Source organism: Pedobacter ginsenosidimutans, from assembly GCF_001442625.1.
GTDB classification, from domain to species: domain Bacteria; phylum Bacteroidota; class Bacteroidia; order Sphingobacteriales; family Sphingobacteriaceae; genus Pedobacter; species Pedobacter ginsenosidimutans.
On the sequence record NZ_LMZQ01000027.1, the window covers coordinates 1 to 96,750 of the forward strand.

At 38.3% G+C, this 96,750-nt stretch carries 68 protein-coding genes, 1 tRNA gene and 1 pseudogene; 46 read left to right on the top strand and 24 right to left on the bottom strand.

Going from position 1 to position 96,750, the window contains the following annotated elements:
• Positions 1–315, bottom strand: a pseudogene (locus ASU31_RS21370) (alpha/beta hydrolase); the annotation flags it as partial.
• Between the two features lie 157 nt (positions 316–472).
• On the opposite strand from ASU31_RS21370, the gene ASU31_RS21375 reads away from it, so the two are divergent.
• From ASU31_RS21375 to ASU31_RS21415, 9 genes are all read left to right on the top strand, one after another.
• Complete coding sequence (locus ASU31_RS21375; protein WP_057934299.1) at positions 473–1,183, top strand: FadR/GntR family transcriptional regulator; 711 nt, start codon at positions 473–475, stop codon at positions 1,181–1,183.
• A gap of 91 nt (positions 1,184–1,274) precedes the next feature.
• Positions 1,275–2,444 carry a sialidase family protein gene (locus ASU31_RS21380; RefSeq protein ID WP_083505471.1) on the top strand — a complete coding sequence of 390 codons (1,170 nt, stop codon included), beginning with the start codon at positions 1,275–1,277 and terminating at the stop codon, positions 2,442–2,444.
• An 83-nt stretch (positions 2,445–2,527) separates the two neighbouring features.
• Positions 2,528–5,875 (top strand): SusC/RagA family TonB-linked outer membrane protein, encoded by a 3,348-nt coding sequence (locus ASU31_RS21385; RefSeq protein WP_057934300.1) that lies wholly within the window; start codon positions 2,528–2,530, stop codon positions 5,873–5,875.
• Between the two features lie 17 nt (positions 5,876–5,892).
• A complete protein-coding gene (locus ASU31_RS21390; protein ID WP_057934301.1) occupies positions 5,893–7,338 on the top strand; it encodes a RagB/SusD family nutrient uptake outer membrane protein in 1,446 nt (481 codons plus the stop codon).
• 11 nt (positions 7,339–7,349) lie between these two features.
• On the top strand, positions 7,350–8,129 hold the full coding sequence (locus ASU31_RS21395; protein WP_057934302.1) for a phytanoyl-CoA dioxygenase family protein: 780 nt from the start codon (positions 7,350–7,352) through the stop codon (positions 8,127–8,129).
• A 9-nt stretch (positions 8,130–8,138) separates the two neighbouring features.
• Positions 8,139–9,068, top strand: coding sequence for a dihydrodipicolinate synthase family protein (locus ASU31_RS21400; RefSeq protein ID WP_057934303.1), 930 nt, complete (start codon positions 8,139–8,141; stop codon positions 9,066–9,068).
• Positions 9,069–9,085: 17 nt separating this feature from the next.
• Positions 9,086–9,997 (top strand): dihydrodipicolinate synthase family protein, encoded by a 912-nt coding sequence (locus tag ASU31_RS21405; RefSeq protein WP_057934304.1) that lies wholly within the window; start codon positions 9,086–9,088, stop codon positions 9,995–9,997.
• Between the two features lie 73 nt (positions 9,998–10,070).
• On the top strand, positions 10,071–11,159 hold the full coding sequence (locus ASU31_RS21410; RefSeq protein ID WP_057934358.1) for a hypothetical protein: 1,089 nt from the start codon (positions 10,071–10,073) through the stop codon (positions 11,157–11,159).
• A 29-nt stretch (positions 11,160–11,188) separates the two neighbouring features.
• Complete coding sequence (locus ASU31_RS21415) at positions 11,189–12,421, top strand: MFS transporter (protein WP_057934305.1); 1,233 nt, start codon at positions 11,189–11,191, stop codon at positions 12,419–12,421.
• A 156-nt stretch (positions 12,422–12,577) separates the two neighbouring features.
• Here the strand turns inward: ASU31_RS21415 and ASU31_RS21420 are convergent, their stop codons facing one another.
• From ASU31_RS21420 to ASU31_RS21430, 3 genes are read right to left on the bottom strand one after another with little or no spacing between them, the layout of a single operon-like run.
• Entirely contained in the window at positions 12,578–13,084 is a 507-nt protein-coding gene (locus ASU31_RS21420; protein ID WP_057934306.1) for a GNAT family N-acetyltransferase, read from the bottom strand.
• Positions 13,085–13,086: 2 nt separating this feature from the next.
• Positions 13,087–13,698, bottom strand: coding sequence for an FMN-binding negative transcriptional regulator (locus tag ASU31_RS21425; RefSeq protein ID WP_057934307.1), 612 nt, complete (start codon positions 13,696–13,698; stop codon positions 13,087–13,089).
• A gap of 30 nt (positions 13,699–13,728) precedes the next feature.
• A complete protein-coding gene (locus ASU31_RS21430) occupies positions 13,729–14,619 on the bottom strand; it encodes a DMT family transporter (RefSeq protein ID WP_057934308.1) in 891 nt (296 codons plus the stop codon).
• A 91-nt stretch (positions 14,620–14,710) separates the two neighbouring features.
• Here ASU31_RS21430 and ASU31_RS21435 point away from each other — a divergent pair, with 91 nt between their 5' ends.
• The 7 genes from ASU31_RS21435 to ASU31_RS21465 all read left to right on the top strand — a co-directional run bounded on the left by ASU31_RS21435 (position 14,711) and on the right by ASU31_RS21465 (position 25,654).
• Positions 14,711–16,123, top strand: coding sequence for an aminotransferase-like domain-containing protein (locus ASU31_RS21435; protein WP_057934309.1), 1,413 nt, complete (start codon positions 14,711–14,713; stop codon positions 16,121–16,123).
• Between the two features lie 798 nt (positions 16,124–16,921).
• Positions 16,922–18,004, top strand: a complete 1,083-nt coding sequence (locus ASU31_RS21440; RefSeq protein WP_057934310.1) for an efflux RND transporter periplasmic adaptor subunit — start codon at positions 16,922–16,924, stop codon at positions 18,002–18,004.
• Positions 18,005–18,028: 24 nt separating this feature from the next.
• Complete coding sequence (locus ASU31_RS21445) at positions 18,029–21,199, top strand: efflux RND transporter permease subunit (RefSeq protein WP_057934311.1); 3,171 nt, start codon at positions 18,029–18,031, stop codon at positions 21,197–21,199.
• Entirely contained in the window at positions 21,192–22,625 is a 1,434-nt protein-coding gene (locus tag ASU31_RS21450; protein ID WP_057934312.1) for a TolC family protein, read from the top strand. The genes ASU31_RS21445 and ASU31_RS21450 overlap by 8 nt, the downstream gene beginning before the upstream one ends.
• Before the next feature lie 178 nt (positions 22,626–22,803).
• A complete protein-coding gene (locus ASU31_RS21455; protein WP_057934313.1) occupies positions 22,804–23,634 on the top strand; it encodes an aldo/keto reductase in 831 nt (276 codons plus the stop codon).
• A 346-nt stretch (positions 23,635–23,980) separates the two neighbouring features.
• Complete coding sequence (locus tag ASU31_RS21460) at positions 23,981–24,442, top strand: VOC family protein (protein WP_245224582.1); 462 nt, start codon at positions 23,981–23,983, stop codon at positions 24,440–24,442.
• A gap of 66 nt (positions 24,443–24,508) precedes the next feature.
• Positions 24,509–25,654, top strand: coding sequence for a serine hydrolase domain-containing protein (locus tag ASU31_RS21465; protein ID WP_083505473.1), 1,146 nt, complete (start codon positions 24,509–24,511; stop codon positions 25,652–25,654).
• Between the two features lie 20 nt (positions 25,655–25,674).
• On the opposite strand, the gene ASU31_RS21470 is transcribed toward ASU31_RS21465, so the two are convergent.
• Complete coding sequence (locus tag ASU31_RS21470; RefSeq protein WP_029280094.1) at positions 25,675–25,899, bottom strand: DUF3606 domain-containing protein; 225 nt, start codon at positions 25,897–25,899, stop codon at positions 25,675–25,677.
• A gap of 299 nt (positions 25,900–26,198) precedes the next feature.
• Between ASU31_RS21470 and ASU31_RS21475 the strand changes: the two genes are divergently transcribed.
• From ASU31_RS21475 to ASU31_RS21495, 6 genes are all read left to right on the top strand, one after another.
• Entirely contained in the window at positions 26,199–27,407 is a 1,209-nt protein-coding gene (locus tag ASU31_RS21475; protein ID WP_057934314.1) for a glycosyltransferase family 87 protein, read from the top strand.
• Between the two features lie 107 nt (positions 27,408–27,514).
• The gene (locus ASU31_RS27285; RefSeq protein ID WP_083505474.1) at positions 27,515–27,688 is read left to right on the top strand and encodes a DUF3606 domain-containing protein; all 174 of its coding nucleotides are present in this window, start codon (positions 27,515–27,517) and stop codon (positions 27,686–27,688) included.
• A gap of 10 nt (positions 27,689–27,698) precedes the next feature.
• Positions 27,699–30,395 (top strand): DNA ligase D, encoded by a 2,697-nt coding sequence (gene ligD, locus ASU31_RS21480; protein ID WP_057934315.1) that lies wholly within the window; start codon positions 27,699–27,701, stop codon positions 30,393–30,395.
• 48 nt (positions 30,396–30,443) lie between these two features.
• Entirely contained in the window at positions 30,444–30,740 is a 297-nt protein-coding gene (locus tag ASU31_RS21485) for a Dabb family protein (protein WP_057934316.1), read from the top strand.
• A 133-nt stretch (positions 30,741–30,873) separates the two neighbouring features.
• Complete coding sequence (locus ASU31_RS21490) at positions 30,874–31,194, top strand: hypothetical protein (RefSeq protein ID WP_157258179.1); 321 nt, start codon at positions 30,874–30,876, stop codon at positions 31,192–31,194.
• A 103-nt stretch (positions 31,195–31,297) separates the two neighbouring features.
• A complete protein-coding gene (locus ASU31_RS21495) occupies positions 31,298–31,495 on the top strand; it encodes a hypothetical protein (protein WP_057934318.1) in 198 nt (65 codons plus the stop codon).
• Positions 31,496–31,691: 196 nt separating this feature from the next.
• Here ASU31_RS21495 and ASU31_RS21500 read toward each other — a convergent pair whose 3' ends face one another.
• A complete protein-coding gene (locus ASU31_RS21500; protein ID WP_057934319.1) occupies positions 31,692–34,193 on the bottom strand; it encodes a TonB-dependent receptor in 2,502 nt (833 codons plus the stop codon).
• Between the two features lie 158 nt (positions 34,194–34,351).
• Between ASU31_RS21500 and ASU31_RS21505 the strand changes: the two genes are divergently transcribed.
• Positions 34,352–35,518: a DUF3095 family protein gene (locus ASU31_RS21505; protein ID WP_057934320.1), complete on the top strand. Its 1,167-nt coding sequence runs from the start codon at positions 34,352–34,354 to the stop codon at positions 35,516–35,518.
• 111 nt (positions 35,519–35,629) lie between these two features.
• Positions 35,630–36,775 (top strand): PAS domain-containing sensor histidine kinase, encoded by a 1,146-nt coding sequence (locus tag ASU31_RS21510; RefSeq protein WP_057934321.1) that lies wholly within the window; start codon positions 35,630–35,632, stop codon positions 36,773–36,775.
• Positions 36,776–37,616: 841 nt separating this feature from the next.
• On the opposite strand, the gene mgrA is transcribed toward ASU31_RS21510, so the two are convergent.
• Positions 37,617–38,606: an L-glyceraldehyde 3-phosphate reductase gene (gene mgrA, locus ASU31_RS21515; protein WP_057934322.1), complete on the bottom strand. Its 990-nt coding sequence runs from the start codon at positions 38,604–38,606 to the stop codon at positions 37,617–37,619.
• A 393-nt stretch (positions 38,607–38,999) separates the two neighbouring features.
• On the opposite strand from mgrA, the gene ASU31_RS21520 reads away from it, so the two are divergent.
• Positions 39,000–40,172 carry an aldose epimerase family protein gene (locus tag ASU31_RS21520; RefSeq protein ID WP_057934323.1) on the top strand — a complete coding sequence of 391 codons (1,173 nt, stop codon included), beginning with the start codon at positions 39,000–39,002 and terminating at the stop codon, positions 40,170–40,172.
• Positions 40,173–40,244: 72 nt separating this feature from the next.
• Here the strand turns inward: ASU31_RS21520 and ASU31_RS21525 are convergent, their stop codons facing one another.
• Positions 40,245–40,910 carry an HAD family hydrolase gene (locus ASU31_RS21525; RefSeq protein WP_057934324.1) on the bottom strand — a complete coding sequence of 222 codons (666 nt, stop codon included), beginning with the start codon at positions 40,908–40,910 and terminating at the stop codon, positions 40,245–40,247.
• A gap of 221 nt (positions 40,911–41,131) precedes the next feature.
• Here ASU31_RS21525 and ASU31_RS21535 point away from each other — a divergent pair, with 221 nt between their 5' ends.
• Positions 41,132–41,728, top strand: a complete 597-nt coding sequence (locus tag ASU31_RS21535; RefSeq protein ID WP_057934326.1) for a Crp/Fnr family transcriptional regulator — start codon at positions 41,132–41,134, stop codon at positions 41,726–41,728.
• Here ASU31_RS21535 and ASU31_RS21540 read toward each other — a convergent pair.
• Positions 41,725–42,357, bottom strand: a complete 633-nt coding sequence (locus ASU31_RS21540) for a phosphatase PAP2 family protein (RefSeq protein WP_057934327.1) — start codon at positions 42,355–42,357, stop codon at positions 41,725–41,727. The genes ASU31_RS21535 and ASU31_RS21540 overlap by 4 nt on opposite strands.
• A 461-nt stretch (positions 42,358–42,818) precedes the next feature.
• Between ASU31_RS21540 and ASU31_RS21545 the strand changes: the two genes are divergently transcribed.
• Positions 42,819–43,319 carry a very short patch repair endonuclease gene (locus tag ASU31_RS21545; RefSeq protein WP_057934328.1) on the top strand — a complete coding sequence of 167 codons (501 nt, stop codon included), beginning with the start codon at positions 42,819–42,821 and terminating at the stop codon, positions 43,317–43,319.
• Between the two features lie 5 nt (positions 43,320–43,324).
• Here the strand turns inward: ASU31_RS21545 and ASU31_RS21550 are convergent, their stop codons facing one another.
• On the bottom strand, positions 43,325–43,675 hold the full coding sequence (locus ASU31_RS21550) for a hypothetical protein (RefSeq protein ID WP_057934329.1): 351 nt from the start codon (positions 43,673–43,675) through the stop codon (positions 43,325–43,327).
• A 198-nt stretch (positions 43,676–43,873) separates the two neighbouring features.
• Between ASU31_RS21550 and ASU31_RS21555 the strand changes: the two genes are divergently transcribed.
• Both ASU31_RS21555 and ASU31_RS21560 read left to right on the top strand, forming a co-directional pair.
• Positions 43,874–45,091 (top strand): sterol desaturase family protein, encoded by a 1,218-nt coding sequence (locus ASU31_RS21555; RefSeq protein ID WP_057934330.1) that lies wholly within the window; start codon positions 43,874–43,876, stop codon positions 45,089–45,091.
• Positions 45,081–45,773, top strand: a complete 693-nt coding sequence (locus tag ASU31_RS21560; protein WP_057934331.1) for a lysoplasmalogenase — start codon at positions 45,081–45,083, stop codon at positions 45,771–45,773. Before ASU31_RS21555 ends, ASU31_RS21560 begins: the two co-directional genes overlap by 11 nt.
• Before the next feature lie 230 nt (positions 45,774–46,003).
• Here ASU31_RS21560 and pbpC read toward each other — a convergent pair whose 3' ends face one another.
• The 4 genes from pbpC to ASU31_RS21580 form a co-directional block, all read right to left on the bottom strand.
• Positions 46,004–48,385, bottom strand: a complete 2,382-nt coding sequence (gene pbpC / locus ASU31_RS21565; protein WP_057934332.1) for a penicillin-binding protein 1C — start codon at positions 48,383–48,385, stop codon at positions 46,004–46,006.
• Positions 48,386–48,508: 123 nt separating this feature from the next.
• Positions 48,509–49,144, bottom strand: coding sequence for a hypothetical protein (locus ASU31_RS21570; protein WP_157258181.1), 636 nt, complete (start codon positions 49,142–49,144; stop codon positions 48,509–48,511).
• Positions 49,145–49,255: 111 nt separating this feature from the next.
• Positions 49,256–49,807, bottom strand: coding sequence for a transposase (locus ASU31_RS27955; protein WP_245224583.1), 552 nt, complete (start codon positions 49,805–49,807; stop codon positions 49,256–49,258).
• Positions 49,808–49,957: 150 nt separating this feature from the next.
• Entirely contained in the window at positions 49,958–55,549 is a 5,592-nt protein-coding gene (locus ASU31_RS21580; RefSeq protein ID WP_057934334.1) for an alpha-2-macroglobulin family protein, read from the bottom strand.
• Between the two features lie 213 nt (positions 55,550–55,762).
• Between ASU31_RS21580 and ASU31_RS21585 the strand changes: the two genes are divergently transcribed.
• Entirely contained in the window at positions 55,763–56,185 is a 423-nt protein-coding gene (locus ASU31_RS21585; RefSeq protein ID WP_057934362.1) for a nuclear transport factor 2 family protein, read from the top strand.
• Between the two features lie 68 nt (positions 56,186–56,253).
• Here ASU31_RS21585 and ASU31_RS21590 read toward each other — a convergent pair whose 3' ends face one another.
• Both ASU31_RS21590 and topA read right to left on the bottom strand, forming a co-directional pair.
• Entirely contained in the window at positions 56,254–56,658 is a 405-nt protein-coding gene (locus ASU31_RS21590) for a hypothetical protein (protein WP_029274671.1), read from the bottom strand.
• 183 nt (positions 56,659–56,841) lie between these two features.
• The gene (gene topA, locus ASU31_RS21595) at positions 56,842–59,403 is read right to left on the bottom strand and encodes a type I DNA topoisomerase (RefSeq protein WP_057934335.1); all 2,562 of its coding nucleotides are present in this window, start codon (positions 59,401–59,403) and stop codon (positions 56,842–56,844) included.
• Positions 59,404–59,986: 583 nt separating this feature from the next.
• On the opposite strand from topA, the gene ASU31_RS21600 reads away from it, so the two are divergent.
• Positions 59,987–60,499 carry a glutathione peroxidase gene (locus tag ASU31_RS21600; protein WP_057934336.1) on the top strand — a complete coding sequence of 171 codons (513 nt, stop codon included), beginning with the start codon at positions 59,987–59,989 and terminating at the stop codon, positions 60,497–60,499.
• A 75-nt stretch (positions 60,500–60,574) separates the two neighbouring features.
• On the opposite strand, the gene aqpZ is transcribed toward ASU31_RS21600, so the two are convergent.
• The 3 genes from aqpZ to ASU31_RS21615 form a co-directional block, all read right to left on the bottom strand.
• Positions 60,575–61,282 (bottom strand): aquaporin Z, encoded by a 708-nt coding sequence (gene aqpZ / locus ASU31_RS21605; protein WP_057934337.1) that lies wholly within the window; start codon positions 61,280–61,282, stop codon positions 60,575–60,577.
• A 354-nt stretch (positions 61,283–61,636) separates the two neighbouring features.
• Positions 61,637–62,473: an MBL fold metallo-hydrolase gene (locus ASU31_RS21610; RefSeq protein ID WP_057934338.1), complete on the bottom strand. Its 837-nt coding sequence runs from the start codon at positions 62,471–62,473 to the stop codon at positions 61,637–61,639.
• Positions 62,474–62,519: 46 nt separating this feature from the next.
• On the bottom strand, positions 62,520–62,963 hold the full coding sequence (locus tag ASU31_RS21615; RefSeq protein ID WP_057934339.1) for a MarR family winged helix-turn-helix transcriptional regulator: 444 nt from the start codon (positions 62,961–62,963) through the stop codon (positions 62,520–62,522).
• Between the two features lie 170 nt (positions 62,964–63,133).
• On the opposite strand from ASU31_RS21615, the gene ASU31_RS21620 reads away from it, so the two are divergent.
• Entirely contained in the window at positions 63,134–64,363 is a 1,230-nt protein-coding gene (locus ASU31_RS21620) for an MFS transporter (RefSeq protein ID WP_083505475.1), read from the top strand.
• Positions 64,364–64,572: 209 nt separating this feature from the next.
• Here the strand turns inward: ASU31_RS21620 and ASU31_RS21625 are convergent, their stop codons facing one another.
• Entirely contained in the window at positions 64,573–65,589 is a 1,017-nt protein-coding gene (locus tag ASU31_RS21625) for a LacI family DNA-binding transcriptional regulator (protein WP_057934340.1), read from the bottom strand.
• 349 nt (positions 65,590–65,938) lie between these two features.
• Between ASU31_RS21625 and ASU31_RS21630 the strand changes: the two genes are divergently transcribed.
• From ASU31_RS21630 to ASU31_RS21650, 5 genes are all read left to right on the top strand, one after another.
• Positions 65,939–67,768 carry a glycoside hydrolase family 2 protein gene (locus ASU31_RS21630; RefSeq protein ID WP_057934341.1) on the top strand — a complete coding sequence of 610 codons (1,830 nt, stop codon included), beginning with the start codon at positions 65,939–65,941 and terminating at the stop codon, positions 67,766–67,768.
• Between the two features lie 89 nt (positions 67,769–67,857).
• Positions 67,858–68,682: an SDR family oxidoreductase gene (locus ASU31_RS21635; RefSeq protein WP_057934342.1), complete on the top strand. Its 825-nt coding sequence runs from the start codon at positions 67,858–67,860 to the stop codon at positions 68,680–68,682.
• 51 nt (positions 68,683–68,733) lie between these two features.
• The gene (uxuA, locus tag ASU31_RS21640; RefSeq protein WP_057934343.1) at positions 68,734–69,903 is read left to right on the top strand and encodes a mannonate dehydratase; all 1,170 of its coding nucleotides are present in this window, start codon (positions 68,734–68,736) and stop codon (positions 69,901–69,903) included.
• A gap of 268 nt (positions 69,904–70,171) precedes the next feature.
• Complete coding sequence (locus ASU31_RS21645; protein WP_057934344.1) at positions 70,172–70,405, top strand: hypothetical protein; 234 nt, start codon at positions 70,172–70,174, stop codon at positions 70,403–70,405.
• A gap of 230 nt (positions 70,406–70,635) precedes the next feature.
• Positions 70,636–70,709, top strand: a tRNA-Arg gene (locus ASU31_RS21650).
• A gap of 219 nt (positions 70,710–70,928) precedes the next feature.
• Here the strand turns inward: ASU31_RS21650 and ASU31_RS21655 are convergent.
• Positions 70,929–71,408, bottom strand: a complete 480-nt coding sequence (locus ASU31_RS21655) for a hypothetical protein (RefSeq protein WP_057934345.1) — start codon at positions 71,406–71,408, stop codon at positions 70,929–70,931.
• A 274-nt stretch (positions 71,409–71,682) separates the two neighbouring features.
• On the opposite strand from ASU31_RS21655, the gene ASU31_RS21660 reads away from it, so the two are divergent.
• The 3 genes from ASU31_RS21660 to ASU31_RS21670 all read left to right on the top strand — a co-directional run bounded on the left by ASU31_RS21660 (position 71,683) and on the right by ASU31_RS21670 (position 78,057).
• The gene (locus ASU31_RS21660; protein WP_057934346.1) at positions 71,683–72,381 is read left to right on the top strand and encodes a DUF1826 domain-containing protein; all 699 of its coding nucleotides are present in this window, start codon (positions 71,683–71,685) and stop codon (positions 72,379–72,381) included.
• Positions 72,382–72,615: 234 nt separating this feature from the next.
• The gene (locus ASU31_RS21665; protein ID WP_083505476.1) at positions 72,616–75,432 is read left to right on the top strand and encodes a TIM-barrel domain-containing protein; all 2,817 of its coding nucleotides are present in this window, start codon (positions 72,616–72,618) and stop codon (positions 75,430–75,432) included.
• Between the two features lie 426 nt (positions 75,433–75,858).
• Complete coding sequence (locus tag ASU31_RS21670; protein WP_057934348.1) at positions 75,859–78,057, top strand: beta-glucosidase family protein; 2,199 nt, start codon at positions 75,859–75,861, stop codon at positions 78,055–78,057.
• Positions 78,058–78,295: 238 nt separating this feature from the next.
• Here the strand turns inward: ASU31_RS21670 and ASU31_RS21675 are convergent, their stop codons facing one another.
• On the bottom strand, positions 78,296–78,874 hold the full coding sequence (locus ASU31_RS21675; protein ID WP_057934349.1) for a hypothetical protein: 579 nt from the start codon (positions 78,872–78,874) through the stop codon (positions 78,296–78,298).
• 168 nt (positions 78,875–79,042) lie between these two features.
• Here ASU31_RS21675 and ASU31_RS21680 point away from each other — a divergent pair, with 168 nt between their 5' ends.
• Both ASU31_RS21680 and ASU31_RS21685 read left to right on the top strand, forming a co-directional pair.
• Positions 79,043–79,753 (top strand): LytR/AlgR family response regulator transcription factor, encoded by a 711-nt coding sequence (locus ASU31_RS21680; RefSeq protein WP_057934350.1) that lies wholly within the window; start codon positions 79,043–79,045, stop codon positions 79,751–79,753.
• Between the two features lie 22 nt (positions 79,754–79,775).
• Positions 79,776–81,908: a sensor histidine kinase gene (locus ASU31_RS21685; protein ID WP_057934351.1), complete on the top strand. Its 2,133-nt coding sequence runs from the start codon at positions 79,776–79,778 to the stop codon at positions 81,906–81,908.
• A gap of 2 nt (positions 81,909–81,910) precedes the next feature.
• Here ASU31_RS21685 and ASU31_RS21690 read toward each other — a convergent pair whose 3' ends face one another.
• Positions 81,911–82,750: a helix-turn-helix domain-containing protein gene (locus ASU31_RS21690; protein ID WP_057934352.1), complete on the bottom strand. Its 840-nt coding sequence runs from the start codon at positions 82,748–82,750 to the stop codon at positions 81,911–81,913.
• A 285-nt stretch (positions 82,751–83,035) separates the two neighbouring features.
• On the opposite strand from ASU31_RS21690, the gene ASU31_RS21695 reads away from it, so the two are divergent.
• The 4 genes from ASU31_RS21695 to ASU31_RS21710 all read left to right on the top strand — a co-directional run bounded on the left by ASU31_RS21695 (position 83,036) and on the right by ASU31_RS21710 (position 95,910).
• Positions 83,036–84,823 carry a collagen-like domain-containing protein gene (locus ASU31_RS21695; RefSeq protein WP_057934353.1) on the top strand — a complete coding sequence of 596 codons (1,788 nt, stop codon included), beginning with the start codon at positions 83,036–83,038 and terminating at the stop codon, positions 84,821–84,823.
• 63 nt (positions 84,824–84,886) lie between these two features.
• Positions 84,887–86,563, top strand: coding sequence for a hypothetical protein (locus tag ASU31_RS21700; protein WP_057934354.1), 1,677 nt, complete (start codon positions 84,887–84,889; stop codon positions 86,561–86,563).
• Between the two features lie 18 nt (positions 86,564–86,581).
• Positions 86,582–93,892: a hypothetical protein gene (locus tag ASU31_RS21705; protein WP_057934355.1), complete on the top strand. Its 7,311-nt coding sequence runs from the start codon at positions 86,582–86,584 to the stop codon at positions 93,890–93,892.
• 2 nt (positions 93,893–93,894) lie between these two features.
• Positions 93,895–95,910 (top strand): fibronectin type III domain-containing protein, encoded by a 2,016-nt coding sequence (locus ASU31_RS21710; protein ID WP_057934356.1) that lies wholly within the window; start codon positions 93,895–93,897, stop codon positions 95,908–95,910.
• Positions 95,911–96,391: 481 nt separating this feature from the next.
• Here the strand turns inward: ASU31_RS21710 and ASU31_RS21715 are convergent.
• On the bottom strand, positions 96,392–96,750 hold a 359-nt coding region (locus ASU31_RS21715), incomplete at its 5' end, for a phytanoyl-CoA dioxygenase family protein (RefSeq protein ID WP_167346225.1).

Genomic DNA, 96,750 nt, shown 5'->3' on the forward strand with positions numbered 1-96,750 from the left:
TATACCTTGTTTATTTAATTCTTTTGCAACCTCAGTGCCCTCGTTATTCATCACCAGATAAGAATAACCCCCACCAGGACATATAATTACGGCAGCACTTTTACCATTGTTTTTTTTGGGGAGAAAAACGGTTAAAGTGGGTTCCGTAACGTATCTGGTTAATATTCTGCCATTTTTGGCAGTATCTGTTTTTTCTGTTAAATCGGCCTTAATGGCGTTCGGTACATTTTTGTAAAGTGGTACAGTATTCTGTGCAAATAATCCTGTCTGGCTCATGTTAAGCATTAATATAAATGCTAAAATTGTTTTTTTCATATACTTGGTTTAAACAAAACTATGAAATTATTTTGTTAATATGTACTACATATTTTTTTAACATTTGTTTTTAAATCAAAAAGCGTGAACTAAGTTTTCAAATGTTTTTGTACTACATAAAAACGAGTATATTTGAAACTTCTAAATATGTATTTCTATGGCATTAAAAAGTGATTTAAGTTTGGATATCGATAAAATCTCATCTGATACAATGGCTGATGTGGTTGAAATGAGGTTAAGAGATTATTTCAAAAAGAAATCATTTAAACCTGGCGATGCACTGCCGAAAGAGCAGGAACTGGCTGAAGCGCTGGGCGTAAGCCGAAACGTTTTAAGGGAAGCTTTAAGTCGCTTGAGGATGCTTGGCATGATTGAGACTAAGAAAAAGAGGGGGATGATTTTATCAAGCCCTGATGTATTGGGTGGTTTTCAGCGTGTACTCGATCCGCTAATAATCAGTCCAGATGCACTACAGGATCTTTTTGAGCTGAGGTTAATTTTGGAAATGGGTCTCGCTGATGTGCTTTTTTTGAATTTAAATGATAAAAGTATCCGTGAACTTGAAATAATTGCCAATAGCGAAAAGAAAAAGAATAAAGAAGCATTCCGCATCGCCAATGAAATTGCCTTTCACGGTAAATTATATGAAATGGCTGGTAACGATACCTTAAAACGTTTCCAGCATATGCTTTTGCCAGTTTTTGGTTTTGTACTTCAGGTAGAAAATGAGTTCCTTTCAGGCAGTGTTAGCCATCAGGATTTGGTAGAAATTCTTAAATCTGGAAATAAAAATGATTTCAGAAATGGAATGTACGAGCATCTAAAGCCTCATTTCGACCGACTGGAGGCATTAAAGAAAATAAATTAAGTTTTTATGTACTACATATTATTTTATTAATTACATTTGTTTTATGCAAGTCTGATTATGCTTGTGCTAACCAAATTAATTTCTTTAAGCTATGTTTTACACCATCAAAAATCTGAAAAAGATTGGCGGGTTATGCTGCTTTTCTGCACTGATTTTGTGCTGCATAAATGTCACTTATGCAGCAACCCATATTGCGACGAGTAGAGTAGACAGTCTGAATTTCATTTTTAAAGCTGGCGAAAACGGTTATGCCTGTTTTCGTATTCCGGCCCTCATCCGTACTCAAAACGGAAGCTTGCTTGCTTTTGCCGAAGCGCGAAAAAACAATTGTGGCGATTCTGGAGATATTGATCTCGTGGTTAAACGCTCATTGGACAAGGGTAAAACCTGGACCGGATTACAGTTGGTTTGGAGCGATTCGACCAATACCTGCGGAAACCCTGTTCCCATCCAGGATCAAACGACGGGCAATATCATTTTAATTTCTACATGGAATTTGGGTACAGATCATGAAAAACAGATTATGGATGGCTCATCGAAAGACGGAAGGCATGTATATATGTTATCATCTGGTGATAATGGAAAAACCTGGTCGGCTGCAACAGAAATTACTGCTCAAGTGAAAAAAACAGGGTGGACCTGGTATGCAACCGGGCCATGCCATGGCTTACAGGTACTTAAAGGGAAATATGCCGGCCGATTGGTTGTGCCGATAAACCATGTAGAAACAGGTACTAATCAGAATTTTGCACACACCATTTATTCCGATGATCATGGTAAGAGCTGGAATTTAGGCAATAACACGCCTCAGGATAAAATGAACGAAACTACATTGGCCGAAATTTCGAAAGGGCGATTGATGTTGAACATGCGGAATAGTGACCGTACAATTAAAACAAGACATACCGCTATAAGCAAAGATGGCGGTCAAAACTGGGCAAATGTTCAGATCGATACTACTTTAATAGAACCTATCTGTCAGGGAAGTTTGCTGAGTCATTTTTATCGTAACAATAAACCTACACTGCTTTTCAGCAATCCTGCAAATACAAAATTACGGGCAAATTTAACGTTACGTTTAAGCAAAAACGACGGTAAAACCTGGAAATATAATATGGTTTTACATCCTGGTCCATCGGCCTACTCAGATATTGCAGTAATAGACAAACAAATAATCGGCTGCTTTTTCGAAGCAGGATATGCAAAGCCGTATGAGGGCATTGTATTTAAAGCTGTAAACTATTCAGATTTAACAAAATAATTAAGGCCGATTAGTCATGTGATGATTAATCGGCAAATTTCTATACTAACCAAATATGTAGTACATAAATACAAATAATAATTATGAGAAAAATTCTATTTATTTTCTTATTGGCCGCAATTAACCTCTGTGGTTTAACAGGAGCTGCACAAACAACCGATATACAGGTATCGGGTACTGTTTCTGATGCGACAAAAAATGAAACGCTGCCAGGAGTAAGCGTAAAAGTAAAGGGTACCCAGACCGCGACTATTACAGATGCAAATGGAAAGTACGCTCTACGGGCACCCCAGAATTCAATCCTTGTTTTTAGTTCTGTAGGTTATAACGAACAAGAAGTAAAGACTGGAATGGGTGGTATAAAAAATGTACAATTAAATCCAAATGCACAGTCTTTAACCGATGTGGTAGTAGTGGGTTATGTTAAGCAATCGAGAGAGAAAAATACAGCTGCAGTATCCAAGCTGGATACCAAACAACTGGTTAATACCGCTAATGCAGGGCCGATAGCAGCCATACAGGGTAAAATTGCAGGGGTTTCGGTACCGTTATCAAACGGGCAGCCAGGTTCGGCAGGTACGAATATCATTATCCGTGGGGGTTCAAAACTTAATGTTTATGGAACGGGCACGGGTAATAGTGGTGGAGATCCTGTGTTATCTTCTGATGCATCAAGTCCGCTGGTTATTGTAGACGGTGTTTTCAGGACGATGAAGGATTTAAATCCGGATGATATCGAATCATTACAGGTAATGAAGGATGCGGCTTCAACAGCAATTTACGGTGCCCGTGGTGCAAATGGTGTAATTGTGATCAAAACCAAAAGCGGAAAATTTGGCTCAGGGAAACCTAATATCACCTTTAACTACCGTACAAACTGGGAAACTCCATCACGGATGTATGATTATTTAAGTGCCAAAGACTACCTCACACTTGCCAGAACAACAGCAAAAAGCACTTTCGATTTAATTGATAAGAATACACTTTTAAATAATGGCGGTTTTTCTGCAGGAACAAAAGTGTACACGGCCAAAGGCCAGTATGGCGTTGGAACAAATTTAACAGCACTATACGATAACATTGTAGCAATTGAAGGCCAGGGATATGTAGATAATTTATTGGCCAACGGCTGGCAAACTATGGATGATCCGATTAATCCGGGTACTAAACTGTTATTTGCCGATAACAACTATCAGGATCTGCTTTGGAATACCGGTATAAGCAATAATTACAATTTTGGGATTGATGGAGGCAGCCAGATTGCTACTTACAATATATCAATGAACTACGTTGATCAGGCTGGTACTTTTGTGGGCACAAGCTATAAAAGATACAGCGCGCTTGGAAATTTTGGGTTTAAAGCAAGCGAAAAACTACAGATCAATGCCATGCTTAACTACCAGAATGTACTGCCAAATTATGTAGATGCTTATACTAATGATCTGGTCCGAGCTACACGCATTACGCCTCTGATCAGAATTTTTAAAGATGACGGTACACCAACGACAGGCGAAAACCTAACGACAAGAAATCGCTTTCATACGTTGGCCTACGATAATACCAAAGCATCAACTGAACGATTGGTTTCGAGGGTAGATGCAGATTGGGCTATTGTTAAAGGCCTACATTACAGGCCAGCTTTGTCTTACTTAATTAGCGATGACAAAACTATTTTTTCAAGAAAAGCATTTCCCGATCCGATCCAGTTTGCAACCACCCGGTTAAAAACGGAGAATACCAACAACACCCGTCAATTGATGATCGATCAGATCCTCCAATACGATTATACTTTAAAAGAAAATCATCATTTTACCGCATTGGCTGGTTTTAATTATACCAAAAATGATGGGAACAGTATCGATATAGGTTCACAACGTGGAACCAACGATTACATTACCACGATAAATGAACCAACTGTAACCACGATTAACGGTGTAACAGTAACCAATGTTACCAATTTCGGAACACGGATCAGTCAAACCAAATCTGCCAGCTTTTTTGGTCAGTTGAGTTACGATTATAAAAGTAAGTACTTATTAAGCGGCGTATTGCGGAACGATGGTTTTTCAAATTTCGCGCCCGAAAATAAATGGGCATTATTTCCGTCGGTTTCTGCGGGATGGAATATCCATAAAGAAGATTTCTGGAAATCGAATGTAGTGAGCACCTTAAAACTTAGGGGAAGCTGGGGACAGGCAGGTTCTAGCGATTTAGATTTAACCGATACTTATGGAAGTTATACCTCAGCGGTTTATGGGCAGAATTCAGGCATCCAACGTGCAAACTTATCCAATCCGAACCTGGTTTGGGAAACCACACAAACAACTGATGTTGCAGTAGAGGCAGGTTTTTTTAAGAATAGGGTGAATCTTACTGTCGATTTATATGATAAACTAACCAAAAATCGCATCGATTCTAAACCATTGCCAGCAGAGGCCCCATTTTCTACCATTACATTCAATAACGGAACAATCCAGAACAAAGGGATAGAAATCGAGCTTCAGGCAACTGTGTTGAAAATGAAAGATTTCGCCTGGAACGCCAATTTCTCTTTTGCCTACAACGCGCAAAAAGTAATCAGTTTACCTAATAATGGCAGGTTAAAAAATAGACAGAATGGAGGCGTTGTCATCGATCCGAATACCGGTAAAGAAATTGAAGTGGGCGGATATGCAGAAGGCGAACGTCCGTTTGGTTACTATGCCTGGCAGGTAGAGAAGGTTTTTTCTACAGAAGCTGAAGCTGCTGCATGGGGTAAAGTAGATCAGATTGCTACGGCGGCCGGTATAACCGTAGGTAAACATGCGGGAGATTACAAGTTTGCAGATTTAAACAACGATAACATCATCGATAACCGCGATATGGTATTTATGGGTTATAAAACGCCAAATAAAATCGGAGGTTTTCAAAATACATTTACCTATAAAAGTTTTACCCTTAGGGTTAACATGGATTATGCTCTAGGCTTTGTAATCTCCGATGGCGCATTGGCCAGATCTTTAGGACAGGGCAGGGCCTATAATGAAGGTGCCCCGGCACAAGCATTAGGGAATGATATCTGGCAAAAATCTGGTGATGTAGATAAATTATATGCCCGTTTCTCTTTTGGCGACGCTGATTTCGGACAGAAAAACTTTATCAGACAGGGAGCAAGTACTGTAGGTACCGGAAGTGGTTATGCATCGGATGTTTCTACCATGATTTCGAAAGGAGACTTTTTAGCATTGCGCGAAATTTACCTGAGTTACGATCTGCCTAAAAACATCATGTCGAAAATCGGTTCAACCGGAATGAGTGTTTTTGCGAGCGTTACCAACATTGGTTACCTCACTAAATACAAAGGGTTGAATCCTGAAACTTATACCGGGTTCGATCCGGGAGGTTATCCTCGTCCAAGGCAGTTCACCTTAGGCGCATCATTAAGATTTTAACATTTAAAAACATGAAAATGACTAAGAAATATATCCTGCTTTCTGTTATCGTTGTAATAGCAGCAGCTTTTTCATCTTGCAAAAAATTACTCGAAGTTAAACCGCAATCGCAGATTACCGATCAGGTTTACTTTAAAAGTGAAGGCGATTTTCTTCCCTATGTTACCGGAACATATACTTCCATCAGGGCCTTTGCCAATTCTATTACCTACGGTACCGAACGGAGTGAAGAGCTCATAAATGGAACCAACAGCCGTTTAACAACGGTATGGTCACAGATATTAAGCCCAACAGTAGGTGCTTTAAACTACAATGGGCAATATAAAGCCATTGGTAACTGTAATCTCCTGCTCAGCAAAATAGAGCCTTTTCCTTTTTCTAATGCGGCTACGAAGAACAGGTTAAAGGCCGAAACACTTTGTCAACGTGCCTATACTTATTTTTATCTGGTGAGGATTATTGGCGATACGCCATTGATGCTCGAAACCATTACCGATGATAATGTTCCGCTTTTGCCAAGGGCGAAAGCCACTGAGGTGATGAAACAGGTTTTCGCCGATTTAGATCAGGCTATAGCCCTTTTTCCTGAAAAAACTTACGTATCCAAATACAGGTTTTCGTATGGCGCTGCATTGGCGTTAAAAGCCGAAGCCAAATTATGGAGTGCCAAAGTATTGGCTGGCGGTACGGCAGATTTCAACGACGCGATCACGGCTGCTGCTGCAGTAGAAGCTACAGGCGTTTCATTATTGAACAACTTTAAAGATGTAACCACAACGAGGGCAAATGCTGAAGTAATCATGTCGGCCTATTATAACCGTGATGAAAATGGTGCAAACTATGGTTTAAATGCTTTGCCATTTTTAACGGCGATTTCAAATGCATCCAACCTGGATAGCATTGCTTATGCGCTTACTTCTGTTAACGGACAGGGTGGCTACCAGATCAGTAAAGAAAGCAGGACACTTTTTAGTGGCCTAACCAATGATAAACGTGTGCCAAATACCTTTATCATTGAAAGACAGGGAACCGTACAAAAGAGCGCATGGATTACCAAAATGCCGGGCACCAAATACGCTGATGACCGGGTTTCTGATAATGATGTCATCATGTTCAGACTGGCCGATATTTATATGATAGAAGCCGAGGCTTATGCCGCACTCGATAATACCGCACAGGCAATTGTGTATTTAAATAAAGTTAGAAATAGGGCCGGAAACGGAGGTTATACGGGTGCAACTGATAAAGCCACCGTAGAGCGCGCCATCTTTGACGAACGTGGCCGTGAGTTTTTCTTCGAAAACAAGCGCTGGTACGATATAGTACGCTTTCATTTCGGCAGTACGATAAACGCCTATACTTACGTACCTAACCTGAAAAATAAAACGGTGCCTTTATTCTGGCCATTATCTACAACGGTTTTGGCGGCAAATCCAAATCTGGTGCAAACACAAGGATATTAATGCGATCATTTATGAAAAACGAATCGTTATTTAATTATAAAACACTCAGTAGGGAAGAATTGACGTTTTTTAGCGAAAACGGCTATCTCATCATCAAAGCTATTTTAAAACCCGAAGGTTTGGCTCAGATGCAAAAAGAGTGTATGGAAGCCTGGGGTAAAGAAAAAGAGACCTTCGATCCGAATAAAAGCTGGCTCCAAAACGCCTTGTTGATTAATATTCACCATCAGGCTGCAACAGTAAAGGAATACTATTTTAACGGTCCGCTGGTTGAGATGGCCTCAGAAATTATTGGTCCGAATATAAAAGGAGCTACCTCACAGCTTACATTTAAAATGAAAGGGAATACAAAATCTTTTGGCTGGCATCAGGATAATGGGTATGGCGAATTAGAGCCTTATAACGCCTTAACCACTTTAACTGCGCTTGATGATACCGACCGGGGCAATGGCTGTTTGTGGTTAATTCCAGGTAGCCATAAAAACGGCCAGATCAGGGTAGAGCAGAATGAAGCGCAAAAGAAAAGTGGCGCTGAAATTATAGTAGAAGCCGACGATAGTTTAGCTGTACCGATGGAAATGAAGGCAGGAGATGTTTTGATTTTTAACTGTTGGATGCTTCATAAATCAGATGGTAATATTTCTGATAGCAGAGACCGAAGAATCCTGTTTTTGAGATATGCCGACGCCGATGCGATAGAAGTGTACAACGAAGGCAAACCCCGCTTAGGTAGATTGGTGAAAGGTAAAACGAAGTTTAAGGAGGTTGAAGAGTTTGAAGCCAATCTCTAAAAAATATTAATGGATACATTAACTGCAAAAACATTAAAGGGAAATTGGGCAACGTTGTTGTTGCCCATCCAAACTGACCAAACGATTGATTTTGGATTATTGGCTGATGAAATAGATTATTTGATTGATGCGAAAGTAGATGGGATTTATTCGAACGGAACAGCAGGTGAGTTTCACAATCAAACTGAAGCCGAGTTTGATCAGATTAATCGGCTGTTTGCAGAAAAATGCCAGAAAGCATCAATGCCTTTTCAGATAGGCTGCAGTCATCCTTCGCCGGTTATTTCATTAGAAAGGATTAAGAGATCAGTAAGCCTAAAGCCAAGTGCTTTTCAGGTGATTTTGCCAGATTGGGTAGTTCCTTGTGATGCTGAACAGATAGATTTTTTACAGGGAATCGCAAACCATTCAAACGGAATTCCTTTGGTGTTATATAATCCACCGCATGCAAAGCTGGAGTTAAAGCCAAAAGATTACCTCCAATTTAAAACAACAGTACCATCACTTATTGGTATTAAAGTTCTAAGTAAAGATGTGGCTTGGACCGAAGAAATGAAGGCGTATGCAAGCCATTTATCAATATTCGTCCCTGGCCATTTTTTGGCGAGTGGTGTAAAGGCGGGCATTGCAGCCGGGGCTTATTCAAATGTTGCCTGTATCAATCCATCTGCAGCTCAACACTTATGGAAACTGATGCACACAGATATGGATGAGGCTTTGAGGATAGAAAAAAATATTCTCGAATTCTTTAAAAGATGCATCGCTCCTTATCAAAGACAACAGTACAGCAACCCGGCATTAGATAAGTTTTTAGCAGCAGTTGGTGGCTGTATTCAGATTCCAACACGATTAAGGTGGCCCTATAAATGGATTTCGGATTCAGATATAACATCGGTGCGCAAACAGGCCAAATTATTAATACCAGAATTTTTTAATTAGACAAATACAAAATACATATGAAAATTAACGGCATAGTTGCTGCAACATTTGCGGCCTACCAGGCAGATGGTTCCTTAAACCTCGCCATAATACCCCAACTAGTAGATAAATTAGTAGCTGATGGTGTGGCAGGGGTTTACATTTGCGGAACCAATGGAGAAGGACCAAACATGACTGTTGAAGAGCGGATGGCCATTGCCGAAGCGTACGTAAAAGCTGCAAATAAAAGGATTTTAGTATTGGTGCATGTAGGGCATACTTCCATAAAAGAATGTAAAAAGCTTGCAGCCCATGCAGCACAGATTGGTGCCGATGCATTTTCTTCAGTAGCTGCATTTTATTTTAAACCCACCTCGGTACAAAACCTGGTCGATTGTATGGCCGAAATCGCTTCTGCTGCTCCCGAACTCCCATTTTATTATTACCATATGCCAACTTTAACCGGCGTTGGGATGGATATGGTTGAGTTTTTATCGATCGGAGAACAAAAAATTCCAAATCTTGCCGGCATAAAATATACTGCATCAACACTTCACGAGTTTCAGGCCTGTTTAAACTACAAGGATGGGGAATTTGAAGTATTATCAGGCTATGATGAGATGTTGCTAAGTGCTTTGGCGGTAGGTGCTGTTGGTGCCATTGGTAGTACCTACACCTTTGCCGCGCCGGTATATCTCGAAATAATCAAACTTTTCAGAAATAATGATTTAACTGCTGCCAGGGCATTACAATTAAAAGTGGTCGATTTTATCCGCTGCATTATCAAACATCCATCGATTGCGGCGCAAAGAGCGATTATGAAAATGATGGGTTATGATTTAGGAGATGCCCGGTTACCATTGGTACCGCTTTCTTCTGATAAATTTATCGAACTTAAAGCCGATTTAACTAAGACTGGCTTTTTTGAGCTCCTCGAAAAATATAGGTAATGCTTAAAAGCATGCAAATTTTCTATAGGCACATAATATGAAACACTTTAATACCTTACTTTTTATAAGTTTTATGTTGATATCAACAGCAGGTTCTGCACAGATTACCAAAAAAACAAATCAATTTGCATGGGGAGAATTGCCAGCCATACCAGATAATTTCGGCTTTGCCGGCTCTTTTAGCGGCGTATCTGGCGATGCTTTAATTGTTGCAGGTGGAGCCAATTTTCCTGATGGTGGAGCACCATGGTCAGGCTCCAAAAAAGTTTGGAACGATAAAATATTTATCCTGGATAAACCCAATGGAAAATGGAAAGTAGCAGGCAAACTTCCTGAATCTTTAGGTTATGGGCTCTCCATTTCCTGGGGCAAACAATTCATTTGCATCGGAGGAAGTAACGAGAAAGGCCATTCGGCAAAGGTTTATGCTATTCTTTATAAGGATAAAAGTATCAGCATCAATACGTTGCCAAACCTGCCGCAACCCATAGCAAATACCACTGGAGCCGTTTTAGGTAATGTTATTTACCTCGCAGGCGGACTCTTTACACCTGAAGCCGATCATACCGCCAATGTTTTTTGGTCTTTCGATCTATCTTCAAAAGGAAAAAAACGGGTTTGGCATAAATTAGAAACCTGGCCTGGTCCTCCGCGAATGTTGGCCGTGGCTGGTGTTGCCGATCAAACTTTTTATCTTTTCAGCGGAACCGATCTGATCAAAAATAATAAGGGAGGCGTAGATAGACAATACCTGACGGATGCCTTTTGTTACAGCGCTGCTGCCGGGTGGAAAAAAATAGCTTCTCTACCAAAAGCCATTGTAGCTGCCCCGTATCCAGCCTATAACGATCATCACAAATCGCTACTCATATTCGGTGGTGATGATGGCGTGCTTGCGCCAAAAGCAGCTGTGCTAAAAGAAAAACATCCTGGTTTCTCAGATGAAATATTAGCTTACGATGTAGAGAAAAATAAATGGTCGGTAGCAGGGAAAGTGCTAAAGAATATCAAAGCAGATGCGCAATCAAATCCCAATAACAGTACCTGGCCTGCGGTAACAAACACAATGGTGCTGTGGCAGGGAAATCTTGTTTTTCCGGGTGGAGAAGTAAGGCCAGCAGTAAGAACACCAAAAGTGATCATAGCGAGACCAAAACATTAAAATTATTTTAACAAGAGGAAAATCTAGAAATGACCGGTACAAAATCAAATCAATCATATTATGCCTGGGGCCTGGTTGCACTCCTTTGGATAGTGGCCTTTTTAAATTATTTCGATAGGATCATGATTACCTCTATGCGCGATCCTATTGTGAAAGAGTTTGCCCTTTCTGATGCCCAGTTTGGGCTTTTAACTTCTGTTTTTCTTTGGTCTTATGGGATATTAAGTCCTTTTGGAGGTTTTTTGGCAGATAAATACAGCAGGAAAAAAGTAATTATATTCAGTGTTTCGGTATGGTCTGCAGTAACCTTGTGGACAGGCTTTACCTCTTCATTTGAAGAAATGCTTGTTTCGCGTTTTTTTATGGGCCTGAGCGAAGCCTGTTATATCCCCGCGGCATTAGCGCTGATTACGGATTATCATAAAGGAAAAACAAGATCGCTTGCTACGGGTTTGCACATGAGTGGCCTTTATGCAGGTTTAGCATTGGGCGGCTTAGGTGGTTATATTGCCGAAATATGGGGCTGGAGATATGGTTTTCATGTTTTCGGAATATTTGGAATTCTCTATTCGGTTGTACTGTTGTATTATTTAAAAGATATTAAACAAGCAACGACAGAAAATGAGGCAGAAGAGGTAGAAAAAGAAACCATAAGTTTATTAGGTTCGGTTAAGATCCTATTTAAGGAGCGGTCTTTTCTGGTGCTGCTGTTTTATTTTAGTGTTTTGGGTACCGCAAACTGGCTGGTTTATGGTTGGTTGCCCACCTTTTTAAAAGAACATTTTCACCTCAAGCTGGGCGAAGCCGGAATTTCGGCAACAGGTTATATCCAGATCGGATCTTTTGTTGGGGTAATTTTGGGTGGTTATTTTGCCGATAAATGGTTTCTTAAGAATAAGAGAAGCAGGGTTTTTATGATCATTATCGGCTTTACTGTTGGCGCACCATTTTTATTCCTCATGTCGTCAACCACGGTATTCGCAATAGCAATTATCGCCATGTTCTTTTTTGGTATAGCCAGAGGAATAAACGACGCTAATTTAATGCCTGTACTCAGGCAGATTGCCGATAGCAGGTATATAGCTACCGGATATGGTTTCCTTAATTTCCTGAGTACAATTATAGGTGGTTTAATGGTTTATGTTGGTGGCGCATTAAAAGATGCCAAAGTAGATTTATCTATTATTTACCAGGTTTCGGCGGTGCTAATGTTATTGGCAACATGGTCGCTATTTGCAATAAAAATTAAAAAAGGCGCTTAACCATGGATAACATCATTGGGTAAAATAGTTTCTGTTATAGAGCAAAGCCCAACCACGTTATGGCAAGTGCTGAAAAATATCCTTTTAAATGATTGATACATAGAAGCCTAAAAACCTTCGAGCTAGGAGGTTTTTAGGCTTGACGCTAATTCAGCATTAAATTTGCATTTCGAATAAACTAACTGGCTTATGATGATAATGTGCCGGAAGCTGATCGGTGTTGCTTAGTTCGTATAACCCCAAAAAATCAAATCCAAATTTTTGGTAATGTTGAATTAGTCCCTCGTTTTCACCAACGGTATCTAATCTAACAAAGCGTTTACCATTTGCTTTGGCATATTCTTTTGCCCATTTTATAATTATGCCAACCAGGTTCTGCCCCCTGAAATCAGGATTTGTAGCAATGCGGTGAATGTAAATAGCTGGGTCGAGGTTCTTTTCTTCCCATATCTGAGGATCGCTAAAAGTAGTTGCCCAAATACAGGCTACCTGCCCATTAATAATTATTTTCCATTGCCTGTTTTCCTTAATCTCTGTTTCAATCAACGAGAGTTCAAACTTGGGCCAATGAACGCTATATTTCGTTTTCTGGAAATCGGTTGCGATTTCATATAAGCGGAAGATTTCTGCTATATCATGTGTGGTGCTATTTTCTATCTGCATGGTTATGGCTTTAGGTTTTTAATGAATGGAGCGAGTTCTCTTTCTACAGCGTTGTTACTGTTTTCGAGGTGCGATACAATGTTGTCCCGTTCCTGCTCCGATTTGTTCTGGCTTAATTTTTTCTTTCCCTGAAGATTGCTTACTTCCATTTCGAAAGCTACAATTCCCCGCATCATACCCTGTTTAAATTTTTCTGAAAGACTATCCCATTGTACGAGATATTCTTTTTCATAATACAGAATCATTTCTTTCAATGCCTGTTCTTTAGCTTTTTCATCGCTAATAATATTGGCTTTTCCATATGCATGCACGCTAATGTAATCCCATGTGGGTACGCTTTCGTGTTTTTCGTAATGGCTAGGAGAGATATAGGCATGTGGCTCGGTGAATATAATTAGTGATGTATACTGCTCAATGTATTTTACCTGCTCATTGGTTTGCGCAAAGTGACCGCTAATTAAGACCTTTCCATTTACCTCATTTACAACAAAAGGTAACTGAGTGGCTATGGGTAAATTATTATGGCTGGTAATGATCGTGGCAAAGCTATATCTCTTCATAAAGGCAATTTGCTCACTTTGGTCATCAAACTTAAAACTATTGGATATCAACATTTTTATTAGATTTTAAAGGGTAGAATATGGTTATTTAGCAAACTTTTTTGAGCCCGCAACGCAAAGGATTACGCCCATTGTAATGGCTAACATACCCATACTTACTTTTTCATGGAGCAGTGTAGTAGCAAGGGCCAACCCAAAAAAGGGCTGTAGGAGCTGGAGCTGTCCAACTGCTGCAGTTCCACCTTGTGCAAGCCCTCTATACCAGAAAATAAATCCGATGAACATGCTAAAGAGTGAAATATAAGCAAGGCTCAGCCAGGCAGCGGTTCCCACTTCAGCAAATGAAACCGGTTGGTAAATGAACATTAAGGGTAACATTAATGGGAGCGAAAGCACAAGTGCCCAGGAGATTACCTGCCAACCGCCCAACGTTTTAGATAACTTTGCGCCTTCAGCGTAGCCAAGTCCGCAAAGAACAATTGCCAGTAACATTAAAATATCACCTATTGGTGCAGCGTTAATTCCCTGATAAATGGCGTAACCAATTACCAGAAGGCTGCCTAAAATTGAGAAAAACCAGAATATAGGTTTAGGACGTTCACCTCCCCTTAAAACTGCGAAAGCGGCTGTAACCATGGGCAAAAGGCCTAAAAATACCAAAGAATGTGCCGAAGTAATGTGTTGCAAAGCAAGAGCACTTAACAAAGGAAAGCCGATTACCACACCCAGCGCTACAATTACTAGCGAGATAAAATGTTTGCTTGATGGTCGTTTCTCTCCAAATACAATTAATACTCCCATTGCAAGCAATGCAGCTATAGTGGCACGGGCAACGGTTACAAAAATAGGACTCATATCCATAACCGCTAACCTTGTGGCTGGCATAGAGCCGCTAAAGATAAGTACGGCGATAAATCCGTTAAGCCAACCACTCGAAATATGCGCTTTGTTTAGTTCAGTTCCTGTTTCTTTCATGTCTTTTCATTTCTTAAATCAAAGGTGCTAAGCTAAAAGCGATAAATACAGTATCAGTTTTGTATATTTGTATGGATACAGTTTGTCGATTATGGAAAAGGTTTATAGGTACAATGAAATAGCAAGTGGAATTGCCGCACAGATTAGAGACGGTATTCTGCGATCGGGGGATAAACTTCCTTCCGTTCGAATGCTCTGCAAGGAATATGCAGTAGGCATGAATACGGCAAAACGTGTATTTTTGGAACTGGAAGCACAATCGTTGGTCGAAGCTAAGCCACAATCGGGTTTCTTTGTAAGCAACCGTAGGGTAGAACGACTTCCGCTACCTGCAGTTAGTAAACCGTCATTAATTGCAAATCATCATGAACCTAGCGAACTGAGTACCCGGGTGTATTCTAGCATTGGTCGCGGTGATTTAACCCTTTTTTCAATTGGTGTTCCATCAGGCAGCCTGTTACCATTGGCAAAACTCAAAAAGGAGATACTTTATGCTACACGGGCGCTTAAAGAAGGGGGAACAGAATATGAACCACTTCAGGGCAATGTTAAATTACGCAGAATGGTTGCGGTACGATCGTTAGGCTGGGGAGGAAACCTTCATGAAGATGATCTGATTACTACTGCTGGCGGAGTGAATGCATTATCTTTTTGCCTGATGGCTTTAGGCAAACCGGGCGATACTGTGGCCATAGAAAGTCCATGTTATCCCGGAATTCTCCAGCTGGTAATCAGTTTAGGTTTAAAAGTACTCGAATTGCCCACGCATCCGGTTACGGGCATTGAGATAGATGCACTTAGGAAAGTGGTGTCGAAAATTGATATTTGCCTGTTAATTCCCAATTTTAATACTCCGTTGGGTAGTTGTATGCCCGATGCGCATAAAAAAGAAGTTGTTCAGCTTTTGGCTGCAAGTAACATTCCACTTATTGAAGATGATATTTATGGTGATCTTTATTTCGGCACCCAACGACCAAGATGTTGCAAATCATTTGATACTGAAGGTAATGTGCTGTGGTGTAGCGCGGTTTCGAAAACCTTGGCGCCAGGATACCGTGTAGGTTGGGTAGCTCCCGGAAAGTATAAAGAAAAATTACTTAAACTAAAACTTGTACATGCCCTTGCTTCAACTTCTGTTATTCACGAAGCTGTTGGCAATTTTCTAAAAACTGGTCGGTACGATCGCCATTTGCATCAGCTCCGTCGTACCTTACAGCACAACTACCAGCATTTTATCGATGCGGTTACCGAATATTTTCCAGAGGGTACAAAAACAACCCGGCCACAGGGTGGACTTGCCATATGGATAGAATTTAACAAAGAAGTTGATGCTGTAAAACTCTATGAACTGGCAATGAAACAAAAAATCAGCATTGCCCCGGGCCCGATGTTTACCTTGCAAGACCAATATCAGAACTGTATCCGCCTTTGCATAGGCCTTCCATGGTCTGATGAGCTTAAATTTAAACTAAAACAGTTAGGGAATCTGGCAAAAATGATGTGATCGAACAATCGCCTTCGCTGAAGTTATGGTCAATTATAGCTTAATACCGATACGCTATGCTTGATTAAGAATTTAAATTTTCAGGTTCAGGAGTACTAGGCGTTTCGTCTAAGGGTGCTACCCCGCATGCTGCCCAGATAAATTTAAAAATATTTAGGAATTCACATCGGATATCCCTGTCAGATTGTATTTCGTTCTCCATGTTGTACCGCTTTAATCTATTTATTGAAACATAGAAAGGCTGGTTTTGTGTTAGCGAAGGTAATCCTTTAATGTAAGTTTACTGTTGCCTAAATGTTAAGGAAGATATTTTAAACCTTAACCGATTCGGCGTAATAGTTATTTAACTGTTCTACCTAAAAGAAAAGACCTGTGTATAATTAACTTTATGTTAGTTTGTTGTCAATAAATCCTATTTATACATCATTCTGGAAATAACTGACAAATAGCATAGAACGGGCTTTTGTGTTGAAAATCGCCATTTCTTTATCTAATTCTAGCTATTAACTGACAATTCGTTCAAAAAGTAGGGCTAAATGATCTGTTTATTGTAATAAATCATCTTTTGCTCCGCTAAAACACAATTTCTCAATCCGAACCTGAAGTTCAACTTCATTATAACTTCATAAATCTGTATTTATTTCGCTTTCGAATTAAATCATTGCGTAACCATAATTTATTGAAGTCAATTAAGTATCTGCACATCGGTTGTAGGCTGCTTTTTATCATAAATTGGTTGCCAAGGGAGACTAATTAGAGAAAAAAATAAATCAGATTAAAACCATTTAACAAAAAAAAATGAAAAGAGTTGTCATGTGCTTAGGCTTATGTACTTTGCTTTACGTAACGGGTTGTACCTCGAAAAAAGAAGAAAAAGAAGAAGTAGCTACTTATGCGGTAACCAGGCCGTTAAGAATGGATACTTCGTTTACAAAGGAATATGTTTCGCAGATTAAATCTGTTCGGAATATCGAAGTTAGGGCCCAGGAAAAAGGCTATCTCCAAAATATTTATGTAGATGAAGGCCAGCATGTAAAAGCGGGTCAACTGTTGTTTAAGATTATGCCTAAAGCAGCACAATCTGAGTTGTTAAAAGCACAAGCCGAAACAAAATCGGCAGAAATTGAGCTTGAAAACACCAGATTACTGTCTGATAAAAATATCGTTTCTAAAAACGAACTGGCCATGGCTAAAGCCAAGCTTCAATCAGCAAATGCCGAAACTTCTTTGGCCAAATTCCATTTATCCAATACCGAAATCAGGGCGCCATTTGATGGTACCATCGACCGTATTCCTTTAAAACTGGGTAGCTTGGTTGATGAAGGCGCTTTATTAACCAGCCTTTCAGATAACAGTCAGGTTTTTGCGTATTTCAATGTATCTGAGCCAGAATACCTCAACTACCAGCGTACAGCAAAGGCAAAAGGCCAGCAAGAAGTTAGTCTGTTATTGGCGAATAACGAGTTGCTGAAATCGAAAGGTAAAGTTGAAGTAATCGAAAGTGAATTTGATAACGAAACAGGAAACATCGCCTTCAGGGCAAGGTTTAATAACTCGGATAACTTGCTTAGAAATGGTGAAACCGGCAAAATTCAGATGGTTGTTCCTCTGAAAAATGCTTTGGTGATCCCACAAAAAGCTACTTATGATATTCAGGATAAAACCTATGTTTTTGTAATCGATAAAAATAACAAAGTACATTCCAGAGCCATCACCATTGCAGGCGAGGTGCCAGATTTATACATCATTGGCGATGGCATCACCACGGATGATAAAATATTGCTTGAAGGGGTGCAGAAGGTAAAAGACGATGATAAAATTACTTTCAAATTCCAGCAGCCTCAGGAAGTGATGAAACAATTAAGATTGAAAACTGAATAATCTACCACCCTCCATACTTATTTTATGTTTAGTAAATTCATACAAAGGCCAGTCCTTTCTATAGTAATATCGCTTATCATTGTGTTTCTTGGGGTGTTGGCCATTAGCTACCTGCCCGTTACACAATTTCCCTCTATTTCACCGCCTAAAGTTAATATTACGGCAGAGTACCCAGGGGCAAACAATGAGTTATTGATCAAATCGGTAGTTATTCCGCTCGAACGTGCCCTTAACGGTGTGCCGGGCATGAAATATATTGCCTCTGATGCCGGTAATGATGGTGAAGCCTCCATCCAGGTCGTATTTAATTTAGGTACCGACCCCAATCAAGCTTCACTTAACGTACAGAACCGTGTAGCGGCCGTTACCAATAAACTTCCTCCTTTAGTGGTTCGCGAGGGCGTTAAAATTACCCGTGAAGAGTCTAACATGTTAATGTACATCAACCTGTACAGTAAAGACCCTAAAATGAATCAGAATTTCCTGTACAATTATGCCGATATCAACTTGCTTTCTGAGTTGAAAAGGGTTGATGGTGTAGGTTTTGCCGATATTTTGGGCGATAGGGATTATGCCATGCGGATCTGGCTTAAACCCGACCGTATGCAGGCTTATAAAATCTCTGTTGATGAGGTAATGAAAGCGCTTGATGAGCAAAGTTTAGAAGCCTCTCCAGGTAAAACAGGTGAGAGTTCTGGTAAACGCTCTCAGGCTTTTGAGTATGTGTTAAAATATTCCGGACGTTTTAGTACGAAAGAAGGATACGAAAATGTGGTACTCAGAGCAAGTGCAAATGGCGAATTACTTCGTTTAAAAGATGTTGCCGATGTAGATTTTAGCGCTTCTGCTTACAATTTGTACTCTACGTTAAACGGAAAGGCTTCTGCGGCTATTGTGTTAAAACAATCGTACGGAAGTAATGCCAGTCAGGTAATTAAAGATGTAAAAGCGAAAATGGCCGAAATCAAATCGAGCTCATTTCCTAAAGGTTTAGATTATGAAGTAAGTTACGACGTTTCTAAATTCCTCGATGCCTCAATTGAAAAAGTAATCCACACCCTTGTCGAAGCCTTTATCCTGGTGGGTTTAGTGGTATTTCTATTCCTTGGCGATTGGCGTTCAACCCTCATTCCAGCAATTGCTGTACCAGTATCCTTAATCGGAACTTTCGTGTTTATGCAGTTCTTCGGTATTACGCTCAATCTGATCACCTTGTTCGCCTTGGTGTTGGCCATTGGGGTAGTAGTAGATGATGCCATTGTGGTAATTGAAGCGGTACACGCCAAGATGGAACACGATCGGAAACTTTCGGTATTGAAGGCTACCCAGCAGGCCATGAAAGAAATTGGCGGCGCAATTATCGCCATTACCTTTCTAATGGCATCGGTATTTATTCCGGTAGCTTTTATGTCTGGGCCAGTAGGTATTTTCTACCGTCAGTTCTCGATCACCATGGCAACGGCAATTATCCTTTCCGGTATTGTGGCCTTAACACTTACGCCTGCATTGTGTGCCATTATGTTGAAGAATAACCATGGTTCGAAGAAAAAGAAGACCGTTATTGATCGCTTTTTAGATGGTTTCAATAATGGTTTTGCCAAACTTTCGGGGAAATACGAATTTGTTTTAACTAAAATGGTAAGTCGTAAGATCTTAACCTTTGGTATATTGATTGCATTTTGTTTGGGGGTTTGGGGATTAAGTGGAAGTGTACCATCAGGTTTTATCCCGAACGAAGATCAAGGGATGGTTTATGCCATTATCCAAACGCCTCCGGGATCTACCTTGGAGCGTACTGATCAGATTGCTGAGAAACTGCAGAAAATGTGCGAGGATATTGATGGCGTAAAGTCGGTTTCATCTTTGGCAGGATATGAGATTCTTACTGAAGGTACGGGATCGAACTCCGGTACCTGTTTAATCAACCTGAAAGACTGGAGCGAACGTAAACATTCTGCAGTTGAGATTATTGAAGAGCTTGAAGAGAAATCGAAATCTATTCCAGGTGCAACTATCGAATTTTTCCAGCCACCAGCCGTTCCGGGTTATGGTGCTGCGGGAGGTTTCGAGCTTCGTTTACTGGATAAAGCAGGTAGTGGCGATTATAAAAAAATGGAAACCGTTGCCAACGATTTTGTGAAAGAGCTGAACAAACGTAAAGAGCTATCATCAGTATTTACTTTTTACAGTGCGAGTTTCCCTCAGTACATGTTAGATGTTGACAATGATATTGCGCAACAAAAAGGAGTGAGTATTGATAATGCAATGAATACACTATCGACTTTTGTGGGGAGTAATTACGAAACCAGTTTTATTAAATACGACCACCAATATAAAGTAATTGTACAGGCACTGCCTCAGTACAGGGCTTTGCCAGAAGATATTTTAAAACTCTCGGTTAAAAACGATCGCGATGAAATGGTGCCTTTCTCGGCTTTTATCAAAATGAGAAAAGTGTACGGGTTATCCGAAATTACCAGACACAATATGTATAATGCTTCGGAGATCAGCGGACAATCTGCTCCGGGTTATAGTTCTGGTGAAGCCATCAAGGCCATTACTGAAGTAGCCAAAAAATCACTTCCAAGGGGATTTGGTATCGATTGGGCTGGTATATCTAAAGATGAAGTATCGAGGGGTAACGAAGCCATTTATATCTTCCTGATCTGCTTGGGCTTCGTTTATCTGGTTCTGGCAGCTCAATACGAAAGTTTTATTTTGCCACTTTCAGTTATCCTTTCTTTACCAGCGGGTATTTTTGGCGCTTTCCTGTTCTTAAAATTATTAGGATTGGAAAACAACATTTATGCACAGGTTGCGATGGTGATGCTGATTGGTTTACTGGGTAAAAACGCCGTGTTGATTGTGGAATTTGCAGCACAGCGGCATGCCCAGGGGGCAACGGTATTAAAAGCGGCAATGGAAGGAGCAAGTGTACGTTTTCGCCCGATTTTAATGACCTCTTTTGCCTTTATTGCAGGTCTGATCCCTTTAATGATTGCATCAGGACCTGGAAAAATCGGTAACAGAACTATTGGATCGGCTGCTGCCGGAGGTATGCTTTTTGGTACCATTTTCGGGGTAGTAGTAATCCCCGGACTGTATTACATATTCGGATCAATAGCAGCAAAACACAAGCTGATCAAAATTGAAGAAGAACATCCATTAACTGAAGAAGTAGAAGATAATGTTTAAGAAAAATATTTATAAAGGCCTTGGTTTAGTGCTGATATGCGCTGCATATACCGCATGTAAATTGCCAGAAGTGGCCCAGCGCGCTGAAAATAAAAGTGTTCCTGCAGCCTTTAACGGCGCGCAGGATACCATAAGTACAGCCAGTATACAATGGCGGAAGTTTTTTACCGATCCAAATCTGGTAAATCTGATCGATACCGCGTTAAAAAATAACCAGGAGCTGAATATTACGCTTCAGGATATCGAGATTGCGAAAAACGAAATCAAGGCTAAAAAAGGAGAGCTTTTACCAAGTGTAACCTATGGCGTTGGTGCAGGCTTCGATAAGGTGGGCCGTTACACCAGTTCGGGCGCTGGCGATGCTTTTACAGAAATTACACCAGGTAAAGAAGTGCCTGAGGTATTGCCCGATTATCGTTTCGGTTTACAAGCCAATTGGGAAGCCGATATCTGGCACAAATTGCGCAATGCGAAGAAAGGAGCTATAAGTCATTATTTAGCAACGGTAGAAGGCAAAAATTTTGTGGTAACCAATTTAATTGCTGAGGTTGCAAATTCATATTACGAATTGCTAGCTGCAGATAATCAGTTAGAGACAGTGAAAAAAAACATTGAGCTGCAGAAAAATGCCTTAGAACTGATGAAAATCCAGAAACAGGCCAGTAGGGTTAATGAACTTGCAGTACGTAAATTTGAGGCTGAAGTTTTAAGCTCTAAGAGCCTGGAATTTGATATTCAGCAAAATATTACCGAAACAGAGAATAAGATCAATTTCCTGCTAGGCCGTTTTCCTCAGCCAATTATAAGGGATAAATCGAGTTTTACCGATCTGGTACCACCAACAGTGCAGACAGGTTTACCTTCGCAATTATTAGCCAACCGACCTGATATTAAACAGGCTGAGTTAGAACTAGCTGCCGCTAAGTTGGATGTTAAAGTGGCTAAAGCACAGTTTTATCCATCTTTGGGTATTTCTGCCGCTATCGGCTACCAAGCTTTTAATCCATCTTATTTATTGAGAACGCCCGAATCGTTGATCTACTCGTTAGCAGGAGATTTAGCCGGGCCACTCATTAATCGCAATGCCATTAAAGCCGAGTATTTAACCGCAAACGCAAAACAGCTGCAGGCCGTTTATGATTACGAAAAAACAATTTTGAATGGTTATATCGAAGTGGCCAATCAGATGTCGAAAATCAGTAACCTGCAAAAAAGCTACGATTTGAAATCGAAACAGGTAGCTGCACTCACCCAATCGATCGATATTTCTAACGATTTGTTTAAATCGGCAAGGGCTGATTATTTTGAGGTATTGATGACTCAACGTGATGCTTTGCAATCAAAATTAGAATTGATTGAAACCAAAAAACAGCAGTTGAATGCGGTGGTAGATATCTATCACGCCTTAGGTGGGGGATGGAATTAATTAAAGTATAATCGCAATTCATATTATCGTTATATTTCTATTAGGGCTGCTTCGGGTTATCGGAGCAGCCTTTTTTCGCTTTATTCATTTATTTATCATAAAAATTAGTTTAAAAACAAAGCCGCTCACTTAGGGTTTATCTTTATCGTATAGAAATTATTATAATAACTAAAAGCACATGGGAAATACAACATTTAAATTAGGCGAATTAGAAATTAACCGTCTAGGTTATGGTGCAATGCAGCTAACAGGTAACGGTGTTTTTGGCGAAGTGGAAGATCGCGAAAATGCAATAAAAGTTTTGCAGGAAGCTGTAGCAAATGGTGTTAATTTTATTGATACCGCAGAAGCTTACGGGCCAAAATTTAACGAATCTTTAATTGCTGATGCGCTACATCCTTATAAACACGATCTCCTTATTGCTACCAAAGGTGGTTTTGACCGACCGGGTCCCAACAATTGGGTTCCAAATGGTAACCCCGAAAAAATCAGGCAAGATATTGAAGGAAGTTTACAGCGTTTAAAAGTAGACTCGATTGATTTATGGCAACTGCATCGCATTGACCCTAAAGTTAATGTAGGCGATACCCTTGCACCAGTTATAGAAGCGGTAAAAGAGGGTAAAATAAAATATGTTGGCCTGTCTGAAGTAACCATCGATCAGATCAAACAGGTACAGGATCTTCTGCCAATTTTATCGGTTCAAAATATGTATAACCTGGCCAATAGGCAGTGGGAGAGTGTATTAGATTTTACTGATGAGCAAGGTTTGGCTTTTATTCCCTGGTTTCCACTGGCTTCTGGCCCCGCAAAATTAGAAGATAAAATTAAAGCAATAGCCGAAAAACATCAGGCCACTACAGCACAGATTGCACTGGCCTGGTTATTAAAAAGATCTTCAAATATCCTGTTAATACCTGGAACAAAATCTACTGCGCATTTAAAAGAAAACTTAAAAGCTACAGAAATCGAATTAACTGATGCAGAATTTGAAAGTTTAGCGAAATAAGAACGGAAAATTCCCCGCGATCGTCATTTCGAGCGAACCCGATAGCTATCGGGTGCAACGCAGTCGAGAACCCGGAGGCTCTGCGAAGCAATCTGTCTACATAGATCTCTCCTCCGAAGGAGTTCCTTTGGAACACTCCGCATTACTGCAGAAGATGACGGTCTCGCTTTAGGGCTTTTACACACCTTGTCATGTTGAGCGGAGTCGAAGCATCCTCCTAATAAAAATAGTTAACTAAATTACATTATCTGTGTGCATCCTTTTTATCTGTGGTTAAATATCCTATCCTTGCCAAAGAATGTTAATTTTTATTAAAATTATTCCTTTATAAGTTTGATATTTAAACATGAAAAAAATCGTCCTGTTTACCTTTATTTTATTTTCTATCATTTTTCAAAAAGCCATGGCGCAAAATAAACCCGAAAATGTACCTGCTGTTTTAAATCATATCGCTGTTTATGTAGCTGATCTAAACATCGCAACAACTTTTTACGAAAGTGTGTTTAACCTTAAAATCATTCCCGAACCTTTTAAAGATAACCGTCATACCTGGTTTACTTTAGGGCCAGCCGGACAGTTGCATTTAATCCAGGGCGCAAAAGGAAATGAGGTTTTTGATAAAAACGGGCATTTGTGTTTCAGTGTTCCATCAGTTGATGAATTTGTAAAAAAGCTGAATGCCAAAAATATCAGTTTCGAGGATTGGCCAGGAAAGAAAGGCGGAATTACCTTGCGTGTGGATGGCGTAAAACAAGTTTATTTCAAAGATCCCGACGGGCATTGGTTAGAAGTAAACGATGCTAAGTAAATATTTTACTACGTGCAGATTTTGTTTTGCACCATCCCTTATATTTAGGTTTTATCCGCTAAGCTTATGAAACTAAAATTCCTGAAGTATTTTTGTATTGCCTTTTTAATAATTGGTGTAGTTGAGCAATTAAAAGCTCAAAATGCTAACGCCGAAGCAGAATTTAAAGCTATAATGGAGAAGTATAATGCGGTTGGTGCAGCTGTGGCTGTGGTAAAAGAAGGTAAGATTATTTATACCCACTCTTTTGGACTAAAAGATTTAGAAAATAAAAAGCCTTTAACTGATCAGGATATTTTCAGGATCGCTTCGATTTCTAAATCTTTCTCGGCAACGTCGATTATGCAGCTGGTAGAAGCGGGTAAGATTTCTTTAGATGATGATTTTGGTGATCTGGTGGGTTTTAAAATCAGGAATCCAAAATTTCCTGATCAGAAAATTACCTTAAAAATGGCTTTATCACATACTTCAAGTTTAAACGATTCTCAGGGCTATTTAAATCTGGATGTGATCAATCCCGATAAAAATCCAAACTGGGCCAAATGTTATAACGATTATGCCCCAGGAAGCAAATTTGATTATTGTAATCTTAATTTTAACCTGATCGGTACCATCATTGAGAAAAAATCGGGTGAGCGTTTCGATAATTATGTAAAAAACCATGTGTTGAGGCCCTTAGGACTTTATGCAGGTTATTGTGTCGACTCTTTAGATAGCACACGTTTTGTTAATTTATACGAATATCATGCCGATACGAAAACTTATACACCGTCGCCAACAGCATATGCGCCACGAAGAACAGAAATTGCAAATTACATAATGGGTTATAGTACGCCTGTTTTTTCGCCAACAGGTGGGATGAAAATTTCGGCTATTGATTTAGCTAAATATATGATCATGCACATGAATTATGGCACATCAAATGGTATTAAGATAATCACTAAAAAGAGTGCGAAACAAATGCAGACCGCCTTAACCGATGATGAAGGGTATGGCTTGGCCATCAGGACTGCAGATCAGCTTATCCCGGGTGTAAAACTGAAAGGACATACTGGCTCAGCTTATGGTTTGTTCAGCACCATGTTTTTTAATCCAAAAGAAAAATTCGGCTTCGTTATTATTACGAATGGTATAAATGCTACCTATACTGATGGCTTTCCTGATTTTAGCAGGGCAGCTATCAACAGTTTGTATCAGGCATTTATTAACTAAACCTGAATTAATCTTTAAACCTATGAAGGATTAAGAAAACGTTTATAAGCATTTCCGGATTTAATTTTTTCCATTGTCAAATATTCTTTCACAATAGAAAATTCCATACTCTGGATGGCTTTGACCACCGATTTTAGTTTTTCACCTGTAACACCTAATCTGGCTGCCCAGTAATTTCGATCTTGCTCATCAGCAATCTCAATAAACTCTTTTCGGGCATTCATCGAATTAATTTGATATTCCATCTTTTTACTGATTTTTGGTTAGTTAATATGTGAAACAAACACCGCTAATTCTGATTTGGTTTTGGAGTTTTGCCAATAGATTGTCAAATATAAATGTACAAAGGCTTTTTTGTTAATAATCATGAGGTAGAATGCCCTAATTGTCCTAAACCAATTACAAAACGGGTCTTAAAAATCGATTTAGGACTGTTCTTTTTGAGCGACATCTTTATTTCAAAAAAGAGTAACATTTTCCTTACAAAACGTTAGGAATTCTCAATTAGCATTTTTATTATTGTATTGTAATATAATTTTTACAAATGCTAAATCATTTTCTAACCAACGCTACAGGTTTATCTCATCGCCCAAAATATTATCAAAACAATCGTTTTGTATTATTTCTTTGGGTATTGATTACACTCATTTTTGTGATTGATTCTTGGGCAACGCATAGGTACAATAACTATCTTATTTTTGAGAATACCTTCAGGAATCTACTTCAACAAAAATCTCTTTATGCATGGTACCCAGCTTATCACGAAGATGCCAATCATTATGGCCCCATTTTTAGTGTTTTAATTGCTCCATTTGCCTTAATGCCTAATTGGATTGGCTTACTCTTTTGGAACCTGTTTAACTGTTTCCTGCTCTTTAAAGCGGTTCAAACCTTACCTCTGGCCGAAGATAAAAAGGTGATTATCGGTTATATTGCCATTCCCTGTCTAATCGAATCGATGCTTAACCAGCAGTTTAATGCAGGTGCCGCGGCCTTAATGATATTGAGTTATACGCAAATAGATAAAGGTAGAGGGATATGGTCTGCACTTTGTATTGTGCTGGGTACATTTATCAAACTTTATGGCGTTGTGGGGTTAGTATTCTTCTTTTTTGCCAAGAAAAAACCAGTATTTGTGTTATGGTTAATCATGTGGTCTATCGTGATATTCTTATTGCCAATGTTGTTCGCCTCTCCTGATTTTGTTGTGCAAAGTTATATCGATTGGAAAAACTCACTGATCGGGAAAAATATGATCAATGTTTCAGGTGGAGAAGATATTTCGATTATGGGTTTCTTTAGGCAACTATTTAACTCGCCTAAAATACCCAATTTACTTTTTATTGGCCTTGGTGCATTGTTGTTTATGCTGCCTTTTAGGTACATTACTTATTTTTCGAAAAGTAAATTCCAGCTCATGATTTTATCTTCCGTATTGTTGTTTCCAGTACTGTTTAGTACTGGAGCAGAAGATTGTACGTTTATCATTTCTATAACTGGTGTAGGCATTTGGTATGTAAAAGAAAATAATAAAGTGCTGAAAAATGTATTGTTGCCAATTTTACTTTTCATCACCTGCAATTTCCCTTTGCTACTTTTTCCGACTTTTGCAAAAGCACATCGTTTATCATTATCCATCATTAGTTTTCCTTATTTTTTGGTTTGGTTGAGGGTTATCAATATCGCGATAAATGATAAACTCATTCATGAAGAAGAAACAGAACCAGAGATGGATACAGCACGAGTAGATTAACTTTTAAATTTTATTTTTTTTTGGTTTTAATATCCGTTTGTAAAAATGGCTGTTAAAACCTTTTTTATTATTCGGCTGTTTTGTATCTGTCTAATCAAAAAATAGTTATGGATAATAAACAGAAAAACGGTAGTGCTGATCGGGCTAGGATCAACATTAACGAAGGTTATGAGCTGGATTATTGGTCTAACAAATTCGGGGTAAGCAAAGATAAGCTGAAAGCCGTAGTGCAAACGGTTGGTACCTCTGCCCGCGCAGTTGAAGATTATTTGAAAAAGTAAAATATTTATTATGAGTCTGAAAAAGTATGTTGCCAAACGCGATTTCTCAAAAACTACCGAACCAAAATCGGGTAAAAGCAGCGATCGGAACAAATTACATTTTGTAATCCAAAAACATGATGCTTCGCGTTTGCACTACGATTTCAGGCTCGAAATGGAAGGCGTTCTAAAAAGCTGGGCCGTACCAAAAGGGCCATCAACCGATCCTAAGACCAAACGCTTGGCCATGATGGTAGAAGATCATCCATACGATTACAAAGATTTTGAAGGCGTTATTCCACAGGGTGAGTATGGCGGCGGAACCGTTATTGTATGGGATGAGGGAACTTACGAGCCGATAGAAACGATTAAAGGCAAAAAAGCACAAGAAAAACATCTGTTAGGCCAGTTAAAAGATGGTTCTTTAAAAATCAAATTAAATGGAGAAAAGCTTCATGGCGAGTTTGCCCTTGTAAAAACACATGGCATGGGCGAAAACGGTTGGTTGTTAATCAAACATAAAGACGATTATGCTTCTACAAAAGACATTACCAAGGAAGATAAATCTGTGCTTTCCGGAAAAACAATCGAAAAGATGGAAAAAACATCCGATAAGGTCTGGAAAGAAGGAAAGGAGCAGGATTTAAAAATTGAAAAAAAAAGCTCCAAGCAAAAAGTAAAGAAAGAAACAACGCCCGTGGGCAATGACCAAGTGGTAGACGTAAAAGGCATATTAAATAAGGCACCCAAAACAGCTATCCCAAAAGGGTTGAAACCCATGCTGGCAACCCTGGTTGATGAACCTTTCGACGATCCTGATTGGCAATATGAGGTGAAATGGGATGGTTACCGTGCCCTGGCTTTTATTAATAAAGGAAAGGTTGATTTGTTTTCCCGGAATAATAAATCCTTTAACGAAAAATTTTATCCCATTTACGATCTGCTTTTGACTTGGAAAATGAATGCGGTATTTGATGGTGAGATTTTGGTGCTAAATAACAAAGGCGTATCTAATTTTGGTTCACTGCAGAATTGGAGAAGCGAAGCAGATGGAGAACTTGTTTTTTACGTGTTCGATATGCTATGGTACGAAGGTAAGAACCTGATGGAGTTGCCGCTTTACCAGCGACAAGCCATATTGAACGATATACTGCCAACAGATGACGACCGTGTACGCCTTGGCAAGGTTTTTAAAGCCAGTGGAGTCGATTTTTTCGATGCGGCGAAGAGAATGGGCTTAGAAGGCATTATAGCTAAAAAAACAGATAGTACTTATGCAACAGACCGAAGATCAAAAGAGTGGCTCAAAATTAAGGTGCAGAAACGGCAAGAAGTGATTATTGCGGGTTTTACCAAAAATGCCGATACTTCTAAATCTTTTAGTTCTTTACTGTTGGGCGTTTATGAAAAAGGAAAATTGCAATATGTAGGTAAGGTTGGAACAGGGTTTTCGGATAAATTGCAGAAAACAATGATGGAGCTGTTTAAACCGATTATTATTGATAAAAGCCCTTTCGAAAGTATACCTGATGTAAATAAGCCCTCGCGCTTCAGGCCAAATCCGCCAAAAGCGAAAGCAACCTGGTTAAAGCCTGAACTGGTATGTGAAGTCGCTTTTGCAGAAGTAACTGATGATGGTGTTTTTCGCCACCCGTCTTTTCAGGGCATGCGTGAAGATAAAAAAGCCAAAGAGGTGATGAGGGAAGTAGAAGTACCAACAGAAAAAATTGTTGACGATGCTAATGAAGAAAACCCACATGCACAGGCAATAAAAGCGCCAAAAGGTAAAGTACCTAAAACTTTGTTGAACCCGAAAGATGAAACGCAGGTAAGGAAAATTAAAGGTCACGAGCTTAAATTTACCAACCTGAGTAAAGTATATTGGCCCGAAGATAAAGTAACCAAAAGAGATATGTTTAATTACTATTATCAGGTTGCTGAGTACATTTTGCCCTACCTGAAAGACCGTCCTCAGTCGCTCAATCGCTTTCCCGGCGGAATTCATGGCAGTAGTTTTTACCAAAAAGATGTTAAAGGCAAAGCACCAGATTGGGCTGAAACTTTTCCTTATGAGAATGGTGAAGGTGAAAAAAAGGAATACCTTGTTGGAACAGATGAAGCTTCATTACTCTGGATGGCGAGTTTAGGCTGTATAGAAATGAATCCTTGGTTTAGCCGGGTGCAAAGCCCTGATAATCCCGATTACTGTGTAATTGATTTAGATCCCGATAAACATACTTTTGATCAGGTGGTTGAAGCTGCACTGGAAACTAAAAAAGTATTGGATGCTATAGATGTTCCAAGTTATTGCAAAACATCTGGCTCTACAGGAATGCATATTTATATTCCTTTAAATGCGAAATACAGTTATGAGCAAAGTCAAATGTTTGCTAAAATAGTGGTTAACCTGGTGCATAATCAAATACCAGAATATACTTCTCTCGAGAGAATGGTAGCCGCCCGAAAGGGAAAAATGTACCTCGATTTTTTACAGAATAGACCAGGGGCAACCATAGCTGGGCCTTATTCTTTACGACCAAAAATTGGTGCAACGGTATCAATGCCATTACATTGGGATGAAGTTAAACCAGGTTTAAAAATGAAAGATTTTAATATTTTTAATACCATCGATCGTTTGAAAGTTGAAGGAGATCTGTTTAAAGGAGTATTGGGTAAAGGAATTGATTTAATAAAGGCTATTGATAAAGCTAAAAGTGTTTTTGGATAAAGCTCACGATCTTTTCCTGCTTTCATTATATTTGGAAAAAATTAAAAAATGATAGCACACCACGTTTTATTCTGGCTAAAAGCCGATACCACCGATGAGCAGAAAGTTGCTTTCCGCAATAGCTTACAAACACTAGAAAATATTGACGTTGTTAAAACTTTTCACATTGGCGTACCAGCACCGATTGAGCGTGCTGTTGTAGATACCACTTATACATTTAGCCTCCTGCTGTTATTTGAAGATTTAGCTGCACATGATGTTTATCAGGTTCACCCATTGCATAAAGCTTTCCTGGATGAATTTAGGGTTTACTTCGAAAAGGTTGTAATTTACGACGCAGAATAAAAGAAATACCTCCGACAAAAATCGGGGGTATTTTTTTATCGTTTATTTTTAATAGATCGAATTTATTATTTGGAATTATTCTAAATAATGAGATATTTGTTAAATCTATCGATTAATTTGAACTGTAAAAGCCATGTGTAAAACAACCGTACTTGCTCAAAACAAAAATATCACAATCGCCCAATGCAAGAATTGCAAAGTTCTAAATATATGGCGCTCAGGCGTTTTAATGAACTTTTCTTTTGACCAGTTTGATGCTTTTTATGTGGCAACCAAGAAACTTGATTTCGACGATTATTTGGAGACTAGGCCTGATGGGAGACAGGTTGTTATTTTATCAACCCCATTTCCTGATATCAGTTTAGTTTTTACCAGAGAAGAATGGCACGAATTTTTTACTAAAATAGATGAAGCTTTATATATGAAACGGGTGTATGAGATTGTGTATTACTAATTAACACTACAATTTTGTATGTTTGTTACTTATTGGTAAGTAATTTTCGATACTACAAAACCAAAGCGTTTTTAGTTACGTAAATACTTCAAACTGCAATCTTATGGAAAAAACAGCTACATTAATTAAAAGAGCATCCCTTAACGTAAATCAGTTAGATAGCATTAAAATTGGTGATTTATTATCTGATGAATATGGTAAATCGGGCAAAGTATGCGAAATCGAAAAAGTAAACCGCCATGGTGAATTTCACTATTACTTTAAATTATTTAAATCGGGCACCATCTTAATTATTCTTTAATTTCTTTCTTGCCTTAACCAATTGGTTGTGTTGTTATGAGGATATATCTTATAACCACTAGCTTTGTATTGCTCATCAGTTATTTTGTTTGGCGCAAAATACCAACTATGGACGATGTACAAACATTGCCTACTTTGTAAAACAAGAAGCTCCAGATCTGCCGACCCGGAGCTTCTTATTTAATCTATTCGTATAATTAGAATTTATAAGATAATGTAGTTATGAACTGACGTGGCGGAATTGGATTCACGCTGTAGTTTTCGTGAACGAAATAATTCAGCTCATTAGTGATATTGGAAACTTTAGCAAGAAGCGAGAATTTTTTCCAATTGTATCCTGCAGAAAGGTCGAATGTGGTAAATGCGCTTAAAGGAATTAATCTGCTATAGGTTTGAATTTTAGTATCGTTATAACCACCGTTACGTGCTCCAGTATAGTAAGCAGATGCACCAAGTTTTAAGCCTTTAACGCTTCCTTCTTGGAAGGTATAAAATAGGGTACCATTGGCAGTGTTTTTTGTAGAACCGACCAATCGTTGCCCTTCTATAATACCACCTAAAGTTACCGTTCTGGTTGCATTTGGATTGGCGGTAGTAGGGGCAGGTACCTGAAAAATAGTTTTATCACGCGTTTCGGTATAGCGGATAAAGTTATAGCTATAACCAGCAATGAAATTTAAACCTTTTACAATTGTTCCAGTAATATCAAGCTCTAAACCATCACTTAACGATTTTCCATTAAGTTCTTTAATGTTAGCATCTCCATTTGGTGCTCCTTGAGCATTGATAAGCGCTTGTTGGGCAAATTTATCGTTCGCAATTCTATACCAGGTTAAATTAACTGATAACCTGCCTTTAAATAGGTCGTTTTTAACTCCAGCCTCATATTGCTGCAATGTTGAGGGATCTAATGGTGCTGAATAAATATCTGTTCCAGTATTCTGAACAAAATTGCTCGAATAACTAGCATAAATTGACGTTGTTTTTAATGGTTGGTAAATCAAACCAAATTTAGGGGTAAATGCACTTTCTACTTTTGATCTTTCCAAACTATTTACACTTAAAGATTGAACTCCTGTTGCCAGGATAGTGGTAACGGTTCGCGGTGTTTTTTGGAAAGTATAACGAACACCGGCAAGTACTTTAAACTTTTCGGTAATCGAAACCAAATCCTGTACAAATGTACCCATGCGATATAGTGGGGCAAAAACTTCTGAAACTACGTTAACATTTGGCTCAATGCCTGACCCAAAATAAGTTGATGGATCAAGTAGGTTTACATTGCCGTAGTTAAAAGGAGTTAGGCCATTGTTGAAGGTAAACCCACCACTAGTTGTGCGCGATTGATCTGCATCAGCACCAACCAATAAGGTATGGCTTATGCCTCCTGTTTTGAAATAACCATTTAAGTTAATCTGCTCATTGTAAGTAAATTCTTTTGTTTTAGAACGCGTAACATTACGTGCAGCAATACCATAGGGAAGTGGGTTAGTAGATACTTTAGTATCCGCAAATGGACGTTCTGCACTAAAATAGTTGCGGTTGTAAGATTGTGCATTAGCCAATACATTCAACTTCCAATTGTCGTTAAATTTATGGTTAATGTTTAATTGTGCTGTAGCTGTATTTGTATTGTTATATGCCCAGGGTGCATTTACAAAAGCATTACGGCCTATATCAGCAATCTGGTTTTCAACAGTACCAACACCAAAATCTGGTGTCATGTTGCTTTTCAAATAATCACCCTGTAATAAAATGTCTGTTTTCTCGCTAATTTTATAAAGCAAAGATGGATTTACGTAAACCCTGTTCGAGTTTACACTGTTTCTGAAACTTGCAGCATCTTCGTAAGTACCAATTAAACGGAAAGCAAGGTTCTTTGTAATCGGACCATAAATGTCGCCTGTTGGTTTGTACATGCCGTAACTGCCTGTACGCATTGATACTTCGCCGCCATTTTCAAATTTAGGCTTCTTCGTAACCAGATTTACTACAGCTCCACCGCTTACACCGCCATAAAGTAATGCTGCACTTCCTTTTAAAACCTCTACCGATTCTAAAGTACTAGTTTCGGGCATACCACCACTGGTAGCACGTGATCCATTTTTGAAAACATTATTAGTACCTAAATTATAACCACGGGCAAAAAAAGTTTCGCCACTTACCGAACCACGATTTTCAGCAAAAGCTACACCGTTTACATTTTTCAGTACATCGCTTAAGCGATTAGCTTGTTGGTCGGCAATTACTTGGTTTCCAATAATTTGCACTGCCTGTGGAAGATCCATCGGTGCAATGGCAATTTTACCTAAGTTAACTGGCTTTCTGTTTGGTGTTTTGTAACCGTTAATGGCTACTTCGTCCAATTGAGATGAAGATTCTGCTATGGTAAAATCAGCAGTTACAGTTTGACCGGCCACTACAGTTACAGATTTTTCCTGCGCAGAAACACCGATAGCAGATGTTTTGATCGTATAAGTGCCTGGTGTTACATTTTTAATGGTGAAATTACCTTTCTCGTCAGTTTGTGTAGTTTTACCTATGTTTTTTAAACCAACACTTACATAGCTTGCAGGATTGCCATCGCTGGTCTTAATCGAACCTGAAACAGATCCATTTTTGCTTTGTGCTATGGTATTTCCTGTTAAAAGCAGAAAAAAAGCTATAAAATTTAAAAGAAAAGTAAATTTTTTATCCATTTTATTTAGATTAATTCTTAGTTGGCGCAAAGGAAGCGTTTTTGCGCGGAATAACAAAATTATTTTTATTTGTTCTAAATAAGATTAATTTTTAGTTTACTTTATTGGAATACGCAGCGTTTTTGAATGCGTATATTAGGAATGTACTAAATCCAATTATGCAAAATAGCGAAGATCATTTCTATTCTAATCTGCCCATTTATAAAATGCCATTACATCAATTATTGATTAAAAATCAATTATTTGAAAAAGTGGTTGCAAGCTGGTGTGTAATCATCACCGATATCAAGCATTCAACAGTGGCTGTAAATTCGGGCCAGCATGAAAATGTTAACCTTATTGCTACTGGAAGTATTGTCGCCGTCCTTAATATTGCATTTAAAGCAAACATCTCGGTTCCATTCTTCTTTGGTGGCGATGGAGCCACTTTTATTGTTCCACCAAGTATTGTAGATGATGTGATGAAATCGTTATTAAAATACAGGGATAATACTCTACAGAATTTTAACCTTGATTTAAGGACTGGGATTATGCCTGTTGAAGAAATTTACAAACAAGGCTATAGGCTTAACATTTGTAGATTTAGTAGCGCTGAAACATTTTCTATCCCCATTGTTTTGGGTGATGGCCTGGCTTATGCCGAACAAATTATCAAGGGCGAAAACTACCTGTTAGGCGGCCATGATACTGCAAGTGATGAAATCGATTTAAGTGGTATGCAATGCCGTTGGGATAAGATAGAACCACCCGAAAACAGTGATGAGGTGGTTACGTTAATCGTTATAGCTTCAGAAATAGAACAACAGGCAATAGCATTCAGCAAAGTGATCCATCACCTCGATAAAATTTACGGAACACCCGAAAAGCGTCAGCCGATTTCAGTTTCTAAGCTGATTTTCAAAACAAGCTTTAACAGTTTAGGAAAAGAGATGAAACACCGAATTGGAAAAATTAGACTTTTTGAACTGTTCAAATCATGGCTCATCAATATTTATGGCTATATCTATTTCCGGACGGAGCGGGGTAAAAAGTATCTGAAACAACTTGTAGAAATGTCGGATACGCTGGTGATAGACGGTAGAATAAATACTGTAATTACAGGAACTGCACAGCAGCGATTAATATTGCAGAAAGAGCTTAATCAGCTTGAAAAAAATAATGAAATTTTATATGCGCTCTATGTTAGCGGCGAATCGATCATGTCTTGCTATGTTAGGGATCTGGAGGATGATCATATTCATTTTGTTGACGGAGCAGATGGGGGATATACTCAGGCCGCGGGAATACTTAAACAGAAAATGCGCGATAAATTAAATGCCAAGTGATAAAAGGTTAATAATAACCAAACATTTGTAAAGGCCAACTTGTATGATAGTTAGTGTAATTTGATTTATCATAAATATCAGCATAGGATGGTTTTAATTTTTAAAGTATAAATGGAAAGTTATTCGAGGGTTTTAAGTAATAATCAACTTTTAGAGGTTCTTTCCTTATCAAAAGATGCAACAGCCATATACACATCCGAACATATTGTAATCGAAATGGCTAATGATGCCATGATTGCGTTTTGGGGTAAAGACCGATCTATTATCGGTAAACCTTTAGAAGATGCTGTGCCTGAGCTAAAAGGACAGCCTTTTATCAATATGCTGAAAAATGTGTTGCTAACGGGCATTACAGATAAAGGAGATGCTATTCCGGCTGAAACCCTAAGGGATGGGAGGTTACAAACGGCTTATTATGCTTATGAATATCGTGCCATTAAGGATGAGGCTGGGATGCCTTATTGTATTCTTCATACCGCAAGCGATGTTACCGATATGGTAAATGCGAAAAAAGCCATTAAAGAGGCTGAATTGCAACGGGAAGCACTAGATCAGGAACAGATTCTAATCAGTATAAAGGAAGAGCGGCAAAAGAATGACTTTATCAGTATGGTAAGCCACGAGTTAAAAACGCCTTTAACCTCTATTAGTGCTTATGTTCAATTGATGCAGCATCGGAGTTTAACAGATCTTTTTGTCGTAAATACTTTAGATAAAGTTCAAAAACAGATCCGGAAAATGAGTTCTATGATCACTTCTTTTTTAAATGTATCGCGTTTAGAATCGGGAGAAATTCACTTGAGCCTATCTCATTTCGATCTTGATAAACTAATTTGTGATGTTGTAGAAGATCTAAGGTTGATCCATCCCACTAATCAGATCAATTTTGCAGAGGGAGAACCTAAATTAATATACGCAGATAAAGATAAAATTGGCTCTGTAATTTCAAATTTGATTGGCAATGCTGTAAAATATTCAGATCAGGGCAGTACTGTTTTTGTTCAATCAGAAGCCTTGGAAAATGAAATGCATGTTTCTGTAACAGATAACGGCATTGGTATCCAGGCTCATGATCTGAAGAAACTTTTTGATCGGTTTTATCGCGTAGAAAACCAGCAAACTAAAACCATTTCAGGTTTTGGGATTGGTTTATACCTAAGCGCAGAGATTATAAAATTACATCATGGTAAAATTTGGGCAGAAAGTAATTATGGCGCCGGCTCTACATTTCACTTTTCGCTCCCTGTAAAAGGCTAATTCAAATCAAAGCCCAATATCACATGATTAAACCGCAGTTGAAGTTTAGAGGTTCGTTTAAGAAAAAGTAAAAGATTGGTTGACAGGTTAAAATAAATTGTCATTTCGACTGGAGCACAGTCCCGGCGTTAAATCCTACTGTGTGAGCACATCGTTTTGAGGTTAATCTTTTAGGCGTTTTGCTAGCTTCCTTTAATAACACATTGTTTTAACCGAAGAACGTCGTCAATCCCAAGGGCCCGAGAAATCAAAAAAACAGTTGTAGGAAAGAACAAATAGTACTGCCAAACCTAAACGCAGTGGTTTTGTGTTCATAAACGCTAATTTAAAGCTTTAAATAAGTATTGAACACAAACCCCAAAGGGCTCAATCAGCCCAAAGAAAACACAAACAAAAACTGATTAAACGAAGTGCCGCTGTTTTTTTGATGTGTGTAGGATTGTGTAAAAGGCCCATTGCTGGATTGACAGAGCGTTTTGGGTAATTGGCGCCCAAAATGCGCCAGCATTCTTGAGCACAAATAAAAACAATGTGATTTGCGAAAAACTACCATGCCCCCGCGGCAAACAGCGGAAAAGTCAATGTTAGTGTAATTATTTTTTTCGAAATAAATGTCTTTTGGTAGCTGGAAAGATGCTGATCCCGAACATTCGGGACAGCATGACGATTGCCTTAGGAATGTGTGTTAAAACAACTTTAGAATTAACAAAAGATGTGTCCATACGGTAGGATGTTAAGTCGAAAGAGAAATCTTTGAACTATGCTTATTGGATTGTTCAAAGATTTCTCCTCCGAAGGAGTTCCTTTGGAATACTGCGGTCGAAACAACAATCGATTTTTTTTAACTCAAAATTTCATCAATCAGTTTTACTTCAGTATCACTAAATTTTATATTATCTAAAGCTTTAATTGAATCTGTAATCTGCTCTGGTTTACTGGCACCTATTAGAACAGTCGTAATTCTATCGTCTTTCAGTATCCACGATAAAGCCATATGTGCTAATTTTTGCCCACGCGATTTGGCAACATCATTTAATTTGGCAATCACGGCTAATTTCTCCGGCGTAATATTGCTTTCTTTCAGGAAAATACCACTGGTGGCTACTCTCGAATCGGCAGGAATACCGTGTAAATATTTATCGGTAAGTAAACCTTGCGCCAATGGCGAAAATGGAATACAACCCACACCATTTTGTTCCAAAACATCAAGTAAACCATCCTCCACCCAACGTTCGAACATCGAATATTTAGGCTGGTGGATTAAACATGGAGTGCCGTTATCTTTTAAAATTTTGATTGCTTTTTTGGCTTCATCTGCTTTATAATTGGAAATACCAACATACAAAGCTTTTCCCTGTTGAACCAAGAGACTTAAGGCACTCATGGTTTCTTCAAGTGGAGTTTCAGGATCTGGACGGTGGTGGTAAAAAATATCAACATAGTCCAGTTTCATGCGTTTTAAACTCTGGTCTAAACTAGAAACCAGGTATTTTTTCGAACCCCAGTCGCCATAAGGACCATCCCACATGGTATATCCAGCTTTGCTTGAAATAATCATTTCATCACGATAGCCCCTAAAATCTTCATGGAGGATTTTTCCGAAAACTTCTTCAGCCGAACCTGGGGGCGGACCATAATTATTTGCTAAATCGAAGTGGGTAATTCCGTTGTTAAAAGCAGTGTAGATTAGGTTTTTGCTGTTTTCAAAAACGTTTACATGTCCGAAATTATGCCATAAACCCAACGATATTGCAGGCAATTTTATGCCACTGTTTCCACAACGGCGATATAGCATTTTGTCGTAACGATCTGTTGAAATGATTTGATTCATATTTGGGATTTGATTGCCGCAATAATAATCAGTTTTACTGGATTTTAATTGACATTAGATTAATATTATGTTCAAATAAGTAAAAACGCTGAATTTCAATTAAGCTGTATGATAATCGTCACGCTAAACCTGTTTCAGTATCTTGTACTTAGTTCATCTTTTTAAAATGATCCCGAAATAAATTCATTAATACAGTAAAAATAAATCATAGATTTTTAATCTTTCTACATTTCGTTATCACCACTTCTACAAATCGTATCATTACAGGTGTTTAGCGTAAATTATTATTTAATATATGCATTTCAATTCTTCTAAATCGTTTTATTTGTAAAGTTAAGTGATATACTTATATTTAAAAACTTAATTAAAAATCTAAACCAAATATCCCATTTTATGAAATTACAATCATTAACGAGCCTCGGTGTACTAGCTGTAATTGGCTTTACGTCTTGTCAGTCCGGATCCAAAAAAACTTCATCAACGGATAGTTTAAAAGGCGACTCAATAACCGTTGTAAAACTTGTTGCCGATTCTTTTAAAAAGGAAATTGATAGTAAACAAACAGCGTTATATACCTTAAAGAATAAGAATAATGCAGAGGCTATTTTTACCAATTACGGTGGTCGCCTGGTTAGCTTATTGGTACCAAATAAAGAAGGTAAGTTAGTTGATGTGGTAGTGGGTTTTAAAAGTGTTAACGATTACGAAAAATCAACCGAGCCCTATTTTGGTGCAACTATTGGCCGATATGGCAACCGCATAGCAAAGGGTAAATTTACACTTGAAGGTAAAACCTATTCGCTGTTTACCAATAACGGACAGAATACCCTTCATGGCGGCAAAAAAGGCTATCAATATGTAGTTTGGGATGCCACTCAGCAAAACGCTAATACCTTAGTGCTTCATTACTTATCAAAAGATGGCGATGAAAATTTTCCAGGCAATTTAGATGTTAAAGTAACTTATACCTTAACGGATGATAATGAACTAAAAATGGATTATGAGGCTAAAACTGATAAAACCACTATCGTAAATTTAACAAACCACGCATTCTTTAATTTAAATGGTGATGGAAGCGGTGAGATTTTGAACCACGAGGTACAGATTTATGCAGATGAGTACACGCCCGTTGATTCTACCTTGATCCCGACAGGGAAAATTGAAAAGGTTAAGGGAACGCCGTTTGATTTTACCAAAGCAACTACCATTGGTGCCCGTATAAACGATAAAAACGAACAGTTAACTTTCGGGAAAGGTTATGATCATAACTACGTGCTAAATAAAACCAAAGCGATGGGCATGTTCCACGCGGCTACAGTTAAAGGAGATAAGTCGGGTATAGTGATGGATATTTACACGCAGGAGCCAGGCTTACAATTTTATAGCGGCAACTTTATGCAAAGTAAAAATACTTTTAAAACTGGTGCTAAAGATGATTTTAGAACAGCAATTGCATTAGAAACGCAGCATTTTCCAGATTCACCAAATCAACCCACTTTTCCATCAACGGTTTTAAAACCCGGGCAAGTGTATAAAACAAGCTCGGTATATAAATTTACCAAATAATCGTATTGGTAAACGCTATATCCTGGCAATGATAAAATAAAAACGGTCTGTAGAAATGCAGGCCGTTTTTATTTAGAAAAGTTCTTGTAAAACGGGATCTGTATAATCTTCTATAAAAGCAATAATGTTGTTGTAAGCTGCAAATTCTTCTTTAGTATGCATGGTTGTTAACACAACACATCTCATTCCGGCATTCTGTGCTGCTTCAACACCTTTTGGTGCATCTTCAAAAACGATGCACTGGCTGGCTTCAACACCTAAAATTTCAGCCCCTTTAGTAAAGGTTTCCGGATCGGGTTTACTATTTACCACATCTTCGGCACTTACTATGGCTTTAAAATAGGAACGGATATTTAAATTGTCGAGTACAAAATTAATATTAAAGGGAATAGCAGCAGAGCCAATTGCCATTTGAATGCCTGATTGTTTTGCTTTTTCTAAAAAATTGTCTAAACCTGCTATCAATATTAAATGTTTTTTATAAGCAGCTTGATATCTATGCTCTTTTTCGATAGAAATCTGATCAATCTGTTCCTGAGAGAAATGACCAATACCAAAAACACGTTCTAACAGATCTTGGTTTTTACCATACATCTGTTTTTTAACCGCATCGAAGCTAATACTTGCTCCTAAATCTTTTGTAAGTATATTATGCCAGGCATGATTGTGGAAAGCCATATCGTTAATCATGGTTCCATTAAGATCGAAAAGAAAAGCTTTGGGTTTATTATTCGTCATGGCGGCAAAATTATCAGATTTTTTTATGATTAAGTTAAAATATAATTATCAAAGCGAAAATTTAACTAATAATTTATTCCTCAAAGTGGTGCCGGAAACGGATAATGTGAAAAATAAATTTTCCACACCTGTAATTTTTTGGTTGTCACACACGTTTCCATATTTGGAAATCCGGTATTCAAGCAATAGCTTGCATAGTTTTAAAACCCCAGATAAATATTATGACTGCTGCCCATCATGAAAGTGATCCTCTTATTAAGTATTTAAATGAGCTGCAGCCATTAAGAAAAGAAATAATTGAGCGGGTAAAAACCGAAACATTCAAAATCTTTGTGCGTAAGAATGAGGTTTTACCTAACCTTAGTGATGTCGGTAGCGATTGTTTATTTTTTATTGTTAAAGGCTTAGTGCGGGCTTTTGTAATGGATGAAGGAAAAGATATTACCGCCTGGTTAACAGACGAAAATCACCTTGTTGGTAGTATTCGAAATCCGGGAACGCTTATCCCCACTTATCAGGAACAATATCAGGCACTGGAAGATTCAGAACTGCTTATACTCCCATATCGTTTTATTGACGACATATACGCACAGTTTCCTGAAACCAACATTTTGGCTAGAAAATTATTGGCCATACATTACCACATGTCGCAAGAGCGATCTATTTTATCACGAATCCCTTCAGCAGAAATCAGGTACAAACAGTTTAAAATCGGGTATCCTAACATAAAGTCTAGGGTTCCTCTAAAATTTTTGGCCAGCTACCTGGGGATGCGAATCGAAACTTTAAGCAGGATCAGAAAGAAAGAAAAGAATTAACTTGCTTTCTTTTTGAAGTAAAAATAGCATAGCGGGAAAAGGCAAATTAAGCCTAACAGAAAACCACCAACTGTATCGGTAAACCAATGTGCACCCAGATAAATTCGGGATGGGGCAATGGCGATCATCAAAAATGCTGATAAATAAGTTACTATATTTCTAGTTAACTTCGGTACGTCTTTCAATGTATTCATCAAAATAATTAAGAAGCCAAAAAAGAGGGTATAAGAAAGTACATGCCCGCTGGGATAGCTCTGAAACCGATTTACTTCCACCAGTCGTACATAAAATGCAGTAGGGCGTGGGCGGTTAATCACATTTTTTATACCCAGGATAATTAATCCAGACAATAGTACCATTGAAACGAATAGGCCTTCGCGTTTATACTTTTGTTGATAAAATATGATTGCTACCACTACCACCGAAAGTAACGAATAAGGGAGCTCTCCAAAAAAACTGATGGCCAACATCAATTTATCTAACCAATCTGCATGATATTGCTGCATAAACAACGAAGTTTTAATATCAAAATCAAGTATGGGATGTTGTGCAATAAAAAAACTTAAACAAGTAAATGCAGCAATCAATGAAATGAGTATAAAAATTAGCGTATTTCGTTTTAAAAGCATAGGTATAGGTTGATTAAAACCAAAACTATGGATTTTATGCCAATAGATGCAAAAAGTTTCAGCTTTTTAGAAATGGATGCGATTTGAGGATCAAAACCTGTGAAAGTCTAAATTTAAGTATAAGAAAAACTACAAGACCGAAAATATTCATCAAGGAAATAAAACGATTCATCAAGGAAATACGCCTATCTGTATAATCCGTTATGATATGTTAAAATGATTTTTAATCTTCGAATCAGATAATAAGGATATCTATGCTTACGAGGTTGGCAGGATTAATTTCCTGCCAACTGAAGGAGCACTCCATTCGACAATTTATTCAAAAATTATACGTTTTGTATTAACGCTCCAGCCGAAGCCCCCTCCTTTATTAAATGAGGAGGTGCTTAGGTTGATCAATATCGCCCCTTTCTGTCACCAATTTTTTAAACAATTTATACCTGTTCTTGGTTTTCTTTGGTATGGAGCCTAAACCATATAAAGATGAGGATATTAAAGTCCCCCGCTTTGAAGAAAGTGCTGGTTTTTACACCACAGCACAACGGAGTAAGAACATGTCTAAAATTAGGGCAAAAAATAGCCTGCCCGAGTTGAAATTACGCAAGGCACTTTGGGGCAAACAAGTTAGGTTCAGAATCCATCCTAAAAATTTCCCTGGCAAACCCGATCTGGTTATCAATAAGTACAGGCTCGCCATATTTGTAGATGGCGATTTTTGGCATGGTTACAAATGGGATGAAAAGAAATCAGCCTTAAAAACAAATTCGGGTTTTTGGATACCGAAGATTGAACGAAATATCCAACGCGACAAAGATGTTAACCAACAGCTTCATGCTCAAGGTTATACCGTAATGCGGTTTTGGGAACACGAGGTAAAAGAAAGTTTAACTGCCTGTGTTAATCAGGTTTTACTCTATATTGAGGCGGCTAAAGCGGCAATAATACCGCAGTTAGATGATTAGGCTGTTTATTTTACGGTAATCTGCTTCGGATCGGTAACTAAAATCTGTTTTTTGCCTTTATAATCAGATATAATTCCCGTAACGCAGATTTTATTCCCCATAAACATACTCGAAGGTTCTGAAGGGAATTTACTCTGATCTTCTTTATTGATGACCACGGTGATTAGCTCCTTTGGGTAGGCACTGCCTAAGTTAATTAAGGTTAATTTATCTAAAGCTTTTGCACTATAAACCGAGTCGCAAATAGTTACATTTTTACCTACATATTGGGCGGCATCTTTGGCTAACACTAAAGTTTGGCTCTTTGCGTAAAATGCCGGAGCAATAAGCAAAAGAAGGAGAGATAACTTTTTCATAGATGGGATGATTTAAATGAAAATTTAATAACGCCAAAAGCATTAGTTTAGCGTTTCAAAGGTAAGGTGAATTTGACAGAAATCAATAATTAAAACCAAACAAGCACAAATATTACATGAATTAGATTTTATGTTAACATGAAAATTTTCTAAATTGTAAGGTAAATATTGCTAGCCAAATATTTTCTTCGCGTTTATATGAAAGTAGATTACATTGCGTTATCTGTACCCGTTTTTTTTATTCTGATCGGAATAGAATTGGCCTATAATTTTTATAAAAAACTAAATTATTATCGGCTTAATGATAGTATTGCCAATTTAAGTCAGGGTATAGGGCAGCAGCTCACCGGGATTTTTATGAAAACCGCATTGTTTTTTGGTTACAAATATATTTTTGAACACTGGCGTTTATTTGAATTACCCAAAACAATATGGGTGTGGATACTGCTATTTATAGGCGTCGATTTTTTCTATTATTGGTTTCATCGGATGAGCCACGAAGTAAATGCTTTATGGGCAGCACATATTGTACATCACCAATCAGAAGAATATAATTTAACAGTAGCTTTACGGCAAAGCTGGTTTCAGGGCTGGTTTAGCTGGGTGTTTTACCTGCCATTGGCATTTGTTGGTTTTGATCCAATCATGTTCTTAACACTAAGTTCTTTCAATACTTTGTATCAGTTTTGGATTCATACCAGAGCCATTAAAAGCATGGGTTTTTTAGAGTATATTTTAAATACACCATCACATCATCGGGTACACCACGGCTCTAATCCAAAATATATCGATAAAAACCACGCAGGTACATTGATTATCTGGGACCGTTTTTTTGGTACTTTTCAGAAAGAAGAAGAAGAGGTTTATTATGGTATCACCAAACCTTTGGCCAGCTGGAATCCCATTTGGGCAAACCTTCATTATTGGGATGATCTGGTTAAAACGGCAAAGCAATCACCTAAATTCAGTGATAAAATTAAAGTTTTTCTTAAACCTCCTGGCTGGTTTCCAGCACATCTGGGTGGATTTCAAAATGCGCCTGAAATAAATGTTGAAACCTATAAAAAATATAATCCAGCATATCAATCAAAGTTAACGGCTTACGTCCTGATTCAGTTTTTAGTTGCTTTAACTGCAGGTTCTGCAATATTGTTTTCTTATCATAAAATGGAAACCGTCGCTTTAGTGTCAGGAGCTATTTTTACCATATTCACATTAATTACGTGTGGTGCATTACTAGAACAAAAGGCATGGCAAATTAGGTTTGAGTATTTTAGACTGCTGTTTGGTATTTTGTTGGTTTTATTTTTGAAATTTCCGGTCGGATACCAGGTAATTTTTATGGCTATCCAGTTAATATCCGTAATTTGGTTTTTTAATTTGCAAAAGGCAAATCCCAACCCTGATGAAGACTAAGCTATTTTCATTTATATTTTTCCTCGTATTTGTAATTCAGCTATATGCCGAATATGCCAATAATATTGAGCTCCGAAATTTCTCTAAGCCATTAATTGTGGTGGTACTTCTGGTATGGCTTTATATCAGCACAAACTTGAAAGGGCGTTTCCATAAGAGAATTTTCATCGGATTAATTTTTGCTTGGGCTGGTGATATTTTACTAATGTTTCAAAGCGGTAAACCAATTTTTTTTATATACGGGTTAATCGCCTTTGTAGTCTGCCATATTTTTTACATTAGGGCATTTACACTTGATCATAGATCAAATCCTAACCACAAAACGCCTTATTTTTTGTGGGCTGTTGGCGCATTTGCCATTTTTTGCTCGGGTTTGTTTTTCTACCTGCAGCCAAAACTAGGAGCAATGCAGTTCCCCGTTTTAATGTATGCCATTATTATCACGGTTATGGCTATTATGGCTGTTAACCGATATGGGAAAGTGAATATTTTCAGCTTTAAACTCATTCTGTATGGCGCATTGTTTTTCTTACTGTCAGACAGTGTGTTGGCCGTGAATAAATTCGCTCAGCCCATTCCACAAAGCGGGGCTTTAATTATGGCAACCTACATGATTGCACAGTATCTGATTGTTTATGGAACAATTTCGCGGCAGCTAGTGGTTACAAGAACTGAAGTATAACAGATTTACGTAAGCCATTTAATTTTAGAAAAGCAGGTTTCTTTGGTAATCGGTTGCAGCAGTCCAGCTCTCGTTCCAATCTTTTTAATGCTGCACTAAAAAGGTAAGTTACTGGAGATTAAAAAGCGTTACCACTTGATCAGGTTTTATGGAACTTTACACAGTTGAAACAAGCAAAATATAAAACGGTGTTAGTGTTTGAGCGTCTAAACCTTCAACCTTATTACCCTCTACTTTCCACCTTTCTTTTCTTTGTCTAAAACCGTAAAAGTTTGCACCAGCCTTTCTCCATTTTCATCAACCAGGGTTAAGGTGTGTTTACCAGGCGGCGGACTGATGGCCAATTGATGAAAATTAGTAGTAGTGCTTACATATTCATTATCAATATGCCAATATATTTTAGAACTCGAATTTCTGTGCGCTGCATTAATCACAATTTTGCCTCTTGTTCCATTTAGTTCCAAGGGAATGTAAACTATTGCATTGTTTTTGGGGTAAATTACCTCCATTACACTATTCCCGCCAGAAAGGTCGCAGCCATCTTTAAAAGGAGGGAGGGATTTATAGTCGCTATTCTTTATTTTGTAATAATACTCCATTGCTGGCGGTAAAATAAACCAGCTTTTGTGTTGCATATGGGTTATGCTTTCGCATTGGTCGGTAACCCTAAAAGTGCCTGTTCTATCCAAATGAACCAATTTATGGAAAGGACAAACGGCAGTTTTCTCTCCTGCAACCGGCACTAATTCTTCTGTCACATTTGTACAGTATTCTCCCGCTTTATAACCGCTCTGCTTGCATATTTTTATCTTTTTAAGTTTGGTAGCTGGTGTTTCGAACCATTTTCCATTAGGCAGTAACCTAAAAATATCAAAAAGAACGGGAGCAGCTGCTTCAATCCCCACCAGACCAGGTCTTCCTTCTCCATCGGCATTGCCCACCCAAACACAAACTACATAATTTGGCGTTAAGCCAACGGCCCAGGCATCGCGAAAACCAAAACTCGTTCCTGTTTTCCAGGCAACTCTTTGCGATGAAGAAAATTGTTCCCATAAACCTTCATCACCTGGTCGCATTACCTCTTCCATTGCATTAAAAGTAGCCCAAATCGAGCCGTGGTCTAAAAAGGAAGTACGTTGATAATCTTTTTCATCTTTATTTTCGCTATTGAAATAGCTAGCAGGTTTATAATCTTCAGGGTTATACAAACCTTTATAAGTATTGAAATGGTTCAATGTGCGCACCATGCCCATGTAGGTGTTGGCCAGATCCCACATTGTAACTTCGCTACCGCCTAAAATTAACGACAAACCATAATGATCTGCCGGCTGGTTAAGTGTTCCTATTCCCAGTTTTTTTAGTTTATCGTAGAAACGTTCATATTTGTATTGCTGCAGCATTTTTACTGCAGGGATGTTTAAGGAGCGGCTCAGCGCTTTATCGGCAGCAATGGCACCATCATAGCCCAAGTCATAATTTTGAGGCGAATAACCCGCTATTTGAGTTGGAATATCGGGAACTAACGTATGCGGCAATATAAAGCCATCATTCATCATACTCGCATAAAGCAAAGGTTTTAAGGTGCTGCCAGGACTTCGTGGCGCTTTAATCATATCCACGTGGCTTTGCAGGCCGGCATTTTCTGGCTGATAGATATTACCCACATAACTTACTACTTGACCAGTTCTGGCATCGAGTACCAAGGCCGAAATATTGTTGATATCGTTTGACCGGTAACGGTTATTGTACCGTTTTAATATGGCATTAACCTTTAGTTGGATATTTTCATCCAGCGTAGAAGTAATTCTGGTTGAGGGGATTTCAAGACTTGCTCGTTCTGTTTTAAAACGGTTCAACAGATGCGGCGCATTCTGGGGCAAAGGCATAGGTTTGCCCGGAACGGGTTCTAGCTTAGCTAAATTAGCAGTTGCCTGATCGATGTATTTTAGTTTAGCCAGCTTATCTAATAAATCGTTTCTTTTTTTAATTAATCTTGTCGAGTTTTTACCCGGATGAACCAAAGAAGGACTATTGGGCAATACAGCCAATGTTGCCATTTCGCCCCATGAGAGGGTTTTGGCATTGCGACCATAATAGCGCCAACTTGCCGCTTCTAAGCCCACAACATTACTGCCAAATGGTGCATTTGCCGCATAGAGGCTTATAATTTCCTCTTTTGAATATTTTATTTCTAAACGTAAAGCTAAAATCACTTCCAATAATTTCTGCCAAAGCGTTCGGTCTTGTTTTCGCGATAAACGGATTACCTGCATGCTTAATGTACTACCGCCACTAACCACACTTTTAGCTTTCCAATTCTGACGCATAGCCCTGCTCATGGCTAAAAAATCAATGCCAAAGTGATTATAGAACCGCTTATCCTCGAAAGCAATAATGCAATCCTTAAATTTTACGGGAACACTATCTGCGACAGGGAATCGCCATTGTCCATCGCTGGCAATTGCTGCGCTTAATAAATTGCCATTGCTGGCCTCAATTACAAACGATGTAGGTGTTTTAAACAGTTTAGAGGGTAACGAAAAAAGAAAAGCCAAAAGCAGGGCAAAACAGATGAAGTCGGAAATGAAGAATGCTTTTGGGATTTTATTCATTTAATTTTTAACGCTGGTTTTATCGCCTCGTTAAGGCGTTTATTATTTTTTATTTTCGAAGGTCGTAGCACGACGCTATAACTAGATACGAGCGCTACAAACAGGATTATGCGCTTTATAAATTTATTTATAAAGCGCCTTATTTAATATGGCTTCAAAAACGGGCTGAAAATGGATTAAAACTTTATCGTTTATAAGTTTGTAGTTTTCTTTATCAAAAACCACATCATCGAATTTTTGATTTTTGTAGCCAGGCTCCAGGAGTACTTTAAAATCATTACTTCCTTTTAAATACCTGATGATCGAAAAATTATAGAACAACATCGGTCGTTTATCATACATGCTCAATGTTGCAATGCCAAAATCGTGATCGAAACCAAAAAACATTTGCATAGGATCTGCTAAGGTGTAGGCATTTTTTGTTCTGATAATTATAATCTGATCCAGGTTATTTTTAATACAGAAATCTTCAGCATAGGCAACCATTTTTTTATATTTATATCGCTGAGAAAAATACTCAAGCTCTTTAAAGTCAAAATTTTCTAATTCCTTATTTTCAACATTTTTTTTATTTAAATAAGTAGTCAAATAAGTTAACAGATTAAAATTTAAGTCGTTTTCGGCAAGTACTTTTGGTTTAAACGCTCCTTTAAGGTAAACATATCCCATCTGGTAGTTACTGTCGGATACAATTGCGGTTTTTTGTGCAATTGAACATAAAGGAATAAAAAAAACAAGAATTGTAAATATAATTTTCATTCGGGTTGATTTCTGTTTTGTATATTCTTCGATTGGTCGTAGCGAGACGCTACGACCAATATTTTGTTTTGCTGTTGCCATGGTTCGTGTCTCCACGAACCACTTATGTGTTTATAAAAATTCTAATCTTAAATCATTTAGAAACGAATAATTAGTTTTGTTCTTTTCGTAAAAGGAAGCTGATGAGTACAAATAATCTTCTGGTTCTGTTGCTAATTGCCAATGCTCCGTACAGGGGTTATTATGCAAATAATCCAGTTTTTGATATGCAACTTCTGGAGTGTATAAATGTATTGCTAAAGGATCTCTTTGCCAAAATTCATAATTTTTATTAATGGAATTTGTATGATAATTGCTGAGCTCATTTGGACTTAATAGTTTTTTGAACTCATGTGCTGAGTATTTTAAAAATGAGCCTTGTGCTGTTTCTTTCCCATTTAATTCATTGATTCTCCATATGGTATGAATATGATTAGGCATAATTACAAACGCGAAAACATCAATCTTGTTTAATCTACTTAGGTATTCAAATGAATTCAATATAATATCCTTAAATTCATTTCTATACAATAATTTTTGCCATTTGTTTATCGTTGCTGTCCAAAAGTAAATTTGTCCGATTTCAATGTAATTCTTTCTTCTGGCTTCAAATAATTTATCCATTGTCATTAAATTTCGGTTTATGGAGATACAAATGTGGACTGGCTGTATTTTTTCAAGTTTCGGTTCGTGGAGACACGAACCGAGGCTTTGAAATAAACTTTATGCCATGGTTCGTGTCTCCACGAACCATTAGCAATTTACACCAATCCCTTACTTCACAACCTGCACCCATTTGCCAGCTTCAGTTGCCGAAATATCATTATTGTACATCGCTTCACATTGAACGGCTGATAAGTAATATTTGCCCAGATAAGATGCGTTAAGCAATACCTTGTAAACTAAACTTTCACCTTCCCTTACATTAAAATAGGTGAAAACACGGTCATCTCTGATATCCTGATAAGTAAAAGGAGATGAGGCTAAAATACTTTGATTATCGTTCACGCGGGTATTGATAATTTCCCAACCTGAAGGGAAAATCTGTGTTAGCGCCATTTGTTCATAATAACCCATTCGCCCAGGATTTTTTACGGTTACCTCCGCATAAAAATCTGTTCCCTGTTTTAAGGTGGTTGGATCTAAAACTTTACCGTTTAAACGTTTGTAAGCCACGCTCATATCCAATACCTCTGGTCGGTTTGGTAAAAAATTGTTCTGACCAGCAATTGGCTGTCCTTCTAAAACCAAACGGACAAATAATACATTATTGCCGTTATTGGTAACAGAAGCCGTATTTCCTTTAAAGCTTACAGGCGTACTGTTGATGTATTGATTTGAATTTACGGGTGCTGATTTTCCATCCAATACATACTGATATTGCAGTTTATTTGCCGATTGGTTTGAACCACAGAATTTGGCAATAGCCAACAAACTATAAGCGGTCGTTTGTGTGCTGTACCAGGTGTTTTCGCCAAGTTTAGCAGCTAAAGGTTGTAGTAAACTCGCCGCTTTTGCTTTCTGCCCGAGTAGGGTAAGAGTTTCTAAAATCATGGCTTCATCGCGTACATCAGAGCCATAGGTTCCACCCAATTGTTTGTAAGCCTGAATGGATGTATCTAAACCTCTGATCATATTTTGAGCAACATCATTTTGTCCGGCCAGTTTATAAGCAGCTGCCAATCGCCATTTTGCAGCAACTGATAAATATTCGAAAGCTTTTAAACGGTTCATTGCTGCCATTTCAGGTTTTTTAGCTAATGCAAGCATATACAAACGATAGGCCTGAGACAAATCTCCACCGTAAAAATTATTGCTGTTTGGTGCCCAATTTGCCGCTTTTGATTTTTGAAAACGCAACAGTTCATCTAAAAGACCAACAGGAAGGGTGTAACCTGCATTTTGTGCTTCAACCAGGAAGTGTCCGGCATAATTGCTTCCCCATTCATCAGAAGTACCTTCGCCAGGCCAGTACGACAAACCGCCATCTGTAGTTTGGAAACCTTTTAGCCTATTTATCCCAGCCTTAATGTTTTTCTCTGTTGTGGCTTTTTGTTGTTCATTTAACGGACTCAATCTATCCAAAAAGAGTTGAGGAAATATACCCGAAGTAGTTTGCTCAATACAGCCATGTGGATATTGGATGAGGTAACTCAATCTTTTACCGAGGTTAATCGCAGGAATAGAAGAGACCTCGAGTGAACCTGAATTTGTACCCGTCATACCGATTGGCAAATAGTTTACAGCCCATTTAGTATGCGGCTGAACCGTTGCAGACACCACATTGGTTACATATGGGTTTGGATTTCTAATATCCATTTCTACATCGTAAACTGTTTTTTCAGCTCCACTTTGTGCAATTACTTTTACTTTGGCAATACCTACTGTGTTGGGTGCTTTCACTTCGAAATAGGTCATTTGCTCACCTGTTTGTTTGTAGTAAAGCTGCTGTTTGTTACTACCTTGAACAATTAAATTATTTGCCTGGAGTTGCACTGATACATTTTTAAGATTGTTTTCTGTAGCAAAAACGGTTACCGGTAAGGTGAAACTTTCTCCCGGACCGATAACCCTTGGCAAAGTAGCCAAAACCATTAGCGGCTTTTTAACCTGAACTGATTTTTCGGTAAAACCATATGCAGCATCCTGTCCGGCAACTACCATAGCCCTTACCGCACCAATATATTGAGGTAATTTAAATTTGTGTGTTTTACTTTCGCCTTTGCCAATGGTAAATGGCCCCATAAATTTAACCACCGCTTTAAAACGGTTAGCTTTTGCTGGATTTAAGTTCTTGTTGATGCTACCATCACCACCAATGCTTAAGATGCGTTCTAAATTTCCTCCCCAAGCCCCTAAAACATAGTCGAATAAATCCCATGTTTTTACACCTAAACCTTCGCGGGCATAAAATGCCCCATGTGGATCAGGTGTTTTAAAACGTGTTAAATCTAATAAACCTTCATCTACGAGGGCAATGGTATAAGTCATTGCTTTGCCGTTCTGCTCACCAACAGTAATGGTGTTTTCGGTTTCAGGCTTGATTTTATCCAACATTTTTATGGTTGGTTTTAGGATGGTTTGCGGATCTTCAACCGAAAGTGGAATAGCACCATACATTCTAATTGGTAAATCGTTAACCGTTTGTGCATGCGGTTGTAATAAAGTAATATTGGCAAAAACATTAGGCGCCATCTCTTTCTCAGCTTTGAACTTAAATTGCGTTTGTCCGGCTTTGGTATCTACCCAGAAGGTTTTTAATACCCGGCTTCCATTCTCAATAGAAATTAATGCCCTTCCATTTTTACCTGTTGGGATAGTTAAGGTAATATCCTCTCCAACGGTAAATTTTTCTTTATTAGCAGTGAAAGATAACATAGACGCCTCAGTTGGATTGCTGCCCTGTTCGCGCTGTGCCCAGCCTGGCCAATCTACATAAACAGATTTTCCGGTAACGTGCCCACCATTTACATCGCGTACCAAAATCAAATAACGGCCCCATTCTGGTTCATCAACGCGTAAATTCCAGCTTCCTTTTCCGTTGAACAAGTTTACCTGATGGCTTTCTACCAGTTTATTATACTGGTTTTGGGTAAAGTTGGCGTAGGTATATTGATCATCCTGTTCCCACCACCAACGCCATTGTGTTTTATATAATTCTACCTGAACGGTTTTGGTTCCGCTTAACAGTTTTCCATCGGTATTTACATTTACAATTTCGATTTTATGCGCTTTACCAGTAACCAGCATGCCACTCAAACGGTCGCCTTTTTCTGGTCGGATACCCAAATAACTGCTATATACATGATAAGGTATACTAAAATTATCGATGCTGAAATTACCTCCTGGCTCGAAAACTTTGGTCGTAAAGTTGGCTCTTAACACGCCAGGAGCAGTATTATTCTCATTGAGGTTGGTGTTAATCTGAGCTGTACCGTTCTGGTTTAAAGTGCCTTCGAAAATGGTTTTAACCTGCGATTCGAAGTTAACCGTTGGGTTATCGAAACTAAAACCTTCAAAGCCTTTAAATTTAGTTTCAGTAGTGTTTAAGTTTACATCAACCTTCGCTTTTAAGTTTTGTGCAACGGCACCGAATAGCCATTTGGCCGATAGGGTAGCGGCTGAGGTTCCCGAACTTAAATATGTTCTATTACCAACGTTGAAATCAATTTTCAAACGGTTTGGCATTACGGTTTCGATTTTTAGGGTTTTGGTAAATGTAGCGCCACCTGCTTTAACTTTCGCCATCCAGTTACCGGTAGGTGCTGTACTTTCAGTAGCGGTTTTAAAGGTGTAGAATCCATTTAAAGGTTTGCCATTGATCAATCTTTTGTAAAGCTGACCTTTTGGATTATAGAATTCCATGGTTACCGGATAATTGGCAGGCAGTTTTTTTAGTTTATCTTCCAGCACGAAAGAAACAAATAAACTGTCGCCTGGCCGCCAAACACCACGCTCGCCATAAATAAAGCCTTTTAAGCCACTTTGAACTACATCGCCGCCTACATCGAAGCGGCTTAACGGAAGCGAGCTTCCATCGTCTAATTTAAGGTAGCCGCGTTCTGAGCCATTTTTAGCGATCAATAAGAAAGGCTGACGTTTCAGGTCAAAACTTGCAAAACCATCACCATCAGTTTTAGTAGTGAATATGATCTGTTTCTGGTAATCCATCAACTCCAGGTTTACACCACTTAATGGTTTTGCCGTCAATAAGTCTGTTGCAACAATAAGCATACTGTTGTCGTTACCACGTTTGGCCACCAAGCCAATATTTGAAGCAATTAAGTTTCTGCTGGCCCAGCGCTGGTTGGTATAAAAAGATGGTGTACATGGATTGTCTTTATCATTCCACCTGTAATTTGGCGGGTAATAATTATTGTAGCGCTGCCAAAAATCATCGTCTTCATCAATTTTTTCACCATAACCTTCGTAATCTCCATACTCGGCTTCTTCATCACTACCGTCAGCTTTTTCTTCCCCGGTTTTACAATTGTAGGCATTGTATTCCTGTCTGAAAGCAATGGTAACGCGATACATTGCACCTGGCTCGGTACGGATCATTTTATCAAGATCAAGCGTGAAACGGTTCTTTTTATGGAGGTTAAGTGCCTTGTCTTCATCTAATCGTACCGTTTTTTGCAAAATAGGTTTCGCCACTCTACGCAACTCGTTACCATCTTTATAACTATTAGTTTGAAAAAACTGTGGTATGTTGTTTTCGTAAATTTTGATCACCGTAACATCAACAGCCTTTAAATTAATCGCTTCGAAAGGTAAAACCAACTTTCCGGAGTTAGGTAAGATCGTACCCGCACCTGCAATGGTAACCGATGGTAATTTATCCTCGAAAACTAGATTGGCTACTTTACCGTTTGGAAGTGTTTTCGCATTGATGTTTTCTACTCCTGCATTCACACTTAAAGTATAATTGCCTTTAAGTTCTTCGGCAGCATAAACTTTAACCTGACTGGCATCAATGGTATACCTTAAGTCGCTCAGGTTACCGAGCGTAATCATACCTGTTAAATCCTGCCCAACACCAATGGGTTCAGAAAACTGCACCAGTGCATAATCTTCTTCGCCCTGAATGGCCTTCATATCCAGTATTTCGAACTTATTTATGGCCGGAACACGGATTTCTACTTCTCCTTTTTGTTCTGCGTCAATGGCATCGCCATCCCAGTCTATTTTTAAAGTTTGATCGTTTCCAGTCTTTTTTATACTATCGATAGTGAATTTTGAAGTATTTTTTGCCGGATCGTGCTGCCATTTGATTTTTAACTTTTGGTCAAAATCTAAAGAAATCGTTTTCTCTATTTTGCTGGTTTCTTCCACATCTGCAGTAGCCACTTCGCCGGTTAATTTCATGTAATCCATTGCAGTATTGTTCTGCGAAACCAATCCGTTTTGAGAAAGCATCATCCCTGGGGTAATTACTTTAAACTCAAAGTCGAAATCTTCAAGGCCTTTTTCTGTGGCAGAAACTTCCGAAAGTTTGAATGTAGCTTCGTAGTTTTTGCCGGGTTTGAGGTTTTCATCAGGTCTAAATTCAACCGTTTGTGGATCTATCCAATAGGTTTTGCCCGAGATAGAAGGGGAGAAGTCGAAAAGTTCGCGTGAATCTGCTTTGCCCAAATCCTGCATACCTGTTGCCGCATTGGCTAAATGAACTCTGATAAAACTCTTTTTGGAAATGGTTCCAGAAGTATAGGCTTCGATATATTTTGCATAAGCCTGATTTTCTTCATGATTTTTTTTCTTTCTGTTGAAATAGATAAATACAATTGCCGCTATAGAAACAGCAAGCAATCCGATGAAGATAAATTTCTTTTTAGAGGAAGATTGGTAGGTAGATGGTTGTTCCATGGTTGAAGTTCGTTAAGATAAATGGAAATATAATGGTGCGGTAAAAGCAATAGATGTGCCGCAATTTGTCCTTTGCAACCGAAACCCTATAAATCATCCGAAAATTAACTAAAATTCACGTTAAAATAAATTATGTTGAAAATTAACGCTTAGGGTTTGTTCCTTTGCATGGTTTTGGATAAGTTTACAACATTAACCCCAATACAACCAGATATGATAAAGAAACTCTTGATTTTTTCGAGCCTGTTAATTTCGACCAGTTTTTGTTTTGCCCAAAAAACAGAAGTAGAGGATGCCGTAAGCAAATTAACCAAACTGATGGTTACACCGGATAGTTTGTCGCTTGATAAAATAATTTTGAATAACCTGAGCTATGGGCATTCGAGTGGAAAGATTCAAACCAAGCAGGAATTTATGCATTCGTTACTTTCTGGAGAATCTGATTTTGTGGATATTAATTTAACTGATCAGACTGTTATTATTCAGAACAAAACAGCTTTGGTTCGTCATACACTAAACGCCAAAACAAATGATAAAAATATTCCTGGAAATGTGAAATTGTATATTCTTTTAATCTGGAGTAAAGAAAAGTCGGGCTGGAAATTAATTGGAAGACAAGCGGTTAAGGTGCCTTAGTTGAGTCCCTGGTCTTGAGTCCTAAGTCGGTAGTCAAAGACGCTAGACTGAGGACTTAAGACTCATGACTACTTTATCATCACCCCAGGCCTGTTTACCAGCGGAATCTTGATCATATTGGAATCGATGATGCTTTCGGGCAAGAAAATGAATTTTTTGTCGTAAATGGTGCTGCCAATGTAATAGCTTAACCAATATTCATTAGTTAAGCCGAAAACTTCAGGATCTATAGCTTCCACTCCTGCAAAAGAATTTGCTTCCATGTCGCCTACAAAGTGCCTTAAAACAGAAGTTTTTACTTGCTTTCCGTCTTTTTCACCATAACCTTTAGAGCTGATTAAAACATTGGTTATCGGTTCGTTTTTTAAATTAACGAGATAAACCGTCCAGCTTTTTACTTCAGGTGTTTCGCCCATCAATACAACGGCCATTGCGATATCTTCAACTGTATTTTCTGGTAAATCTGCTTTCAATTTTTGAAATTATTGAATAAATGAATTATTGACTAAGCGGGCTTCATCTCGAGCCGCTAAATTCTTTAATTAACCGTCACATTGATCCTGTTGATACAATATGTATGTCCTTCGACAGGCTCAGGATGACAATATGGATTTTTGGGTTGCCAAATTTTATCTTGGCAATCCAAAAATCCTAGCTTATTTTTTCTTTGCTACAGCCTTTTTAGCTGGGGCTTTTTTCTTTGCAGGTGCTTTTTTCTTCGTTTCGAAAGCATTAGGCACCTGCTCTACAATCATTTTCTTAACCACTTCCAGATCAATATCAACCAATTCTTCTGGTGTATATTTTTGTTTGGTAGACTCGTTATTCCTTAATTTAAGCATCAACTTGCCAAAACGGATAAACGGTCCCCAACGTCCGTTTTCGATAGAAATTTTTTCAGCATCCCATGTTTTAATGTATCTGTTGGCCTCTTTTTCTACTTTTTTGCCGATTAAGGTATTAATATCTTCTTGTGTTAAATTGTCGAAATCGTATCCCTTTGCTGGAATATTGATGAAGAGATCGTTCCATTTAATAAACGGACCAAAGCGGCCTTTGCCTTTTGTTACGCCTAAACCTTCGTAATAGGCAATAGGTGCATCATCGTCCATTTTCTGTCGGATAATTTCAACTGCTCTTTCATAAGTAACCGATAAAGGCTCCTCGTTTTTAGGAAGGGAAATAAAACTTTCGCCCCATTTAACGTATGGACCAAAACGGCCAACACCAATCATTACTTCTTTGCCTTCAAAATCAGGGAGTTGGAAAGGGAGTTTAAACAGCTCCAGCGCATCATCTAAAGTAATGGTTGCAACAGATTGCGTGCGCATCAAACTGGCATACCGGGGTTTTTCCTCTTCATCAAGCTCTCCAATTTGAACCAATGGCCCAAATTTACCAACCTTGGTATATACATTTTTACCAGTAGCGGGGTCTAAGCCCAATAAGCGCTCGCCAGTGGCCCGTTCTGCCGTTTCAAGCGTTGTTTCTACTTCGGTATGAAATGGATTATAGAACGAGTGCAGCATTTTAGTCCACTCTTGTAAACCTTGCGCAATTTCATCAAATTCTTTCTCCACCTTTGCAGTGAAGTTAAAGTCGACGATACCTTTAAAATGTTCTACCAGGAAATCGTTTACTACCTCACCAATATCGGTAGGGAAGAGTTTTGATTTCTCAGCACCTGTAATTTCCGATTTTATATCTTTTTTTACCTGTCCATCAGCTAAAATGATAGAAGTAAACTTGCGTTGTTTGCCATCTCTATCTTCTTTAACCACATAACCACGGTTTTGTACTGTAGAAATGGTTGGTGCATAAGTAGACGGGCGGCCAATGCCCAGTTCTTCTAGTTTTTTAACCAAACTGGCCTCTGTATATCTTGCTGGCGGACGCGAATAACGCTCTGTTGCCTGCATTTCTTTTAAAAATAGTTCCTGTCCCTTGCTTAATGGAGGTAAAATTGCACCACCTTCTTTTTCTTCGTTTTCTTCATCATCAGTAGATTCCAGATAAACTTTTAAGAAACCGTCAAATTTTAAGACCTCACCTTCAGCAACTAAGTGTTCTTTTCGGGTTGAGGCGGTGATCTGAGCAGTTGTTTTTTCGAATAATGCTTCACTCATTTGTGAAGCGATAGAACGTTTCCAGATTAAATCGTACAAACGTTTTTCTGAAATGTCGCCATCTACACTATGTCTGTCGAAATAAGTAGGGCGGATAGCCTCGTGAGCTTCCTGGGCACCGGCCGATTTTGTTTTATAAACGCGGTGTTGGTGGTATTTATCGCCGTAAGCAGATTTAATCTCGGCGGCAGCGGCATTTAATGCCGTTTCTGATAAGTTTACAGAGTCTGTTCTCATGTAGGTAATCTTACCTGCTTCGTACAGCCTTTGTGCAACCTGCATGGTTCTGGCTACCGAAAATCCTAATTTTCTGGAAGCTTCTTGTTGTAAAGTTGAAGTGGTGAATGGGGCTGCAGGATTACGTTTTGCCGGCCTTGTTTCTAAACTGGTAATATCGAACCTGGCATTTACACAGTCTTGAAGGAATTTTTCAGCATCAGCCTCATTTTCGAAGCGCTGTGGCAATTCTGCTTTTACAATTTCTTTTCCTTTGCCGGTAGAGAATTGAGCAGTAATTTTATAGGCAGCAGCTGCATTAAAGTTTAAAACTTCTCTTTCTCTATCTACAATTAAACGTACAGCAACTGATTGTACACGACCTGCAGATAATGATGGTTTTACCTTTTTCCATAAAACAGGAGAAAGTTCGAAACCCACCAAACGATCTAATACACGGCGTGCCTGTTGTGCATTTACCAGATTATAATCAATTCCTCGCGGACTATCGATAGCTTTTAAAATTGCTGGTTTGGTAATTTCATGAAAAACGATGCGTTTTGTTTTCTCCACTTTTAGGCCTAAAGTTTCGAATAAGTGCCAGGAAATAGCTTCCCCCTCACGGTCCTCATCGGACGCTAACCATACCATTTCGGCTTCTTTAGCTAGTTTTTTTAACTCGGCGACAATGTTTTTCTTGTCGGCGGGTACTTCGTATGTCTGCGCAAAATTATTTTTGATATCAATGGCCATATCACCTTTAACTAAATCGCGGATGTGGCCGTAGCTAGATTTTACAAGAAAATCTTTGCCTAGGTAGCCTTCTATAGTTTTAGCTTTTGCGGGTGACTCGACGATTAATAAATTTTTGGCCATGAAATACGTTTTTGTGCAAATAAAGCTATAATTAAAGCATAAATCAAAACATGAATAGAATTAAATACAATTTTTTTATTAATTGCAAAGGAAATATGTTGGTTTATAGGTTGATTTTAATGTGGTTTTAATATTTTTTGTTTTTGAAAAGCAATTCCTTTGCTATTAGGCTAGGGTTGGTCCCGCCCCCGTTTCTGCCGATGAAAAATCGGCATCTCACTTCGGTCGGGTTTAGGTGGCATGGCTAATGCTGCTATTTAGGTTTTAATAGCGCTGTGTCAGACTGAAGGTACAAAAGAACAACTGACTTTGTTAATTAAACCTGATAGAGCGGAATAGCCCGGATCCCGATTCTTCATCGGGAGAGGACTATAAGCGATAGCGGGGCCGTAAACCGCCAAGAACCACTGCCCTCAATTTCCTAATCAAAAAAGACGCTTATACCTGCTTCCATTTTCAAATCATGCTCACTGTTTGTTTTATTAACTAGTTATCTTACCTAACTTGCTACATTTAATTTACAACAACGTTACGTTGGCACAATCTATTTGTGCCTATATTCGTATATAAAAATAAAACAACGATGATCAGCACAATTTTAATCCTATTAAACTTATTGGTATCTCCACCAAAAAATGTTTACGATTTCAGCTTTAAAACCATTGATGGTAAAGAAATTAAACTATCGAAATTTAAAGGCAAAAAAATCTTAATTGTTAACACAGCTTCTAAATGTGGTTTTACCCCACAGTATGAAGATTTAGAAAAACTTCAAAAGCAATATGGCAAAAAGGTAGTATTAATTGGTTTCCCTGCGGGTAACTTTGGCGGACAGGAGTTTTCTACCAATGCAGAGATTAAAGAATTTTGTACAGGAAAATACAATGTGTCGTTTTTGCTTGCCGAGAAAAGCAGTGTTAAAGGTGATGATATCAGTCCATTGTTTAAGTACTTAACTTCTCAAACCAATACGGAAGAGCAAGGTGATATTAAATGGAACTTTGAGAAATTCTTAATTAATGAAAAAGGAGAATTAGTACACCGTTTCCGTTCTAAAACAAAACCTACTGACGAAGCGATTGTAAAGAACCTATAAGAGGCGGGAAGGCGGAAGGTTCTAAGGTAGAAGGTTTTTTCCTTCCGGTTCTTAAACCTTCCGCCTTTTACCTTATCAGTTTTTCTCCAAAACTGTTTTCCAAACTAAGGCACTAAGCGCTGCGCCAATAATGGGTGCTACAATAAAGAGCCAAACCTGGCCTAAGGCTTCTCCGCCAACCAAAAGTGCCGGTCCAATACTTCTTGCAGGATTTACTGATACTCCAGTTACCGGAATGCCAACAATATGGATTAGCGTTAAACTTAAGCCAATTGCAAGTCCTGCAAAGCCGCCGTTGATATTTTTAGTAGAGGTTGAGCCAAAAATAACCAGTAAGAAAATAAAGGTGAGTACAATTTCGGCAATAAAGCCAGCATGTAGGCTGTAATGCTGTGGAGATAGTGCTGCAAAACCATTTTGCCCTAATCCATTTGTTGCCAAAGAATATTCTGGCTTTCCTGAGGCAATTTGCAGTAAAATAAAAGCGCCTGCAATGCCGCCTAATACCTGAGCTACAATGTAATAAGCGGCTTCAGTAATTTTCATCCGGCCAGCGATTACCATTCCGATTGAAATTGCCGGATTAATGTGACAGCCTGAAATGTGCCCAATAGCATAAGCCATAGCCGTAACTGATAAGCCAAAGGCAAAAGATATGCCCAATAAGCCAACACCGGTTGTGCCATTTGCGCCAGCTATAACCGCGCTACCACAACCCATTAAAACCAACACGAGTGTGCCTATAAATTCGGCACTGAATTTAGAAAGTTTACTTGTCTCCATATAATTTATTATTTAAAGTTTAAATATTATATTCGGATGATTATCAATCGAATATAACTAAAAATTTAGAATATAAAATGGAATAAAATGTTGGTGATTTAGCTGATTGAATTACGAAATTTTAGACAAGAGAAAGGGGCTTAAATCCATAAGCCCCATTTAAACCAAACAAACTATTTATGAAGTTTATATAAAACCCATATTTGAATAAAATGTTTTTATGAAAATTAAAATTATTTACAATTTTTGAGGGTAATTATGATTTTGTTTAGTTAATTGCCATTTATTGCTCGAAATAGGCCCTACTGTAACTAAATTGATAGAAAACGGCAAGCTGTTTTTGACTGTAGGATGTTAAAATAGATTAAGTTGTTCTGGCTGGTATAGGCTAGGGTCGAAATTGTAAGCTTCGGGTGTGTTTTGAGTGTTGCTTACATAAAATAGCGCTGTTTCCTCATATCTTGAAGCTACTTTAACAAAAGTATTGCCGGCAACATTTTTAAAAAGATTTTCAACCAGTTCTGGATCGTTATTATCTTTTGATAAGTGGCTCAATAATAGATGACTCATGTACGGGGCTTTATGGTTGATGAAAAGCTCAAGTGCCTGTGCGTTACTTAAGTGGCCGCGACCACTTGTAATCCTCCTCTTCAAAAAATAAGGGTATCGGCCATTTTCCAGCATCTCTGTATCATAGTTAGCTTCTAAGAAAGCGGCATGGCAATTTTTGAAATGGGCAATTAAACGATCGCATACCGAGCCTATATCTGTAAAAACACCCACTCTTACCTCATTACATTCAACAGTAAAACTATAAGGATCAGCCGCATCGTGAAATTTAGAAAAGGCAGAAATTTTTAAATCGCCAATCTGAATGTGTTGTAAATGGTTTAATGAAAAGGTATTGTTTGTATCCAAAACTAACCGACTGCTTTTTAGGGTAGCTGTGCTAATGTAAACCGGGAGTTTATGTTTTTTAGCAAACACCGCTAGCCCTTTAATGTGGTCGCTATGCTCGTGCGAGATAAAAACGGCTTTTACTTTACTAATTGATAAACCCAAACGGTTCATCCGTGTTTCAACCTCTTTGCAGGTTAGGCCAATATCAACCAAAATTGCTTCATTATCGTTACCCACATAGTAACAATTGCCATTACTGCCCGAATTGATTGATGTAAAATATAGTGCCATTTTCAGCCTGCAAGATAAGGCTTATTTGGCGAAGGAAAAAGGAAAACTATACTCTTGCTCCGTTGTGCTCTACCAGGCGCGAAAGGAGGGGTAGAAAAGCCTGGATCAAGTTAATTTCTTCTGAAGAAAAGATTTTTTCCATGGTTTGTGCCAGCCATTCTTCTTTTATTTTTCTGCTGGCAATAATGTGTTTTTCGCCAAGCTTGGTTAAGCCGATAAAAACCTTTCGTTTGTCCTCTAGGCTTGGAAAGCGTTCCACGCATTTGGCATCGAACAAGCGGTTGATGATCTGCGAAATAGCTTGTTTTGATACTCTTTCCATGTCTGCCAGCTCTGTAGATAACATTTTACCATGTTGTTCGAGCAGCGACATCGTTAACAGTTCGGCGTTGCTAAAGTCTGAACTTACGTTCTGTTTGCGTAGCTGTCTGGTTAAGCGGGTAACGGTGCTTCTTAGTTTTGCGGCAATATCTTGTGTTTGAGTAGGCATCTTAATGGTAAATAAACTTTACAAATATAAGCTTTTAATTTTATAGATAAACTAACACGGAACTCTGTTTTGCTTGAATTGTGATCCTGTGATGATAAAACTTTCTGTTTTTGGCTTTTTGATTTGGGTTTAGTTTTGTACTTTTGTAAAGTTACTTTACTATTTTAAACATGAGTATTTTTCGTTCGCTAAGGCACTACAATTACAGGTTATTTTTTACAGGTCAGGCTATTTCATTAATCGGTACATGGATGCAGCGTGTAGCCATCAGCTGGTTGGTATATCGTTTAACAGGATCGGCTTTTTTGCTGGGATTGATTACTTTTTTGAGTTTAATCCCTTCACTGGTGCTGGCGCCGTATGCTGGGAGCTACGTAGATAGGCATAACAAGTATAAGATATTGGTGATTACCCAGGTAATCCTGATGCTACAGGCTGGTGCCCTGGCCTTGATGATCTGGTTTAAAGTGTACGATATGTTCTGGATTGCAGCGCTTTCGCTGGTTCAGGGCTTGGTAAATGCTTTTGATGTTACTGCCCGTCAATCGTTAATGGTAAATTTAATTGATGATAAAGAAGATTTACCAAATGCGATTGCGCTCAATTCTTCCATGTTTAATGCAGCCAGGTTAATCGGCCCTGCGTTGGCAGGGGTAATTTTAAGTACTTTGGGTGAAGATATCTGTTTCCTGATCAATTTTGTGAGCTTTATTGCGGTATTGGGTTGTATGGTAATGATGAAGCTTAAACTCACCGCACATCAAAAATCGAAGGAAAATATCTGGATCGACCTGAAAAAAGGTTACGATTACCTTAAATCATCGCCAGATTTGGCCTCTATGGTATTGATGATGGCTGCATCGAGTTTATTGGTAATCCCTTTCACTACTTTATTGCCTGTTTTTGCCAAAGATATTTTTAATGGAAATGCCACTACATTTGGCTGGTTTGAAAGTGCAGCAGGATTTGGTGCATTCTTCGGCGCCATTTATATGGCTACATTAAAAGTGAAGCAAAACCTGCAGAAAATTGTAATGATGTCTGGTATTTTGCTGGCCATTTCGGTTGTAGCGCTGGCTATATCACCATCGCTTGTTCTGGCTTTAATCTGTACTGGTTTAGCTGCTTTGGGTTTGATGGCTCAAACCTCATCGATCAATACTTATCTGCAGACTCATGCCGATGATGCAATGAGGGGAAGGACTTTAAGTTACTATATTATGGCTTATCAGGGAGTATTGCCAATCGGCAGTTTATTGATGGGGTATTTGGCGCATCTTTTTGGTACCCAAACTGTAGTTGCTTTTGAAGGTGTTGCGGGTTTGTTGATTGTGGCTGCGTTTGTGTACAATGAAAAGCACAGGAATCAATTGAACAGTAGTGCAATGTCGTTAAATTAGTATTTTCTTTGAAATTTTCTCCAGTCGTGACATCATCTCGACTGAAACGCAGTGGAATGGAGAGATCTGTCGAGGCAGATTTCTCGACTTCGTTGCACTCCGCTCGAAATGACGGTAGCTTTAGGGAAGTTAGATACAAAACCCACTCTGTCATCAATGTTGATTTTTAGAGGATTAACATGAAGATTGCTATGGTAAAACTCCAACCGCTACCCATGCACGATCAACTTACAATCCACCATTATTTTCTGGTAATTATGAATATCAATTTCTTTGTTGATCAATTGTATCAATAGTTTAATCGCGTTTTCACCTACTGATTCGGGGTTTTCTTCGATAGAGGCAATGGGGGGTGAATCGAGATAAGCGATGAAAGAGGTATTCCCGAATCCTATGCACTCAATTTCGTTAAAGTTAGGGTGGTTTATCGATTTCAGGTATTTTATCGCATCGAACAAAATAGTTTCTTTAAAAGCCACAAGCGCAGTAGGTATATTTTCTGGGTTGGCAAATAAATTCTTAATTGCCGAGATGGTACTTTCTTTATCAAAATTGGTATAAGCAACCAATTCTGATGAAAAAGGTACTTGATTATCATTTAAAGCATTGATATAGCCATTAAATCGATCGTGCGTAAAATTGATCATTTTTGGACCACCTAAATAAGCAATCTTTTTATGTCCCTTGTTTATTAAAAATTTTGTAGCCTGATAACAGCCATGAAAAGTATTGCCCAAAACTTTATGGCAGCTTAAGTTAAAACTAGGGTTTCGGGCATAATACACCACCGGAATGCCCATGTTTTCGAACTGGTCTAAATGAGCAAAATCTTGTGTGTGTTTCGAAATAGCAACAATTAAGCCATCCACCCGGCTCCGCAACAACATATTTGCAGATTGGATTTCTTTTTTCAGATCATCGTGAGATTGGCTGATGATCACATTATATCCATTTTGTGTGGCAAATTGCTCTACACCATAAATACTTCTGGTAAAAAAGTGATCTAAAAGATTGGGTAGGATAATACCAATAATGTGCGATTTCCTTTCCTTTAAATTAATAGCTGATTTATTGGGTGTAAAATGCAGATCGCGGGCCATTTCCTGAACACGTTGTTTCGTGTACTCGTTTATGGTTGGGTAGTTATTAAGGGCTTTTGATACTGTTGATACTGACATCTTTAACTTTTCAGCCAAGAATTTTAGTGTAACAGGGGTGTTATTCATTATCTTTTCCAATCTCCATGCATAGTTAAGAAAAAAACGCAATTATTTCAAACGTTTGAAATGTAGTTTCAATGGATTTTATTACGTTTTGGCCTATTTTAAAACATTTAATTTTTTAAGCTTTTCTAAATTCGTAATTACTAGCACAAACTACCCAAATAAACAACATGAAATCATTACCTGCTGCCAGTAAATGCTGTCAAAAAAATAACTTATGCTTTTCGGGAAAATCCCTCGTTATTATTGAAAAACTAAATTTTGCTCAAATTTAGGAGGGTGGTGGAAACACCGTCTGTTAATTAATTGTTAGTTTTGAAACGATCAATTAATTAATATTAAAACTTAAGTTATGCTAAAAACAACCTATAGCGTATTTTTAATCTGCTTTTCGCTCCTTTCATCAATCAGTTACGGTCAGGTTACCGCTATACAAAACATTCAGGGCCGGAAAATCCAGAGCCTTAACGGTAAATGGAATTATATTGTTGATCCTTACGAAAACGGTTATTACGATTATCGTCACGATCCATTCGATCAGTCGAAAACCGGAACCGGAGGTTATTACGATGATAAAACTCAGAAGGATAAGTCGGAACTGATTGAATATGATTTCGATCATTCACCTCAAATGAATGTTCCTGGCGATTGGAACTCGCAGTCAGAAAAATTAGAACTTTACGAAGGCAATATTTGGCTGCGCAAAAAGTTTGATGCAAAACCAGAAAAGGGGAAAAAATACTTTGTTTATTTCGGTGCGGTAAATTATGAGGCCCATGTTTACCTCAACGGTAAAAAACTGGGTGTACATAAAGGTGGTTTTACACCCTTTCAGTTCGATGTAACCAACAACTTAAAAGTTGGCGAAAACTCTATTGTGCTTAAAGTTGATAATATCCGCAAACAGGATGAAATTCCAACTGTAAATACCGATTGGTGGAACTATGGAGGCATTACACGCGATGTTTACTTAGCCGAATTTCCTGAGCATTTTATCAGCGACTATAAGCTGCAGCTTATTAAGGGAAGCAATAACTTATTAAATTTTTCGGTAAAACTTGCTGATGCAACCGCTGGACAGGAAATTACGCTTTCTATCCCAGAGCTGAAGCTGGAAAAGAAATACAAAACAGATAGCGAAGGTAAAATTGTAGATGAATTTACCTGGAACAACTTAAGTTTATGGTCGCCGGAAACACCAAAATTATATGCGGTAAATATTAAAACCGATAAAGAAAATATCAACGATAAAATTGGTTTCAGAACCATCCAGGTTGATGGTGATAGCATTCTGTTAAACGGTAAATCTGTTTTTTTAAGAGGAATCTCACTACATGACGAAAACCCGCTTATAGCTGGTCGTTTACGCTCAGAAGGCGACATGCGTATGATGTTGCAATGGGCAAAAGATATGAACTGTAACTACGTTCGCCTGGCACATTACCCGCATAACGAAGAAATGATTCGCCTTGCGGATGAAATGGGACTATTGGTTTGGGCTGAAGTTCCTGTTTATTGGACCATCAGCTGGACAAACCCGGCAACCTATGCCAATGCAAAAAAGCAATTGACTGATTTAATTGTGCGCGATAAAAACAGGGCAAGTGTAATTGTTTGGTCTATTGGTAACGAAACTCCGTTAAGCGATGCCCGTTTGAGTTTTATGAGCAATTTGGCAGAGACTGCCCGCTCGTTAGATGATACCCGTTTAGTAGCTGCTGCTTTAGAAGTACACCGCGAAGGAAATAACATCATTTTAAACGATCCCCTGGGCGAAAAAATTGATCTGGTAAGTTTTAATGAATATGCAGGCTGGTACTGGGGAGGTAATCCATCCGAAATTACCAAATACAATTTCGATATTAAATATAAAAAACCTGTGGTAATTACTGAGTTTGGTGGCGATGCTTTGGGCGGTTTTCACGCTGATGAAAATACGCGTTGGAGCGAAGAATACCAAGAGGCATTGTACAAAAATCAGATCGCCTTGTTAAGCAAAATTGGCGCTTTAAGAGGCATGACACCATGGATTTTAACTGATTTCAGATCTCCAAGAAGGCAGCATCCTATTTATCAGAATTTCTGGAACCGTAAAGGCTTGATCAGCGAAACAGGTAAGAAAAAGAAAGCCTTCTTCGTGCTGAAAGATTTTTACGACCAGATGCAGGTCAAATACAAATAAAATATGAACAGCTTGCAGAAACTTGTTTTGCTTCTAAAATAATGCTTTCGATGGGCGCTGTTAAATAAACTTAAAAAAGAACTAAACAAATGGTAAAAGAAGTAGAAAGCCTGTTTTCACTGAAAAACAAGGTTGTAGTAGTTACAGGTGCTACAGGTGTTTTGGGCGAGGCTTTTGTAAATGGATTATGTGCAGCTGGTGCTGTAATCGTTGTTATAGGAAGAAATGAAGACGCTGCAAAGCAAAGGGTTGCTGATGTAACCAACGTAGGAGGAAAAGCTATTTATATTATTGCCGATGTATTGGATGAGCAGAATCTGCTCAATGCGAATGAAATCATTATCAAAGAATTTGGCCGCATAGATGCACTGGTAAACGCAGCAGGCGGAAATGTGGCGGAAGCCGTTATTCAGCCTGGAAGTGATATTTTTGATCTTAATATTCCAGCCCTAAAACAAGCATTTGACCTCAACTTATTTGGAACTATTTTGCCTACACAGATTTTCGGTAAAGAAATTGCAAAAAATGGAGGTAGTATTGTGAATATTTCATCAGTTTCTGCTAACCAGGCCATTACACGCGTACTGGGTTACTCATTGGCCAAAACATCTATAGATTGTTATACCAAATGGATGTCTGTAGAGCTGGCAAACCGCTATCAGGATAAAATCAGGATCAATTCAATTGTTCCAGGCTTTTTTATCACTAACCAAAACAGGGCTTTGCTCACCAATGCAGATGGTAGTTTAACCGCAAGGGGACAGGCCATTATCTATAAAACACCATTTAAACGTTTCGGTGCTCCCGAAGAGCTAATTGGTGCTTTGGTGTATTTGCTAAGCGATGCCTCTAAATTTGTAAACGGTGCAAATATTAAAGTAGATGGTGGATTTACTGCATTCTCTGGAGTTTAAAATTAAAATATTAAGCTGTTTAATCATTAAAACTGTATTATCCTTTACAAAATGAAATATAAAAAATTAGAACAAACCTGGCGTTGGTATGGTCCGAACGATCCAGTTAGCCTACAGGATGTTAAACAAGCAGGCGCTACGGGCGTTGTAACCGCACTGCATCATATTCCGCATGGTGAAGTTTGGCCATTACAGGATATTCAGGAAAGAAAAGCCATTATCGAGGCAGCAGGTTTAACCTGGTCGGTAGTAGAAAGTGTTCCCGTGCACGAAGCGATTAAAACGCGTAGGGCAGATGCAGGGCAGTATATCGAAAATTATAAAACCTCTTTGCGTAACCTATCGGCCTGCGGAATTAAGATTGTGTGCTACAATTTTATGCCGGTTTTAGACTGGACACGTACGCAATTAGATCTGGAAATGACCGATGGATCGAAAGCCCTTTATTTTAACTGGATCGATCTGGCCATTTTTGATCTTTATATTTTAAAGAGAGAAGGTGCAGAAGCAGATTATTCGCAATCTATTTTAGATAGGGCTGCAGTTAAATACACTACTTTAACAGAGCAGGATTTAGTTGATCTTCGTATTAATGTATTAATGGGCATCCCGACCGAAAAAGAAATCGAGCTGGAGACTTTACGTAATAGCATTAACGAATATAAAACCATTGGAACACAAGGCTTAAAAGAAAATTTGAAATTTTTCTTGTCATCTATTGCTGATGTTTGTACAGAAGAAGGTATTAAAATGACTATTCATCCTGACGATCCTCCTTATGCTATTTTAGGTTTGCCAAGAATTGCGAGTACGCTCGAAGATTTTAATTACATTATTAAAGAAGTAGATCAGGCTTTTAACGGTGTTTGCTTTTGTACAGGCTCTTTAGGAGCCGGAATGGGGAATAATGCTTTAGAGATCTTTAATGCAGTCAAAGAACGTGTTTATTTTGCGCATTTGCGTAACGTTAAAAAAGATGAGGACGGGAGTTTTTACGAAGCAGATCATTTAGGTGGCGATGTGAACATGTACGAAATAATGAAAGCCTTATCAGAAGAAAATGCGTTACGCGATAAATCAATTCCTTTTCGCCCAGATCATGGCCACCAAATGTTGGATGATCTGGCTAAAGTGACTAATCCGGGTTATTCTGCAATTGGCAGATTAAGAGGGTTGGCCGAGTTAAGAGGCTTAGAAATAGGCGTTACAGGGAATTACTAAACAAATTTCTTAGAGAAATACATTCGCTTTGTCATCCTGTCCAAAGGACTCCTGTGGAGAGCGTAGTCGAAGGATCTTTTTAACCACATATGCGCACAAATAAAAACTGTTTTATTTGTGCGCATTTTTTGTAAGGGCTGAGCTTGTATCCGCCTTTCGCCAGCCACCAAACCCTTATAGCTGATGCTTATTATCAATAAATACACCTCAATTCCCAAAATTTTAACTCACCTTTGCTTGTGGCTTGAAATTTGAGTCTCTTATAATTATGGAAAACAGCAATAACCCCAAGAAGAAGATTTTAACGCCTTCTGTTGTACATGATGATTTACCTGAGGTTAAGAAGCCTGAGCATTTACGGAAGGTGCCGCTAAATCACGACAGTGGATTGCCAGAAAATCCTGAAAGAAATTATCACCATGAAGAATTAAAGAGTATAACCGCCAGTCACGACAAAATTCGGCATGCCGATGATGATATTTGGAACGGAGAAGACGCGTAATTTAGATTTGATCAAGTTTTTTTGCGTGCTCGCTCTATGCTTTTGGCACAGAATAGAGTAAAAAACAACGTTTTTTATGGGTGAAGTCAAATTTATTCCGTCCAAATTAAATTTTAATTGCTTCTTTCTTAAATACTTATTTGAAATAGAAAAAGTACCTTCTAAATAGTTTAAAATATATTTTTACATATTAAATAGAACTTCTATATTTGCAGCTCATTAAAAAATGAGCCTCGGTAGCTCAGCTGGATAGAGCGTCGGTTTTCTAAACCGAGGGTCAGGGGTTCGAGTCCCTTCCGGGGTACATAAAGGCACATTTGTCAAAGATTCAAAGGATTGTTCGGTTTAGAGCAATCCTTTTTTGTTGGTATTCACTAGATGAGGTTGTTCTAAATTTGCCTTACCTATCATCTTTTTTTGCATTACTGTCTTGCTGAGAGCAGGTAGATAACGTTAGGATAAAAATAGATCCATTTTTGATTTTTAATAGGGGGCTTAGCTATACTGTAGCAATAATCAATTTTTACCACTGCCGCCACTCTTCGGTGATGTCTTCATCCGCCGAGTTGTAGCCTTTGCGACTTGCAGCAAGATTGATGATTTCTGCGATCTGTTCCCGTTCTCCTGTTTCGATCAACGTTTCCTGCGTTTTATTATTGAGTTTATTGAGGGTTAGTATAGTTTTCTTGACTATTTTCATACCAGCTTTTTTGTTTTTGGAAGTAAGCATATCAGCTAAGTATTGCTTGAGTATCGTTTCACAGCTGTTGATGTCGTCAATTGTATAGGACGGTTGAGCATTCTGCATGTAAGATATCATTGAAGTCTTAAGATCACCGAGCAGCTTATTCAAGTCCTTTGGTGTGGTTTGGGTACTGTCTTTGGATTTTAGGTTTCCCTGTTCTAGTGTTTTGTTGGAGCTGGACTGTCCGCAGGCTGGTAAGGCTAAAGCTGAACTAATCAGGACAGTAAAAAGATAAAGTAGAGGGCGTTTGGTGTTCATACGCGAAGATAAACATTTTGGCTAGATTAATATTGTTCCACACCCTGTAAGGTTGCAGTTTCTCTATACTGCCTTTCATCGGCTCTTTATATGCACTCTTTTTTGTGCAGAGTAGCCGAAAATGAGGCATTTATCATTGCTTCACATGTATCCCTAACAGGCAAAAATAATACACCGATCAGCCATGGTTTTTGAAAAATAGATTTCATTTTCATTTATCCGCTCAGCTATCCTTACTTTTGCCCGATATTATGGCCAAATGGTTTAATAAGAAATGGATAATAGATTTTCTGATAGCAAGCAGGTTGCGGTGGTTTCCACTTTTTCTCATCTTTTAAATACGAATTTTAAGGGAGACATAAATGCAGTTTGCTGGCAGAGAGACCTGGTTGGCGACTTTAGGGAAATTGTATCTAAACTTGAACTGAAAGCTGATCTCACAGAAGTTTCTATGGAAGATCTCCATGCGCTTAAGCTATCGGAACAAGGTAGTATGGCTAGGGAAGTTATCTTAAGTGATTTTCAGTTATTGGCTGATTCCGGAGCATCGCCTTCGCTCAATTTAATTAAAAGCTATCAGCGGGATGAGGAACTCGGTTTCATTTCAACAGATGTATATTCATTTCATGTAGACCGTTCGCCTATCGGTACAGATACTTTTTTATGTACCTATTATGGTGCTGCCAGTGAAATCTTAGCTAATCATCAGGCTGAACAAAAAATCCTGATCCCTGAAATCAGGCAAAAGCTCAAAGAACTGCATAACGGTCCGGAATCGGAATTTGAACACTTTTTGATGGAGCATTATTTTGACCTGCATTACCAGGCCAAAGCTGGTGCAAGACCCATCAATTTGGGATTGGGTCATTTATGGAGGTTGGCAGTAGATTATCCTGATAAACAGGTTTTACCATGCGTGCACCGGGCACCCAACGAAAAAGATGGTGAGTATAGATTGCTTCTGATCTGCTAAAATTAAATTTTTTAATCTAATCCCCTTTATCAGTTGTTAATCAGATAGGTTATATCAGTTTAATTATCGGCAGGGCAATCTTTCTGTTTAAAAAATACCCCCTCGAAAAGTTTCGTAGTTAACATTTCTGCTTACTAATTTAACATTACTGCTCTGTGGTCATGATATGGCATTGTAGTTTTGCATCATAAAAACATACCACCATATTCTAACCAATTAATTCTTTGTTCCGTTATGAAACGATTCTCTTTCTTTATTATATTGTTATTTGTTACTGGGAGATTGCTTGCCGCTGAAGCTGTTGAGACGCTGCAGAATGGGATGAAGGTACACCCCAAGGGAGGAGCTGCCAAAACTATTGAAATAAATGTGATCAACAGCCGGATTGTTAGGGTACAGGCTTCACCCGAAAGCACTATTCCCCAGGTTGCAAGCCTTTGTATAGTAGCTGGATTAACTCCAACAGTGCCTTTCAAAGTAACAGGAAATGCGGAATTTGCCCAACTCTCCACCCAGGAGCTTACCGTCAAGGTTTCCCTTGTTACGGGTAAGGTTTCATTTAATGATAAATTTGGGAAAGTAGTACTACAGGAGGCAAAAAGAAGCTTTAGCCCTATTAATGTCCAAAACGATAAAGGATATACCATGCAACAGGTCTTCTCGGGTACCCCAGGAGAGGCCATCTATGGGCTCGGGCAGCATCAATCTGACGATTTTAACTATAAACATAAAAGCGAAGATCTCTTCCAGTACAATACGAAGGTGGCTGTGCCATTCATCATGTCTACAAACAACTATGGCGTATTGTGGGATAACTATTCGCAGAGCAAATATGGCGATCCCCGAGATTATAAAGACCTGAACCAGTTTACCCTCTTTAATAAACAAGGTAAAAAAGGTTTTCTTACCGCTACGTATAATCAAAAAAATAACGCGCCCATTATCCGTCAGGAGTCGGCAATTGACTATGAAAACCTCACAACTGTGAAGAAATTTCCTGCAGATTTTAATTTTAATAATGGTTCTGTAGTCTGGGAAGGAGAAATCCTTGCCAACCAAACTGATATTTACAAATTTAGTCTTTATTATGCAGGTTATACTAAAGTATGGCTTGATGGAAAATTGGTAGTACCGGAGCGTTGGAGAACTTCATGGAATCCGAATACTTATAGGTTTCCTTTCTCGCTAACAAAGGGAAAACGCACCAAAATAAAACTGGAGTGGAAACCTGATGGAGGTGTTTCGTATGTTGGCCTTAAAGCACTTTCTTCATCTCCGATAGAAAAAAATGGCAATATATCCTTTTGGTCAGAAATGGGCGATAAGATGGATTATTATTTCGTGGCCGGCAAAAATATGGACGATGTAATCAGTGGTTACCGCACGCTTACAGGCAAGGCGAGCATTATGCCCAAATGGGCAATGGGTTTTTGGCAGAGCCGTGAGCGTTACAAAACCCAGGATGAACTATTAAATGTGGTAAGTGAATACCGGAAGCGTAAGATTCCGCTTGATAATATTGTACTTGATTGGAGTTATTGGCCAGAAAATGCCTGGGGAAGCCATCAGTTTGACCTGAAACGTTTTCCTGATGCCAAAGGAATGGTAGACTCCGTGCATAAAGACAATGCAAATATCATGATATCGGTATGGCCAAAATTCTATACCACAACAGATCATTTTAAACAATTTAGCGAAAAAGGATGGATGTACATGCAGGCAGTGCAGGACAGTGTGCGCGATTGGATAGGTACGGGTTATGTAGGATCTTTCTATGATGCCTATAGCCCCGATGCGCAAAAACTTTTTTGGAAACAGATGAAAGAAAACCTTTATGTAAAGGGATTCGATGCCTGGTGGATGGATGCTTCTGAGCCAAATATTCGTGATTGTACCGATATGGACTACCGTAAGAAACTGTGTGGGCCTACTGCTCTGGGTTCTTCTACAAAATACTTTAATGCATATGCCCTGATGAATGCTAACGCTATTTATAACGGGCAGCGTGAAACGGATAATAACAAGCGGGTATTTCTGTTAACGCGATCTGGTTTTGCGGGTTTACAAAGGTATTCTACCGCTACCTGGAGTGGCGATATCGCCTCAAGATGGGAAGACCTAAAAGCGCAGATTCCTGCCGGGCTTAATTTTGCAATGTCGGGTATTCCGTTCTGGACAATGGATATTGGTGGCTTCTGCGTGGAAAAACGTTATGGAGATGGCCAGCTTATTTTTGACGAAACAGGCAATGAGAATGCAGACCTGAAAGAATGGCGTGAATTAAATCTACGTTGGTTCCAGTTTGGGGCGTTTTGTCCGCTGTTCCGCAGTCATGGTCAGTTTCCTTACCGCGAAATCTATAACCTTGCTCCAGAAGGCCATCCGGTTTACAAAAGTCTGGTTTATTACGATCAACTACGCTACCGCTTAATGCCTTACATCTATTCGTTGGCAGGAATGGCGTATCATAAGGATTATACACTGATGAGATCGCTCGCAATGGATTATACCGCCGATAAACAAACTTATGGCGTGAGTGATCAGTTCCTTTTAGGTTCGGGCTTAATGGTTTGTCCTGTTTATAGTTACAAAGCACGCAGCCGTGAAGTTTATTTTCCGGCAGGAAACCGTTGGTACGATTTCTATACAGGCAAGCAGATTGAAGGTGGCCAAAAGTTAAATATAGAAGCACCACTTGAGCGTATTCCTCTTTTTGTTCCTGCAGGTACTATTTTGCCTGTGGGTGATGTGATGCAATATACGTCAGAAAAGAAAGCTGATGATATCGAGATCAGGGTTTACAAAGGTAAAGATGGCAAGTTCAGTTTATACGAAGACGAGGGAAACAACTATAATTACGAAAAGGGTGCATTTTCAACGATCAATTTTGAATATAACCATGCCGCTGGTACGCTAACAATCGGCAATCGCGAGGGGACTTACGAAGGGATGTTAACCAACCGGATTTTTCGTGTGGTTGCCATCGGTAATTCAACAGCACCGGCTAAAGTTGTTCAATACAATGGTACTAAAACAGTGGTGAAACTCTGAAGACTTGATTAATAAGCAAGTGCGTTGCCATAATTTTGTTTTTTTGTTTAAATCCATGTTCAAACCTAGCAGATTAGCAGCATTGGCACCTCATTTTGAGCTAAATTGAGCTAAAATGGACCGTCATAGTCGTGGCAGGCAGTGCAAGTGCTGTGCCGTTTGTGGCGCACTGCTTAAGGGCAGCATAACCGTAAGCGGTGGTGCCATTCTGCGAAAGCAAGCTCTGGCTTTACCTTTTAGGTAAAGAAAAGGTAACCCCGGGGTAACCCTGGGGTAAGCTTGGGGTTAACCTGGTAGCAACAAAGGGTAAAGAACAGGTAAAGCAGGGGTAATCAAAAACAGCCCTTTTGCTGGCTTTCCAGGTAGGCAGCCAGTAAATCTTTCAGGCAAAAACGATAAAAACTAAACACAAAAGAATATAATTTAATGAAATCGATATTTTTAACTATAGTAGCAACAGGAGCCTGGTTAATGGTTAATGCGCAACAAAAGCTTCCGGTTTACCTTGATATAAATAAACCTATAGAAGAGCGGGTTGAAAATGCACTTTCAGCAATGACCACCGAAGAAAAAGTGTCGCTTTGTTATGCCCAGTCTAAGTTTAGTTCAAAAGGCGTGCCCCGCTTAGGAATTCCTGAAGTTTGGACGGATGATGGCCCTCACGGTATCCGTGAGGAAGTTTTATGGGATGAATGGGGTGGTGCCAACTGGACAAACGATTCGTGTACGGCCTTTCCGGCTCTTACCTGTCTGTCAGCTTCCTTTAATCCTAAATTATCACTGCTTTATGGCAAGTCAATCGGAGAAGAAGCACGTTACCGCAATAAAACCGTGTTATTAGGTCCTGGAATAAACATTTATCGTACACCATTAAACGGACGTAATTTTGAATATCTGGGTGAAGATCCTTTCCTCAGCTCACGTATGGTGGTGCCTTACATTCAGGGCGTTCAATCCATCGGCGTAGCGGCATGTGTAAAACATTTTGCACTGAACAATCAGGAAGAGTGGCGTGGACATATCAATGTTGATTTGAGCGACCGTGCGTTATACGAAATTTATTTACCTGCTTTTAAGGCCGCAGTGCAGGAAGGGAAAGCCTGGTCGATTATGGGTTCTTACAATCAGTTTAGAGGCGAGCATTGTTGTCACAATGACCTGCTTTTGAACAAAATCCTAAAAAATGACTGGAAATTCGATGGCGTGGTAATCAGCGACTGGGGAGGTGTACATAGTACCGATCAGGCGGTTAATAACGGGCTGGATCTGGAAATGGGTACCTACACCGATGGTTTAACAACGAAGGGAAAGTTTCCTTACTCTGAATACTATTTGGCCAATCCGTTCCTTAAAGGTATAAAAGAAGGGAAATATGATATTGCTTTGCTTAATGATAAAGCCCGCCGGATATTACGTTTGATTTTCCGTACCACCATGAGCGCCAACAGGCCCTTTGGCCGTTTCGTTTCTCCCGAACACAGTGAAGCTGCGCGTAAAATTGCTCAGGAAGGCATTGTGCTTTTAAAGAATGATAAACAGTTTTTTCCTGTTACAAACGGTAAATTCAAAAAGATTGCTGTTATCGGCGAAAATGCCGACCGTAGCCTGGTAATCGGCGGTGGATCATCCTCGCTAAAGGTGGCTTATGAAAAATCGCCTTTGGATGGATTGATTGCTAAATATGGGAAAGACCATGTGGTATACAGTCTTGGATATGCTTCAGGGCCATCACTTTACGGACGTGAAGAACCATCTAAGCTAAATGCTGATTCTTTGATGGATGCGGCGATCGAAGTTGCTAAACATGCCGAAGTTGTATTCTTTATCGGAGGACTGAATAAAAACCACTTTCAGGATTGTGAAGGTGGCGACCGTAAGTCGTTAAGCCTTCCTTTCGGCCAGGATAAACTGATTGATGCATTATTGAAAGTAAATAAAAACATGGCTGTGGTACTGCTTAGCGGCAATGCAGTATCGATGCCTTGGGTAGATAAGGTGCCAGCTATTATTCAGGGATGGTATCTTGGTTCAGAGGCTGGATCTGCATTGGCTGATGTTATTTCTGGCGAGGTAAACCCTTCTGGTAAGTTGCCATTCTCTTTTCCAAAAAAGCTGGAAGATAACGGTGCACACTTTTATGGAAAAATTTCCTATCCCGGAGACAGCATTAACCAATATTACAAGGAAGATATTTTGGTCGGGTACCGTTGGTTTGATACAAAAAAAATAGTGCCTCAATACGCCTTCGGGTATGGCCTTTCTTACACCAGCTTTAATTTAGGTGTTCTTTCTGCAGATAAATCGGCTTATAGTAAAGACGATATCATCAAGGTCAGATTTACTGTTAAGAACACAGGAGCACGCTATGGCGCTGAGGTTGCTCAGTTGTATGTGAACGATCCTGTTTGCAGTGTTCCTCGCCCGGTAAAAGAGCTTAAAGCCTTTGAAAAAGTATTCCTGCAACCTGGGGAAACGAAAGTTGTTGAAATGGATATAAAAGTGGCAGATCTCGCTTTCTATGATGAAAGTAAAAAGGATTGGAATGTTGAACCTGGAGACTTTATCCTGCAGCTTGGAAATTCATCAAATAATATTTCCCAGAAACTGAAAATAACTGTTAAATAGCCGGTAAAGAAGAATGCAAATAAAACAGCGTTATTTAGAGAGAAATGAGATTGTATCATAAAGGCAACTCCATCTCAGATGCTGTCATGTTGAGCTTGTCGAAGCACCTTAATGGGTATTTAAACAAGTCCTTCGACAAGCTCTCCGTAGGAGTCCTTTGGACAGGATGACAAATTTATATTTATGATACAACCTCATTTCTTTTTAGTTTCAATCTTAATATGCTGCTATCGCTACTTTATCTAAATATTTTTTGGACGGCCAGCTGAACCTTAGCTGCATCATTTTCGATGGTTTTTTTGATAGACTCGTCGAATGAAGCAGGGAAGTCTGCTGTGATAGAGATCAGCTGTGCATGATTGGTCACAGTAAGCTCAAAGGCATGACTCCCGAACTTAAATTTACTTTTTATTTTGTCTGCCTGTTTTTCAATTGCCTTAGAAAATTCATAGCTGTTGCTAATCTCGTCAAAATGATCCTTTACTGCATGGAAGATCAGGTGTGTTTCTACATCCAATTCGTTGATAATCACCCTTGCATTCAATAGCTCTTGTGCTGTTTTTCCTTCAGCTCCTTCCTGCAGGTTCTTCAAGGAGGGAAGCAGGTCTTCACTGAAAATGATATCCTTAGGGTCTTTGATGAAAATTGTTGAAGGGTTACCATTTTCATCAGATCGCTGTTGGAGGTATATCGTGTCGTTGCCGTCCTTTAGTTCTACGCTAGCTGGAGCAATATATTCTGTTTTAATGTCGGTGATAGTGTTTTTAATGAGCTTAACAACATATGCCAGGACAGGGTAATCTGTAATATCGTTCATGGTGTTTTTTTTACAAATGTAAGGCTTCGTTGAGGTGATATAAAGTGCCTGGAGAAAACGAATAGATAGTTTTATTATAAATGGATCACCAAGAGGGAGTTAATTTTTTCTTTCGCCCATTTCCTCTGTATTTTTTTGCTATTTTTATGCATCTAATCCGCTAATCGTATGAGAGTCCCGTTATCTTGTATTGTTGTCGATGATTCTGACTTAGATAGGAAGGCTGTTGAAAATGAAATAGATAGATCTTCAGATTTAAATCTTGTTGGAAGCTTTGACAACTGTATTGAAGCATTGAGTTTTTTCAATGCACACCATCCAGATATTCTGTTTGTGGATATAGATATGCCAGATATTAATGGACTCGAATTTATCAGAACCATTAATAATACCAGTACCATTAATGTTATTATTTCAGCTCACCCTGAGTATGCATTAGAAGGTTTTTTGCTCAAGGTTTTTGATTTTATTTTAAAGCCTGTAGAAAGCGAGCGATTTGATGTGTGTATGAAGCGTTTAACTGATTTTGTTATCCTTAAAGAGAAGGCGGAGTTATATGATATTTTATTCGAAAATGAAAATGTTATCTTTAAGGAGGGTTATACTACGGTTAAACTAAATGTAAATGAGATTATTTATCTAGAGGCTTTTGGCGATTATACGAAAGTTGTTACCTCAAATAAAAGCTATCTAACTTTAACTACCTTGAGTGCATTTCTAGAGTCGTTGCCTAGCGGCAAATTTATCCGTATTCATCGAAGTTATGTGGTTTCTATTAATAAAATTCAAGGTACAAGCTTAAAAAGTATTGATATGGGGGCAAGCGTGATTCCGGTAGGTAAAACGTATGTTAAGGAAGCTAAGAAAATTTTTAATTGATGGTTGACTTTAAATATCAATGATGAAAAAATACCTATTTAGTAATTACAGCATCGTTATTTTTTTTCTTTTCTTTTATTGTGCAGGGGCATTTGCCCAAAAACAACCAGACTTTCCTAAAATAAAACCGACAAATAATATTAATAATTATTTAGAAAAGTTACTTCTTTCGTGCGATTCTGTTTATTTGGCAGGAGATAATAAATTACTCGAAACAACCCTAACTACAGCATTTAAAATTACCCCAAAAAACGATGCAAAGCATTTGAGCCGTTTTTGGTTTTACAAAGGTCTTTTAACCGAATCAAGTACTGCTTCTTCTGATTCCTGTATCAAAAATTATGAACAAGCGCTAAAATATGCCAGGCAGGTTACTGATACAAAAACCATTACACAGTCTTTAGGCGCTATCTTGTCGCTTTGCAATCCGGAAAAGAAATCAGGCAAAGTCCGTAGGGATTCTATTGCAAAGGTTTTGCAAGCGGTGGTTGATAGCAAAAAAGATAAATATGCTGTGGCAGTTGCCCTCTTGTTTATTTCGAGGTATTATAAACTGACCGGTAACGACGGGAAAGCACTTCAATATGCCTTAAACGCATTTTCAAATTATAAGGAATTATACCAGTCGAAAAAAATAAGCTCAGACGAAGTGGCGGAGGCTGCGGTAATCGTTTCTAGAACTTATGGGAATATGGATCAGGAGGCCAAACAACAGGTTTATTTGGAGGAAATGCGCAAGTATTTAGTTAAAAATAAGGTTTTGCTAAGCTATTATTATATGTATACCGCCAAAAACCTAATCGCCACAAAGAAAATGAGCGAGGCTGAACTATACTATGATAGCTTATTAAATATTTGCAAAAAATACAGCAATGCCGAATTATGGAACAATTGTTTAGATGCTGATATGTACTTTGCGCAGGGTTTTATCAAATTCGGTAAAAACAAAGAGGCCTTAAAATACAGTACGCATGCCAATACAATAGGTGAAATCTGGGCCTTTGATTTTTATAAAGCGCAATTAAATTACGTGAATGGAAAAGTATACCTGGCCTTAAAGGATTATGCAAAAGCATTGCCTTATTTTAAAAAAGCAGAACCGTTGGCGCTTGCCTGGAGCTATCAGGATATGCGCATCTTCACGATAGAAAATATAGCAAATTGTTATGCAGGTTTAGGCAATTGGGCGCAAGCATATGCCTACAGCAAAAAACTAAGCATGGTTAAAGATTCTTTAACTGCAATTGATACCAAAAAAATATTCGCTGAAGCCGAAGAAAAATATCAAAATAAAGAAAAGAAGCAATTGATCAATAGTCAGAACGAACAACTGGTATTTGCCAAAAAACAGAAATGGTGGCTCATATCAGGTCTTTTACTATCAGCTTTTGTTGCAGTATTATTGTATGCCATTTATAGGAATAAAAAACAATCGGCCAATATTTTAGATCAAAAAAACCGGGAATTAGATATTCTAAATAAAAAACTTAATGAATCCAATTTAACCAAAACAAAATTATTTGGTATTATTTCTCACGATTTACGCAGTCCTGTAAGTCAGTTATTCACTTTTTTAAAGCTCCAACAAAAAGATGATATCAAGGTCTCTGAAGAAGAGCGGGATCAACACCGACAAAAATTAATAACATCTTCGAAAAATCTCTTAGAAACAATGGAAGATCTATTACTCTGGTCTAAAAGTCAGATGGAAAATTTCGAACTCGACATTGATGAGGTTGATTTGGCCCAATTGTTCAGCGATACCGTCTTATTGATGCAAAATCAGGCCGATGCCAAAGAGATAAAGCTGATTACAGAAATTAAAGAGGTAGACAGCTTAAACAGTGATCAAAATTTATTGCTGATTATTTTACGCAATTTGGTGCAGAATGCAATCAATCATGCTTTTAACCAAACAACAATTTATTTAAAGGCAGGTTTAAACCAAAACAGCCAGATTTATATCGCTGTAATTAATCAGGGTGAAGTAATTCCTGCTGATCAGATCCAGGCGTTAATAGACAATAAGCAGGTAAAAAGCAAATCATCTGGTTATGGGTTATTGATTGTTAAGGAGCTTGCCCTAAAAATTAATGCAGCATTTAACATCAGCAGCAGTATCGAAAATGGCACCGAAATTACCTTGGTTTTTTAAAATTAGAAAGGGTTGATTGAAAGATTGTTTTTATGGCGTTCGTAAGGGAATGACCTAAAGTGATCTTCATCTTCAGTAATAGTGGGTATGGTACCTGAAAATTGTTTAAAGTCACGGATCAGGTGCATGTGGTCAAAATAACCACAATGAAATGCAATCTTGTTCCATGATAGGTCTGGATGTTGTTCTTTAAGTTTATAGGTGTTAGAAAATCTAATTAACCGGCCAAACATTCTCGGTGAAACGCCAATTTTATGGTTACAGCGCCTCTCAAACTGCCGCAGGCTTAAACAGGCTAGAGAGGCAGTTTGTTCTATGGTCAGATTACCGCCCGACCGGATAAAAACATCAATTGCCCGATCAAAGGGAGATGCCGTAGGTAAGCTGTTCAGTTTTTCTTTAAGAAAAGATTGAATGATCTGGTTTTGCATAGGGGCCGAGCTTACTTCTGCTAACTGTTCGCTTAATATAGCTGCATAGCTCCCTAAAAATAATTTTGCATCATAACAGGTGTTGAGGACCTCATTCTGAGGTACGTTTTCCATCAAACTATTCCAGCCGATGGGCTTAAATTGCACACATACCGCCCGGTGTTTTTTGCCGAGATTCATGATCGTAGAAAATAAATGGAAGCTGGCCAGAATCACGTTTTCCCTTTCCACCAATTGCCCGTTTTCATAAGCGCTAATCTTGTCTTCGAGTATAAAACATAAGCAAGACCTGTAATCGGGAACGATTGTGATCTCTTTAATGAAATCTTCGTTGAAATTGAGGTCTATAACAATAATGCTCTCCACATATTGTTGTAAACTTGGTTCAGGCATAAAATAGGTAAAACCCATAATATTTTGACCTTTTAAGGTGAGAGGTTAAGGATAATATTTACAATATCCAAGTTAAGCATTTATATCAGAAAACTTACACTTCTCTTTAAATAACGTGCATTTTGCTAAGGTTGTCGTGTTTGTACTATGTGCCAAACCTCATTCTGGGATAAATTTGATTTGTGATCGTGTGGATTACAAATGCCAGGCAAACCCTTTACCGATTATTTCGTTCCGTTCATCGATTAGGTTCCAAATTCTTGTGTATTGAGGAATATCTTCAATCAATCAAAAATTACTCTTATGAAAAATTTTTACGCTTTTCTAATCATCTGCCTTATTGGTGCCTTATTTAATTCGTGTTCTGAAACAGGATTGGAAGGACCTGAAGGCCCCGCTGGACCACAAGGAGTGGCAGGGAATGCAGGCGCAGTAGGCGCCGCAGGTAAAGATGGCAGCATCATTTATAGTGGAACAGGAACGCCTCCAGTGGCGCTTGGCGCAAATGGCGATTACTATTTAGACCGGACCACAGGTAACCTTTACGGGCCAAAAATAGCTGCCGGCTGGGCTACACCAATTACTTTAATGGGTATAGCGGGTGCGAATGGCACCAACGGCGTCAATGGTACAAACGGTACTAATGGCGTTAACGGTGCTAATGGAACGAACGGCAGCACTACATTAAGTGGAAATGGTATTCCATCCTCAGCGGCTGGTATAGTGGGCGATTACTATCTTGATAAAACCAATTATCAACTATTTGGACCAAAAACAGCCACGGGCTGGGGCATCCCAATTTTATTGCGTGGCGCTGATGGTGCACAAGGGCCGACAGGCGCTGCAGGCAAAGATGGAAGCATTATCTATAGTGGCTCGGGTGTTCCAGTTGCTACAGTAGGAGCCAACGGAGATTATTATTTAGATAAAACCACGGGTAATTTATACGGGCCAAAAACAGCCGGGGCTTGGGGCACACCAATTGTACTTAAAGGAACCAATGGTACTAACGGAACTGATGGTACGAATGGAGCTAACGGCACAAATGGAACCAATGGTACAAATGGCAGTACAACCTTAAGTGGAAATGGCGCTCCAATATCAGCGGCTGGTGTGATTGGCGATTATTATTTAGACAAAACCAATTATCTGTTATATGGCCCTAAAGATAATACAGGCTGGGGTGTTCCAATTCTTTTGCGCGGGGCAGCCGGTGCTCAGGGTCCCACTGGTCCGGCAGGGGCTGATGGTACTATTATTTATAGTGGAGAAACTGCCCCAGATCCTAATTTGGGGAAAGTTGGTGATTTCTACATTTCAAGGCTTCCGGTTATGATTTATGGCCCAAAAACTGCCCTATTTGGCTGGGGGAGTGGTACCAGTTTAAAAGGTGCAGATGGAACTAATGGTGCCAATGGAACAAACGGTACAAATGGAACCAATGGAAATAGAATTTTAAGCGGAGGCGGTTTTCCGCAAAATACATTAGGTAACGATGGTGATTTTTATATAGACTTAACAAGTTATGTTATGTATGGCCCTAAAACAAGTGGCGCTTGGCCTTTTCCCGGTACATCTTTAAAAGGTGCTGATGGAAATGCTAATGTAGTCTCTCTAGAAACGCCCGATAATGTAACCTTTAGCTGGAGTGGTGAAGGTGCTAATTTTAATACCTATGCCTTAAAGAAACATGGGCTTTCGTTTAACGATACGACATCAGTATTTAACATCCCCGCCATACATTTAACTGCGGTAAGTAAAGGCATTGTAATGGTGTATATGCGCAAAACAGAGGCTCCGGGTGTTTATAGCTGGAAACAGTTGAACTATACTGATTTAAGCCAAAATCCAAATCAAAATTTAATTTATAGCTATTCATTGAGAGTTGATGCAACTACCGCAAAAGTTAGAATTTCATTTTATAATGGATTTGGTTCAACCTTTACGGCCTATCCAGTAGATAAGGTTAGGATAGTCATCGTTCCACAAAGCACAACAGGGGTGTTAAGTATAAATCCTAATAATACACCATTGTTGCAGACCATGCAAAAGCTCAATCTAAATGACAAGGATTTTAAACCACTAAAGTGATCACATTCAGGTAGCTGATTAAAAAGTTGCTGATTATTCTTTATTCCAACAAACGTAGAATTTATGAAACGTATATCACTTTTAGTGTTGTTTTTATTCGCTGCCTGTTATTTGGCTAAATCGCAAGATCTAAGTCAAATAACAAAGCAAAAGCCATTTGCAATAAACGGAACCGTAGGCCTTGGGCTTGGCACTTATAATGTAAGCGGCATTCCGGCCAGGCAACGCGACTTTTCTTACATTTTTAACGGTGCGCCAACTTTAACTGTTTATGGGGTAACCTTTCCATTTTCTGTTGTAATTAGCGATCAGCAGAGAAGTTATACACAACCTTTTAATCAATATGGTATTAGCCCAACCTATAAATGGATCACTTTTCATGCCGGATGGCAAAGTTTAGAATTTTCTCCTTTTACTTTAGCTGGGCATAATTTTTTGGGTGGAGGCATTGAGCTTAACCCAGGCAGACTGAGGTTCGGTTTTATTTACGGCAGGTTTAATAAAGCGATTGAAGAAGACCTAAACCAGCCACTTGCCTTAGCACAACAAGCGGCCTACAAAAGAACAGGTTACAGCACAAAACTGGGTTGGGGTACTGAGCGCAACCATGTTGATGTTATTTTCTTAAACGCTAAAGATCAAGCCAGCTCTTTAAACAACACACCGATTTCTACAGAGCTGAGTCCGGCTGAAAATATGGTGCTGGGCATTTCTTCAAAATTTAGTTTTCTAAAACATTTTGTATTTGATATGGATGTTTCGGGTAGTATCTATACCCGAAATGTATTATCGGATACGGTTGAAAACCTAAAACTAGACAAAGTTGATTTTATTAAAGATCTGATTACGGTCAATTCCTCTACACAATTATTAACGGCTGCACAAACCAGCATTGGTTACAATGCTACCAATTATAATGTAAGGTTTAGGTACCGTAGGGTAGATCCTGATTATAAAAGTATGGGCGCTTATTATTTCGAAACGGATGTGCAGAATTATACGGTTGAGGGAATGTTACGTTTAATGAAGGGCCAGTTGCAATTGGGTGGCAGTTTTGGTCTGCAAAATGATAACATTCTGCACGATAAATCAGTCCGGTCTAACCGAAAAATTGGTGCGGCGAATATCTCGTTCAATAAAGTTGATTATGGTGTAGACCTGCGTTATACCAATTTCGGGATCACACAAGATAGGGGATTAAATCCTATCATAGATATGTTCCGTGTAGCCAGAACCAATCATAATTTAAGTACCATGTTGCGCTATAATATCAATAACAAAAGTATTACCCATGGTTTTGTATTGGTGGGCAATTTGCAATCGCTGGTAGATTTAAATGAATTAACGAAGCCAAATAGTAAATCGAACAGTAAAATGGCCAATTTATCTTATCAGTTCGGTTTACCCAAAAAATTATTCAGTGCCAACGCCAATTTAAGTTATACGGTAGCAGAAGTAACTTTTGGTAAAACCATTTTTTACGGGCCAACTTTAGGACTTAGTCAGGCTTTAGATAAAGGTAATTTAGGCTTAAATGTTTCTGTTAGCTATCAACTACAGCGCAACAACAATATCGATGCAGGAAACATTTTCAACATAAATTTCAACAGTTCTTATCGCCTCGGTAAAAGAAATGCGGCCAATCTAACGCTCAATTATTTAAAGAGCAATTCGAGAGACATAACGCTTCCTTCGTTTAACGAATTCAGATCAAATCTTGGTTTAACACATTCCTTTTAAATTATAACATCAATTGCTATGACTAAATTTTATCCAATCATAAAGCGTTTTAAAAGAAGTGCAGCTTTGCTTTTGATGGCCATTTTAACAATGGTTTCTGATGGTTTATTTGCACAAGCTCAGGTTAATATTAATGTTACCGTTGCACCACCTTATTCTCCGTTTTATTCGGATTATGCGGGTACAAATGCATCCAAAGTATTATTGATTGTACAAAATCTAACCTCAACCCAGAAAAAAATTAAGTTAACAGGGCAGCTAAGTGGAGATAATGGCATTAAAATTTCTACAAAATCGACTTATGTTCCGCTACAGCCAATTATTTTAAACCCAAACGAAACCAAGCAGCTTAACGGCTTGGCCTTAAAAGATATTTTCGATCTGAACACGCTAAATGTGTATGGAATTGATAAGGTAAAACTAGTGCGGACCTCAAGATTGCCAGAAGGGAATTATACTTTTTGTATCCAGGCGGTAGACATGACAACAAATCAGGTTATTTCTACAGGTGCTCCATTGGGTTGTTCGTTCATCAGCATTATTTATCCTGATGCGCCGGTATTGACTAATCCATTTGCTAATAGTTCAATTCCTGCACTCACAGGTCAATCTTTTGTTTGGCTAAATAATTTGCCGTTATCAATAACGGTGATGTATCAATTTCAGGTTGCAGAGATGCCAGATGAAAGGAAAGATCCTAATCAGATTTTAAATGCAACCTCTCGGTTAAAAATTGATAGAACAATAGTTAATAGTACAAGTACCATATTATTGCCATCTGATCCACCACTAACAGAAGGCAAACGTTATGCCTGGCGTGTAATTGCTTCAGACCCAAGTGGGAAAATTATTTTTAAGAATAATGGAATAAGTGGTGCCAACGAGTTTAGGTATGGAGAAAAACCTTATATCACCTCAACATTTCTGTTAAACACACCAAAAGAAAATATTGCCATCAAAAATTTAGACGATTTGGTATTTGATTGGACTTTTACAGATAATTCTTCCAAAAATGACAAGATTGGTTTTTATGATGGACCAATTGCCATGAATAACAGCTCAACATCTTTGCAAAGTGGTGCTGGTGCCTGGGGAAGTAGTACTGCTAAATATCAACTGCATATTACCAGAGTTAAAACAGCAGAAGAAATAAAGGCCGAGCAAAGGGCAGCGATGGTTAAAGCGCCTGGCTCTTCAAGTATACCAAAAGATAACGGGATTACCATTGGTGTTAACAAGGAGACAATAGATTTTAAATCAACACCGGCTATAGCGGCCTATGTTAAAGATGGCAATAATTATACTTGGCAAGTAAAACATGTGGCAACAAGTACACTTTCAGAAACAAGACCTTTTACCGTAAAATATGAGAAAATTATTAAAGATTATACAGTAGCCTTATCGGGTACTTTACAGTATAATTTCTACGATAATTATGTAACAGGTTTTAATAAAATAAAACAAGACAAAGAATTAAAATTTAAACTTGAAACACAATTGCTAAACGTAAAAACGAGGACTGAACAAGCGAAAATACAGGCGCAAATGGATAAAGCTGTGGTGTTAACCGAACTGGAAAAAGGTTTTCCCCTAGCGAATAAAAATGTTCAGGTATTAAAGGTACAATTGTTGGCGCCAACTTTTAAAGTAACCAAAACTGTTAAAGTGATGGAAAATGGTGTCGAAAAAATATATTCAGAGGAGCAGGATAGCATTGCATCGGTAAGTGATTTATTAACTTATCCTTATGGGGCTCCAAAAATACCGTCGGCAACAATTATAGCAACGGGTAAAACCGATGGAATGGGGAATTTTAAAATTGATGTTCCAATTGATCAAACCCAGTTTAAAGTTTCAGATCCAATAAATATATCAGGTAAGAGTTATGCCTTTGTCGAAGGATTGGTTGTTAAAATTGAGGATAATCGCTTATCTGATCCGAATTGGTTTGTTGTGCCTAACTCAAATAATAAAAGCATTACTTTAAATGAAAATATTGTTGAAGCCTACAGTTATAAAGTTAACACGAAGTTAACTACAACAGCGCAACGTAATTACAAAGGCAAACTTTACTTACTGCGTAAGGCCGAAAATGTGTTTAATGGGGAGGTTGAGAATATAATAGGGCAAAATAAAGATATACCCATTTACAAAAGCACAAATACGTTGGGTATTGATATAATTAAAAAAAGCACACAAAGTTATGTCGTAGTTGGCAACACCGATATCGACGGGCTTAATACAGGTAATTTTAACACATCTTTTTCGAACTTAGTAAGTGCTGCAAATGCAAACGACAGTTACACGGTATTTTTTGAGCCAAGTAATGAACTTGATGCTTTGTATTTTAGTCCACAAACGGTAAGTAAAATCGGTGGTAAAACAAATGCTTTTGAAGCTACAGATTTTTTGAACAAAAATATAACAGAAACCGTTTCGTTTGGGCCAAAATTTATTTCAATGAACGTTTCTGGTAGGTACGTTTACAATTGGAAGCAACCTTATGGTAAGACGAATATATCGCTGCCATTGCCAGAAGGGACAGAACTAAAGTTGTTAAAAGGCAATTTATCTCAAAAAGATTTTTTTAAAGGTGGAACTATACTGTTAGACGAACGTATAATAGCAACCACAACCGTTAAAAAAAATGGTGAATATACTTTTAAGGTCGGAATGCAAGATTACAATACTTTTAATGATGGCAAAACATACAACTTGGTAATTTTAGTTCAAAGCAATCAGTATTACTCACAACCGTACGCCATCCCTTATAACCAAAACGAAGATATTAAACTTCCAGAGTTAACCGCAACGGTACAACAATACAGTTTCAAATCTAAACTTGCTGTAAATAATGGCCCAGGTGGTACTCCACCAATTACACCGGTAGCAGGTATGGATGTTTATTTATGCAGAAAAATTGGTGAAGACATACCACTTGGTAGACCGGTAAACGATGGAGATCCTAATAAAGCAACATATTTTAAAAAGATATGGGAGCGGAAAAACGAAAAAAATCAAACAGAAAAATACGAAATAATAGATAAGACTACTTCTTTTGGATCTGCAGGTAAAGAGGGTTATTTTGCTTTTGATAGATTGGTTACCCCAGCAGATATTAATGATAAGTATTATATTTTTGCCGAGCCGATAAGTACCAGTCAGGATAATTTCATTACCCAGGATGCTTTTTCTGTTACAAGTGTGCTGAATTTTGAAGCACAGAAACAAGGTCATTTTACCGATGAACAAACCATTTTAACACAAGATTATAATATTGGATACCTGCATGTACCAGTTGTTCCTTTGGCACCTTATATAGACGGGGCCGTTTACCCAAGCAGTAATGCAAGTACATCAGTACTGTCGGGTGTACATGTAGAACTTTTTAATATGTCTGGCTTGGCAAATACAGCAACAGATAGCCAGATTGAAGCTTATTTAAAAGCCACAAAACCACAACAAGACTTTATAACCGGTACAAATGGCCGTTTTCTATTCGAAAATATTAATAGCTGGTTTATGAGTAGCTGGAAATTACTTCGGCTTACCAAAAATGGATTTTTAGTTACCTATAAAAAATTAAACAGCGGTAAACCTTTGGTAAAAGGACAGCGTGAAAATTTAGGTAAAGTTTACATGGATTTACCAATTATGTTAACTACAACAGTGGTTGATGATAAAGAAAATACAGTAGCCGCCCGCATTATTGTTGGAGATGATTTTAGCTGGAGCGATTATAAACCAGAAACCGGTTACCCTACAACGCTACAATCGCCAAAAGGCAAAGTAGCTTTTACCATAATTCCTGTAGATAGAGCCAATTACAAAACAACCGTTGTTACGTTAGATAATGTTATAGCAAACCAAACCGTAAAGTTTAAGGTTAAAAAGAACACCCGCAACATTACGGTGTATTGTTATAAAAAAGGAACAAAAATCACATTAGAAAGTACGGTAACAGTTTTAAACACTGGTAATTATTTGCAAACTAAAGGCGCTTTTTTAGGAAAAAATTACAACTATGTTGAAATTGCAGCAGGCGGTAGCCAGTTCGATTTAAAAATAGTACCAACCGATAAAAATTACACCATCGCAAAAACACAAGTACATGTAGATGGACTTACAGATGTAATTGTTAGCGTAGAAGTAGAACCTGCCGTTAGCATAACCGTTAATGCCCAAGAAGTTTTCGGTAATTGGGAAATTAAACCTTTAAATGGCGAGTACAATACCTACGTTGAAGGTATGGATGAAGATGAGTATGTTAAAACCAGTAAAAAAGTAACTATAGTAACAAACTCAGCTAAAGAAGAAATTAAAGTAGTACCAAAAACAGATAAAGTACCCAAAAAGATAAAATTTGGAGCGCTTAAAAAAGCCAGCACAACTGAAATGGCATCGGCATCGCCTAAAAATAATAACTATTACAGCGCTGTACAGCAAAATGATGATGATTTAGCTAAAGATATGGTTTCACCCGATGGCGCTACCCTAAAAATCAATGGTTATGATGATAATTCGATAACAGAAAATGAAATAGCCATACCAGAAAATGAAGCAACTTTTTCTGCCGAAACCTATTATACCATAACGCTGAGCAGGTTGCCAGCCAACAGATCATTCACAATTATTGGTACTAAAGCAGATTATATTGGAGGTACACAGCCCATAAACCCAAGCGGTGCAAACGCTAATGTTATGCTCAACTTTGTAAAAGCACCTAATATGAATGTAAACAGCATGTATGGTTTTCCAATCGAACTAACCAAAGCTCAGTATGTAACTAATACACAATATAAAATATCGGGCAAGTTAACGCCAACAGGTAATGTAAGCGAAAGCACCCTGAAAAGAAAATATGTGGATCGTAAACTTGAATTTACCGATATTTTGGTAAACGTAAACCAAGCACCATCGGGACAGGAAAAAGACCGCTTTTTTACCTTGGCAAATGGAATGGTTTTCAATCAAAATGATTTAGAAGCCGTGTTATTTTCTAAATACGATATTAAAATTTTGGATAAAGGTGGGCTGGCTTTATATCCTCAAACCGCTACAACAGCCAGCATATTTGGAAAAGTAGGTTTAGATGCTGCATCGTTGGCTAAAGGAGTAGAAACTTCATCATCAGATAATGTTGGCGATAACAACTATTTATACCTCAACAATGCAAATGCGTCTTACGCATTGATTACTGCTTTGCCAGCAGATAAAAAGACGAATAATTTATATACATTTTCTACTGGTAATTCTGATCTGACCTCTTCCCAATTTTTGGTGTCAAGCAATACACGTGCTAAACCAAAGTTTATTGGGGCAGATGATATAGTGGTTACACCAGATGCAAACGTAATGTTAACGAATACAGGTATTTCATTTTTAGGTACACTAACTACCGATTTAGCTTACACAACTAATCGGGATATACAAGCTAAAGCAAAGTTTACCTTAAACGAAAATGGTTTCAAATCGGAGAACCAACAAAAAATTACCATTAAATTAAACCAATGGCAATTAGATGCACCGACCTGGACTTTTGGCTCCGAAGGGCTTACCCTTAAAGGCAATTTAAGTGCATTGGGGCTAACTTTTCCTTTTTCAAACTTAAAAATTACTAGAAATAAAATTGGTTTTGGAGATTTTGAAGTTAATAGTTTAAAACTGCTGAATGCATTTCCAATTACCATAAAAGGAAGTGATGTATACACCAGTTTCGGTTACGATAAAGGATATTCAAAAGATAAAGGAGCATGGTCAGTATCGCTGTTAACAAAATCTGGCATCACCTCATTGGCTAGTCTTAAAGGTTTGCCTGATTTAGAACCTACTGATGAAATTAAAATTAACAATATTAATCTTTATGATACCGGTAATGAAAACGATACTAGGATTTTGCTGTCAGATAAACAACCAGCAGTTACCTTAAATGGCATCGCTAAATATAAACCAAGCTCAGTTTGGGGAGGATCTGATTTTGTAACTTTTAGAGGCGATTTAAATATGGATATACCAGGTTTTACAGGCTTGGATTTAGTAACCTATGATTTAACCTATAAAGCAGAAAATGGCAAATTAGCGCATAAACACGATGTAAAATTTCAAAACTTAGGACTAGACACCAAAGGCATAAAAGTAACATTTGATGGCGACCAACGGTTTACCAATGGAGAACTTTACTTAAAAGGTTACTTGAAAGATAAAGATATTGCAGGTAAATATAAAATCGATGTTGAGCTTACTAAAACAAAGAACGAGACAAAATTGGTAGTGCCGAAAGACACCAAAATATACCTTAACGACGACGAAAAATCTGGAAGTTATTTAGATAAAGCAACCGGGCAAAGTAAGGTTGTTAGTAGTGAGTGGGAATATTTTACTTTCGGGGGCGATATGACAGGAGCTAGCGGAATAACACCTTCGCCAATGAGTTTTACCATTAAGGGAGATATCATAGCAAACTCATCTGCACTTGGTGTAAACAATATGGATGCTGGCGGGGTAAAAGGATTAAGTATTGTGTATGATTTTAACCAAAAAGCTTTAATTGGTTCGGGTCACCTTAATCAAAGCACCAATTTTGCCAGTTTAGATTTAGATGCAGAATTAAAACTTGGAAGTAGCGACTGGTACATTTTTAGTAACGGCCTGGCCGATGTAAAATATACACCATTTACTGGCATTGGTGTAGGTTTTATGGTTGGAAACGCAACCCTAAGCGAATCGCAAAAAAACTCATTTTATAAACATTTTGGTGGCACCGATCTGCCCGATGCTACAAAAACAGCATTTGCAGATGTAAAAGGAGTTTTATTAGTGGTATCGGCGGAGATGCCGATACCGTTATTACCAAGCTTTGATTTAGATCTTAATCCTGTTGCCCATTGCTCATTTACACACGGTTTATATGCCGCAGCATATTTAAAGGCTAATTTTAGCTTAAAACCAGAAGATATTGCAATTAGCGTAGGTGGCCGGGTGGGGGCATTTGTAAAATTGAGTGCTGGGGCAAGTGTAGGTTTAGCTTGCGCAGGTATAAGTTTAGGTGCCGATGCACATGCAGATATTAATGGATATTTAGCACCACTTAAAGGAGAGTTTTCTGCAACAATGGGGCTTACATTCACCTTACAAGGAAGTGCTTATGTTGGTGCGGGCGTTTGTAATAGCAGTTGCGAAACACCTTGCGTAAGTATAGGCTTTACAGATATCTGTAGTCCTATACCTTGTGTTAGGGTAGGCCTTAATAAAACACTGGTATTAGGTGTAGAAGCAGGAGTAAATAACAAAGGTATTTTCATTTCAAATCAATCTAAAACATATCAATAGTTATGAAACCGTATAGAATTCTAGTAGTTAAAAGTTTATTGATTATGCTTTTCGTACAAATTGGTTTACAGGCCAATGCTCAAAAGGAAGGTAAAGTTGCCTTTAATGGGTATAAAGGCACTTATATATACAATTTATTTAAGCCTGCTTCTGCCGAACACCCAGATGGAGATGTAATTGCCTTTCGTTTAGATAGAAAAGCACAAAATGAATCCAATTGGCAAGCGCTATATAAATTTAGTACCCCTTCTAATTACGAAGAACTAAAGAATAATTATCAGGCCGCAAAAAACAAAGTTTTTGAATACAATCCAACTACTGCTTATACGGCAGATGAGGTGTGGCCAATATTTAAAAAGAAGTTTAATTACGATTCGCTTTCTGTTTATCTTACTCAGCAGCCATTAGCAATTGCATTTAATATTTTATTGGTTGATACTACTGCGAAACAAAATGTGGTTTATCAATATAGGGTAATACAGCTTAAAAGAGATGGAACTGAACAGCATAAATATACCTCAACACCTGTTTCTGCTAATGATTTTTTTATAACCAATAAACCAAAAAGCGCCGGTAGAAAAACTACTGGAGATGTATTTAGAATAGAATGGAGAGCTAAAGCTACTGCACAAATACCGGAAGTTTTATTGGTGAAAAGAAGCGATGGCGTTAAAATGCCGTTCAATAGAATTTTAACAACCTATAATGTTGAGCATCGTGGTGACAGCATAATATACACCATAGAAGATAATCAAGTGAGTAAAGATGTGCTTTATCAATATACCATTAGTCCGGTAAACCGTTTTGGTGGTGGTGCAAAAATACTTTCAGATACACTTCGGGTAGCTTCTTTGGACCAGCAAATGTTAATACCTAAAATTTTTACGGCAACTGCCGATTCAATTGGTAATAACATCAAATTAAATTGGGCTTTTATAAAACCAGATTATGTGAGTGTGGTAAATATTTATCGCTCAAGTGAATATGAAAGTGGTTATAAACTTTTATCCTCAACCGCTGGATACAATTATATTGATAAAACCATTATCCCTGGTCAGAAATATTATTATTATTTGGTGGTTGTAGATAAACTTGGAAGGGCTACAGAAAGAGGAATTAAAATTTATGGCTTAGTTCATCAAATCAAACAATCAGATCCGCCAGCAAATGTTGTTGTTAGAAATGTGAATAAACATAATGTAGTTAGTTGGACAGATTACAATAACGATACACGTGGATACTATGTATATCGTACCAATGAAGTTGGGGGAGATATGAAACCGATTACAGAAATGATATATTTTGATGAGAAAGCCAAAAGAAATTACGTTTATACCGATACAACAAGCAATTTATCGCCAACTATTGGCTATGCCCTTGTGTCTGAGAATTTAAGTAATACCAGAAGCGGTTTTTCTAAAATACTTTACCTAAGTAATCCAAATTTTCGCGTTGCGGCACCAGTTATCGTAGATTTTAAAAAAGATGGAAAAGGTATTTATCTCTTTTGGCAAGATACAACTGTTGTAAAACAGATAGCGGGTTATAATGTTTATCGGAAATCTGGAAATTCATCTTATGTCAAAGTTAATAAAACACCTGTTCTGGGCTTTAAAAATACATTTAAGGATGAATTTCTTTTTAATGATAATGAAGTGAGCTATAAAATAACTGGTGTAACTAACGCAGATAAAGAAAGCGAATTTAGCAATGAAATAACGGTAAGTACGAGTCAATCGGTTTATGCCCCAAATTCATTAAAATCGTTTACTGGTAAAGATAATAAAAGCATCATTTTACAATGGCAACCCTCACAAAGCGAAGTGGCTAAATACGAAATTTACAGATATGTTAGAGGTGCAGATCCAATAAAGATTGCCGAGATAGGAGCGAAAACTTTAACACATATTGATGCCACTTATGATAAAGGAAAGATTAACTATTATTTTATAAAAACGATTGGTGTGAATGGTAAAACGTCTTTACCATCTGCAGAAACTTATGCAGGTAACCGTTAAGTAAGCAGTTGTATGACTTAAAGAATTTAATCATTCGGGAAACTTACTTTTGCCTAATATCCAGGCTGCATCATATTTGTAATTCCATTCGAATTTATCATGTTGTCCAAAGGACTCCTACGGAGAACTTGACGAAATGTCTTGCGGGGTATTTAAACAAGTCCTTCGACAGGCTCAGGATGACAATTTCATTTTTATGATACAGTCTCTTTTAATTTTTTGGCTAAGGGCACATAATCCATCGGTACCATATCTGCCACTCTCTCGTAGGCCCAAAAACCTTAATACAAATTGAGCGGGAATCGTAAATACCGCCATTCTCGTGAAAACGAAACGAAAAAAAGATATTTAAGATTCCAGATCAGATTAAAGACAAGGCAAAGTAATGAATACTCCGAGTATCAGTGCTTCCGTGGCTAAATTAATAGTATTGCAGGTTAATTGATCAGCATATAAAGCATTAAAAAATGAAATAGTGCAATTAAAGGCTATCGGGAGAAAATATTAATGGAAAAAACTGTCCTTCCATTTTATGTCCTGCGCCAATAGGTTCCACTCCCTTAAGTAAGGCTTCGTCGGTATTCGATTCGGTACCATCAGTAAATACATTTAAAACAAAAGCACTTCTTGAGCGTGACGATTTATTAGTAAAAGAGCCATGAACCATTAAAGGATGGTGAAACGTAGCATATCCCTTTTTAAGTTCGATTGGGATTGGATTAAATTCTGCTTTCTGCTCTTCGGTTAAATACTGCATTAAGCCTTCCATATCCCCAGCTAAATCTGGTTTATCCAACAAGCCCCAGTTATGGCTTTTAGGTACATAATATAAACAACCAT

Excerpts from the sequence above, each read along its gene's own strand:
- ASU31_RS21375 (WP_057934299.1), top strand. The coding sequence starts at position 473 with ATGGCATTAAAAAGTGATTTAAGTTTGGATATCGATAAAATCTCATCT.
- ASU31_RS21380 (WP_083505471.1), top strand. The coding sequence starts at position 1,275 with ATGTTTTACACCATCAAAAATCTGAAAAAGATTGGCGGGTTATGCTGC.
- ASU31_RS21385 (WP_057934300.1), top strand. The coding sequence starts at position 2,528 with ATGAGAAAAATTCTATTTATTTTCTTATTGGCCGCAATTAACCTCTGT.
- ASU31_RS21390 (WP_057934301.1), top strand. The coding sequence starts at position 5,893 with ATGACTAAGAAATATATCCTGCTTTCTGTTATCGTTGTAATAGCAGCA.
- ASU31_RS21395 (WP_057934302.1), top strand. The coding sequence starts at position 7,350 with ATGAAAAACGAATCGTTATTTAATTATAAAACACTCAGTAGGGAAGAA.
- ASU31_RS21400 (WP_057934303.1), top strand. The coding sequence starts at position 8,139 with ATGGATACATTAACTGCAAAAACATTAAAGGGAAATTGGGCAACGTTG.
- ASU31_RS21405 (WP_057934304.1), top strand. The coding sequence starts at position 9,086 with ATGAAAATTAACGGCATAGTTGCTGCAACATTTGCGGCCTACCAGGCA.
- ASU31_RS21410 (WP_057934358.1), top strand. The coding sequence starts at position 10,071 with ATGTTGATATCAACAGCAGGTTCTGCACAGATTACCAAAAAAACAAAT.
- ASU31_RS21415 (WP_057934305.1), top strand. The coding sequence starts at position 11,189 with ATGACCGGTACAAAATCAAATCAATCATATTATGCCTGGGGCCTGGTT.
- ASU31_RS21420 (WP_057934306.1), bottom strand. The coding sequence starts at position 13,084 with ATGCAGATAGAAAATAGCACCACACATGATATAGCAGAAATCTTCCGC.
- ASU31_RS21425 (WP_057934307.1), bottom strand. The coding sequence starts at position 13,698 with ATGTTGATATCCAATAGTTTTAAGTTTGATGACCAAAGTGAGCAAATT.
- ASU31_RS21430 (WP_057934308.1), bottom strand. The coding sequence starts at position 14,619 with ATGAAAGAAACAGGAACTGAACTAAACAAAGCGCATATTTCGAGTGGT.
- ASU31_RS21435 (WP_057934309.1), top strand. The coding sequence starts at position 14,711 with ATGGAAAAGGTTTATAGGTACAATGAAATAGCAAGTGGAATTGCCGCA.
- ASU31_RS21440 (WP_057934310.1), top strand. The coding sequence starts at position 16,922 with ATGAAAAGAGTTGTCATGTGCTTAGGCTTATGTACTTTGCTTTACGTA.
- ASU31_RS21445 (WP_057934311.1), top strand. The coding sequence starts at position 18,029 with ATGTTTAGTAAATTCATACAAAGGCCAGTCCTTTCTATAGTAATATCG.
- ASU31_RS21450 (WP_057934312.1), top strand. The coding sequence starts at position 21,192 with ATGTTTAAGAAAAATATTTATAAAGGCCTTGGTTTAGTGCTGATATGC.
- ASU31_RS21455 (WP_057934313.1), top strand. The coding sequence starts at position 22,804 with ATGGGAAATACAACATTTAAATTAGGCGAATTAGAAATTAACCGTCTA.
- ASU31_RS21460 (WP_245224582.1), top strand. The coding sequence starts at position 23,981 with ATGAAAAAAATCGTCCTGTTTACCTTTATTTTATTTTCTATCATTTTT.
- ASU31_RS21465 (WP_083505473.1), top strand. The coding sequence starts at position 24,509 with ATGAAACTAAAATTCCTGAAGTATTTTTGTATTGCCTTTTTAATAATT.
- ASU31_RS21470 (WP_029280094.1), bottom strand. The coding sequence starts at position 25,899 with ATGGAATATCAAATTAATTCGATGAATGCCCGAAAAGAGTTTATTGAG.
- ASU31_RS21475 (WP_057934314.1), top strand. The coding sequence starts at position 26,199 with ATGCTAAATCATTTTCTAACCAACGCTACAGGTTTATCTCATCGCCCA.
- ASU31_RS27285 (WP_083505474.1), top strand. The coding sequence starts at position 27,515 with ATGGATAATAAACAGAAAAACGGTAGTGCTGATCGGGCTAGGATCAAC.
- ligD (WP_057934315.1), top strand. The coding sequence starts at position 27,699 with ATGAGTCTGAAAAAGTATGTTGCCAAACGCGATTTCTCAAAAACTACC.
- ASU31_RS21485 (WP_057934316.1), top strand. The coding sequence starts at position 30,444 with ATGATAGCACACCACGTTTTATTCTGGCTAAAAGCCGATACCACCGAT.
- ASU31_RS21490 (WP_157258179.1), top strand. The coding sequence starts at position 30,874 with ATGTGTAAAACAACCGTACTTGCTCAAAACAAAAATATCACAATCGCC.
- ASU31_RS21495 (WP_057934318.1), top strand. The coding sequence starts at position 31,298 with ATGGAAAAAACAGCTACATTAATTAAAAGAGCATCCCTTAACGTAAAT.
- ASU31_RS21500 (WP_057934319.1), bottom strand. The coding sequence starts at position 34,193 with ATGGATAAAAAATTTACTTTTCTTTTAAATTTTATAGCTTTTTTTCTG.
- ASU31_RS21505 (WP_057934320.1), top strand. The coding sequence starts at position 34,352 with ATGCAAAATAGCGAAGATCATTTCTATTCTAATCTGCCCATTTATAAA.
- ASU31_RS21510 (WP_057934321.1), top strand. The coding sequence starts at position 35,630 with ATGGAAAGTTATTCGAGGGTTTTAAGTAATAATCAACTTTTAGAGGTT.
- mgrA (WP_057934322.1), bottom strand. The coding sequence starts at position 38,606 with ATGAATCAAATCATTTCAACAGATCGTTACGACAAAATGCTATATCGC.
- ASU31_RS21520 (WP_057934323.1), top strand. The coding sequence starts at position 39,000 with ATGAAATTACAATCATTAACGAGCCTCGGTGTACTAGCTGTAATTGGC.
- ASU31_RS21525 (WP_057934324.1), bottom strand. The coding sequence starts at position 40,910 with ATGACGAATAATAAACCCAAAGCTTTTCTTTTCGATCTTAATGGAACC.
- ASU31_RS21535 (WP_057934326.1), top strand. The coding sequence starts at position 41,132 with ATGACTGCTGCCCATCATGAAAGTGATCCTCTTATTAAGTATTTAAAT.
- ASU31_RS21540 (WP_057934327.1), bottom strand. The coding sequence starts at position 42,357 with ATGCTTTTAAAACGAAATACGCTAATTTTTATACTCATTTCATTGATT.
- ASU31_RS21545 (WP_057934328.1), top strand. The coding sequence starts at position 42,819 with ATGGAGCCTAAACCATATAAAGATGAGGATATTAAAGTCCCCCGCTTT.
- ASU31_RS21550 (WP_057934329.1), bottom strand. The coding sequence starts at position 43,675 with ATGAAAAAGTTATCTCTCCTTCTTTTGCTTATTGCTCCGGCATTTTAC.
- ASU31_RS21555 (WP_057934330.1), top strand. The coding sequence starts at position 43,874 with ATGAAAGTAGATTACATTGCGTTATCTGTACCCGTTTTTTTTATTCTG.
- ASU31_RS21560 (WP_057934331.1), top strand. The coding sequence starts at position 45,081 with ATGAAGACTAAGCTATTTTCATTTATATTTTTCCTCGTATTTGTAATT.
- pbpC (WP_057934332.1), bottom strand. The coding sequence starts at position 48,385 with ATGAATAAAATCCCAAAAGCATTCTTCATTTCCGACTTCATCTGTTTT.
- ASU31_RS21570 (WP_157258181.1), bottom strand. The coding sequence starts at position 49,144 with ATGAAAATTATATTTACAATTCTTGTTTTTTTTATTCCTTTATGTTCA.
- ASU31_RS27955 (WP_245224583.1), bottom strand. The coding sequence starts at position 49,807 with ATGGATAAATTATTTGAAGCCAGAAGAAAGAATTACATTGAAATCGGA.
- ASU31_RS21580 (WP_057934334.1), bottom strand. The coding sequence starts at position 55,549 with ATGGAACAACCATCTACCTACCAATCTTCCTCTAAAAAGAAATTTATC.
- ASU31_RS21585 (WP_057934362.1), top strand. The coding sequence starts at position 55,763 with ATGATAAAGAAACTCTTGATTTTTTCGAGCCTGTTAATTTCGACCAGT.
- topA (WP_057934335.1), bottom strand. The coding sequence starts at position 59,403 with ATGGCCAAAAATTTATTAATCGTCGAGTCACCCGCAAAAGCTAAAACT.
- ASU31_RS21600 (WP_057934336.1), top strand. The coding sequence starts at position 59,987 with ATGATCAGCACAATTTTAATCCTATTAAACTTATTGGTATCTCCACCA.
- aqpZ (WP_057934337.1), bottom strand. The coding sequence starts at position 61,282 with ATGGAGACAAGTAAACTTTCTAAATTCAGTGCCGAATTTATAGGCACA.
- ASU31_RS21610 (WP_057934338.1), bottom strand. The coding sequence starts at position 62,473 with ATGGCACTATATTTTACATCAATCAATTCGGGCAGTAATGGCAATTGT.
- ASU31_RS21615 (WP_057934339.1), bottom strand. The coding sequence starts at position 62,963 with ATGCCTACTCAAACACAAGATATTGCCGCAAAACTAAGAAGCACCGTT.
- ASU31_RS21620 (WP_083505475.1), top strand. The coding sequence starts at position 63,134 with ATGAGTATTTTTCGTTCGCTAAGGCACTACAATTACAGGTTATTTTTT.
- ASU31_RS21625 (WP_057934340.1), bottom strand. The coding sequence starts at position 65,589 with ATGAATAACACCCCTGTTACACTAAAATTCTTGGCTGAAAAGTTAAAG.
- ASU31_RS21630 (WP_057934341.1), top strand. The coding sequence starts at position 65,939 with ATGCTAAAAACAACCTATAGCGTATTTTTAATCTGCTTTTCGCTCCTT.
- ASU31_RS21635 (WP_057934342.1), top strand. The coding sequence starts at position 67,858 with ATGGTAAAAGAAGTAGAAAGCCTGTTTTCACTGAAAAACAAGGTTGTA.
- uxuA (WP_057934343.1), top strand. The coding sequence starts at position 68,734 with ATGAAATATAAAAAATTAGAACAAACCTGGCGTTGGTATGGTCCGAAC.
- ASU31_RS21645 (WP_057934344.1), top strand. The coding sequence starts at position 70,172 with ATGGAAAACAGCAATAACCCCAAGAAGAAGATTTTAACGCCTTCTGTT.
- ASU31_RS21655 (WP_057934345.1), bottom strand. The coding sequence starts at position 71,408 with ATGAACACCAAACGCCCTCTACTTTATCTTTTTACTGTCCTGATTAGT.
- ASU31_RS21660 (WP_057934346.1), top strand. The coding sequence starts at position 71,683 with ATGGATAATAGATTTTCTGATAGCAAGCAGGTTGCGGTGGTTTCCACT.
- ASU31_RS21665 (WP_083505476.1), top strand. The coding sequence starts at position 72,616 with ATGAAACGATTCTCTTTCTTTATTATATTGTTATTTGTTACTGGGAGA.
- ASU31_RS21670 (WP_057934348.1), top strand. The coding sequence starts at position 75,859 with ATGAAATCGATATTTTTAACTATAGTAGCAACAGGAGCCTGGTTAATG.
- ASU31_RS21675 (WP_057934349.1), bottom strand. The coding sequence starts at position 78,874 with ATGAACGATATTACAGATTACCCTGTCCTGGCATATGTTGTTAAGCTC.
- ASU31_RS21680 (WP_057934350.1), top strand. The coding sequence starts at position 79,043 with ATGAGAGTCCCGTTATCTTGTATTGTTGTCGATGATTCTGACTTAGAT.
- ASU31_RS21685 (WP_057934351.1), top strand. The coding sequence starts at position 79,776 with ATGAAAAAATACCTATTTAGTAATTACAGCATCGTTATTTTTTTTCTT.
- ASU31_RS21690 (WP_057934352.1), bottom strand. The coding sequence starts at position 82,750 with ATGGGTTTTACCTATTTTATGCCTGAACCAAGTTTACAACAATATGTG.
- ASU31_RS21695 (WP_057934353.1), top strand. The coding sequence starts at position 83,036 with ATGAAAAATTTTTACGCTTTTCTAATCATCTGCCTTATTGGTGCCTTA.
- ASU31_RS21700 (WP_057934354.1), top strand. The coding sequence starts at position 84,887 with ATGAAACGTATATCACTTTTAGTGTTGTTTTTATTCGCTGCCTGTTAT.
- ASU31_RS21705 (WP_057934355.1), top strand. The coding sequence starts at position 86,582 with ATGACTAAATTTTATCCAATCATAAAGCGTTTTAAAAGAAGTGCAGCT.
- ASU31_RS21710 (WP_057934356.1), top strand. The coding sequence starts at position 93,895 with ATGAAACCGTATAGAATTCTAGTAGTTAAAAGTTTATTGATTATGCTT.